The sequence below is a fragment of the Streptosporangium album genome (assembly GCF_014203795.1).
Classification (GTDB): domain Bacteria; phylum Actinomycetota; class Actinomycetes; order Streptosporangiales; family Streptosporangiaceae; genus Streptosporangium; species Streptosporangium album.
Genome location: NZ_JACHJU010000002.1, coordinates 279,104 through 392,451, shown reverse-complemented (window position 1 = coordinate 392,451; position 113,348 = coordinate 279,104). Strand labels below are relative to the sequence as shown.

General features: G+C 69.2%; 113 protein-coding genes and 3 pseudogenes (1 of these 116 cut by a window edge). 64 read left to right on the top strand and 52 right to left on the bottom strand.

Features of this window, described 5'->3' with window-relative positions:
- Positions 1-120 precede the first annotated feature (120 nt).
- On the top strand, positions 121-687 hold the full coding sequence (locus FHR32_RS25465; protein WP_184757031.1) for a septum formation family protein: 567 nt from the start codon (positions 121-123) through the stop codon (positions 685-687).
- 55 nt (positions 688-742) lie between these two features.
- Here FHR32_RS25465 and FHR32_RS25460 read toward each other — a convergent pair whose 3' ends face one another.
- Both FHR32_RS25460 and FHR32_RS25455 read right to left on the bottom strand, forming a co-directional pair.
- Positions 743-2,128 carry a glycine--tRNA ligase gene (locus tag FHR32_RS25460; RefSeq protein WP_184757030.1) on the bottom strand — a complete coding sequence of 462 codons (1,386 nt, stop codon included), beginning with the start codon at positions 2,126-2,128 and terminating at the stop codon, positions 743-745.
- 120 nt (positions 2,129-2,248) lie between these two features.
- Positions 2,249-2,527 (bottom strand): antibiotic biosynthesis monooxygenase family protein, encoded by a 279-nt coding sequence (locus FHR32_RS25455; protein WP_184757029.1) that lies wholly within the window; start codon positions 2,525-2,527, stop codon positions 2,249-2,251.
- 169 nt (positions 2,528-2,696) lie between these two features.
- Between FHR32_RS25455 and FHR32_RS25450 the strand changes: the two genes are divergently transcribed.
- From FHR32_RS25450 to FHR32_RS25420, 7 genes and pseudogenes are all read left to right on the top strand, one after another.
- Positions 2,697-3,089, top strand: a complete 393-nt coding sequence (locus FHR32_RS25450) for a DUF6703 family protein (protein WP_184757028.1) — start codon at positions 2,697-2,699, stop codon at positions 3,087-3,089.
- 131 nt (positions 3,090-3,220) lie between these two features.
- A pseudogene (locus tag FHR32_RS25445) lies at positions 3,221-3,468 on the top strand (formate dehydrogenase accessory sulfurtransferase FdhD); the annotation flags it as partial.
- 191 nt (positions 3,469-3,659) lie between these two features.
- A complete protein-coding gene (locus tag FHR32_RS25440; protein WP_246467419.1) occupies positions 3,660-4,586 on the top strand; it encodes a metal ABC transporter substrate-binding protein in 927 nt (308 codons plus the stop codon).
- 36 nt (positions 4,587-4,622) lie between these two features.
- Positions 4,623-5,375 carry a metal ABC transporter ATP-binding protein gene (locus FHR32_RS25435; protein ID WP_184757814.1) on the top strand — a complete coding sequence of 251 codons (753 nt, stop codon included), beginning with the start codon at positions 4,623-4,625 and terminating at the stop codon, positions 5,373-5,375.
- On the top strand, positions 5,372-6,205 hold the full coding sequence (locus FHR32_RS25430; RefSeq protein WP_184757027.1) for a metal ABC transporter permease: 834 nt from the start codon (positions 5,372-5,374) through the stop codon (positions 6,203-6,205). The genes FHR32_RS25435 and FHR32_RS25430 overlap by 4 nt, the downstream gene beginning before the upstream one ends.
- Positions 6,202-6,609: a Fur family transcriptional regulator gene (locus FHR32_RS25425; protein ID WP_184757026.1), complete on the top strand. Its 408-nt coding sequence runs from the start codon at positions 6,202-6,204 to the stop codon at positions 6,607-6,609. The genes FHR32_RS25430 and FHR32_RS25425 overlap by 4 nt, the downstream gene beginning before the upstream one ends.
- A 207-nt stretch (positions 6,610-6,816) precedes the next feature.
- A complete protein-coding gene (locus tag FHR32_RS25420) occupies positions 6,817-7,365 on the top strand; it encodes a CGNR zinc finger domain-containing protein (RefSeq protein WP_184757025.1) in 549 nt (182 codons plus the stop codon).
- A gap of 170 nt (positions 7,366-7,535) precedes the next feature.
- On the opposite strand, the gene FHR32_RS25415 is transcribed toward FHR32_RS25420, so the two are convergent.
- The 3 genes from FHR32_RS25415 to recO all read right to left on the bottom strand — a co-directional run bounded on the left by FHR32_RS25415 (position 7,536) and on the right by recO (position 10,455).
- Positions 7,536-8,300, bottom strand: coding sequence for a crotonase/enoyl-CoA hydratase family protein (locus FHR32_RS25415; RefSeq protein ID WP_184757024.1), 765 nt, complete (start codon positions 8,298-8,300; stop codon positions 7,536-7,538).
- Between the two features lie 647 nt (positions 8,301-8,947).
- Positions 8,948-9,721 carry an isoprenyl transferase gene (locus FHR32_RS25410; protein WP_184757023.1) on the bottom strand — a complete coding sequence of 258 codons (774 nt, stop codon included), beginning with the start codon at positions 9,719-9,721 and terminating at the stop codon, positions 8,948-8,950.
- The gene (recO, locus tag FHR32_RS25405) at positions 9,718-10,455 is read right to left on the bottom strand and encodes a DNA repair protein RecO (protein ID WP_184757022.1); all 738 of its coding nucleotides are present in this window, start codon (positions 10,453-10,455) and stop codon (positions 9,718-9,720) included. The genes FHR32_RS25410 and recO overlap by 4 nt, the downstream gene beginning before the upstream one ends.
- Before the next feature lie 162 nt (positions 10,456-10,617).
- On the opposite strand from recO, the gene FHR32_RS46125 reads away from it, so the two are divergent.
- The 5 genes from FHR32_RS46125 to rocD all read left to right on the top strand — a co-directional run bounded on the left by FHR32_RS46125 (position 10,618) and on the right by rocD (position 15,746).
- Entirely contained in the window at positions 10,618-12,195 is a 1,578-nt protein-coding gene (locus FHR32_RS46125; RefSeq protein ID WP_184757021.1) for a CDP-alcohol phosphatidyltransferase family protein, read from the top strand.
- Positions 12,192-12,899 (top strand): DUF5941 domain-containing protein, encoded by a 708-nt coding sequence (locus tag FHR32_RS46120; protein WP_184757020.1) that lies wholly within the window; start codon positions 12,192-12,194, stop codon positions 12,897-12,899. Before FHR32_RS46125 ends, FHR32_RS46120 begins: the two co-directional genes overlap by 4 nt.
- 213 nt (positions 12,900-13,112) lie before the next feature.
- The gene (locus FHR32_RS25390) at positions 13,113-13,586 is read left to right on the top strand and encodes an Lrp/AsnC family transcriptional regulator (RefSeq protein ID WP_184757019.1); all 474 of its coding nucleotides are present in this window, start codon (positions 13,113-13,115) and stop codon (positions 13,584-13,586) included.
- Positions 13,587-13,696: 110 nt separating this feature from the next.
- Positions 13,697-14,491, top strand: a complete 795-nt coding sequence (gene ddaH / locus FHR32_RS25385) for a dimethylargininase (RefSeq protein WP_184757018.1) — start codon at positions 13,697-13,699, stop codon at positions 14,489-14,491.
- Between the two features lie 43 nt (positions 14,492-14,534).
- The gene (rocD, locus tag FHR32_RS25380) at positions 14,535-15,746 is read left to right on the top strand and encodes an ornithine--oxo-acid transaminase (RefSeq protein WP_184757017.1); all 1,212 of its coding nucleotides are present in this window, start codon (positions 14,535-14,537) and stop codon (positions 15,744-15,746) included.
- Positions 15,747-15,800: 54 nt separating this feature from the next.
- Here the strand turns inward: rocD and FHR32_RS25375 are convergent, their stop codons facing one another.
- Entirely contained in the window at positions 15,801-17,363 is a 1,563-nt protein-coding gene (locus FHR32_RS25375) for an alkaline phosphatase D family protein (protein WP_184757016.1), read from the bottom strand.
- Between the two features lie 253 nt (positions 17,364-17,616).
- Here FHR32_RS25375 and FHR32_RS25370 point away from each other — a divergent pair, with 253 nt between their 5' ends.
- The gene (locus FHR32_RS25370; RefSeq protein ID WP_221466198.1) at positions 17,617-18,903 is read left to right on the top strand and encodes a Glu/Leu/Phe/Val family dehydrogenase; all 1,287 of its coding nucleotides are present in this window, start codon (positions 17,617-17,619) and stop codon (positions 18,901-18,903) included.
- A gap of 80 nt (positions 18,904-18,983) precedes the next feature.
- Here the strand turns inward: FHR32_RS25370 and FHR32_RS25365 are convergent, their stop codons facing one another.
- A complete protein-coding gene (locus FHR32_RS25365; RefSeq protein ID WP_312882694.1) occupies positions 18,984-19,460 on the bottom strand; it encodes a MarR family winged helix-turn-helix transcriptional regulator in 477 nt (158 codons plus the stop codon).
- A gap of 75 nt (positions 19,461-19,535) precedes the next feature.
- Here FHR32_RS25365 and FHR32_RS25360 point away from each other — a divergent pair, with 75 nt between their 5' ends.
- From FHR32_RS25360 to FHR32_RS25350, 3 genes are all read left to right on the top strand, one after another.
- A complete protein-coding gene (locus FHR32_RS25360; protein ID WP_184757014.1) occupies positions 19,536-20,624 on the top strand; it encodes a substrate-binding domain-containing protein in 1,089 nt (362 codons plus the stop codon).
- 102 nt (positions 20,625-20,726) lie between these two features.
- On the top strand, positions 20,727-22,127 hold the full coding sequence (locus FHR32_RS25355) for an APC family permease (RefSeq protein WP_184757013.1): 1,401 nt from the start codon (positions 20,727-20,729) through the stop codon (positions 22,125-22,127).
- Positions 22,128-22,260: 133 nt separating this feature from the next.
- Complete coding sequence (locus FHR32_RS25350; RefSeq protein WP_184757012.1) at positions 22,261-23,271, top strand: acetamidase/formamidase family protein; 1,011 nt, start codon at positions 22,261-22,263, stop codon at positions 23,269-23,271.
- A gap of 121 nt (positions 23,272-23,392) precedes the next feature.
- On the opposite strand, the gene FHR32_RS25345 is transcribed toward FHR32_RS25350, so the two are convergent.
- From FHR32_RS25345 to FHR32_RS46115, 3 genes are all read right to left on the bottom strand, one after another.
- Positions 23,393-24,292: a Gfo/Idh/MocA family protein gene (locus FHR32_RS25345; RefSeq protein WP_184757011.1), complete on the bottom strand. Its 900-nt coding sequence runs from the start codon at positions 24,290-24,292 to the stop codon at positions 23,393-23,395.
- A gap of 16 nt (positions 24,293-24,308) precedes the next feature.
- Positions 24,309-25,253, bottom strand: a complete 945-nt coding sequence (locus FHR32_RS25340; protein WP_184757010.1) for an NAD-dependent epimerase/dehydratase family protein — start codon at positions 25,251-25,253, stop codon at positions 24,309-24,311.
- Between the two features lie 83 nt (positions 25,254-25,336).
- Positions 25,337-25,471, bottom strand: coding sequence for a hypothetical protein (locus FHR32_RS46115; protein ID WP_281391048.1), 135 nt, complete (start codon positions 25,469-25,471; stop codon positions 25,337-25,339).
- 64 nt (positions 25,472-25,535) lie between these two features.
- On the opposite strand from FHR32_RS46115, the gene FHR32_RS25335 reads away from it, so the two are divergent.
- The 3 genes from FHR32_RS25335 to FHR32_RS25325 all read left to right on the top strand — a co-directional run bounded on the left by FHR32_RS25335 (position 25,536) and on the right by FHR32_RS25325 (position 29,931).
- Positions 25,536-26,234, top strand: coding sequence for a TetR/AcrR family transcriptional regulator (locus FHR32_RS25335; RefSeq protein WP_184757009.1), 699 nt, complete (start codon positions 25,536-25,538; stop codon positions 26,232-26,234).
- A 213-nt stretch (positions 26,235-26,447) separates the two neighbouring features.
- A complete protein-coding gene (locus tag FHR32_RS25330) occupies positions 26,448-28,655 on the top strand; it encodes a GmrSD restriction endonuclease domain-containing protein (protein ID WP_184757008.1) in 2,208 nt (735 codons plus the stop codon).
- A 115-nt stretch (positions 28,656-28,770) separates the two neighbouring features.
- Positions 28,771-29,931 carry a DUF262 domain-containing protein gene (locus tag FHR32_RS25325; RefSeq protein ID WP_184757007.1) on the top strand — a complete coding sequence of 387 codons (1,161 nt, stop codon included), beginning with the start codon at positions 28,771-28,773 and terminating at the stop codon, positions 29,929-29,931.
- A 55-nt stretch (positions 29,932-29,986) separates the two neighbouring features.
- On the opposite strand, the gene FHR32_RS25320 is transcribed toward FHR32_RS25325, so the two are convergent.
- From FHR32_RS25320 to FHR32_RS44695, 3 genes and pseudogenes are all read right to left on the bottom strand, one after another.
- Positions 29,987-30,604 carry a type IV toxin-antitoxin system AbiEi family antitoxin domain-containing protein gene (locus FHR32_RS25320; protein ID WP_184757006.1) on the bottom strand — a complete coding sequence of 206 codons (618 nt, stop codon included), beginning with the start codon at positions 30,602-30,604 and terminating at the stop codon, positions 29,987-29,989.
- A gap of 82 nt (positions 30,605-30,686) precedes the next feature.
- Positions 30,687-32,288, bottom strand: a pseudogene (hsdR, locus tag FHR32_RS47355) (EcoAI/FtnUII family type I restriction enzme subunit R); the annotation flags it as partial.
- Between the two features lie 98 nt (positions 32,289-32,386).
- On the bottom strand, positions 32,387-33,655 hold the full coding sequence (locus FHR32_RS44695; protein WP_312882693.1) for an RNA-guided endonuclease InsQ/TnpB family protein: 1,269 nt from the start codon (positions 33,653-33,655) through the stop codon (positions 32,387-32,389).
- Positions 33,656-33,689: 34 nt separating this feature from the next.
- Between FHR32_RS44695 and tnpA the strand changes: the two genes are divergently transcribed.
- On the top strand, positions 33,690-34,106 hold the full coding sequence (tnpA, locus tag FHR32_RS25310; protein ID WP_246467414.1) for an IS200/IS605 family transposase: 417 nt from the start codon (positions 33,690-33,692) through the stop codon (positions 34,104-34,106).
- A 69-nt stretch (positions 34,107-34,175) separates the two neighbouring features.
- On the opposite strand, the gene FHR32_RS25305 is transcribed toward tnpA, so the two are convergent.
- The 9 genes from FHR32_RS25305 to FHR32_RS25265 form a co-directional block, all read right to left on the bottom strand.
- On the bottom strand, positions 34,176-35,012 hold the full coding sequence (locus FHR32_RS25305; protein WP_246467412.1) for a DEAD/DEAH box helicase family protein: 837 nt from the start codon (positions 35,010-35,012) through the stop codon (positions 34,176-34,178).
- A 179-nt stretch (positions 35,013-35,191) separates the two neighbouring features.
- Entirely contained in the window at positions 35,192-36,037 is an 846-nt protein-coding gene (locus FHR32_RS25300) for an SAM-dependent methyltransferase (RefSeq protein WP_184757003.1), read from the bottom strand.
- Positions 36,038-36,298: 261 nt separating this feature from the next.
- Positions 36,299-37,582 (bottom strand): FAD-binding protein, encoded by a 1,284-nt coding sequence (locus FHR32_RS25295; RefSeq protein WP_312882692.1) that lies wholly within the window; start codon positions 37,580-37,582, stop codon positions 36,299-36,301.
- A gap of 182 nt (positions 37,583-37,764) precedes the next feature.
- A complete protein-coding gene (locus tag FHR32_RS25290; protein ID WP_312882691.1) occupies positions 37,765-38,268 on the bottom strand; it encodes a MarR family winged helix-turn-helix transcriptional regulator in 504 nt (167 codons plus the stop codon).
- Between the two features lie 13 nt (positions 38,269-38,281).
- Positions 38,282-38,668 carry a hypothetical protein gene (locus FHR32_RS43100; RefSeq protein ID WP_221466196.1) on the bottom strand — a complete coding sequence of 129 codons (387 nt, stop codon included), beginning with the start codon at positions 38,666-38,668 and terminating at the stop codon, positions 38,282-38,284.
- 225 nt (positions 38,669-38,893) lie between these two features.
- On the bottom strand, positions 38,894-40,603 hold the full coding sequence (gene leuA, locus FHR32_RS25280; RefSeq protein ID WP_184757001.1) for a 2-isopropylmalate synthase: 1,710 nt from the start codon (positions 40,601-40,603) through the stop codon (positions 38,894-38,896).
- A gap of 228 nt (positions 40,604-40,831) precedes the next feature.
- The gene (locus FHR32_RS25275) at positions 40,832-41,686 is read right to left on the bottom strand and encodes a class II fructose-bisphosphate aldolase (RefSeq protein WP_184757000.1); all 855 of its coding nucleotides are present in this window, start codon (positions 41,684-41,686) and stop codon (positions 40,832-40,834) included.
- Positions 41,677-42,690 (bottom strand): 1-phosphofructokinase family hexose kinase, encoded by a 1,014-nt coding sequence (locus tag FHR32_RS25270; RefSeq protein WP_184756999.1) that lies wholly within the window; start codon positions 42,688-42,690, stop codon positions 41,677-41,679. Before FHR32_RS25270 ends, FHR32_RS25275 begins: the two co-directional genes overlap by 10 nt.
- Before the next feature lie 134 nt (positions 42,691-42,824).
- Complete coding sequence (locus FHR32_RS25265) at positions 42,825-43,730, bottom strand: SIS domain-containing protein (RefSeq protein WP_184756998.1); 906 nt, start codon at positions 43,728-43,730, stop codon at positions 42,825-42,827.
- A 405-nt stretch (positions 43,731-44,135) separates the two neighbouring features.
- Here FHR32_RS25265 and FHR32_RS25260 point away from each other — a divergent pair, with 405 nt between their 5' ends.
- Both FHR32_RS25260 and FHR32_RS25255 read left to right on the top strand, forming a co-directional pair.
- On the top strand, positions 44,136-44,906 hold the full coding sequence (locus FHR32_RS25260; protein ID WP_184756997.1) for a DeoR/GlpR family DNA-binding transcription regulator: 771 nt from the start codon (positions 44,136-44,138) through the stop codon (positions 44,904-44,906).
- 193 nt (positions 44,907-45,099) lie between these two features.
- Complete coding sequence (locus tag FHR32_RS25255; protein ID WP_184756996.1) at positions 45,100-45,345, top strand: DUF2630 family protein; 246 nt, start codon at positions 45,100-45,102, stop codon at positions 45,343-45,345.
- 161 nt (positions 45,346-45,506) lie between these two features.
- Here FHR32_RS25255 and FHR32_RS25250 read toward each other — a convergent pair whose 3' ends face one another.
- On the bottom strand, positions 45,507-46,493 hold the full coding sequence (locus FHR32_RS25250) for a hypothetical protein (RefSeq protein WP_184756995.1): 987 nt from the start codon (positions 46,491-46,493) through the stop codon (positions 45,507-45,509).
- Entirely contained in the window at positions 46,490-47,488 is a 999-nt protein-coding gene (locus FHR32_RS25245) for a transporter substrate-binding domain-containing protein (RefSeq protein WP_184756994.1), read from the bottom strand. Before FHR32_RS25245 ends, FHR32_RS25250 begins: the two co-directional genes overlap by 4 nt.
- Before the next feature lie 310 nt (positions 47,489-47,798).
- Here FHR32_RS25245 and FHR32_RS25240 point away from each other — a divergent pair, with 310 nt between their 5' ends.
- The 8 genes from FHR32_RS25240 (at position 47,799) to FHR32_RS25205 (ending at position 56,255) form a co-directional block, all read left to right on the top strand.
- Positions 47,799-49,526: a serine/threonine-protein kinase gene (locus FHR32_RS25240; protein ID WP_184756993.1), complete on the top strand. Its 1,728-nt coding sequence runs from the start codon at positions 47,799-47,801 to the stop codon at positions 49,524-49,526.
- Between the two features lie 399 nt (positions 49,527-49,925).
- Positions 49,926-51,470, top strand: coding sequence for an endonuclease/exonuclease/phosphatase family protein (locus tag FHR32_RS25235; protein ID WP_184756992.1), 1,545 nt, complete (start codon positions 49,926-49,928; stop codon positions 51,468-51,470).
- A 185-nt stretch (positions 51,471-51,655) separates the two neighbouring features.
- Complete coding sequence (locus tag FHR32_RS25230; RefSeq protein WP_184756991.1) at positions 51,656-51,958, top strand: urease subunit gamma; 303 nt, start codon at positions 51,656-51,658, stop codon at positions 51,956-51,958.
- Between the two features lie 17 nt (positions 51,959-51,975).
- The gene (locus tag FHR32_RS25225; protein ID WP_184756990.1) at positions 51,976-52,302 is read left to right on the top strand and encodes an urease subunit beta; all 327 of its coding nucleotides are present in this window, start codon (positions 51,976-51,978) and stop codon (positions 52,300-52,302) included.
- Positions 52,292-54,007 (top strand): urease subunit alpha, encoded by a 1,716-nt coding sequence (locus FHR32_RS25220; RefSeq protein WP_184756989.1) that lies wholly within the window; start codon positions 52,292-52,294, stop codon positions 54,005-54,007. Before FHR32_RS25225 ends, FHR32_RS25220 begins: the two co-directional genes overlap by 11 nt.
- Positions 54,007-54,756, top strand: a complete 750-nt coding sequence (locus tag FHR32_RS25215) for an urease accessory protein UreF (RefSeq protein ID WP_184756988.1) — start codon at positions 54,007-54,009, stop codon at positions 54,754-54,756. Before FHR32_RS25220 ends, FHR32_RS25215 begins: the two co-directional genes overlap by 1 nt.
- Positions 54,757-54,798: 42 nt before the next feature.
- Positions 54,799-55,467, top strand: coding sequence for an urease accessory protein UreG (gene ureG, locus FHR32_RS25210; protein ID WP_184756987.1), 669 nt, complete (start codon positions 54,799-54,801; stop codon positions 55,465-55,467).
- 5 nt (positions 55,468-55,472) lie between these two features.
- Entirely contained in the window at positions 55,473-56,255 is a 783-nt protein-coding gene (locus FHR32_RS25205; RefSeq protein ID WP_184756986.1) for an urease accessory protein UreD, read from the top strand.
- 111 nt (positions 56,256-56,366) lie between these two features.
- Here FHR32_RS25205 and era read toward each other — a convergent pair whose 3' ends face one another.
- From era to FHR32_RS25185, 4 genes and pseudogenes are all read right to left on the bottom strand, one after another.
- Entirely contained in the window at positions 56,367-57,287 is a 921-nt protein-coding gene (gene era, locus FHR32_RS25200) for a GTPase Era (RefSeq protein ID WP_184756985.1), read from the bottom strand.
- 17 nt (positions 57,288-57,304) lie between these two features.
- Entirely contained in the window at positions 57,305-57,637 is a 333-nt protein-coding gene (locus tag FHR32_RS25195; RefSeq protein ID WP_184756984.1) for a cytidine deaminase-like protein, read from the bottom strand.
- 34 nt (positions 57,638-57,671) lie between these two features.
- Positions 57,672-57,848, bottom strand: a pseudogene (locus FHR32_RS25190) (zinc ribbon domain-containing protein); the annotation flags it as partial.
- A gap of 62 nt (positions 57,849-57,910) precedes the next feature.
- Positions 57,911-58,474: a type 1 glutamine amidotransferase domain-containing protein gene (locus FHR32_RS25185; protein WP_184756983.1), complete on the bottom strand. Its 564-nt coding sequence runs from the start codon at positions 58,472-58,474 to the stop codon at positions 57,911-57,913.
- Positions 58,475-58,803: 329 nt separating this feature from the next.
- Here FHR32_RS25185 and FHR32_RS25180 point away from each other — a divergent pair, with 329 nt between their 5' ends.
- The 3 genes from FHR32_RS25180 to FHR32_RS25170 are packed head-to-tail and all read left to right on the top strand — an operon-like array spanning position 58,804 to position 61,224.
- Complete coding sequence (locus tag FHR32_RS25180) at positions 58,804-60,042, top strand: sensor histidine kinase (protein WP_184756982.1); 1,239 nt, start codon at positions 58,804-58,806, stop codon at positions 60,040-60,042.
- Positions 60,033-60,674: a response regulator transcription factor gene (locus tag FHR32_RS25175; RefSeq protein WP_184756981.1), complete on the top strand. Its 642-nt coding sequence runs from the start codon at positions 60,033-60,035 to the stop codon at positions 60,672-60,674. Before FHR32_RS25180 ends, FHR32_RS25175 begins: the two co-directional genes overlap by 10 nt.
- A 10-nt stretch (positions 60,675-60,684) precedes the next feature.
- On the top strand, positions 60,685-61,224 hold the full coding sequence (locus FHR32_RS25170; protein WP_184756980.1) for a hypothetical protein: 540 nt from the start codon (positions 60,685-60,687) through the stop codon (positions 61,222-61,224).
- A 13-nt stretch (positions 61,225-61,237) separates the two neighbouring features.
- Here FHR32_RS25170 and FHR32_RS25165 read toward each other — a convergent pair whose 3' ends face one another.
- The 5 genes from FHR32_RS25165 to FHR32_RS25145 all read right to left on the bottom strand — a co-directional run bounded on the left by FHR32_RS25165 (position 61,238) and on the right by FHR32_RS25145 (position 65,639).
- Complete coding sequence (locus tag FHR32_RS25165) at positions 61,238-61,903, bottom strand: hypothetical protein (protein WP_184756979.1); 666 nt, start codon at positions 61,901-61,903, stop codon at positions 61,238-61,240.
- A 402-nt stretch (positions 61,904-62,305) separates the two neighbouring features.
- Positions 62,306-63,610 (bottom strand): hemolysin family protein, encoded by a 1,305-nt coding sequence (locus FHR32_RS25160; RefSeq protein WP_184756978.1) that lies wholly within the window; start codon positions 63,608-63,610, stop codon positions 62,306-62,308.
- Positions 63,607-64,089 (bottom strand): rRNA maturation RNase YbeY, encoded by a 483-nt coding sequence (gene ybeY, locus FHR32_RS25155; protein WP_184756977.1) that lies wholly within the window; start codon positions 64,087-64,089, stop codon positions 63,607-63,609. Before ybeY ends, FHR32_RS25160 begins: the two co-directional genes overlap by 4 nt.
- 40 nt (positions 64,090-64,129) lie before the next feature.
- Entirely contained in the window at positions 64,130-65,197 is a 1,068-nt protein-coding gene (locus FHR32_RS25150; protein WP_184756976.1) for a PhoH family protein, read from the bottom strand.
- Between the two features lie 91 nt (positions 65,198-65,288).
- Complete coding sequence (locus FHR32_RS25145; protein ID WP_184757811.1) at positions 65,289-65,639, bottom strand: histidine triad nucleotide-binding protein; 351 nt, start codon at positions 65,637-65,639, stop codon at positions 65,289-65,291.
- Positions 65,640-65,923: 284 nt separating this feature from the next.
- Between FHR32_RS25145 and FHR32_RS25140 the strand changes: the two genes are divergently transcribed.
- Complete coding sequence (locus tag FHR32_RS25140) at positions 65,924-66,403, top strand: SigE family RNA polymerase sigma factor (RefSeq protein WP_043655278.1); 480 nt, start codon at positions 65,924-65,926, stop codon at positions 66,401-66,403.
- Complete coding sequence (locus FHR32_RS25135; protein ID WP_184756975.1) at positions 66,400-67,062, top strand: hypothetical protein; 663 nt, start codon at positions 66,400-66,402, stop codon at positions 67,060-67,062. Before FHR32_RS25140 ends, FHR32_RS25135 begins: the two co-directional genes overlap by 4 nt.
- Positions 67,063-67,066: 4 nt before the next feature.
- On the opposite strand, the gene FHR32_RS25130 is transcribed toward FHR32_RS25135, so the two are convergent.
- Genes FHR32_RS25130 through hrcA form a run of 3 tightly spaced genes read right to left on the bottom strand, consistent with a single transcriptional unit; the run spans position 67,067 to position 69,994 of the window.
- Entirely contained in the window at positions 67,067-67,798 is a 732-nt protein-coding gene (locus FHR32_RS25130; protein WP_184756974.1) for a 16S rRNA (uracil(1498)-N(3))-methyltransferase, read from the bottom strand.
- 33 nt (positions 67,799-67,831) lie between these two features.
- Positions 67,832-68,968: a molecular chaperone DnaJ gene (gene dnaJ / locus FHR32_RS25125; RefSeq protein ID WP_184756973.1), complete on the bottom strand. Its 1,137-nt coding sequence runs from the start codon at positions 68,966-68,968 to the stop codon at positions 67,832-67,834.
- Between the two features lie 12 nt (positions 68,969-68,980).
- A complete protein-coding gene (gene hrcA / locus FHR32_RS25120) occupies positions 68,981-69,994 on the bottom strand; it encodes a heat-inducible transcriptional repressor HrcA (protein ID WP_184757810.1) in 1,014 nt (337 codons plus the stop codon).
- A gap of 183 nt (positions 69,995-70,177) precedes the next feature.
- Here hrcA and FHR32_RS25115 point away from each other — a divergent pair, with 183 nt between their 5' ends.
- Genes FHR32_RS25115 through FHR32_RS25105 form a run of 3 tightly spaced genes read left to right on the top strand, consistent with a single transcriptional unit; the run spans position 70,178 to position 72,404 of the window.
- A complete protein-coding gene (locus FHR32_RS25115) occupies positions 70,178-70,894 on the top strand; it encodes a hypothetical protein (RefSeq protein WP_184756972.1) in 717 nt (238 codons plus the stop codon).
- Between the two features lie 55 nt (positions 70,895-70,949).
- Positions 70,950-71,765, top strand: a complete 816-nt coding sequence (locus FHR32_RS25110; RefSeq protein ID WP_184756971.1) for a DUF3097 domain-containing protein — start codon at positions 70,950-70,952, stop codon at positions 71,763-71,765.
- Between the two features lie 27 nt (positions 71,766-71,792).
- Complete coding sequence (locus FHR32_RS25105) at positions 71,793-72,404, top strand: DUF4870 domain-containing protein (RefSeq protein WP_184756970.1); 612 nt, start codon at positions 71,793-71,795, stop codon at positions 72,402-72,404.
- A gap of 12 nt (positions 72,405-72,416) precedes the next feature.
- Here the strand turns inward: FHR32_RS25105 and hemW are convergent, their stop codons facing one another.
- Positions 72,417-73,628 (bottom strand): radical SAM family heme chaperone HemW, encoded by a 1,212-nt coding sequence (gene hemW / locus FHR32_RS25100; RefSeq protein WP_184756969.1) that lies wholly within the window; start codon positions 73,626-73,628, stop codon positions 72,417-72,419.
- Positions 73,629-74,075: 447 nt separating this feature from the next.
- Between hemW and FHR32_RS25095 the strand changes: the two genes are divergently transcribed.
- Positions 74,076-74,819, top strand: a complete 744-nt coding sequence (locus tag FHR32_RS25095; protein WP_312882690.1) for a glycoside hydrolase family 18 protein — start codon at positions 74,076-74,078, stop codon at positions 74,817-74,819.
- A 109-nt stretch (positions 74,820-74,928) separates the two neighbouring features.
- Here the strand turns inward: FHR32_RS25095 and lepA are convergent, their stop codons facing one another.
- Positions 74,929-76,767: a translation elongation factor 4 gene (gene lepA / locus FHR32_RS25090; RefSeq protein WP_184756968.1), complete on the bottom strand. Its 1,839-nt coding sequence runs from the start codon at positions 76,765-76,767 to the stop codon at positions 74,929-74,931.
- 74 nt (positions 76,768-76,841) lie between these two features.
- Between lepA and FHR32_RS25085 the strand changes: the two genes are divergently transcribed.
- Positions 76,842-77,843 carry a glycoside hydrolase family 18 protein gene (locus tag FHR32_RS25085; RefSeq protein WP_184756967.1) on the top strand — a complete coding sequence of 334 codons (1,002 nt, stop codon included), beginning with the start codon at positions 76,842-76,844 and terminating at the stop codon, positions 77,841-77,843.
- Between the two features lie 148 nt (positions 77,844-77,991).
- Positions 77,992-78,264 (top strand): 30S ribosomal protein S20, encoded by a 273-nt coding sequence (gene rpsT, locus FHR32_RS25080; RefSeq protein WP_184756966.1) that lies wholly within the window; start codon positions 77,992-77,994, stop codon positions 78,262-78,264.
- 234 nt (positions 78,265-78,498) lie between these two features.
- On the opposite strand, the gene holA is transcribed toward rpsT, so the two are convergent.
- A complete protein-coding gene (gene holA, locus FHR32_RS25075; protein ID WP_184756965.1) occupies positions 78,499-79,470 on the bottom strand; it encodes a DNA polymerase III subunit delta in 972 nt (323 codons plus the stop codon).
- 108 nt (positions 79,471-79,578) lie between these two features.
- On the opposite strand from holA, the gene FHR32_RS25070 reads away from it, so the two are divergent.
- Positions 79,579-79,734, top strand: coding sequence for a hypothetical protein (locus FHR32_RS25070; protein WP_184756964.1), 156 nt, complete (start codon positions 79,579-79,581; stop codon positions 79,732-79,734).
- Between the two features lie 173 nt (positions 79,735-79,907).
- Here the strand turns inward: FHR32_RS25070 and FHR32_RS25065 are convergent, their stop codons facing one another.
- From FHR32_RS25065 to hutI, 5 genes are all read right to left on the bottom strand, one after another.
- The gene (locus FHR32_RS25065; RefSeq protein ID WP_184756963.1) at positions 79,908-80,375 is read right to left on the bottom strand and encodes a nuclear transport factor 2 family protein; all 468 of its coding nucleotides are present in this window, start codon (positions 80,373-80,375) and stop codon (positions 79,908-79,910) included.
- Between the two features lie 275 nt (positions 80,376-80,650).
- On the bottom strand, positions 80,651-83,041 hold the full coding sequence (locus FHR32_RS25060; protein ID WP_184756962.1) for a ComEC/Rec2 family competence protein: 2,391 nt from the start codon (positions 83,039-83,041) through the stop codon (positions 80,651-80,653).
- Positions 83,042-83,216: 175 nt separating this feature from the next.
- A complete protein-coding gene (locus tag FHR32_RS25055) occupies positions 83,217-83,912 on the bottom strand; it encodes a ComEA family DNA-binding protein (protein ID WP_184756961.1) in 696 nt (231 codons plus the stop codon).
- A 204-nt stretch (positions 83,913-84,116) separates the two neighbouring features.
- Positions 84,117-84,419 carry a hypothetical protein gene (locus tag FHR32_RS47350; RefSeq protein ID WP_376773404.1) on the bottom strand — a complete coding sequence of 101 codons (303 nt, stop codon included), beginning with the start codon at positions 84,417-84,419 and terminating at the stop codon, positions 84,117-84,119.
- 256 nt (positions 84,420-84,675) lie between these two features.
- Positions 84,676-85,884 (bottom strand): imidazolonepropionase, encoded by a 1,209-nt coding sequence (hutI, locus tag FHR32_RS25045; protein WP_184756960.1) that lies wholly within the window; start codon positions 85,882-85,884, stop codon positions 84,676-84,678.
- 667 nt (positions 85,885-86,551) lie between these two features.
- Here hutI and FHR32_RS25040 point away from each other — a divergent pair.
- Positions 86,552-87,460 carry an ATP-binding response regulator gene (locus FHR32_RS25040; protein ID WP_312882688.1) on the top strand — a complete coding sequence of 303 codons (909 nt, stop codon included), beginning with the start codon at positions 86,552-86,554 and terminating at the stop codon, positions 87,458-87,460.
- Between the two features lie 22 nt (positions 87,461-87,482).
- Positions 87,483-89,027: a SpoIIE family protein phosphatase gene (locus FHR32_RS25035; protein WP_312882687.1), complete on the top strand. Its 1,545-nt coding sequence runs from the start codon at positions 87,483-87,485 to the stop codon at positions 89,025-89,027.
- Between the two features lie 67 nt (positions 89,028-89,094).
- Here FHR32_RS25035 and hflX read toward each other — a convergent pair whose 3' ends face one another.
- On the bottom strand, positions 89,095-90,552 hold the full coding sequence (gene hflX, locus FHR32_RS25030; RefSeq protein WP_184756959.1) for a GTPase HflX: 1,458 nt from the start codon (positions 90,550-90,552) through the stop codon (positions 89,095-89,097).
- A 159-nt stretch (positions 90,553-90,711) separates the two neighbouring features.
- A complete protein-coding gene (locus FHR32_RS25025; RefSeq protein ID WP_184756958.1) occupies positions 90,712-91,401 on the bottom strand; it encodes a DUF4097 family beta strand repeat-containing protein in 690 nt (229 codons plus the stop codon).
- A 232-nt stretch (positions 91,402-91,633) separates the two neighbouring features.
- Between FHR32_RS25025 and aceB the strand changes: the two genes are divergently transcribed.
- The 5 genes from aceB to FHR32_RS25000 all read left to right on the top strand — a co-directional run bounded on the left by aceB (position 91,634) and on the right by FHR32_RS25000 (position 98,250).
- Positions 91,634-93,220, top strand: coding sequence for a malate synthase A (gene aceB / locus FHR32_RS25020; protein WP_184756957.1), 1,587 nt, complete (start codon positions 91,634-91,636; stop codon positions 93,218-93,220).
- A 205-nt stretch (positions 93,221-93,425) separates the two neighbouring features.
- Positions 93,426-94,883, top strand: a complete 1,458-nt coding sequence (locus tag FHR32_RS25015) for an FAD-linked oxidase C-terminal domain-containing protein (RefSeq protein ID WP_184756956.1) — start codon at positions 93,426-93,428, stop codon at positions 94,881-94,883.
- A complete protein-coding gene (locus FHR32_RS25010) occupies positions 94,883-96,166 on the top strand; it encodes an FAD-binding oxidoreductase (RefSeq protein WP_184756955.1) in 1,284 nt (427 codons plus the stop codon). The genes FHR32_RS25015 and FHR32_RS25010 overlap by 1 nt, the downstream gene beginning before the upstream one ends.
- Positions 96,167-97,405, top strand: a complete 1,239-nt coding sequence (locus FHR32_RS25005) for a (Fe-S)-binding protein (protein WP_184756954.1) — start codon at positions 96,167-96,169, stop codon at positions 97,403-97,405.
- The gene (locus FHR32_RS25000) at positions 97,402-98,250 is read left to right on the top strand and encodes an IclR family transcriptional regulator (RefSeq protein ID WP_246467410.1); all 849 of its coding nucleotides are present in this window, start codon (positions 97,402-97,404) and stop codon (positions 98,248-98,250) included. Before FHR32_RS25005 ends, FHR32_RS25000 begins: the two co-directional genes overlap by 4 nt.
- Positions 98,251-98,264: 14 nt before the next feature.
- Here FHR32_RS25000 and FHR32_RS24995 read toward each other — a convergent pair whose 3' ends face one another.
- The 3 genes from FHR32_RS24995 to FHR32_RS24985 all read right to left on the bottom strand — a co-directional run bounded on the left by FHR32_RS24995 (position 98,265) and on the right by FHR32_RS24985 (position 100,477).
- Positions 98,265-98,885, bottom strand: coding sequence for a hypothetical protein (locus FHR32_RS24995; protein WP_184756953.1), 621 nt, complete (start codon positions 98,883-98,885; stop codon positions 98,265-98,267).
- A 266-nt stretch (positions 98,886-99,151) separates the two neighbouring features.
- Positions 99,152-99,559 (bottom strand): GntR family transcriptional regulator, encoded by a 408-nt coding sequence (locus FHR32_RS24990; RefSeq protein WP_221466192.1) that lies wholly within the window; start codon positions 99,557-99,559, stop codon positions 99,152-99,154.
- Between the two features lie 141 nt (positions 99,560-99,700).
- On the bottom strand, positions 99,701-100,477 hold the full coding sequence (locus FHR32_RS24985) for a GntR family transcriptional regulator (RefSeq protein ID WP_184756951.1): 777 nt from the start codon (positions 100,475-100,477) through the stop codon (positions 99,701-99,703).
- Between the two features lie 85 nt (positions 100,478-100,562).
- On the opposite strand from FHR32_RS24985, the gene FHR32_RS24980 reads away from it, so the two are divergent.
- The 14 genes from FHR32_RS24980 to FHR32_RS24920 all read left to right on the top strand — a co-directional run bounded on the left by FHR32_RS24980 (position 100,563) and on the right by FHR32_RS24920 (position 110,247).
- Positions 100,563-100,919 (top strand): ATP-binding protein, encoded by a 357-nt coding sequence (locus FHR32_RS24980; RefSeq protein WP_184756950.1) that lies wholly within the window; start codon positions 100,563-100,565, stop codon positions 100,917-100,919.
- Positions 100,920-101,359: 440 nt separating this feature from the next.
- Positions 101,360-101,578, top strand: a complete 219-nt coding sequence (locus FHR32_RS24975; RefSeq protein WP_184756949.1) for a hypothetical protein — start codon at positions 101,360-101,362, stop codon at positions 101,576-101,578.
- Between the two features lie 49 nt (positions 101,579-101,627).
- On the top strand, positions 101,628-101,849 hold the full coding sequence (locus tag FHR32_RS24970; RefSeq protein WP_184756948.1) for a helix-turn-helix transcriptional regulator: 222 nt from the start codon (positions 101,628-101,630) through the stop codon (positions 101,847-101,849).
- A 97-nt stretch (positions 101,850-101,946) separates the two neighbouring features.
- Positions 101,947-102,354: a hypothetical protein gene (locus tag FHR32_RS24965; RefSeq protein WP_184756947.1), complete on the top strand. Its 408-nt coding sequence runs from the start codon at positions 101,947-101,949 to the stop codon at positions 102,352-102,354.
- Positions 102,355-102,426: 72 nt separating this feature from the next.
- Positions 102,427-102,750 carry a hypothetical protein gene (locus tag FHR32_RS24960; RefSeq protein WP_184756946.1) on the top strand — a complete coding sequence of 108 codons (324 nt, stop codon included), beginning with the start codon at positions 102,427-102,429 and terminating at the stop codon, positions 102,748-102,750.
- An 87-nt stretch (positions 102,751-102,837) separates the two neighbouring features.
- On the top strand, positions 102,838-104,340 hold the full coding sequence (locus FHR32_RS24955) for a hypothetical protein (RefSeq protein WP_184756945.1): 1,503 nt from the start codon (positions 102,838-102,840) through the stop codon (positions 104,338-104,340).
- On the top strand, positions 104,337-104,576 hold the full coding sequence (locus FHR32_RS24950; RefSeq protein ID WP_184756944.1) for a hypothetical protein: 240 nt from the start codon (positions 104,337-104,339) through the stop codon (positions 104,574-104,576). The genes FHR32_RS24955 and FHR32_RS24950 overlap by 4 nt, the downstream gene beginning before the upstream one ends.
- A complete protein-coding gene (locus FHR32_RS24945) occupies positions 104,573-104,959 on the top strand; it encodes a TraA-like protein (protein WP_184756943.1) in 387 nt (128 codons plus the stop codon). Before FHR32_RS24950 ends, FHR32_RS24945 begins: the two co-directional genes overlap by 4 nt.
- Complete coding sequence (locus FHR32_RS24940; protein WP_184756942.1) at positions 104,959-107,196, top strand: DNA translocase FtsK; 2,238 nt, start codon at positions 104,959-104,961, stop codon at positions 107,194-107,196. Before FHR32_RS24945 ends, FHR32_RS24940 begins: the two co-directional genes overlap by 1 nt.
- Positions 107,197-107,470: 274 nt before the next feature.
- Positions 107,471-108,445, top strand: a complete 975-nt coding sequence (locus FHR32_RS24935; protein ID WP_184756941.1) for a tyrosine-type recombinase/integrase — start codon at positions 107,471-107,473, stop codon at positions 108,443-108,445.
- Positions 108,446-108,535: 90 nt separating this feature from the next.
- Positions 108,536-108,706, top strand: a complete 171-nt coding sequence (locus FHR32_RS24930; RefSeq protein WP_184756940.1) for a hypothetical protein — start codon at positions 108,536-108,538, stop codon at positions 108,704-108,706.
- 89 nt (positions 108,707-108,795) lie between these two features.
- Positions 108,796-108,927 (top strand): hypothetical protein, encoded by a 132-nt coding sequence (locus FHR32_RS46110; protein WP_281391047.1) that lies wholly within the window; start codon positions 108,796-108,798, stop codon positions 108,925-108,927.
- A gap of 301 nt (positions 108,928-109,228) precedes the next feature.
- Positions 109,229-109,879, top strand: a complete 651-nt coding sequence (locus FHR32_RS24925) for a Panacea domain-containing protein (protein ID WP_184756939.1) — start codon at positions 109,229-109,231, stop codon at positions 109,877-109,879.
- Entirely contained in the window at positions 109,876-110,247 is a 372-nt protein-coding gene (locus FHR32_RS24920; RefSeq protein ID WP_184756938.1) for a type II toxin-antitoxin system PemK/MazF family toxin, read from the top strand. Before FHR32_RS24925 ends, FHR32_RS24920 begins: the two co-directional genes overlap by 4 nt.
- 270 nt (positions 110,248-110,517) lie before the next feature.
- Here the strand turns inward: FHR32_RS24920 and FHR32_RS24915 are convergent, their stop codons facing one another.
- The 3 genes in view from FHR32_RS24915 to FHR32_RS24905 are tightly spaced (each overlapping or abutting the next) and all read right to left on the bottom strand, a layout consistent with a single transcriptional unit that may run on beyond the window.
- Complete coding sequence (locus FHR32_RS24915) at positions 110,518-111,609, bottom strand: UDP-N-acetylmuramate dehydrogenase (protein WP_184756937.1); 1,092 nt, start codon at positions 111,607-111,609, stop codon at positions 110,518-110,520.
- Positions 111,602-112,660 carry a serine hydrolase domain-containing protein gene (locus tag FHR32_RS24910; RefSeq protein WP_184756936.1) on the bottom strand — a complete coding sequence of 353 codons (1,059 nt, stop codon included), beginning with the start codon at positions 112,658-112,660 and terminating at the stop codon, positions 111,602-111,604. Before FHR32_RS24910 ends, FHR32_RS24915 begins: the two co-directional genes overlap by 8 nt.
- Positions 112,660-113,348 carry the 3' portion of a UDP-N-acetylglucosamine 1-carboxyvinyltransferase gene (locus FHR32_RS24905; protein WP_184756935.1) on the bottom strand. The gene runs 622 nt beyond the window's last position, so only the last 689 of its 1,311 coding nucleotides appear in the window; the start codon falls outside the window, past its right edge; the stop codon is at positions 112,660-112,662. The genes FHR32_RS24910 and FHR32_RS24905 overlap by 1 nt, the downstream gene beginning before the upstream one ends.

Here is a 113,348-nt window from a genome sequence, read left to right as displayed (position 1 = left end):
TTTGTGATGAATGTGGGGCCGGGAGAACAGCGGCCGTGGGTAAGTCCCGACCATCGGGAAGAGCCGTCGTGGACTCCGTATTCGCCGCCGGGACAGCGGCAACCGTGGCCGCCCTCCCCGGTGTTCCCACCCCTCGCGCCGCTGCCGCGCCGCCGGACGTTACCGGTCGTGCTGGCGGCCCTCGCCGGAGTGCTCGTCCTGGCCGTCCTGATCGGCGGCACCGTCGTCTTCGCCCGGCGCTTCGTCCCCGCGCCGCAGGAGGAGGGGACAGGGGGCGCGGACACGTCCTTCACCACCTCCGACCCCGCGCCGGGACAGACCGGGGAGCCGAGGGAGACCGCCTACATCAACGACGTCATGCCGGGCACGTGTGTGGACGACGTGTTCGATAAAACCGTGGGGGACGTGTTCCTGGCCGAGTGCACCGACGCGCACGAGGGCGAGGTGCTGGCCAGGTTCGACCTGCCCTCCGGCAGATGGCCGGGCCAGAAGAGAGTCGACAGCCTGGCCGAGGAGGGCTGCGACCGGCGCCTCGCCCCGCTGTTCGAGCGCAGCCCCATCAAGGACCGGCTGAGCTCGATGCCCGTCATTCCCGCCCGGGAGGACTGGCCGGGCGACCGCCTGGTGATCTGCGTCGCCGTCCACAAGGCCACGAGGTCACTCCTGTTCCGCGCGGTCAACCCCTGACAGACGGGTACGGCTCCCGCCTGTGTGGCGGGAGCCGTACCGGATCTGGTGACGATCAGTCGTTGAGATGCTGGCGGAAGTAGGACTCGACCTGGTCGAGGGCCACGCGCTCCTGGGCCATCGAGTCGCGCTCGCGGATGGTCACCGCGTGGTCGTCGAGGGTGTCGAAGTCGACGGTGACGCAGAACGGCGTGCCGATCTCGTCCTGGCGGCGGTAACGGCGGCCGATCGCGCCCGCGTCGTCGAACTCGACGTTCCACCGGCGACGGAGCTGGGCGGCCAGGTCCTTGGCCTTCGGCGACAGGTCGGCGTTGCGCGACAGCGGGAGCACCGCGACCTTGACGGGCGCGAGGCGGTGGTCGAGGCGCATGACCGTGCGCTTCTCCAGGACGCCCTTGGCGTTGGGCGCCTCATCCTCGGTGTAGGCGTCGAGCAGGAAGGTGAGCGTGGCGCGGTCGACACCGGCGGCCGGCTCGATCACGTAGGGGACGTAGCGCTCGCCGGTGTCCTGCTCGAAGAAGCTGAGGTCGGTGCCGGAGGCCTTGCCGTGCGCGGTCAGGTCGTAGTCGGTGCGGTTGGCGACACCCTCAAGCTCGCCCCACTCGCTGCCGGTGAAGTTGAAGCGGTATTCGATGTCGACGGTCCGCTTGGCGTAGTGGGACAGCTTCTCCTGCGGGTGCTCGTAGATGCGGAGGTTCTCCGGGTTGATACCCAGGTCGGTGTACCAGCCGAAGCGCTCGTCGATCCAGTACTGGTGCCACTCCTCGTCGGTGCCCGGCTTGACGAAGAACTCCATCTCCATCTGCTCGAACTCGCGGGTGCGGAAGATGAAGTTGCCCGGGGTGATCTCGTTGCGGAACGACTTGCCGATCTGGCCGATGCCGAACGGGATCTTCTTGCGTGCCGACTGCTGCACGTTGAGGTAGTTGATGAAGATGCCCTGGGCGGTCTCCGGCCGCAGGTAGGCCAGGCCGGACTCGTCCTCGACCGCGCCGAGGTAGGTCTTCAGCAGGCCGCTGAACTGCTTGGGCGCGGTGAAGGAGCCCTTGTTGCCGCAGTTGGGGCAGGTGATGTCGGCCAGGCCGTTCTCCGGCGCCTTGCCGTGCTTCTCCTCGTAGGCCTCTTCGAGGTGGTCGGCGCGGTAGCGCTTGTGACACGCCTGGCACTCGGTCAGCGGGTCGGTGAAGGTCTCGACGTGGCCACTGGCCTGCCACACCTCACGGGCCAGGATCACGGAGGAGTCAAGGCCGACCACATCGTCGCGGCCCTGCACCACGCTCTTCCACCACTGCCGCTTCACGTTGCTCTTGAGCTCCACACCCAGCGGACCGTAATCCCACGAGGCCCGCAGGCCGCCGTAGATCTCACTGGAGGGGTAGACAAGGCCACGTCGCTTGGCAAGGCTGACGATGGTGTCCATGATGTCCGTACGGCGTGCCATAAGGGAAAATCTCCATCCGGCTGGAGGTCGGCGAGGAATAGTGGAGTTCCCAGCTTAGGGGAGTCGGAAGGGAGCACAGGCGCGCATGGAGCATCACGCCCCCCTTGTCCCGAAAAGCCGTCAGGACCGGTCCACGTCCTCGAAGGCGCTCGGCTCGTTGATCATCAGCGTCATCAGCGGATACATCGCCATCCGCGCCGCCCCCAGCGCCCTCCGGTAGAAACCGGCCCCCTCCCACTCGCTGACCAGCGCCCACAGCGCCGGCTCGTCCACCGACCGGACCACCCGGCCGCGCACGTAACCGGGCTGCGCGGCGAGGGTGTCGACGATGTCGTGGGCCTGGGCCAGGAACTCCTCGGTCCTGCCGGAGGGCACCGAGTAGCGGATGAGAGCAAGCATCCGCCCAGCATGCCAGAGCCCTGCCGCCCCCTCACCCCTACGGAGCGGGAGATCCCGCCGCCCACACCCGCAACACACGCGAGCGCACCACCGCAAGCCGGAGAGGGCACTCGCTCCGCCGGGCGCCGAAGCGTGTCGCTCCGGACGTCCCGGTATTAGGCTCGGGCCTGTGGCCGACAAACGCAGCGAGCGTCCCGCACATCCTCTGGCTCGGCACCGGCCTCAGCAGCGGAGACAACGCCCACTCCCGCCCGGTGAGCAGTTCCTCACGCCGGGCGCGACCGGCCTGCGGCAGAAGGTCGAGCAGCGCAGCGCGGCCCCGCTGGTCTTCCTGTTCCAGCTCCCCCGGTGGATCGCCCCGGTCGCGCTCGTGATCCTGCTCCTGGTCGGCTTCGCGGTGCCGTCCTTCTGGGGCGGCCTCGCGGTGCTGCCGGTGCTGGGGTTCGTCGGCTGGCTCGCCTACATGTCGTGGCCGTCACTCGGCGTCCGGGGCCGCCTCCTGCGCATCGTCCTGCTCACCTTCCTGATCCTGCTCATCGCCGATCGTTTCGGGGCCTTCTAAGGTCGGGACCTTCTGGTCATGCCGTGGGAAGCAGCGTGTAGCCGGGGAAGTTGCCCGGCAGGCGTTCGGCGCCGGTCCCCTGGGTGACGGCCCGCACCAGCAGTTCGCCGCCGACGAACGCTCCCCGCCACGACCCGCTACTGGTGCCGCCAGAGGTGGTCGCCGCGCTGCCCGACCGGCTCCGCTCGGCGCAACGGGTGTTCGACCGGACCGGGGGCTTCACGCCGCCGGGATTCCCCTGCTCGCCGCCGTCTCGGCCCCCTCCTCGCTCGCGGTGGAGCTGGCCGCGGAGACGGGGCCGACGCTCATCGGGTTCGTCAGGGGCAACTCGATGAACGTCTACGCCGGGGAAGGAAGAATCGTCCCGAAGTCTCACTGAGCCCACCCCTCGGACGGCTCACCCCCGTGAACATCGATGCCGGGGAGCGGCGGCTCACCGGCGCGACGACGAGAGGTCGGTCGGCGGCTCGCCCCCTTCGCCGACCGACCTCGCCGCACTGATTTTGACAATCGTTTTCATTTGCGTTCATACTGGTCCCCATGATGTCCGACTTCTCCCGACGTATGCGTATGCGTGCTGTGGGTGCGCTTGCTCTCTCGACCGTTCTCGCCACCACCGCCGCCTGCGGTTCCGGCTCAGCCGACTCCGCCCGGCCGGGCGGCGCGCCCGGGGGGAAGATCGACGTCGCCGCCGCCATGTATCCCCTGCAGTGGCTGGCCGGACAGGTGGGCGGCCCCGACGTCGCCGTCACGGGCCTGACCAAGCCCGGCGTCGAGCCGCATGATCTGGAGCTCACGCCGATCCAGGTGGCCGGCCTGGAGGAGACCACCCTGATCGCCTACATCAAGGGCGTGCAGCCCGCCGTGGACGAGGCGGTGGAGCAGCACGCCGCCGACCGGAGCTTCGACGCGGCGACCGCGGTCACGACTCTCCCCGCGGTCGCCGGCGAGCCGGCCGAGGGCGAGGAGCACGGCCACGACGTCGGCTACGACCCGCACCTCTGGCTGGACCCCTCCCGTTTCGCGACGGTCGCGACCAAGCTCGGTGAGAGGCTCGCCACCGCCGACCCCACGCATGCCCAGGGTTACCGGCAGCGTGCCGCCGCGACCGCGGCCGCTCTCAGCTCCCTGGACGGCGAGATGGCGCGGGGCCTGAGCTCCTGTGGTTCGAAGGCGATCGTCACCAGCCACACCGCGTTCGGCTATCTCGCCGACCGCTACAAGCTCCGCCAGATCGGGGTCAGCGGCCTCGACCCGGACGCCGAGCCCTCCCCCGCCCGCCTCGCCGAGGTGGCGAAGGTGTCCAAGCAGGAGAAGGTGACTACCATTTTCACCGAGACCCTCGTCAGCCCCAAGGTCGCCGAGGTTCTCGCCCAGGAGGTCGGTGCCAAGACCGCGGTCCTCGACCCGGTCGAAAGCCAGCCGGCGACCGGTGACTACCTGTCCGCCATGCGCCAGAACCTCACCGCACTTCAAGCGGCCCTCAGCTGCTCGTAAAGGCGACTCGTGACATCCAATCAGGCAGTTTTCACCATGCGCGGCGGCCAGGTCAGCCTGGACCACCGTCCGGTGCTCCGCGGCGTCGACCTGACCATCGATCCCGGCGAGGTCGTAGCCGTGCTCGGTGCGAACGGGTCGGGCAAGTCGACCCTCATCCGCGCCCTGCTCGGCCTGACGCCGCTGACCCGCGGCTCAACCCTCCTGTACGGCACGCCACCCGCGCGGTTCCGCGAGTGGCGACGGATCGGATACGTCCCCCAGCGGCTCTCGGTGGGCGGCGGCGTGCCGACCACCATCCGCGAGGTCGTCGCCTCCGGCAGGATCGCCCGGCAGCGGCGGCTCCGTCCGACCGGCTCCGCCGACCGTGAGGCGACCGCCGCGGCGCTGGAGGCCGTCGGCATGGCCCATCGTGCCGGAGATCCCGTCCAGGCTCTGTCCGGCGGGCAGCAGCAGCGGGTGCTGATCGCCCGCGCCCTGGCCGGAGAGCCCGACACCTTCGTGATGGACGAGCCCACGGCGGGCGTGGACGCGGAGAGCCAGCAGCTCCTGGCCGACACCCTGGCGGCGCTCGTCGGGCAGGGCAAGACGGTCCTGCTGGTCGCCCACGAACTCGGCCCCCTGGAACCGCTGATCACCCGGGCGGTGGTGATCAGAGACGGATGCGTCTGCCACGACGGCCCGCCACCCCATGCCGTCGGCACGCATGCGCTGCCCGGCCATGACCATGTGCACCCGCACGCCGAGGAGAAGTCCTCAAGCCCGCTCGACTGGAGACCGGTATCGTGATCGACCTTCTGCGGTTCGACTTCATGCAGCGGGCGCTGATCGCCGCTCTCCTGGTCGGCCTGGCCGCTCCGGCCATCGGCACGTTCATCGTGCAGCGCCGGCTGGCCCTGCTGGGCGACGGCATCGGGCATGTCGCCCTGACCGGCGTGGCGCTCGGCTTCCTGACCGGCACCGCACCCGTGCTGACCGCCGTGGCGGTCTCGGTGCTCGGCGCCGTGGCGATCGAACTGGTCCGGGCACGCGGCAGGACCAGCGGTGACGTGGCGCTCGCGCTGCTCTTCTACGGCGGCATCGCCGGAGGCGTGCTGCTCATCTCGCTGGCCCCGGGCGGCAGTAACGCCACCCTGATGTCCTACCTGTTCGGCTCGATCAGCAGTGTCAGCGCCCAGGACGTGTGGGTGATCGGCCTGCTGGCGGCCGCCGTGCTGGGTGTGGTCGCCTTCTTCGGACGCGAACTGTACGTGCTCTGCCAGGACGAGGAGGTCGCCAGGGCCAGCGGCCTGCCGGTGCGCTTCCTCAGCCTGCTGATCGCCGTCACCGCCGCGCTGACCGTGGTCATCGCCATGCGCGTGGTAGGACTGCTACTGGTCAGCGCGTTGATGGTGGTCCCGGTGGCCGCCAGCCAGCAACTCACCCGGGGTTTCATGAGCACAATGGGACTTTCCATGGTTTTCGGGATGATCGCCACGGTCGGCGGGCTGACCTCCTCGTTCTACGTCGAGGTCCCGCCGGGCGCCATCATCGTGATCGTGGCTCTTGCGGGCTTCGTCCTGGCCCTCGGGCTCGGTAGATTCGTACGCCGGAGCCGAGCAGAGGAGCCCAGCCGATGAGCAACAGACGCGATGCCGTCCACGAGATTCTCCGCCAGAGCGAGGGCTTCCGCAGCGCGCAGGACGTCTACGCCGAGATGCGCGCCGAAGGGGCGAAGATCGGGCTGACCACGGTCTACCGGGCGCTTCAGGCGCTGGCCGACAGCGGCCATGTCGACATGCTCAGGACCGACGACGGCGAGTCGGTCTACCGCGCGTGCACCAGCAGCGATCACCACCACCACCTGGTCTGCCGCCGCTGTGGCCGCACCGTGGAGGTTGCCGGACCCGCGGTGGAGCGCTGGGCCGAGGCGGTCGGCTCCGAACACGGCTTCACCGAGATCACTCATACGATCGAGGTCTTCGGCACCTGTGGCTCCTGCTCGATGGCCGTCAGGCCCGCGAAGGCGCCGAGCCGGATCTGACGGCTGGCGGGCGGGGCAGTCCCCCACCCGGCGGGGATACCGGAACCGGGAACGGCCGCGGACCCCGCCCCGGCCGCGCACGCCGTACCTCGTGGCGTCGCGCGATCGTGAGAGGCCCACGGACACCCGCCGGAGAGATACTCTTCCGAGACGGCGAGCCGCCGTACGGGTTCCCTAACGCTGAAACCGCATTCAACGGGAGTCAACATGCCATTCGGACATGACATGGTGCACTCACTCGCCACGGTGGTCGATCTCGTCAACACCTCTCCCTCCACGGGAGGTGAGGACGGGCTGACCGACCTGGTACAGCTCTGCGAATTCGTGGAACGCCGGCAGGTGAGCGGCGTCGGTGAGCTCGGCGCCGCGGACCTGAGCCAGGTGCGCGCCCTGCGCGAGGCCTTTCACAAGGTTTTCACCGCTCCCGATCAGGCCACCGCGGTCATCCGGCTGAACACGCTGCTGAGCGGCAGCCGCATCACCCCACACCTGACCGAGCACGACGGCCACGCCCTGCACGTCCACTACTTCGCCCCCGACGCCTCGCTCGCCGAGCATCTCTCCGCGGACCTGGGCGTCGCGCTCTCCCATCTGCTCGTGGATGGCGAGTGGGAGCGCCTGCGCACCTGCTCGGCCCCCGACTGCGATCACGTCTTCGTGGACGAGTCGCGCAACCGCTCACGGGTCTACTGCGACAGCCGTACATGCGGAAACCGCATGCACGTCGCCGCCTACCGCGCCCGCCGCCGCGCCTGACGCCACACTCCGTAATTACCTATTGACTAAGTAGGCAATAGGGGTAGGTTGTCCTGTGGCGGCCCGCCCCCAAAGGACGACCCCTTCATCCCCCACACCGACTCCGTACGCGGTTTCGTCTACGAGGTCGAAACCGGCCGCCTGCGCGAGGTCAAGGCCTGACCGCCCCCTCAGATCGCACCGAAGTCGCCGTGGCGTCCGGCTCCCGAGGTGAAGCGAGCGGCACCGGCCACCGCGCCGGGCAGGACCTCCATGCCGTGGTGCAGCTCACCCGCCATGGCCTCCTCCTCGCTCAGCCCCTCCTGCTCCAGTACCGACATGCGGTCACCGCGCATGCAGGCCTGTGGGAAGCGCGCGATGCCGGCGGCGAGGCTCTCGGCGGCCTCACGCGCCTGGCCGACCGGGACCACCCGGTTGACCAGGCCCATGTCGCAGGCCTCCCGGGCGGGCACCGGACGCCCGGTGAGGATCATGTCCATCGCGCGGCCGGTCCCGATCAGCCGCGGCAGCCGGACGGTGCCGCCGTCGATCAGCGGAACGCCCCAGCGGCGGCAGAAGACGCCGAACACCGCGTCGCTCTCAGCCACCCGGAGATCGCACCAGAGCGCCAGTTCCAGGCCGCCCGCGACCGCGTACCCCGCGACCGCCGCGATCACCGGCTTGCCGAGCCGCATCCGGGTGGGGCCCATCGGCCCGTCACCGCCGGGAGCCACCCGATTGCCCCGCTCGGTGCCGATGGCCTTGAGATCGGCACCGGCGCAGAACGTGCCGCCCTCACCCCACAGCACGGCCACCGCCGCGTCCGGATCGGCGTCGAAGTCACGGAAGGCGTCGGCGAGGGCCGCGGCGGTGGGTCCGTCCACGGCGTTGCGCGCCTCGGGACGGGACAGGACGACGGTCGCGACGGGGCCGTCGCGTTCGATCCTGACAGTCAACGGGTGCACCTCTCGGGGGACGACCTCATCGGGGACTCTCGAACCAACCGCTCTCCCCTCGCGGGAACCTCCCATGCTTGTCCTCGACTCAGAATTTCATCCTGTTCAGGCTCCTCTGAGAAGTTTGACGGAGAGCGCTATGGCTGCGCTCGAAGGATACGAGACTCCACCCCTGAGTGTGACCTCGGTCATAGGTGAGGAGCGGTGCGCCTTCCATCGGCTGCGCCCATGCCAGGACGTCGTTCGAGCATTTCCCTCCCCGCCAAAGCGCCCTCGCCGTCATCTATGCCGACGCCGGCGGGCAGTCGCCCTACACGACGTCTGCAGCGAGCGCCTGCGTCGACAGGAGTGGCTGCCGACGATCAGCCGCAGGGGCGGATCCGGGAGGCCGACCAGCTCCATGACGACGGGGGCGGTCGTCACGGGCCTCACCTCCTTGTGATCGCTTCTAAGAGTGGTGCTCAACAGCGTCATGACCCGCAACAGAGCGATCGGCCGCGGCGCCAACCCGGCACGGGGCGGCACGCCCGGCGGGGGCAGCGGTCTCCTCCACCCTCCGCTGAGCCGGAACGTGCCCGGCGGTCTCACCGGCCGCCGGGCGGGGGTGAGGGCCCCGGGGCGGAATCCGACCCGCCCGGGCAGGAGGCTCAGACCTGGTTGGGCACGGCGCCGCCGTACCGTCTGTCGCGTTTGGCGTAGGTCTCGCAGGCCTCCCACAGGTCCCTGCGGTCGAAGTCGGGCCACAGACGGTTGAGGAAGACCATCTCGGCGTAGGCCATCTGCCAGATCAGGTAGTTGGAGGTGCGCTGCTCGCCCGAGGAGCGCACGAACAGGTCGACGTCGGGGATCTCGGGCTCGTCGAGGTAGCGGGCGAAGGTCTCCTCCCGCACCCGGCCCGGCTTCACCCGGCCGGCGGCGATGTCCTCGGCCAGCCGCAGCGCCGCGTCCACGATCTCGGCGCGCCCGCCGTAGTTGACGCAGAACTGCAGGGTCAGCGTGGAGTTGCGCTCGGTCATCCTCTCGGCGTCCTGCAGTTCGGAGATGACGCTCTTCCACAGCCGTCCGGGGCGACCGGCCCAGCGGACCCGCACGCCCATGGCGTGGAGGTCGTCCCTGCGGCGGCGGATGACGTCGCGGTTGAACCCCATCAGGAAACGCACCTCGTCCGGGGAGCGCTTCCAGTTCTCGGTGGAGAAGGCGTAGGCCGACAGATAGGGGATGCCGAGCTCGATCGCTCCCTCGATCACGTCGAAGAGCGACGCCTCGCCCGCCTTGTGGCCCTCGGTCCGCGGCAGGCCACGCTGCTTGGCCCAGCGGCCGTTGCCGTCCATCACGATCGCCACGTGCTGGGGCACGAGGTCGCGGGGGATGGGGGGCGGGACGGCACCGGAGGGGTGAGAGGCCGGGGGACGGACGTTCACGAGGCAGGCTCCCTTTCTACGTGTCGGAGAGAGCGTATGCCGTGTTCCAGGTGCCACTGGAGATATGCGGCGACCAGCCCACTGCATTCGGCGCGGTGCCGGCCCTCGGAGGCGTCGGCGGTGAGCCAGTCGCCCTTCAGTAGCGCGACCATCAGGGCGAGAGTCTCCCCGGCCGGCACGGCGGCGCCCGCGGGACGACAGCCCCCGCACACCACGCCCCCCGCCACGATGGCGAACGCCCGGATCGCGGGGGCCCTGCAGCGGGCGCACGACTCCAGCGCCGGGGCGTAACCGGCGACGGCCAGCGAGCGCAGGAAGTAGGCGTCGAGGACCAGCCGGGCCTCGTGCTCCCCCGAGCCGAGCGTGCGCAGGCCGCCGACGAGCAGCAGGAACTGGCGGAGCGCCGGCTCCTTCTCCCCCAGGGTCAGCCGGTCTGCGGTCTCCAGCATCGCGCTGCCCGCGGTGTAGCGCGGGTAGTCTGCCACGAGTGCCTCGCCGTACGGGCGGACCGTCTCGGCCTGGGTGATCACGTCGAGCGTGCGGCCGGTGTGGAGTTGGAGATCCACATGGGTGAACGGTTCCAGGCGGGCGCCGAACCGTGACATGGTCCGCCTGACCCCCTTGGCGACCCCCCTGATCTTGCCGGTGCGCCGCGTCAGGACCGTGACGATCCGGTCGGCCTCGCCCAGCTTGTGGGTGCGCAGCACGATGCCGTCGTCACGGTAAAGACTCACCGGGTCAGTCTAGTGGGATGCCCTACGTGTCAGCGTTTCAATCATGATCAAGTGGCACAGATGGATCACGGGTGCATGTTGTTCATCCAAAACTCACTAAACTTTGACCTCTGGCGACCTCCCCGCGCCACGTTTTACCCCGCCCCCGCACGAAAGGGTGCCATGCCCCGCGTGGTCCTGCTGGGCTCATCGCCCGGCCCCGATGCCGCTCCGGCTCAGTCGACGCCGCCCGCCGCGCTGACTCTGCCCGCGCTCCCCGGCTGCCCCACTGTGATCGGCAAGCTGCACGGCCAGCTCGCCTCGCTCGACTCCGCGCCGGTGACGATCGCCCGCACCGGCGACGCCCCGGCCTACCGGGGCTTCCCCGGCAGTCTCGTCGAGACCTCCGACCTCGCCGGCGACCTGCGTGCCGTGGCCGACGCGGTCGAGCACGCCACGGAGAACCTGCTCATCCTCCCGGCCAACTCCCTTATCCACGACGAGCTGATCTACCAGATCACCAAGTCGAAGCGCGGAGCGCTCGCGCTGATCGCCAAGGAGCCCCACGAAGAGGACGAGAACGGCGACACCATCGTCCCCGACGTCCCGATCGACGAGGCGGAGCCGGAGATCGGCGACCGGACCTGGGAAGACCTGCCGGTCCGGGCGCGCGCCAGCAAGTCCCGGGTGATCTCGGTGGGCTCGGCCTACCACGCGGTGACCCGGCCCAACGCCGTCCTGCTCGGCCCGCTGCACCTGCACCACAAGCACGCGCCCACACTGGCCGAGGCCGCCCGCGAGCTCGCCGACATGGCGCACCTGCTCGGCCCCGAGGACGACCTGGTCCAGCTCCTGGTCCTGGGGTTGGTACGGCGAGGCGTCTCGGTCGGCATCCGAGGCCGTCGCGACCTGTTCTTCCGCCGGCTGGTCAGCCAGGAGCAGGCCGACGAGTCGGCGGCCGAGATGTCCATGATCAACGAGGACAGGGCCCGGCTGAACAACGCGGTCAAGGGCGCCGACGGCTTCTTCACCACCTATTTCGTCAGCACCTACTCCCGATTCATCGCCCGCTGGGCGGCCCGCAGGGGACTGACGCCCAACCAGGTCACATTGATCTCCATCGCCCTGGGCGTGGCCGCGGCGGCGTGCTTCGCCACCGGCGCGCGGGCCGGGATGGTCGCCGGCGGCGTCCTGATCTACTTCGCGTTCGTGTTCGACTGCGTGGACGGGCAGGTCGCACGTTACGCCCGCAAGTTCGGCGTGCTCGGGGCCTGGCTGGACGCCACCTTCGACCGCTTCAAGGAGTATGTGGTCTTCGCCGGCCTGGCGGTCGGCGCGGCCGTCTCCGGCGTGGGTGACGTGTGGACGCTGGCGCTGATCGCGCTGAGCCTGCAGTCCGGCAAGCACCTGCTGGACTTCTCGTTCGGCGCTGCCAACCGGCGCAAGCCCCCGTCGCCGCTGCCCTCGGTGTCGCTGACGATCAGCGCCGACACCGAGCTGCGCGCGGCGCTGGAGCAGCGCAAGATCGCGCGCAGCGGCGGGATCAGGGGGCTGCTGAAGATGTGGAGCAAGGCGGGCAAGTACCGGGCCGTTTACTGGGCCCGCAAGATGATCGTCTTCCCGATCGGTGAGCGCTTCGCCGCCATCGCCATCGTCAGCGCCCTCTTCGACGCCCGGGTCACCTTCCTCACGCTGATCATCTGGGGCGGTATCGCCGCCACCTACACGCTCACCGGACGTCTGATGAGGTCACTCGCATGATCACCCAGCCGCAGACCAGCCCCGTCCCCGACCCCTACGAGGAACGGCTGCGCATCCAGACCGCGCGGCTGCTCGCCTACCGGGACGACGGCCCGCTGGTGATGGCGCTCCGCGACAAGGTGGGGCCGGGGCTGCCCCCGGTGCCGGCCGCGCTCGCCGCGCTGCTCGCGATCGTCGCGATGGCGGTGAGCGGGATGCTGGACGAGGGCCCGGTCCTGCTCGTCCCGGTCCTGGTCATGGTGGCCCTGGTGCTGCCGACCGTGGCCCGTGACCACCTGGGCAGGCTCGACTGGCTGATGCCGCCGCTGATCCGGACCATCGAGTTCCTCACGATCATCCTGATCGGCCTGGCCGCGGACGCGCCCAAGTGGCTGCTCTTCGTGCTGATCTACGTGATCGGCTACCACACCTACGACACGGTGTACCGGACCCGGCAGAGCATCTGGCCGCCCGACTGGGTGTTCAAGGCCGGACTGGGCTGGGAGCTCCGGCTGCTGCTGATCGGTGCCGGCGCCGCGTTCGGGGTGCTGACCTGGGTGCTGGCCGCGCTCACCCTCTACCTCGGCGTGCTGTTCGCCATCGAGAGCGTGACGAGCTGGGTCCGCCTGGACAAGCAGTCGGCGCTCGCCCAGGCAGGCGACGACCTGGAGGCGTCTCCGGAAGAGGCAATGGAGCAGGCCACGGGCGAGGCCGAGCCCGCCTGAGCGCATCCGAGCCCGCCTGAGCCCGCCTGAGGCGCGCGACATCCGGATGGCCGGGGACCGCAGAAGAGGGTCGTGACATTCCGTCGCGGCCCTCTTTCCGCGTCGCGGAGAGGCCACCCGTTTTCCGCGTCGTGGAGGGGCCGTCCGCCGTTTCACGACCGGCGCGGCCCACCGCGTTGCCGAACGGCGTGAAGTGGTGTGTTACAAAGCAGCGTGGAACTGGATCGGCTGGATCGTGACATCATCGGGGCGCTCGTCGAGGACGCCCGCAGCACCTATGCGGAGATCGGGCAGAGGGTGGGCCTGTCGGCGTCGGCGGTGAAACGGCGGGTGGATCGGCTACGCGAGACGGGGGCGATCACCGGGTTCACCGCGAGGGTGGAGCCCGCGGCGCTCGGCTGGACCACCGAGGCCTACGTGGAGCTTTTCTGCGCGGGCAAAACCTCTCCGGCGGAGATCGGGGTGGCCGTCGCCCGCCTTCCCGAGGTGGTCTCCGCGTGCACCATCACCGGTGAGGCCGACGCGTTGCTGCACGTCAGGGCAACCGACGTGCGCCATGTGGAGCAGGTGATCGAGCGCATCGCCTCGGAGCCGTTCGTGGTGCGGACCAAGAGCTCCATCGTGCTCTCCCGGCTGATCGACGCCCCGTTGATCACCACACACAACGGATCGCCGTCGATTACCTGAAACACGCAAGAGAGCTGCGCAAACGCGCACGATCGGACTCTTGGCCCGCGCGAACCTCCGTTCCTAGGCTGTTGCCATCCCCACCACGACATCCTTTGCGGAGCTCCCCCATGACCAAGCACTATCTCATGTGCCGGCCCGACTACTTTGCGGTTGAGTATGCGATCAACCCGTGGATGGACCCCGAAGCCGGTGCCGACCGCAAGGTGGCGGTCCGGCAGTGGGAGGGGCTCAAGAGCGCCTATGAGGAGCTCGGGCACCGGGTCAGCCTGATCGACCCGGTGGAGGGCCTGCCGGACATGGTCTTCGCCGCCAACGGCGCGCTCGTCGTCGACGGCCGGGTGTACGGCGCGCGGTTCGCTCACCAGGAGCGTGCCGCCGAGGGGCCGGCGTATCTGAAGTGGTTCGTCGCCAACGGCTACGACCGGGTGCACGAGGCGGCCTTCACCAACGAGGGCGAGGGAGACTTCCTCACTCTCGACCACCTGGTGCTGGCCGGGACGGGGTTCCGCACGAACATCACCGCGCACAAGGAGGCCCAGGAGTTCCTCGGCCGCCCGGTGGTAACGCTGCAGCTGGTGGACCCCCGCTTCTACCACCTGGACACCGCACTGTTCCCGCTAAACGGACATAACGTGGCATACTTCCCGGGGGCCTTCTCGGCGGGGAGCCAGGAAGTGCTAAAGAACCTGTTCCCCGACGCGGTCGTCGCGGATGAGAGCGACGCGACCGTGCTGGGCCTCAACGCGGTCAGCGACGGCACCCACGTGGTGATCAACCTCGAGGCGGCCAACCTCCAGCTGGAGCTCAAGCGCCACGGTTTCGAGGTCATCCCGGTCGACCTGTCGGAGCTGCGCAAAGCGGGCGGCGGGCCGAAGTGCTGCACGCTTGAGATTCGGGGATGAAAGTAGACATAGCAGCCAAAAGCAAAGAAACGGCGAATATCGGATGACCACCACAGACCAGTTCATCGAGCTCAGCGAACGCCGCAGCGCGCACAACTACCACCCGCTCCCCATCGTGATCCACGAGGCGCAGGGCGCCTGGGTGACCGACGTGGAGGGCAAGCGGTTCCTGGACTGCCTGTCCGGTTACTCCTCGCTGAACTTCGGCCACGGCAATCCGAAGATCGTTGAGGCGGCGCAGCAGCAGCTGGCCAAGCTCACCCTGACCAGCCGCGCCTTCTTCCACGACCAGTTCGCCGCCTTTGCCGCCGGGCTGGGCGACCTCACCGGCAAGGAAATGGTCCTGCCGATGAACACCGGCGCCGAGGCCGTGGAGACCGCGATCAAGGTGGCCCGCAAGTGGGGCTACGAGGTCAAGGGCGTCGCCCCGGAGCAGGCCAACATCATCGTGATGGAGGACAACTTCCACGGCCGCACCACCACGATCATCAGCTTCTCCACCGACCCCGACGCCCACGACGGTTTCGGCCCCTACACCCCGGGCTTCACGGTCGTGAAGTACGGCTCCGTCGAGGCGATCCGCGAGGCCGTCGACGCCAACACCGTCGCGGTGCTGCTGGAGCCCATCCAGGGCGAGGCCGGCGTGCTGGTCCCGCCGGACGGCTATCTCACCCAGGTCCGCGAGCTCTGCACCGCCGAGAACATCCTGATGATCGCCGACGAGATCCAGTCCGGTCTCGGCCGCACCGGCGACACCTTCGCCTGCGACCACGAGGGGGTCGTCCCCGACATCTACGTGCTGGGCAAGGCTCTGGGCGGCGGGGTCGTCCCGGTCTCGGCGATCACCGCCAACGAGGACATCCTCGGCGTGATCAGGCCGGGCCAGCACGGATCCACCTTCGGCGGCAACCCGCTCGCCTGCGCGGTGGCATGCGCGGTCATCGAGCTCCTCAACACCGGCGAGTATCAGGCACGGGCCAAGGAGCTCGGAGCGGTCCTGCACGAGAGGCTGCGCGGCCTCATCGGGCAGGGCGTGGTGACCGTGCGCGGCCGCGGCCTGTGGGCGGGTATCGACATCGACCCCTCCCTGGCGACCGGGCGCGAGATCTCCAAGGCGCTGATGCGCCGCGGTGTCCTCGCCAAGGACACCCACGGCTCCACCATCCGCCTGGCCCCGCCGATCGTCGTCTCCGAGGAGGACCTCCTCTGGGCCGTCGACCAGCTCGCCGACGCCCTCGCCGAGTTCGCGAAGTGATCCTCCGTACGGCCCGCGCCCCGGGGCGCGGGCCGTACCGGTTCCGGGGGTCCGTCAACCGTGGTCGGGGAGCTCCACGGTGGTGACCTCCGACAGGTTGGTCCCGGTGGCGGTGTCCCAGCGGACGGACAGGGGTGTGGTGTCCAGGGACAGGGTGGCCAGCGCGTTGGAGAACCAGGGACCGTTGGTGATCCGCCACTTGAACGGAGGTCTGGGGATCCTGGCCAGGCGGGAGAGCCAGCCGCCGATCAGTGTGGCGACGCCGAACTGGGCGACGATGTTGGCCAGGCGGAGCGTACGGCTCAGCGGGTTGCGGATCGGGGAGCAGACGAGCTGGTAGACGGGCAGCCCCTTGGCCTTGGCCACGTAGGAGTAGTGCACGTCGCCGGAGAGCACGATCACCGGCTTCCCCGTCCCGGCCAGCAGTTCGGACAGGTCCTCGAAGGAACGCCGGAAGGCCGCCCAGTGCTCCAGGTCGACGGCCTGGCGGAGCGCCTCGGACCAGCGGGCCGCCGTCCTGCCCCAGGCACCCTGGGCCAGCGCCTCGTTCCAGTTCTGGATGTGGTGGATGCCGGCCGGGAGCAGGAACGGCACCGACGTGCCGATCACGAAGCGCTCCACCCCGCCCCTGCGGAGCTCCTCGGTCAGCCACTCCCACTCCACCGGGTCGATCATGCGCCGGTCCCCCTGCGTGAGCTGCCGGGCGCAGCGGGAGTCGAGCATGATCAGGCGGGTGCCGCCGAGGTCGCGGGAGTAGCTCCACCGGTTGTCGGCGGGGACGTCGTAGGCGCGCCGGGCGAAGGTGTCGAGCGCCTCGCCCCCGTCGCCCTCGGCCGCGCACAGCTTGCTGAGCAGCTTGTCCGAGGAGCGCTCATCCGGTGACATGTTGCCCAGGTGCTGGTAGATCCAGTAGGCGCCGAGCCCGGAGGCCACCCGGCGCGGCCACCAGGAGACCGCAGCCATCTTCTCGCGCCAGGAGGCGGAGGTGTTGAAGTCGTCGCGCAGGTCGTGGTCATCGAAGATCATCGCGCTGGGCACCGTCGAGAGGATCCAGCGGATCTCCGGGTCGGTCCACGCCTGCCGGTACAGCTCGGCGTACTCCTCGAAGTCGGCGATCTCACCCACCGGCTCGCCGTCCCTGCGGTCCTTGATGAACTTCAGCATCTCCACCGACGGCTCGTCGGCGTAGACCTGGTCGCCGAGCAGGAGCAGCATGTCGGGCCACTCCTCCTCGGGGCTGTCCATCATGCTGCGGCCGTACGCACGCAGGACGTCGACCCCGTGCGAGACGATGTGCATCGTGTCATGCGGCACGCTGGTCCGGCAGGAGCCGAACACCACCCGGTTCGGTCCGCCGGGGCCGAGAAAGCGGATACGGCCGGGCCGCTGGTCCGGCAGGGGCCACACGGTCTCCCCGGCCAGCCGGACCTGGTAGGCGCCCTCGGCGGCGACGTCCACGATCGCGTAGTGGTGGCCGTGCACGGTGAACGTCAGCGCCTGTGACCGTGCCTCACCGACCTCGACCGTCACCTCGCACGGCTCGCTGGTCTCCACCCACACCGATGCGCTGGTCTCATTCACGTAACGCAGCAGTGGCCCGACCACAAGTTCCGGCACGTTGATCCCTTCAGCACTACAGAACGGCAGGCATGCCAACGGCAGCCTGCCATATTGGCGCGTTGCCCTCACCGTGCCCATCCGCTCTGATCGATAACGACAGAGCAATCCGGAAGTGAGGAAAGACACAAAACGCATCCACAAGTACGCAAAGTTTCACACGACCCGGCAAAGACTCCGGCAATCGTGTGATCATTACCAGCAGCCCTGAGCGGAGCAACGGCGCTCCGCTCCCGTACGGAGGCTCTCCTTCATGACTCTCACGGTGCCGTCAACGACGCCGGCAGCCACCCCCTTCATCAGCCCGGGCCGTCAGGCCCTCGACTCCGCGCTGTTCCAGCTCGACCAGGCGGCCGACCGGCTCCACCTGGACGACGGCATGCGCACGATGCTGGCCACCCCCCGACGCTCGCTCACCGTCGCGGTGCCCGTCCGCCGCGAGGACGGCCGGATGGACGTCGTGCGCGGCTTCCGGGTCCAGCACAACACCACCCGCGGCCCCGCCAAGGGCGGGATCCGCTTCCACCCCTCCACCGACATCCACGAGGTCACCGCGCTGGCCATGTGGATGACCTGGAAGTGCGCGCTGGTCGGCATCCCGTACGGCGGCGCCAAGGGCGGCGTCTCCGTGGACCCGGCCTCGCTGACCACGCGGGAGCTGGAGCGGGTCACCCGCCGTTACGTCAACGAGATCCTGCCCATCATCGGCCCGGACAAGGACATCCCGGCACCCGACGTCGGCACCGACGAGCAGACCATGGCCTGGATCATGGACACCTACTCGGTGAGTGCGGGCTACCCCGTGCCCGGCGTGGTGACCGGCAAGCCGACGGCCCTCGGCGGCTCCCTGGGCCGGGCCGGAGCCACCTCCCGCGGTGTGCTGATCGCCACGCTCAAGGCCCTCCCGGGCTCCCCCGAGGGCCGCACCGTCGCGGTCCAGGGCTTCGGGAAGGTCGGCGCGCCGGCCGCGCGCTACCTCGCCGACGCCGGCTGCCGCGTGGTGGCGGTCTCCGACGCCACCGGCGCGGTGGTCAACCACTCCGGCCTGGACGTCGACGACCTGCGGGCGTGGGTGCAGGAGACGGGCGGCGTGTACGGCTATCGCCACGCCGACGCCCTGTCCCACTCCGACCTGCTGGAGCTCGACGTGGACGTGCTCGTCCCCGCCGCGCTGGAGGGCGTGATCACGGCGGAGAACGCGCCCAAGGTCAGGGCCCGCCTGATCGTGGAGGGCGCCAACGGCCCGACCACCCCGGAGGCGGACCGGATCCTGGGCGACGCCGGGACCACGGTGGTCCCGGACATCCTGGCCAACGCGGGCGGTGTGATCGTCTCCTACCTCGAGTGGGTGCAGAACCTGCAGGCCTGCTCCTGGAGCGCGGCCAAGGTCGACACCAGGCTCCGCGAGCTCATGGAGGACTCCTTCGACGCGGTCACGGCGATGTCCGCCGAGCGCGGGATCAGCCTGCGCCAGGCGGCCCACCTCATCGGCGTGGGCAGGGTCGCCGAGGCCCACCGGTTGCGCGGTCTCCACCCCTGACGGACCGGCCCGGTCTCCCCGGCGGACCCGGGAGGCCGGGCCCTCCACCGGCGGAAGACGCTCCGGCCATGCCGGGCGCGTCACGAACGGGCGGGATCGGCCGGCTCCGGCCCCGCGACGGATCGGGAGGGCTCGTCCAGGGCCACGACCAGCCTGTGCAGGTCATGCATCAGCTGCTCGGTGCGCTCGGTGCCGTAGGCGGCCTCGATCAGCCGGTGGTGGCCGGCCACCCCGCCCTCCACCCGGGCGAGCAGCTCGGCCCCCCGGTCGGACAGGAAGACCGCGACCTTGCGCCGGTCGGCCGGATCGTGCCCCCGGTAGACGAGCGAGCGGTCGATGAACCGGTCGATCGCCTTGGTCAGCGTCGGATGCGGCATCAGCACGGCCTCGGCGAGATCGCCCATCGAGTGCCCCCGCCCGTCGGCCAGGGCACGCAGGATGCGCCACTGTTCGACCGTGACATCCTCGGCGGTCACCGCGGCGGCGAGACCGCGGTTGACGCTGCGCTCTGCCCTGCTGAGCAGGTAGGCGAGCGAGGATCCCAGTCCGGTCGTCACCACGTGAGGCTCCCGCCTTTATCCCAGTTGCATAAAAGGTCTGCCAAGGCTTCTTTTGGGAGGATACTCGTCTGTGTGGCAGAAGCCGTCACACCGGTCATCGATCCTCTGGAAGCCCAGCTCATCCAGAGCGACGCCCTGCGCGTTGGACTTGTGGTGCCGGTCTCCGGGGTCCTCGGCCTGGTGGGACCATGTGCGATCAACTGTGCGATCCTCGCCGCCGACGAGGTCAACCTCGCGGGCGGGATGCTCGGCAGGCCGATCGAGCTGGTTCTGATCGACGGTGGCCGCCCCGCGCGGCGGGTGTCCGCCGAGGTCGGGATGCTCGCGGACAGCGGAGCGATCGACGCGGTGGTCGGCACCCACGGCAGTGACGTGCGGATCGCGGTGGTCCGGGCGCTGGCCGGGCGGGCGCCGTTCGTCTACGCCCCGCCGTACGAGGGGGGCGGTCACACGCCCGGGGTCTACTTCCTGGGCGAGACGCCTGACCGCCAGCTCCGGCCGGGTATCGACTGGCTCATCGAGCGCCGGCGCGCCCGCAGGTGGTTCCTGCTCGGCAACGACTACATCTGGCCGCGTCTGGTCCACGAGGCGGCCCGCCGCCACCTCGCCGCCCGCAACGTCACGGTCGTCGGCGAGCGGTTCGTGCCGTACGGCATGCGCGATCTCCCCCGGATCCTGGAACGGCTCGCCACCAGCCGGGCCGACGCCGTACTGCTCAGCCTGATCGGCAGTGACCTCGTCACCTTCAACCGGGCCTTCACCGCGGCCGGACTGTCGTGCCCGAGACTCTGCGGAGCGCTGGAGGAGCACGGCCTGCTCGGCATCGGCGGGGATGCGACCGGCGAGCTCTACGGGGCGATGGGCTACTTCGCCAGCATGGTCACCGACGACAGCCTGAGCCTCGGCGAGCGCTACATCCGCCGCTTCGGCAGCAGCGCGCCCCTGCTCAACGGGCACGGGCAGGGCTGCTACGAAGCGGTGCTGATGCTCGCCGCGCTCGGCTCGCGCGCCGGGACGCTCGCCGTACCCGCGGTGGACGCCATCGCCGACGGCACCTCCATCGTCACCGCGCGGGGGCGGCTGACGCTTCAGGGCCGGGGAGTACGGCGGCACGCGCACATCGGGCGGGCGGACGGTCTGGACTTCGACATCGTCCACTGAAAGCTTTCGATTGGAAACTTTTCCTTTTCAATAAATGGTCCTATTGTGACGGTTGCCCCCCTTCTCTGCTGTTACGGCTGCACCCACATAGAGGAACCGTCCATGGCCACTGAGCCCTCCCTGGAGCAATTCGGCTACCAGCAGGAACTCCGCAGGTCCCTGACCTTCACCGACCTGCTCGTCTACGGCCTGATCTTCATGGTGCCGATCGCGCCCTTCGGCATCTTCGGCAGCGTCTACCAGGGCTCCGGCGGCATGGTGGCGCTCGCCTACGTCATCGGCATGGTGGCGATGGCCTTCACCGCGCTGTCCTACGCGCAGATGGCCCAGGCCTTCCCGATGGCCGGGTCGGTCTACACCTACGCGGGCCGTGGCATCGCCGCTCCGGTCGGTTTCCTGTCGGGCTGGGTGATCCTGCTCGACTACGTGCTGGTACCCGCCCTGCTCTACCTCATCGCGAGCGCGGCGATGGCCTCGTTCATCCCCGCCATCCCGATCTGGGGCTGGCTCATCGTGTTCGTGGTGCTCAACACGGTCGTGAACTACAGCGGCATCCAGATGACCGCCCGGATCACGAAGATCATGCTGGTCGGTGAGCTCATCGTGCTGGCGATCTTCATCGTCGTCGGCCTGGTCGCGCTGGCCCAGGGCAAGGCCCAGGTGAGCGCGCTCAGTCCGCTGTTCGACTCCTCGACGTTCTCCTGGCCGCTGGTCTTCGGCGCCGTCTCGATCGCGGTGCTGTCCTTCCTCGGCTTCGACGGCATCTCGATGCTGGCCGAGGAGAGCAAGGTGGACAGCCGCAGGCTGGGCAAGTCCATGGTCGCCGCACTCGGCCTGGCGGGCGCGCTGTTCATCGCACAGACCTGGGTGGCCGCGCTGCTCACCCCCAACCGGGCCGAACTGCTCGCCAACGGCGACCCCGCGGGCAGCGCGTTCTACGACATGGCCGAGTTCGCCGGAGGCCACTGGCTCAGCGTGCTGACCGCCGTCGCCACCGCCATCGCCTGGGGCTTCGCCAACTCCCTGGTCGCCCAGGCCGCCACCTCGCGCCTGCTGTACGCGATGGCCCGCGACCGGCAGCTCCCCTCCTTCCTGGCCAAGATCCACCCCAAGCACAAGGTGCCGGTCAACGCCACCCTGCTCGTGGCCGCCATCTCCCTCGTCGTCGGGCTCTACCTGGCCAGCCGCGACGACGGCATCACCCTGATCAGCGGGCTGGTCAACTTCGGCGCCATGACCGCCTTCCTCGCGCTGCACATCTCGGTGGTCGTCCACTACGTCGTCCGCAAGGGCAGCCGCGACTGGTGGCGGCACCTGATCGCCCCGGTGATCGGCTTCGCGATCCTGGTCTACGTCGTCATCAACGCGAGCATCGCGGCTCAGACGCTCGGGATCATCTGGCTCGCCATCGGCCTGGTGCTGCTCGGCGTCTCCTACGCCCGGGGGCGGCGCCCCACGCTGGCGGGTATTCAGGACACGCCGGAGACCGCCGCGAAACCGTAGCGGCCCTCCCTCGCCTCCACTGTTCCGATCACACAAGGACGGACCGCATGTTCGATATTTTCCTCGAGACCGAGGAGGGGTTCACCTCTTCACGGCCCACCCCGGCGACGGGCCCCGGCCGGGCGGAGGCACGATGAACGTCGTCTCCTACCGGCCCGCTCTCGAAGAGCTGAGCTACACCTTCGGCGGGCGCCCGGCCGTCGGCAGGATCCAGCCCGGCACGATCGTCGAGATGTACACCGAGGACTGCTTCGGCGGCCGGGTGCGCTCGGTCGACGACCTGCCGTCGAGCGTCTGCGACTTTCCCTACCTGAACCCGGTCACCGGGCCCTTCCACGTCGAGGGGGCCGAGCCCGGTGACACGCTCGCGCTGCACTTCGTCTCCATCGAGCCGGCCAGGGACTGGGCGGTGTCCGCGACGTTCCCGCACTTCGGCGCGTTGACCGGCACGCACACCACCGCCATGCTCACCCCGCCGCTGGACGAGGTCGTCTGGCGCTACGACATCGACGTGGAGAAGGGTGTGGCCCGCTACCACGCCCGCCGGGGTGACTTCACGATGGAACTCCCGCTGGACCCCATGCACGGCACCGTCGGTGTCGCGCCCGGTGCGTCCGAGGCCCGAATGACGATCACTCCGGACGCCCACGGCGGCAACATGGACACCCCCGAACTGCGCGCCGGGGTGACCGTCTACCTGGGTGTCAACGTCGAGGGCGGACTGTTCGCGGTGGGTGACGGGCACGCCCGCCAGGGACACGGCGAGGTGTGCGGCACCGCCGTCGAGGCGGCGATGAACACCGTGGTCGCGGTGGAGCTGATCAAGGGTGTGAGCACCCCGTGGCCCCGCCTGGAGGACGACGAGCACCTGATGTCGACCGGTTCCGCGCGCCCGCTGGAGGACGCCTTCCGGATCAGCCAGCACGACCTGGTCACCTGGGCCGCCGACCTCACCGGCCTGGACACCCTGGACGCCTACCAGCTGGTCAGCCAGATCGGCGAGGCCCCGGTCGGCAACGTCTGCGACACCAACTACACGATGCTCGCCAAGGTCCCCAAGGCCTATCTCGGCAGGCCCGACGTCTACGAGTCGGCCCACGGGCGGCTGCGCGACCTCGGACGGCGCTACCTGGCCGAGCGCTGACGGCTCGGGGACGGCCACGGTCCGGAGCCGGCGGCCCGGGACGGCTGCGGCGACCTCATCCGGGGGCCATCCGGACCGCACTGCGACGCGGCCCGGATGGCCTCCCGGATGAGGTCTCAGGTCATCCGGCCGACCGGCTCGCCTCCCGGACGATGTCCTCGCAGATCCGGTGGGTGGCCAGGGCGTCGTCGGCGCCGAGCAGGACACCGGAGCGGACCGCGTCCAGGAACTCCAGGCAGACCTGCTCGATGCCGCGCTGGCGGGAGACCGGCGCCCAGTCGCCGCGCCGGGTCAGTGTCTCCGTCCCGGTGTAGTCGATCACGTCGGCGATGTTGACCACCCGGCGCTTGACGTCGTCCCCCATGACCTCCACGGTCTCCTCGACCGCCCCGCTCACCCTGTTCATGATCCCGAACGCGGTGAAGCCGTCCCCGGACAGCTCCAGCGTCACGTGCTCCAGCAGCCCGTCCCTGACCCGGGTCCGGATCCCGGTGTGTTCGACCGTCCCGGGTGCCAGGAACCGGAGCGTGTCGACGACGTGGACGAAGTCGTCGAAGATCGCGGTCCGCGGGTCCTCGGCCAGGCCCCTGCGGTTCTTCTGCATCACCACCAGGTGGCGGGGCAGCTCCAGCAGCGCCGCGTAGGAGGGGGCCCGGCGGCGGTTGAAACCGACGAGCAGCGACCGCTCCATCTCCCGTGCCAGCCGTACCAGACGTTCGGACTCGTCGAGGGTGTAGGCGATGGGCTTGTCCAGGTAGACATGGACGCCCGCCCGGAGCAGCGGTTCGACGATCTTCACGTGGGCAGCCGTGGCCGCGTGCACGAACGCCACCTCGACCCCGGCCTCGATCAGCTCGTCCACCGAGGTGAAACGGCGCTCGACCCGGTAGGCGTCGCCCAGACGGTCGAGAGTGGCGGGGTTGCGGGTGCACAGGTGGAGATCGAGGCCGGGCATCGCGGAAAGGACGGGCAGATACGCCTTCTCCGCGATGTCCCCGAGGCCGATCACAGCGGTCTTCATGGTGGAAGCGTACGGCCTACGCCGCCGCGGCCAGGCGCTCCCGCCACCAGGCGATGGTCGTGGTCAGCGCCTCGTCCACCGGGGTCGGCGCCACGCCGAAGGTGGCCTGGAAGTCGGCGGAGTCGACGACGAAGGGCCTGACGAACTGGTAGCGGACGTGCTCCAGCTCGCCGAGCATCGGCGAGACGGTGCCCGCCGCGCGGACGAACCAGCGCGGCATGACCTTGACCCCCGGGTTCGGGACGCCGGCGAGCGCGCAGAGACGGTCTGCGACCTGCCGGGCCGTCATGGCGGGAGCGGTCGGGACGTGCCAGGCCCGGCCCCACGACCGGTCGTCGGTGGCGGCCGTCACCAGGGCACGGGCCACGTCGGGCACGTAGGTCCAGCTGTGCGGCTGGGCCGGGTCTCCGATGAAACGGACGGGCTTGCCGGCCAGGAGCCGGGGGACGAACCGTTCCCCCAGGTGCGACTGGTCGAGGCAGCCGGGGCCGAAGTAGTCCGATCCCCGCACCTCGGTCACCCGGACCCGCCCGGCCTCGTGCGAGGCCAGGGCGTCGCGCCACATCCGGACCCGCACTTCCGCCTTCTCGCTGGCCGGCCGGAGCGGGTCGTTCTCCCGCATCGGCCCGCTGGGAGGAGCGTAGACGTAGAGGTTGCCGAGCATGACGTATCCCGCGCCGGTGGCCTCGGCGGTCGCCAGCAGGGAGGCCGCGATCGGCGGCCAGTCCTGCATCCAGCGGTGGTAGAGCGGGTTGACGCAGTTGTAGAGCGCGTCGGCCCCCTCGGTCAGGGCGATCAGCCGTTCCCGGTCGGAGGCGTCCGCCGCCACCTTGCGGACTCCCGGCAGATCGGGGCCGGAGCCCGAGCGGCTGACGAGGACGACCTCGTGTCCCTGGCCCGCCAGCAGCCGGGCCACCTCGGAGCCGATCTGACCGGATCCGACGACGACGTGCTTGGTCATGGTCATTCTTCCTTTCACTGATCTCATCCGTTTCACCCCTGCTCGGTCTGCCGGTTGCGCGGAACTCACCGGCTCCATGGGGCTCACTGGTTCCAGACGAGCCGGAGGACGGCGTTGACGAGATAGACGGCGACGAGGAGATCGGTGTTCTTGGCCAGGCTCAGCATCAGGGGCTCCTCGGAGAGGGTCGTTCCGTTCTGAGAGCAATGCTCTCGCAAAAGAGCATTGCCCGTCAAGAGCAGTGCTCTCTTTTATTTTTAGTGCTCTGGTAAGGTGCCTGGCATGAGTTCAAGCCGCACAGCACGGGAACGGGTCCGCGCCGAACTGACTCGCGAGATCACCGACATCGCCCGCAGACACCTGGCCACCGAGGGCGCGGGCGGCCTCTCCCTGCGCGCGGTCGCCCGCGAGATGGGCATGGTCTCCTCAGCGATCTACCGCTACTTCCCCTCCCGGGACGACCTGCTCACCGCTCTGATCATCGATGGCTACAACGCCATCGGCGAGGCCGTGGAGAACGCCGACGCGGCCTGTCCGCCCGGGGACCACACCGGCCGGTGGCTGGCGGTGTGCCATGCCGTACGGGACTGGGCGCTGGCCCATCCGCACGAATACGCCCTGCTGTACGGCTCGCCCGTGCCCGGCTACCATGCGCCGGAGGACACCATCGCCGCGGCGGTCCGCGACACCGTCGTCTACGGCCGGATCATCTCCGACGCCCACCAGGCCGGAGCCCTGAACCCTCCGGACATCTGCCCGTCCGTCCCGGCCTCGTTCAGCGAGGACGCCGATCGTGTCCGAGAGCTCATCCCGGGCGTCTCCGACGACGTGATCGTCCGCGCCCTGATCGTCTGGACGGGTCTGTTCGGCTGGCTCAACTTCGAGCTGTTCGGCCAGTTCAACAACACGATCCTCGACCGCACCACGGCCTTCGACCACTCCATGCGCTGCCAGGCCGCCTTCCTCGGCCTGCCCGCCTGACCTTCCGGAAGCGACCTCCGGCACGGAGGAGGTCCTCCGAGCCCCACGACCGGGTCCTCCGAAAGGGAAAGGCCGACTCAAGATCACGCAAGGCCGAGGCCGGGGTCACGACTTCGGCAGGATCGGTAACGATGCCACTTTCGGCGTGATAAATGAGAGTTAGCGGGCTCTCGACGAGCCACACCCCCGCAGGCGAGAGGCGCTCCCGAGTTCATGGCGGACAGTCCCATTCACAGCGAAGGTGTAACGGTCCACAACCTCTTCAGGAAGAACTCCTTCGCACTGGACTACTACCAGCGGGAGTACACCTGGACCCGTGACGAGGTCCGCACTCTGATCGACGACCTCAGCCACCGGTTCCTGAGCCAGTGGAACCCCCTGCACGAACGCGACGAGGTCAACGGCTACGCCCCCTACTTCCTCGGTCCCTACGTCTACCACGAGAGCGACGGCCGTACCTTCCTCGTCGACGGCCAGCAGCGCGTCACCACGCTCCACCTCCTGCTGATCTACCTCCGGCAGCTGCTGATCGACCAGGAGAAGTGGATCTACGCCGATGAGCTGGAGGGGCTCACCTACACGGCCCGGCACGGCAGACGGAGCTTCAAGGTCGGCAGCTCCGAGGAGCTGGCCCGCGCGCAGCTTCTCAACGCCCTGGTCACCGACTGGAACGACCTCAAGGGATTCACGCTGTCCGACGACGCCCATGTCTCCGTGAGAAATCTCCACGACCGGAGCAGGGAGATCGACGGCGACTTCCCCGAGGTGTTGCGCGGCGAGGCCCTGGTGCCCTTCGTCCGGTGGCTGCTCGACCGCGTGTGCCTGGTCGGCATCCAGGCCCTCGACCAGGAGAACGGACGCGAGATCTTCGTGTCCATGAACGACCGGGGACTCCGGCTGAGCCACGTCGACCTGCTGAAAGGCCACCTGTTCCGGCGGGTCAACCCGCAGACGCGCGAGGAGCTGGGCAGGTCGTGGGCCGACATGCTGGCCCGTCTCACCTCCGCGGAGACGGACTCTCCCGAGGCCAGCACGCCCAGCGCCTACGTCCGCTCCTTCCTCCTGGCGCAGTACGCGCACTTCGACGAGACGTCCACCGACGCCGCCGAGATCGGGCGGGCCGTTCACGAGTGGATCCTGCGCAACGAGATCCAGCTGGGGATCGACCGGCCAGCCGGCGCGCGGGAGTTCATCGGGAAGCTCACGGACGCGTCCGAGCGCTACCGCGTCCTGCTCCGGGCCTGCCGGGAGTTCAGGCCCGAGCTCGCCGCCGTCTTCTTCAACGGCTACAACGGCATCGACAACCAGTTCACGCTCCTGCTCTCCGTCGTCTCCCCCGAGGACACCGACCAGGCGTTCACCGAGAAGTGCTCGATGGCCGCGGCGTTCCTCGACCTCGTCTACGTACGGCGGTGCGTCAACAACCTGCCCGTGCAGCGCCGCGACCTTGACGAGATCATCCACCGGCTGATCCCGGTCCTGCGGATCTGCCGGACGGCCGAGGCGGTCGCCACCGTCCTCGGCCGGGAGGCCTCCCTGCTGGAGCACGACTTCCGCGAGATCGCGTCCTTCGGCCTCCGGGCGAACAACCGCCGCCTGATCCGCTACCTGCTCTCGCGCATGACCGCCCACGTCCAGCGCGCGTGCGAGGGGGGAGAGCACGATTACGAGTTCCTCCGGGGACCCCGCGACTACGAGATCGAGCACATCTGGGCCAACCGTTTCGAGCGGCACACGGACGCCGTCAGGACCCCCGCGGAGTTCGACCTCTGGCGCAACCGCCTCGGCGCCCTGCTGCTCCTGCCCAAGTCTGTCAACGCGAGCTTCCGGGACGACCCCTACGGGCAGAAGCTTGAGCACTACTACGCCGAGAACCGGCTCGCGGCCTCCCTGCACCCCAAGAGCCGCCTGCGCAACACCCCGTTCACCCACTACCTCAGAGCCGCCGGCCTCGACCTGGCGTTCCGGCCCTGCCAGGAGTTCGGCGTCCAGGAGATCGAGCAGCGGCAGAACCTCTACCGGCTCCTCTGCGAGGAGGTCTGGAGCCCGGCCAGGCTCGGCTTCCGGCTGCCGAAGATCACTGTCGTCGTCCCCGAGCCGGCCGCGTCCCGGCGCCGTTCCACGCGCTACGGCGTCGAGCTTCTCGACCTGATCAGGAACGGCTTGATGAAACCGGACGCCAAGATCTTCCGGACGGTCAGAGGCGTGGTCCACTTCGCCACCGTCGAGGCGGACGGAGCGATCAGGCTGGAGACGGGCGAGGCCTTCCACTCCCTGTCCGCCGCCGGGGCCGCGGTCGCCGGGACGAAGGCGTGTGCGGGCTGGGATGTCTGGCGGATCGAACGCGACGGTGTCGCGGTCGCGCTGAAGCGTCTCCGCGACGAGGTCCTCAACCGTGGTCTGCCGAAGGCCGGCTCATGATGTTCAAATGACCGACGGGGGAGGCGCGATCCTGGCAGCGCGATCACCAACGCCTGGACACGCCCCTCCCTCTTTGTCACATTCATCCCCTCGACGTCGTCTTCCCGGAGAACCAGTGCAGCGTTCATCTCCTCGCAGGCAGCTTCCCCGCGATCCCGAGCCTTCGACACCAAGGCTTGTCACCGTCGCCGACGACATTCTCGCGGGCCGCATCGTGCTGCCCAAGTTCCAACGAGAGTTCGTCTGGTCGCGCCAGCAGATCCTGAACCTGCTCGACTCCGTGGCGAGGAACTATCCGATCGGCAGCATCCTGCTGTGGGAGAGCGACCAGGAACTGGCCAGTGAAAGAGCGATCGCGGACCTGGAAGTCGACTCGTTGCCGAGTGGCCGCCACGTCAACTACCTGCTCGACGGCCAGCAACGACTGTCCACAATCTGCGGCGCGCTCTACTGGGAGCCCGACGGCGACCCGAAGAGTCCGTGGAACATCGTCTACGACCTCACCGAGGGCACCTTCCACCACCGGGACGACTTCGAGGAACCCCCGCCGACGCAGTTCCCGCTGCGGTTCCTTCTCGACGGAGCGGAGTTCGTCGTACGGCTGGAGCGGGTCGCCGACGAAGAGCTGAAACAGCGAGCGAGGCTGCTCTACAACCGGTTCGCGAACTACCAGATCGCGACCGTGACGCTACGGGACATGTCGATCGAGGAGATCGGCCTCGTCTTCGAGCGCATCAACACCACGGGGACGGACCTGACCCTCGTGGAGTTCATGAGAGCCGCCACCTGGACGCCGGACTTCGACCTGCTGGACTCGATCGACGAGATCAAGGAGGTCCTGCGCCGGAAACGCTACGGGGACCTCGACCCCAAGGTGATGCTGCGCGCCATAGCCGCCACCGCCGGATTCGGTTACTCGCGCGGCGATACCGAGCAGATCCGAAAGCTGCCCAAGCCCAAGCTGAAAGAGGCGATCGAGAAGACGAAGGAGGCCGCCAGCCGTGCGGTCGACTTCCTGGTGACGGAGATCAGGACCCCCTCGTCCAGGACACTGCCTTACGACACCCAGCTCGCCATTTTGGTCGAGGTCTTCGATCGGATCGCCAGGTCGAGATCCTTGGTGGCCCTCGCGCGGTCCAGAAGCCGGAACTCCATGACCGCGCCGCCCTTGAGGACCCAGCGGCCGGGCCGGAACGTGGACAGGCGAGCCGCCACACGCTCGAAGAGAACCCTGCGGCGGAGCCTGCCGAGGTCGGTGCCGTTGGTGTCGGCCTGATCCTTGAGCCTGCTCTCCAGTGCCTGGCGTAGCGAGACCGCACTGCGGTATCGGGTCACGCCTTCTCCGCCCTCAGAGCGCGCTCGACGCCCAGCTCGGCGCGTTCTCCGAGATACTGAGCCGCGCGAAGAAGCCAGCCACGGGTGGTCTCGCCACGCTCCAGAAGCTCGGCGACAGCGGAATCGATCATGTCCTGGTCCACCGCGTCGGCGGCTGATTCGGCGATCGCCCGAAGTGGCGTGGTCACTCTGAAACCCTCGCGATCCTCGATCTCCTCTGGCCGCAGCTCGGCGTGGTGAAGCACGATCTGCTGGTTTTTCTGCCGGAATCCCGGTCCGACCGTCAGATGAATCTCCTCCGGGTTCGCGATCCCGAGATCATGGACGGCCAGCGCACTGACGTGTGAGACTACAGCCCGCCTCTTGCTCCAGAGCCACCATCGGACGAGATAGTCATGATCGTCACCGGGCAGCACGGAGAACTCGCGGAGCCGGTAGAGCCCCCGATCGATGTGCAGCCAGTTGCCTCGCTGAGCGTGGAAACGCTGAGCCTGATGGGAGTAGCCCGCCTCAACGGCCTGGGCGGCGGTGAAATAACCCCTCTGGCCTGCGGCGAGCTCCCAAAGCTTGTCACGGCGCCTGTTCTGCGGCCACAGCTCCCGCTCGATCAGCATGCCCTCACCCTAACCAACATTAGCTATAAGTCGCCTTTAGTTTCACGTGTTGATCATACGTGAAACTAAAAGTGAATTATAGTTAAGCTGCGTCGTAGACGTGTTCTCCCAGCCTGTCCAGGATCTCCCGGAGCTTCTCTCCTCCACCGAAACGGACCGCCAGCTCCGACGGGCTGCCCAGATCTCTGAGCGGCGGGAGAGTCAGCACCGTGGGCCTCAACTCGACCGGACCGTGCTCGATGTACTTGTCCAAGATGAGCTCCAGGATCTCCCGGGCGTCCTCCGCGAAGGATTCGAGGAACTCCCGGTGCTCTCGGCGCACCCGGCGTGCCCGCTCCCTACGCGTCATGGCGGGAAACTCCCACGCCGCAGCGAGCAGCAGATCGAGCGGGTCGGCGTCATGGTCGCTCATCTGCTCAGCCAGCACCTTGAAGTCGACGCCCTGTTCTTCAAGCGTCCGAAGGATCGTCGACCGCGAACCGGCGCGTGCCCACTGGCCTCGCAACTCCATCGGGCTGAGGTTCAGCTTGCGGACCCGGTCACCGGCGAACACACGGTATTCGATCATCTTGGGCCGGCCGCTGTCGTCGTCCATGACGTAGAGGGTGTCGTTCCAGATGAACACGTCTTGGCCGTCGACATAGTATTTGCGTGCCCGCGTGGTCAAGGTCGAGATCAGCTCGTCGTCGCTCATTTCCTCGGCAGGGTCGAGGATGCCGCCTTCCTGCTCCTCGTAGTCGACGTGAGGCTCGGCGACATGCGAGTGCTCGTCGGTGAGGTCGTCTTCGGCGTTCTCGACCGCGTGTCCATCGTCGTCGATCTTGACCTCATAGCGGCGAACAGGAGGGCCGTCGAACTCCGGATCGTTGAACTTCCTGGTGGCGTACACGAAGTCGATGATGTCGAAGCTGAACTTGTCCTTGTCGGGGAACAGCCTCGTGCCGCGTCCCACGATCTGTTTGAACTCGGTCGTGGAACCGATGGGCCGGAAGATCACAACGTTGCGGACCATCGGCATGTCCACCCCGGTCGAGAGCAGCCTCGACGTCACGGCGATCACCGGTGCGTCGGAGTCGACCTTCTTGAACTCGTCGAGATGCGCGAGGCCAGGGTCGCCGTCCCTGGAGGTGACCCGGACGACGTAGTCACCGCCGTACTGCCGGGACAGGTCCCGGTTGAGGTTGTGCAGCGCAATGCGCATCCGGCTGGCATGGTCGGAGTCGACGCAGAAGACGACGGTCTTGTTCATCCGGCCGGTCTCGTGCAGCAGGTCCGTCAGATACTGGGCCGCGACCTCGGTGCGCTCCTTGATCAGCATGGTCTTCTCAAAGTCAGGCTGGTTGTACTCCCGTTCTGGGATGAGGTTGCCGTAGTTGTCGAGCTGGCCCGGCTGTGGCTCCCAGCCCTCGACATCGATGTTGATGTTCACCCGGCGTACCCGGTAGGGGGCGAGGAACCCGTCGTCGATCCCGTTCCGCAGGGAGTACTCGTAGACCGGCCTGCCGAAGTACTCGTAAGTGTCGGCGTCCTTCTCGCTGATAGGCGTCGCCGTGAGGCCGATCTTGACTGCGGAGTCGAAGTGGTCCAGGATCTTCCGCCAGTTCGAGTTGTCCTTCGCACTGCCCCGGTGACACTCGTCAACGACGATGAGGTCGAAGAAGTCCTTGGAGAACTTCTCGAAGAGCGCGGTGGTGTCACCGGAGGTCTGCCTGCCCTGCCTGTCGAGTGACTGTTGAACTCCTCCCCGGCCTGGGGGCCGGAGACTCTCCCGTCGCGTCGCGGTTAAGCGGCGCGCGGGGGTTGACGCTTCACCGACCGGGTAACCCCGAGGTCTCCACGCCCTGACACCGGCGTTCCGACGGCGTTCTTGATATTGATCGCGGCATTGGTATCGGCATGGCCGACCCAACCGCACGCGGGGTCGGTACAAGCGAACACGGTTCTGTCGCGGCCGGCCGCATCACGGTGACCGCATCGGTGGCACGTCTGTGAGGTGCCCGGGGCGGGAACCTTGACGACCTGTCCGCCCCGGTCGGCACTCTTGTATTCGAGCAGGGTGACGGTCCGGCCCCACGCCTCGCCGCTGATCGACCGATTCAGCCCCGCCTTTTGGGCGACGTTCCTGCCCGGGGCTTCGATCGTGCCCTTGGCGGATTTGACCATGTTGAGAATGGAGAGTTTCTCCACCTTGATCACAGCGAACGTGTCGGCGAGTTCGGTGGTGGTCTGGTGCTGCCAGTCGACGGCTCGGCGCTTGGCTTTCGCGCGCAGCCGGGCGATCTGATCGTAGGTGCGCCGCTCCCGCCCCGAAGGGCGGGTCCTCTTCGGCCGGGCCGCACGCCGGCGAGCCGACGTCTTCTCCAGCCGGCGCAGGTGTTCTTTCTCCCCAGGCGTGAGCCAGGGGGCGTGCTCACGCATCGTGCCGTCCGACAGGGCCAGCGCGACGGTGACCCCCCGGTCGATCCCCACCGTGTGGCCCGGGTGCACGGTAGGGACCGGCGCGAGGAGAATTTGGGTGCGGAACACCACCTGCCAGCCGTGAGCATCCTTGACCAGCCGCGCTCCCGTGATCCGCCCGGCGGGGCCGCCCCTGGTGAGGCCGGGCAGGTCCTTGGTCCACCGAAACCGCACCCGCCCGACCTTGGGCAGGTTGACCGCACCCCACCGCCGGTTGATTCGCTTGATCTGCAGGTCGCGAGCCTGAGGCACATCGACGGCCGGTCGGGAACCGAACCGGGCCTTGAACGTCGGGCGTTTAGCGGGGTGATCAGGGTTGAAGAAGTTCGCCCACGCCTGCCGGTAGGTCTTCAGCACGGCCTGAGCCGCCTGGGCGGGCAGTTGGCCTATCCAGTCGATCTCATGACGAGCCGCCCGGATCGCGGTGTCGCAGTCCTTCAACGTCGCGAACCGGCCCTGCCGGAAGGTGAAGTACTCGTGTAGCAGGTTCCACAGCGTGCGGGCGGTGTGCGCCTGGCCGTCCAGCACCGCCACCTGGGCTGTGCTCAACTCCAGGCGGGCCACATGCGCCCGCGTCTGCTTCACCTTCTCCACACCCTGATCGTATCATTTGGTTTATGTCACCGAGATGGAAACCGAACCCCGATGTGTACACCGGACGGCACGTCGTCTACCACCTCCACGCCCATTTGGTGTTCGTCACCAAGTACCGGAGGGGGCCTTCACCGACCCGATGCTGGTCCGATGCGAACAGATCATGCGGGAGGTCTGTGCCGACTTCGAGGTCGAACTTCGCGAGTTCAGCGGCGAGGACGACCACGTCCACCCGCTGGTCCGCTACCCACCCAAGGTCGCCCTGTCCAAGCTGGTCAACTCGCTGAAGGGGGTCTCGGCGCGGATGCTGTGCAAGGAGTTCAGCGCCCACGTCCGCACGTACCTGTGGGGCGGGCATTTCTGGTCCGGCTCCTACTTCGCCGGGTCGGTTCGCGGGACACCCCTGACCGTGCTCAAGCAGTACATCGAGCAGCAGAAACGGCCGGTCTGATCGGGGTGGACGCCGATTCGCCTGGCGGCGAATCGGCTGTTCTTGCCCCGCTACGCGGGACAGTCCGCTTCACCCCCGGCCTGAAGGCCGGAGCACTACGGACGAAACCGGGTAGATATGCCTGCCAGACTGGGCGATCCCGCGTCCCAGCTTGTGAACGGCTTCGCCGAACCCCTTGACGAAGTATTCGTCTTTCGGCTGGTCTACAAGGATGTTCCGATCGGCCAGATAAAGCACCCGTGGCAGACGGCCCTCCGGCCAGCGCGCCTGCCAGAGTTTCTTGACGATCTGGTAGGCCACCAGGGTCTTTCCCGTGCCGGTTGCCAGGACGAGAAGGACCCGGTCCTGCCCTCTGCCGATGGCTTCGACCGCTTTGTTTACAGCGAGCCGCTGATAATAGCGGGGAATTTTTGGAGTATTGTCCCAATTTTTCACGGAATGGTCGAACGGGGTGGTCAGAAGATCGGTGATGGCCTCATCGTCGAGTCCCTTGGCATGACGAAAACGGGCCCAAAGCTCTTCGGGCGAGGGATAGTCATCGATCTCGATGAGCGTGCCCACGTTGAGGTCGATCTCGTAGATCTTCACGCCGTTCGTGGCATAGGCGACGGGCAGCTCCAGCTTTTTCGCATACCGCTTCGCCTGCTCGATGCCGTCGTCCGCCTTGATGGACGTCCGCTTGACCTCGACGACCGCGACAGGCACGCCCGGCCGGTATTCGAGCACGTAGTCAGCACGTAGGTTCATCCCTCGCCTCGGCCTGCCGCCAGCAGCGAGGATCCTGCCATCCGTGATGACGTACTCGTCGACCAACTGATCTCGGCTCCACCCCGCCCGATCGAGCTGGCGCTCCACGAGGGATCGTCGGGTTTCGTTCTCGTTTGGGCTAAGAGATTCATTGGCCATAGTCAATTTTTACCCAACAAGAGCGACACGAGGCCCAACTCAACCAGACCGTAACGTCGGTCTCACACGTTTTTGTGAACGATAGACGATTTGCAACAAAAAATACTTAATATACTTTTTGGCATCAATTGCCCCCAGACAATAGAGAAACGGCTGATCACTGTCCGATGAGGGAGAGGTCATCGCACCCGGCCGACGACCCCGAGGATGCCGGGCTTGACGAGGTCGACCTCCACGTCCTCCTCAGGGCGCCAGGCCTGCACCTGGACGATTCCCGGCTCCACGAGGTCCAGCCCGTCGAAGTAGCGGCGCAGGTGCTCGGGGCCGCGCGCGGCGATGGATCCCGCGTTGGTCCTGGCGTAGACGTCCGCGCCCCTCTTGATGGTCACGTCGTCGTGGTCACCGGCGTAGATGTGGGAGATGACCAGGTGGCTGCCGGGGGCCAGCGGGCGCAACAGGCTCGCGACGATCCCGGCGACCTGCTCGTCGTCGGGGATGAAGTGCAGGATCGCGACGAGCAGGACCGCGACCGGCCTGCCGAAGTCGACATGGGCCCGGACCTCGTCATCGCCGAGGATGGCCTCGGGCTCACGCGCGTCGCCCTCGACGACGATCGTGTCCGGGTTGTCGGCGAGCAGCGCGCGGGCATGGGACAGGACGATCGGGTCGTTGTCGACGTAGACCACCCGGGAGCCGGGCGCCTCGCGGCCGGCCACCTGGTGCACGTTGTCCTGCGTGGGCAGACCGGTGCCGATGTCGATGAACTGCCGGATCCCCGCCTCCGCGAGGTGCCGCACCGTCCGGCCGAGGAAGGCGCGGTTGGCCAGTGCGACCTCGCGTGTGCCGGGCACCAGCTGGATGATCCTCTCCGCCGCCTCGCGGTCGGAGGCGAAGTTGTCCTTCCCGCCGAGGTAGTAGTCGTACATCCGGGCGGTGCTGGGGGTGTTCGGATCGACTTCCGGCGGAAAGCCGGCGGAGGAGTCCGGCTCGGCGGGGTTTCCCGGAGCGGGCGCACCGTTGATCATGGGACTGCCTCCAGAGGTCGGAAGGGGCGGGGGCCGGCATCCGAGGGATACGGCCGGTCGACCAACGCCTGGAAACGGATGCCTGTCCCCCGGTTGAGGATGTGCAGACCTGGCCATCACATGATCGTTCAGAGGCGCGGACAAATCAAGATCACATGATGGCCGCTCCGTCCTCCGGCTCAGCCGGAGGCGAAGCCGATCGGCGCGGTTGTCTCGAAGGTACGGATCAGCTTCTTGTTGACGAGGCCGGGCGCGGGCTCGTCACCGAGGGTCCTCACCGAAGACGTAGTCGTCGACGAACGCGTTGCGGAACTTGCCCGCGGGGTCGTAGGCGCCGAGCAGCCGCTGGAAGTCCGGCAGCCGCTCGTACAGGGACCGCACGCGTTCCGGGCGCGCGACGAAGAGCTTGCCCCAGTGCGGCCGTGCCTCGAAGGGCTCCAGTGCCTCCTCGACCAGAGCGAGCACCCGGCTCACCGCCGGCCAGTCCTTCTTCCAGGTGAAGTGGAGGGCGACCGCCCCCTGTCCGTAGCAGGGGCTCATCCACAGATCGTCCGCCGCGACGGTCCGGATCTCCGACACCTGCAGGACGGGGGCCACGCTGTCCCTGATCCGGTCCAGCGCGCGGAGCACGCCGATCGTGTCCCGGCGCGGCACCAGGTATTCCGACTGCAGTTCCTCCCCGCTGCTGGGCGTGAAGTCCAGGCGGAAGTGCGGCAGCCGTTCGTGCCACGGGCCGGGCACGCCCCGCTGCCGGGTGCAGTTGACGGCCGGCATCCCCGGCAGGGGATGCAGCTCGGTCTCCGCCAGGGTGGCACCCAGCCACCGCGGTTCCGCCTCCCAGCCGTCGCCGAGGCCGTCGACGCGCCGTTTCAACCACACCTGGTCGATCTGCGGGCCCCGCCAGCCGGTGAACAGGCTCACGCTGTACGCCGCGGAGAAGATCTCCTCGAAGTGGTCTTCCAGGCCGGCCCAGGGAAGGTTCTCGTACAGGTCCTGCCGCACCTCGAACGCCGGGAGGACCTCGAGGGTGACCCGGGTGACGATCCCCAGCGCGCCGAGTCCGACCACCGCCCCACGGAAGCGGTCACCGTCCCGCTCCCGGGTGAGGACGGTGATCTCACCGTCGGCGGTGACCATCTCGATGCCCGCCACCGCGGTCGGCAGGTTCCCGTTGGAGTCTCCCGAACCGTGCGTGGCCGTGGCGCAGGCCCCGGCGACCGAGATGTGCGGCAACGAGCCGAGGTTGTGCAGGGCATAGCCCTTACCGTGCAGCCACCGGGCCAGCTCGCCGTACCGGACTCCGGCGGAGACCGTGACCGTGCGGCGTACGGTGTCCAGATCCATCGAGGCCGGAAGGTTCTCCAGCGAGACGAGGTCGCCGTCGGGGCAGTCGGCGATGTGGTTGAAGGAGTGACGTGTGCCGAGCGCTCGCAGCCGGCCGCTACCGGCGACCACGTCCTGCAGCCGCTCGACGCTGCCGGGGCGGTGGAGCCGTGCCGCGCCGTAGGTGACGTTGCCCGCCCAGTTCGTCTGCCGTCCGCTCACCGGTATGTCCTCTCTACACCTGGCACCGGCGTGCATGCGGCCCCGGTGACGGTGGGATGACCGTCACCGGGACCGCTCACGGTCGCGCCGGGCTCATCAGGCCGACTGTGGGGACCGGCATGGGATTTGATGGTATATGGGCGTATCGCGATGAAGGTTGGGGCTAGGCCGGATAACAGCGGTCAGGGCTGGCGGGTGCCCAGCCGTCCTTCCAGCAGGAGCAGCAGCTCGCCGAGGAGCCCGGCCAGCTCCCGCTGCCGCTCCGCGTCCAGGCCCGCCAGCAACGACGCGTCGTATCCGACCTGCTCGGGAAGCATCTGATCGATGATCGTACGGCCCTGCTCGGTGAGTGAGAGGTGGGAGACCCGCCGATCGCGGTCGTCGGGGCGGCGGATCACCAGTCCGCGCTCCTGGAGGAACCGCAGCCGCTTGGTGACGGCGGCCCCGGAGGCGAAGGTCTCTCTGGCGATCTGGCTGGGGGTGAGTTCCTGGTCAAGCCGTCTCAGCGTGCCGAGGATGTCGAACTCGGGCCGGGTCAGGCCGTGCCCGCGCAGCGGCGCGTCGGTGGCCTGCTGGATCAGCAGGAAACAGCGGTTGAGGCGTCCGATCACGGCCATCGGCGCGGTGTCCAGCTCCGGGTTGACGCGCTGCCACTGACGCATCACCTGCGCGACGATGTCCTCCACGCCCCCGCTTCCCTCAGCCGTCTGTTGATCCACAGCAGACTCTATCCCGGACGGGCCCGGCCAGTCGTGCGAGCGTCCGGTGGCCCCGCTGCTCGGCTCCGGCGATCCGCTCCTCCGGCAGTGCGCGCTGCCACCACTCGCCGGCGGCGACCTCGGCGGCCTCGCGGAGCTCCACCAGGGCGGCGGTGAGCAGGCCGCGGGCCCGGGAGATGTCACCGGGTCCGGGAGAGGTGTAGGCCGCCAGGTCCAGGCGGCCCAGCGCGAGGAGGGTCAGATCGGGGACCGCCAAGGCGATGACCGCGCTGAGCGCGGGCTTGTGCCAGATGTCACCGAACCGGCCGAGCCGGAACGTCCCCTTCAACGGCAGCCGGCGCACGGGCATGCCCGGTCGCCCGCTCATGATCCCCGTTCACATGTTTATCAAGTGTTTTACCCATAAAGTATATAAGGTTGCGGCCACCGCCGGACATGACTCGACCGCGCGTCCGCGGGTCACGCGGAAGGCGCGGTCGAATGGACGGCGTGCCGCCTTGTGGGCTGCTACCGGACGCGTCGCCCCGGCAGGTCGTGCCGGGGCCGCGTGAGCCGTACCGGGTGTGCTCTGCGGGAAGGCCCGCGGAACGCCCTAGCGGGTGGCGCGGTTGACGGCGGAGATGATGGCCTTAAGGGAGGCGGTGGTGGTGTTGGCGTCGATTCCGACGCCCCACATCGGCTCACCCGCGATCTCGCACTCGATGTAGGAGGCGGCCTTGGCGTCGGTGCCCGCACTCATCGCGTGCTCGGCGTAGTCCAGGACGCGGACCTGGACGCCGATCCCGGCCAGCGCGTCACAGAAGGCGGAGATGGGGCCGTTGCCGACACCCTCGACCTCGCGGTTCTCCCCGTGGATGCGCAGGTCGGCGCTGATGGCGTCCTTGTCGTCGCCCCTGGAGACGGTGCGGTGGGCCAGCAGGCCCAGACGACCCCACGGGCTGGCCGGGTTCGGGAGGTATTCGTCGGTGAAGACCTCGAACATCTGGGCCGGGCTCACCTCGCCGCCGAGGGCGTCGGTGCGGGCCTGGACGACGCGGGAGAACTCGATCTGCAGACGGCGCGGCAGGTCGAGCTGGTGGTCCGCCTTCATGATGTAGGCGACACCGCCCTTGCCGGACTGGCTGTTGACCCGGATGACCGCCTCGTAGTTGCGGCCGATGTCCTTGGGGTCGATCGGCAGGTACGGCACGGCCCAGGTGAACTCGTCCACCGGAACGCCCGCGGCGGCCGCGTCGCGTTCCAGGTGCTCGAAGCCCTTCTTGATCGCGTCCTGGTGGGAGCCGGAGAAGGCGGTGTAGACCAGCTCGCCGCCCCAGGGGTGACGCGGGTGGACGGGCAGCTGGTTGCAGTATTCGGTGATCCGGCGGACCTCGTCGATGTCGGACAGGTCGATCTCGGGGTCGACGCCCTGCGAGAACAGGTTCATGCCCAGCGTGACCAGGCACACGTTTCCGGTGCGCTCGCCGTTGCCGAACAGGCAGCCCTCGATCCGGTCGGCCCCCGCCATGTAGCCCAGCTCGGCGGCGGCCACCGCGGTGCCCCGGTCGTTGTGCGGGTGCAGGGAGAGAATGATCGAGTCGCGGTAGGCCAGGTTGCGGTGCATCCACTCGATCTGGTCGGCGTAGACGTTCGGCGTGGCCATCTCGACGGTGGCGGGCAGGTTGACGATGACCTTTCGGTCCGGGGTGGGCTGCCAGACGTCGTTGACGGCGTCGCAGACCTCCACGGCGTACTCCAGCTCGGTCCCGGTGAAGGACTCCGGCGAGTACTGGAAGTAGACGTCCACGTCGGAGGCGTCGGCCAGCTTCCTGCAGAGCTTGGCGCCCTCGACCGCGATGGCGGTGATGCCCTCGCGGTCCTGGCCGAAGACGACCCGGCGCTGCAGCGTGGAGGTGGAGTTGTACAGGTGGACGATGGCCGTCTTCGCGCCCTGGATCGACTCGAACGTCCGCTCGATCAGCTCGGGCCGGGCCTGGGTCAGGACCTGGATCACCACGTCGTCGGGGACGAGGCCCTCTTCGATGATCTGCCGGACGAAGTCGAAGTCGGTCTGCGAGGCGGCCGGGAAACCTACCTCGATCTCCTTGTAGCCCATCCGCACCAGCAGCTCGAACATCTTGAGCTTGCGGTGGGAGTCCATCGGGTCGATCAGCGCCTGGTTGCCGTCACGCAGGTCCACCGCGCACCAGCGGGGAGCGGTGTCGATGACCTTGCCGGGCCAGGTGCGGTCGTCGAGCCGGACCGGGGCGTAGGACTCGTAACGCTTGAACGGCATGGGGCTGGGCTGCTGCTGCGGATACATGCAAGGGCTCCTCGACTGGAAAGTCAATCGTGGCCGACGCGCATGGCTCGCTCCGCGACGAGGGAGCCGGCCTCTTACAGGCCCTCGTCGCGGCAGCTAAGAAGCAGGCCGCGCAGCATGACTAGCACGCTAGCAGACGGCTGCAAATATCTGGGACACGGGCCCACATTGTGAGATCTTCGCCTCGCCGCGGGCCGGCGTGGGAACCCTGGGCGGTCTGGTTCCCGCTCAGGCGCCGTCTCCCCGGTGTGCCGGGTTCAGAACGCGCAACAGGTGGGCGACCTGGGCGGCGACCGCGTCGCGGCCGGCCCCGAGATAGTCGCGCGGGTCGACCCTCTCCCGCCGTTCGGCGAGCCTGTCCCGGACGGCCGCGGTGAACGCCTTGTTGAGGTGGGTGGCGATGTTGACCTTCGTCATGCCGTGCCGTACGGCCCGCGCGAGACCGTCGTCGGGCACTCCCGAGGAGCCGTGCAGCACGAGCGGGACCGGCACGGCGTCGCGGAGCTCGGCGATGAGGCCGAGGTCGAGCACGGCGTCGCGGGTGAGCATCGCGTGTGAGGAGCCGACCGCCACCGCGAGCGCGTCCACACCCGTGGTCTCCACGTAGACGGCGGCCTGCCCCGGCTCGGTGCGCGCTCCGGGCGCGTGCACGCCGTCCTTGCCGCCGACCTCTCCGAGCTCGGCCTCCACGAAGACCCCGCGCCGCCGCGTCCGTGCGGCCACCTCCGCCGTCGCCGACACGTTCGCCCCGTAGGGCAGCGCGGAGGCGTCGAACATGACCGACCCGAAGCCCAGCTCGACCGCCTCGTCGACCAGGTCGGCGCGGGTCGCGTGGTCGAGATGGACCGCGACCGGTACGGCGGCCGCCCGCGCGATGGCCAGGCACGCGGCCCCGATCGGCGCCAGCGCGCCGTGGTAGGCGACGGTGTTCTCGCTGATCTGCAGGATCACCGGCATCCCCGCGTCCTGCGCGCCGGAGACGATGCCCTCGGCGTGCTCGATCTGGATGACGTTGAACGCCCCCACCCCTCGCCCGGCCCGCGCGGCCTCGGTGACCAGCTCGCCGGTCGGTGTCAACGGCACTGACTGTCCTCACTTTCGCTCCGGGCGCGTTCCAGGCGGACGCGGCCCACGTGGTCGAGATAGGCCGCCTGGTCGATCTGTCCCGCCAGGGGGTGACGGACGGCGGCGGCCGACAGGGCGGCGGCCTGGACGAGCGTGCGGGGCCAGTCCCAGCCCGCGGCGAGGCCGAGTGCCAGGGCGGCCACGGCCGCGTCGCCCGCCCCGGTGGGGTTGCCTCCCCGCACCTCCGGTGGCACGGCCCGCCACCGCCCGTCGGGGGTGTCGGCGTACAGGCCGCGTGGACCGTCCGACACCACCACCGCGCGCGCCCCTTCCCGCCGCATCCACGCCGCTCCTCCGGCCGGGTCCGGTGAGTTCGCGGACCCGGTGGGGCCGGACGTGCCGTTCCGAGCGGTCATGGCCCGGCCCAGCTCGGAGATGTTGGGCTTCACGACCTCGGGACCGGCGGAGAGGGCCGCGAGGAGCGCGCCGCCGTCCGCGTCGAGGACGGCGGGCACGCCGTGCCGCTCCGCCTGCCTGACAAGCGCGGCGTAGGCGTCCGGGGGCAGTCCGGGGGGCAGGCTGCCGCTCAGGACGACGACCGTGGCCTCGGGCAGCAGCCCCTCCAGCCGCCGGCACAGCGCCTTCCACTCCGCCGGGGTGACGACCGGCCCCGGTTCGTTGAGCATGGTCACCGTCGCGGCGCCGCTGTCGACGACGGCGACCGTGCGGCGGGTCTCCGCCGCACACGGCACGAACGCGTATGCGAGCCCGGCCTCGTCGAGATCGGCCAGGAGCGCCGTCCCGGCCGCTCCCCCGGCCAGTCCGACGGCCACGACCTCCACTCCCCCGGCCACCGGCCCCACGGACCCGCCGGAGAGTCCGTGCAACAGCCGGGCGACGTTGACGCCTTTTCCGCCGGCGCGGCAGGACACCTCGGCGACCCGGTTGGTGGCGTCGACGGTCAGGGCGTCGAGACGGTAGGTGACGTCGAGCGCGGGGTTGGGGGTGACGGTGACGATCACGTCGGCACCCGCGTGCCGGTGGCCGCGGCGCCCGGATCGGGCCACGGCACGGACACCGGGTCGAGCTCCTCGGTGACGGACGGGGGGAAGGGCATGGCGGCTCACTCGGTGATCGAGGGCGGAGGGGGCGAGAGCTACTCGACGACGACCGCGCGGGACAGGTGCTCGGGCGTGTCGCACTCCAGCCCGCGGGCGCGGGCATAGGCGATCGCGAGGCGATGCACCCGGACCAGCTCGACCTGCGGGTCGGCGGCGGCCACGCGCAGGGTCGCCCCGGTGGCCGCGATCGCGTCGACGACGTCGGCGGGCAGCGGGGCGAGCGACCAGACCAGGCTGCGCGGGCCCGCGCACGCGATGGGACCGTGGCGGTATTCCAGCGTGGCGTAGGACTCGGTCCACAGACGGGCGGCCTCCCGGCACTTGAGCGCGGCCTCGTCGGCCAGGCCCCGGCTCCAGCCGGTGCCGAGGAAGACCAGGTGGTCGTAGTCCGCCGGATCGGCGACCGGCGGCTCGCCGAGCGCCGCGGCGGCCTGGGCGGGCAGCGCGGCCACCTCGTCGCCCGCCGAGGCCCGCAGCAGGGTGAGGGCGGAGGTGGCGAAGCGGGTCTGCACCACGGAGCGCTCGTCGGCGAAGTCGAGCAGGACGTGCCGGTGGGTGACCTCGGTGATCGGGGAGCCGGGGGTGCCGGTCAGGGCGACCGTGGTCATGCGCTCCGACAGCTCCCGTGCCAGCCGTACGAGGTCGCTGGTCGTGCCGGAGCGGGACAGCAGGACGGCCACGTCGTAGGGGTCGGCGTCGTCGAGCTCGGTGGCGATCGACGCGCGGGTCCTGCCCTGGCCGAGGCGCTGCCGCAGGTGGGCGTAGGAGTCGAGGATGTAGTAGGAGGTGCCGCAGCCGACCCCGAGCACGTTGGCTCCGGGCTGGGGCAGGGCGGCGCTCAGGCTCTGGGCGGCGTCGACGACCCGGTGCCAGACCTCCGGCTGGCTGTCGACCTCGGCCTGTGTGTGGCGGGCGAGCGGGGATTCGGTCGTGGTGGTCACTGCGGGACCTCCTGTGGCTCGGTGACGGTGAGAGTCCGGGCAGGCGCCCGGCGGACTCCCGTAGATCACATCAATCAATATCTCTCAAAAACATCCAAATCTTTCACTTCGGGACGGTACGCAGCCCCTCCCAGACTGTCAACATGCGAGGGGCGGACGATTCCCGCCCCTTCCGTCGCGTTAAAATGGCGGCCGGAGCGGGAGAACGAGAGAAGTTGACGCCTTCTGCTTGAAATTGATAGGACCGGTGACACCGGCCGGAGCCGCGCGGAGGCGTCATGCGACTCAACCGTGGCAAGATGCGGCCCCGGCTATCACGATCAGGTCCGCGGGCCGTTCAACCCGCGCCGTCTGATCGCGGAGGAGCCTCTTCTTGAATCTGGTGGACAGAAAGGCCGGTCACCGATGCTGAGCGAGAAGCGGAGAAGCACGCTGCTGCGTCATGTCCGGAGCAACGGATCAGTCAGCGTGGAAGACCTCGCCGAGCTGTTGAACGTGAGTGTCTCGACGGTCCGTCGCGACCTCGACGACATGGACGAGCGCGGACTGCTGCGGCGGGTGCACGGTGGCGCGCTGGCCGTCGACGGCTCCCCGGCACCGGCTGAGACCTCGATGCCGGAGCGGGCCGTCCACAACCTCGAGGAGAAGCGGCGGATCGCCGCGAAGGCGGTCGAGCTCATCACCCCGGGCGGCACGATCCTGCTCACCGGCGGCTCCACCACCGCCCAGATGGTGCCGCATCTGAGTGCGGTGCCCGGCATCACCGTGGTCACCAACTCGATCGCGATCGCCTACGAGATCGGCACGGCCACCGGAGACGTGCAGGTGCTGGTGCTCGGTGGACTCATGCGCAACGCCGAGCTCTCCCTGCTCGGCCACCTGACCACCCAGGCGCTCACCGACATCCACATCGACCAGGCCTTCTTCAGCGCCTACGGGCTCGATCCCGGGTACGGCATGCTCGGCGCCCACCTCGCCGAGGCCGAGACGGACCGCAACATGATCGCGACCGCCCGGCGCCTGGTGGTACTGGCCGATCACAGCAAGTTCAGCCGGCGCAGCGCGATACGCATCGCACCGGTATCCAGCGTCGACACCGTGATCACCGACCATGGCGCGCCCGAGGAGGCGGTGACGGCGCTCCGCGCCCACGACATCACCGTCTTCCAGGTCTAGTGCCGCATGCCTCGGACCGGCGCACCGAGGCGGTGCGGCAGCCGGAGGAGGCGACCTGGTCCGTCACCGGGCTCCCCACCGGCTTCATCGACCCAGATCTCGCCCCGGCCTTCGGCCAAGCCGCCCAGCGCGTCATGGAGTGGCCTTCTGCTGATCGGATACAGTCCGAAAAAAGCCATGACGGGAGAACTCGATGAAGGACGACGACATCCTCACCCATATCCACGAGCTCATCGCCGAGGAGCATGGGCTCCGGCAGCGACTGGCCTCCGGCGGGATCTCCTCCCACGAGGAGAACAACCGGATCATGCAGTTGGAGGAGGCCCTCGACCAGGCCTGGGACCTGCTCAGGCAGCGCCGGGCGCGCCGTGAGTTCGGGGAGGACCCCGACTCGGCGGCGCCGCGCCCGATCGACGAGGTCGAGGAGTATCGCCAGTAAGGAGTCGCATGTCCCGTCCCCTGTTCATCCTCGCCATCGGCGCTACCCGGGCATGTCCGCCGGCAGCGCGCTGGGCGGGGCCGTCCCCGTGCCCACCGGCGTGTGGAGCCCGAGGCGACGGGTCGATCCAGCGCTCTCCGGCCGCTCGCGGAACCGATCTCCTAGTCCTTGGGGCGGCCCTGACAGCGCGGGTCGACCGGGGTCGGCGGCGGGGCCGGGGCGAGCCAGGAGACCACGCTCTGCTCGACATACCAGCCGTACAGGTTCGCCCAGGTCCTGGGCACCTCGCCGAAGTCCGGACAGAGCACCTTCGACTCCAGCCGGTCGTTCCTGACGAAGCTGACGACACCGTCGCGCCCCAGGACGGTGGACATCTGGTCGTCACTGGCGACCAGGTAGCCCACGAGCACCCGCGGCCTCTCGTCCTCGCTCAGCTGCAGCGCCATCAGCGGGAGGATCGGCGCCTTCATCACGACCGCACCCACCAGGAACGGCGTGAGCACCGCCATCGCGGCCGCGATGCCGTGGGTGAGTCCCCGGGCAGGCACCCGGGGGACGGGGCCGGTCAGCAACACCGCGAGCCCCTGCGGGAGCGTGAGAAGCAGCGAGGTGGCCACGTCGTGTGCCGCGAACGCCGTACCGATGGCCGGCCAGAGCACGATGTAGGAGAGCACCGCGACCGTCACGGGCAGCGCGTAGCAGACGACGGCCCACAGCCCCTCGTTGCGGGGGAACCGGTCGCGCACCGTCAGCCCCAGCACGGTCAGCGACAGCATCGCCAGGGTCGGCAGGAACCGCAACTGCCAGGTGAACAGACCCACCACGACGGCCAGGGCCACCACCCAGCCGGGCAGTCGCTCGGCGGCGCGCACCAGCCAGGAGGAGCGGCCCGTGCTGATCCAGTACAGGGTGCCGAGCACCCGGCCGCCGAGGATGAGGGCGGGCAGCACCCAGAGGGTGGTCAGCAGGACCGCGCTGAGCAGGCCCAGCGGGCTGATGTTCTGCAGGAGCAGGAGCAGCGTCTGGGTGTCCTGCCGGCTGGCGTACCACAGCCGCATCACCAGCAGGACGAGGGGGAAGATCGGGAGAAGTGTGAGCAACCACTCCTGGTTCCTCGGCGCGTCCTTGACCCGCGCGGTGCTTTTCAACGGGACGGGCACTCCTGGACGGGGAGCGTACGCTCCCACGGCCACCTGCGCACCGGCGGGGGCGGCGCGCAGGGCTGCTCCGCCAGGGCGACGTTCATGCCGGGGCTGGCCGCCAGCAGCGGGTCGATGTAGGTCTGGTAGGCCTGCTCCCACCTCTGGTCCTGGGGGTCGGCGTAGGAACGGTAGAGCGCGAGGTCGACCAGGGTCCGCAGCGCACGGTTGGAGCCGGCGTTGACGGCCCACATCTCGGTCTTCTCCAGTGCGATGTCGTGATGGCGCAGCTCTTTGGGGGACTCGGTGACGAACCCGGCCAGGATGGCCGCGTCGGTGGTCACCGCGTCGAACGTGTACTCTTTCCGACCGGTCACCGCGTCGAACGTGTACTCTTTCAGACCGGCCATGCAGTCGCTGATCAGGTTCTTGCCGGTGACGGTGGCCCCGGTCACGCTCTCCAGCTCCTTCTCGGAGGTGGAGGTGCCGAGCGTGCAGACCTTCTTGCCGGTCAGCTGCCCCAGCGAGGTGACGCTTCCGGGGTAGTCGGACCTGGTCACCACGGACTGCTCGGTGTAGAGATACGGCGTGGAGAAGCCGACGGCGGAATCGTCCTGCCGGGCGCGTGTCACGCTGAAGCTGGCGACCACGAGGTCCACCCTGACGGACCGGCCCCTGTCGTCCAGTGCCTGCATGCGTGCCCGGTCCTCGGTCTCGATGGCCAGGAAGTCGACCTTGTCCGGCGGGTAACCCAGCTCCGCGGCGATCATGTAGGCGATCTGGATGTCGAACCCGGTGAAGGCACGCCTGCCGGTCTTCTCCTGGAGGGCGATGCCCGGGGTGTCGGCCTTCACCCCGATCCGGAGCCTGTCCTTGGTGAACAGCCCGGCCTGCTCCCGCAGCTCGGCCTCGGTGGGCGGCCCGTTCACCCACACGACGGACGCCCCGACCACGAGTGCGGCCAGGATCAGGGCGACCCACGCCGCGAGCCGGAACCGTCTCATCCGTCGTGGCCGGACAGGTCCGGACGGCATGCCGAGAGCGGGCGGCATATCGTGAGCGGGCGGCGGACCGGGCTCCGGGCCGGGCCGGGCATCATGATCTTCGGAGGGTGCCGGTGGATCCTCCGCCGGCCTTGCCGCGTCCGCAGGCTCTTTGCCCATGACACCTCCGGGATCCCCGTCTGTCTGGCAGGCTATGCGGCCGCCACCGGAATCGGGCGCTTCTTCATCAAGACGAGATCAAACGTCTTACCGGTCCGATGACCGAAATACCCCTTAAGATCCACTATCAGATCTCTGGAAGCAGGGGACGATGGATCGTGTCATTGGGCCGTACCGCGTGGTGCGCGGGCTCGGGCAGGGAGGCACGGGCGAGGTGTTCCTCGCCCGTGACCCCGACGGCCGTCAGGTCGTCGTCAAGCTCATCCACCCTCACCTGGCCGCCGGACCGGCGTTCCGGCAGCGGTTCCAGCAGGAGGCGGAAGCCGCCTCCCGCACCGCCAGGTCCTGTATTGCCCCGGTTGTGGACACCAGGCTCGACGGTGACCAGGCCTACCTGGTCACCGAGTACGTCGACGGCCCGGACCTGCGCCGACGGGTCGAAGGCGAGGGCCCTCTCGCCGGATCGGCCCTGGACACGCTGGCCGTGTCCACCGCGGTCGCCCTGCAGGCCGTCCACGCCGCCGGGGTCGTGCACCGGAATCTGAAGCCGTCCACCGTCCTGCTGGGTCCGCTCGGCCCGAGGGTGATCGGCTTCGGCGTGGCCCATCTCACCGGCCAGGCGGGCGCCCCCGGGTACGTGTCGCCGGAGGAGGCGCGCGGAGAGGAGGTCGGCACCGCGTCGGACGTGTTCGCCTGGGGCGGGATCGTCCTCTACGCGGCGACCGGCCGCACCCCGTCCGGCGGCGGCACGGGGCTGTACGGTGACCGTGTCGGACCCGGCCTGACCGGACTGCACGGCGCCGAGCCCGGCCCGGCAGAGCCGCCAGGTGGCAGCGTCGAGCCGGATCTGACCGGGCTGCACGGTCCGCTCCGCGAGCTGGCCGGGCGCGCCCTCGCCTGGGACCCGGCCCACCGCCCGAGCGTGCAGGACATCCTCAGGATCCTCACCGGCGCGGCCGACCCCGCCACGTCTCTCGCCTCGAGACCCGCCCCGCCGAACCCGCAGGAGGTACGGCCCCCCGCCCTGCCCGCCGTGGTGGAACGCCCCGCGCCCCGGCCGCCGACCCCGGCGGCGGACACCCCCGCGACGCAGTGGAGGCGGTCGGTCGCCCTTCCCCTCGCCGGAGGGGTGGCGGTCGCGCTGGTCGTCGCCGGTATCTCCTTCTTCCTGCCGGACGACGGCGCCGCCGGCGACCGCAGGCCCCCGACGCCACCGGCCGTCGACGTGAGCGGCACGGCCCAGCCCACGGGCTCCCCCTCCGCCCCGACGACCCCGTCACCGTCACCGTCCTCCACCCCGGCGACGGCCAAGCCCACGTCGGCGCGGACCCTGCCGTTCCTGGACGACTTCACCGGCCCCAACAGCGGCTGGACCGTGGCGGCGCGGGGCAGGGGAAAGCACCGGCCGGTCCGCGGCGCCTACCGGCTCGTCGCCTCCTCGGACGACTACCTCCCGGTCATCGCCCCCGTGAGCACACCGGTGGGGAACACGACCATCACCGCGAAGCTCCAGATGCTGGGCGGCAAGGGCACCTTCGGCGTCTTCTGCCGTGGCATGGACAAGGGTTCCCGCCGCTACGAGTTCTCGATCACCAGCGACGGTGACGCCTCCATCGTCAAGAGCGGCGAGGCGCCCGCCACGGTGAAACGCGTCCGCGTGCCCGGTTACGACCCCGCCCGGCTCGTCAGCCTGCAGGCGACCTGCCGGGGCGGCACGGCGGGGACCAGCCTGAGCCTGCGCGTCAACGGCAGGCAGGTCGTCTCCCGGATCGACAGGAAGGGGCCACTCGCCTCCGGCTCCATCGGCATGTTCGCCCACGCCTCGCGCGACGGCTCCGGTGTGGACGTCAGCTTCAACTCCTTCGAGGCGCTTCCCTGATCCGGTGACCGCAGGCGCAGGGCCACGTCCACGTACTGCTCGACCAGCAGTACGGCGAGCCCCGAACCGTGCAGGCTCTCGATCGCCTTCTCGATCTCGATGCGGTGGACCCGCGTGACACGTCCCGCATGTGCCATCGGTGCGGGCACTGCGAGAAGAAGAACCGTCCCGACCGGGACGATTGTTAATTGCGATTTACTGGGATATCACCGCCGTGACAGGACGCCACAGCACAGCCAAGATGCGCACACTTGTACAGACAAATCTGCAGATTTCATGATGCTGAGCAGCGGATATGAGTTTTCGATGCGCGCAAGCTAGCCGACGATCTCCGTACATCTGGCATTTACCGGGACGCTTCACGCTAATTTCTCCCAGATGTATGCATAAGGAGTTCGAATGCGCCGGTTACTCATAGCGGTGACAGCCGTACTGGCACTCGGCCTGACAAGCACTCCGGCCACGGCCGAAGCCGACGGCACGCTGAGCGTCGCCTCGACGTCGGTGAAGGCCGGCGAGCCGATCAGCCTGACCTACTCCACTCCCCGCCCGGACCCGAAGAACTGGCTCGGCCTGTACGCCGACCCGGGTGACGGCCCCGTCAACGAGACCTACGTGGGCCCGTCACTGAAGTGGGCCTACATCCCTGCGGGCAGCGGCACCGCGACGCTGCCCACCGATGGCCTCGAACCCGGCGGCTACGTCGTCTACTCCCTGGCCAAGGACGGCTACGCCTGGCTCGCCCAGCCGGTCAAACTGCAGATCGTGAGCGACGGACCGCTGCACTTCGTCAGCGACACCATGCCCCTGCGCAACGCCCGGGCGCTGAAGCCGTACACCGCGACGGTCAAGGGTCTGCTGCGCGGCGACACCAAGGACCTGACCTTCCGGAAGACCGACGGACCGCGCTGGGCCACGGTCGGCGCGGACGGCACGATCTCCGGCAAGCCCCGTCTCCTCGACGCGCTCCGGCCGGCGGCCGTGAAGATCGAGGCGCGCAACGCCGCCGGCCAGACCGCGTCGACGACCGCCAAAATCGAGGTCAGGGTCCCGGGCCTCAAACTCGTGCCCGAACTCAAGGCGATGAGCTGGAACCTCTGGCACGGCGGCAGCCAGGTGAAGGGCTCCCGTGAGAAGCAGCTGAAGTTCCTGCTCGACCACGACGTGGACGTGGTGGGCATGCAGGAGACCTCCTCCGTCGCCGCCGAGGAACTCGCCGAAGCGCTGGGCTGGGACTACTTCCAGGCCGGCTCCGACCTGGGCATCATCAGCCGCTACCCGATCACCTCGCGCGGCCCGCTGCCGTCCGCGTCCGGCCTGGCCGGGATCAGCGCCCGGGTCCGGGTGGACGAGCAGCGGAAGCAGGACGTCGTCGTCTGGAACGTCCACCTCGGCTACACGCCTTACGGCCCCTACGACGCCTGCTTCGGCAAGATGACCCAGGAGCAGCTCCTGGCCAACGAGGTGAAGTCCGGCCGCACGCCGCAGATCACCGCGATCCTGGCGGCGATGGGGCCCGACCTGAAGGCCGTGAAACGGACCCCTGTCCTGCTGACCGGCGACTTCAACGCCCCCTCCCACCTGGACTGGACGTCCGCGACCAAGCGGTGCGGCTACGACTCGGTGCCCTGGCCCGCCTCGGTCCTGCCGGAGAAGGCCGGCCTGAAGGACTCCTTCCGGGTCGCCAACCCGAACCCGGTCACCGCCCCCGGCATCACCTGGTCGCCGATCTACCCGACCTTCACCGGCGGCTACGGCCACGACGGCCACACGGGCGAGCCCGAGCCGCAGGACCGGATCGACTTCGTGCACTACGCGGGCGGGCTCCGCGTCAAGGACTCCCGCACCCTGGTCGAGGGCACTCCCACCGCCATCCCCAACCACGCGGACAACGCCTGGACCTCCGATCACGCCGCGGTTCTCACCACCTTCCGGGTGGACTGACCCCCACCTTCCCGATACGCCTACCTGCCGGTGAGAGCATTCGCCGGCCTGCTCAAGAAAACCGCTCAAGGGAAAAGGGCGGCCCCGCGCCGCCCTTTTCCGTTTTATGTGTCTCGTGGCACCCGGAAACCGGCTCGACATCGCCGTGCAACACCATGGAAACCGCCGGTTCCTATGGTCTGGTGATGCGGCTCACACCACACGAGCAGGAACGCCTGCTCATCCACGTCGCCGCCGGTGTCGCCCGTGACCGCAGGTCCCGAGGGCTCCGGCTCAACCACCCCGAGGCCACCGCGATCATCGCGTCCTTCCTGATGGAGGGCGCCAGGGACGGTCGGACCGTCGCGGACCTGATGGAGGCGGGGCGGACCGTGCTGTCCCGGCGGGACGTCATGGACGGCGTGCCCGAGATGCTGGAATCGGTGCAGATCGAGGCCACCTTCCCCGACGGCACCAAGCTCGTCACCGTCCACCAGCCGATCCCGTGACCGAGGAAGGGCGAGCGATGAGACCCGGTGAGATCCAGTACGGCGAGGCGCCCATCCCGCTCAACCCGGGCCGCGAGCGCGTCACCGTCCGCGTCGTCAACACCGCCGACCGGCCGATCCAGGTCGGATCGCACTACCACTTCGCCGCCGCCAACCCCGGCCTGGAGTTCGACCGCCAGGCGGCCTGGGGCACCCGCCTCGACGTGCCGGCGGGGACCGCGGTGCGGTTCGAGCCCGGCGTCGAGCGCGACGTGACCCTCGTGCCGATCGCCGGACACCGGATCGTCCCCGGACTGCGCCCCGAGTGGGCCGGCCCTCTCGACGGGAGCCCCCATGTCCGTTGAACGGTCCCGTTACGCCGCGCTGTACGGCCCCACCACCGGCGACCGGATCAGGCTCGCCGACACCGACCTGTTCATCGAGGTCACCGAAGACCTGGCGATGGGCCCCGCGGGGGCGGGCGACGAGGCCGTGTTCGGCGGCGGCAAGGTCATCCGCGAGTCGATGGGCCAGGCCAGGACCACCCGGGCCGACGGCGCGCCCGACCTGGTGATCACCGGCGCGGTGGTCCTCGACCACTGGGGCGTGGTCAAGGCCGACATCGGTGTCCGGGACGGCCGGATCGTCGCGATCGGCAAGGCCGGCAACCCCGACACCATGGACGGCGTCCATCCCGACCTGGTGATCGGCCCGTCCACCGAGATCCTCGCGGGCAACGGGAAGATCCTGACCGCGGGGGCGATCGACTCCCACGTCCACCTGATCTGCCCGCAGATCCTGGACGAGGCCCTGGCCGCGGGGGTGACGACGATCGTCGGCGGTGGCACCGGCCCCGCCGAGGGCACCAAGGCCACCACGGTGACCGGCACCTGGTATCTCGCGCGGATGCTGGAGTCGCTCGACTCCTACCCGGTCAACGTCGCGCTGCTCGGCAAGGGAAACACGGTCAGCGCCGAGGGCCTGCTGGAACAGCTCCGCGCCGGGGCCTCCGGTTTCAAGCTGCACGAGGACTGGGGCACCACCCCGGCCGCCATCGACGCCTGCCTGTCGGTGGCCGACGCCACCGGCACCCAGGTCACGATCCACACCGACACCCTCAACGAGGCCGGGTTCGTGGAGTCGACGCTGGCGGCGATCGGCGACCGGATGATCCACGCCTACCACACCGAGGGGGCGGGCGGCGGTCACGCGCCGGACATCATCCGGGTCGCCTCCTACGGCAACATCCTGCCCTCCTCGACCAACCCGACCCGCCCGCACACCGTCAACACGCTGCACGAGCATCTCGACATGCTGATGGTCTGCCACCACCTCAACCCCACGATCCCCGAGGACCTGGCGTTCGCCGAGTCCCGGATCCGGCCGTCCACGATGGCGGCCGAGGACATCCTGCACGACATGGGCGCGATCTCCATGATCGGTTCGGACTCGCAGGCGATGGGCCGGGTGGGCGAGACGATCATCCGGACCTGGCAGACCGCGCACGTGATGAAACGCCGCCGGGGGGCGCTGCCGGGCGACGGCCCCGCCGACAACCTCCGGGCCCGGCGCTACGTCGCCAAGTACACGATCTGCCCGGCCGTGGCCCACGGCCTGGACGGAGAGGTCGGCTCGGTCGAGACGGGCAAGCTGGCCGACCTGGTCCTGTGGAACCCGGCCTTCTTCGGGATCAAACCCGACCTGGTGGTCAAGGGCGGTGTCATCGCCTACGCCCAGATGGGCGACGCCAACGCCTCCATCCCCACCCCCCAGCCAGTCATGCCCCGCCCCATGTTCGGCGCCGCCCCGGTCACCGCGGCCGCCACCTCGGTCCACTTCGTCGCCCCTCTGGCGATCGAGGACGGCCTCGCCGACCGGCTGGCCGTACGGCGGCGACTGCTGCCGGTGGCCGACGTACGGCGCCGGGGCAAGGAGAGCATGCCGCTCAACGACGCCATGCCCCGGATCGAGGTGGACCCCGACACCTTCGCCGTCCGCGTGGACGGCGAGCTGATCGAGCCCGCCCCCGTCGCGTCCCTGCCCATGACCCAGCGCTACTTCCTGTTCTGATGCGGGCCGCACTGCTGCTGCTGGCCGACTCCCGGCTGCCCGCCGGAGGTCACGGACACTCAGGAGGCGCCGAGGAGGCGGTCAGGACCGGGGCGGTCCACGACCTGCCCAGCCTCGACTCCTTCCTGCGGGGGCGGCTGGCCACCGCGGGCCTGGTGGCGGCGGCCCTCGCGGCGGCCGCCTGCGAGTTCGGCACCGTCTGCGCCGGCGACCGCCTCTCCCCATCTCCGGCGCGTCATCCCGGGGCAGGGGGCACCGAGGAGGGAGACGGCTGGACACCCGCCGGCCGTACCGGATCCTGGGCCCGGCTGGACGCGGAGGCCGACGCCAGGACCGCCTCCCCCGCCCAGCGCGAGGCCGGGCGCACCCAGGGCAGGCTGCTGTTGCGCACCGCCCGGCGGATCTGGCCGTCACCGGTGCTCGACGACCTGGCCGGAGCCGTGCCGCAGGGCACCCATCACCCGATCGCGCTCGGCGCGGCAGCCGCGGCGGCCGGATGCGCCCCCGGGGAGGCCGCCCTCGCGGCGGCCTACACCGCCGTCACCGGACCGGCCACGGCGGCGGTCCGGCTGCTGGGCCTCGATCCGGTCCCGGTCCACCGGCTCCTCGCCGACCTCACCCAGCAGATGGAGCGGATCGCCGCGGGCGCTCCGGCCGGGTGGGAGTCGCTGCCGGCGCACGCCGCCCCCGCACTCGACCTGCTCGCCGAAGGACATGTCCGCGCCGAGCTGAGGTTGTTCGTCTCCTGAACACCCGACGTCACCCCAGCACCTGAAAGGACGGTAACGCCCATGGGCGCCACCCACGACGACCACCACCAGGCGGCCGACCCGCACGGCCGGGCACTGCGCCTGGGCATCGGCGGGCCGGTCGGCAGCGGCAAGACCGCGCTGACCGCGGCCCTGTGCCGCACCCTCGGCCAGACGCTGCGCCTGGGCGTGGTGACCAACGACATCTACACCACCGAGGACGCCGAGTTCCTGCGCGCGGCGGGCGTGCTCGATCCGGACCGGATCGCCGCCGTGCAGACCGGATGCTGCCCGCACACCGCCATCCGCGACGACATCGCCGCCAACCTCGACGCGGTGGAGACCCTGGAGGAGCGGTTCGGCCCGCTCGACCTGGTGATCGTGGAGAGCGGAGGCGACAACCTCACCGCCACCTTCAGCAGGGGCCTGGCCGACAGCCAGATCTTCGTGCTGGACGTGTCAGGCGGTGACAAGGTGCCCCGCAAGGGTGGTCCCGGTGTGACGGCGGCCGACCTGCTCGTGATCAACAAGACCGACCTGGCACCCATGGTCGGCGCCGATCTCACGGTCATGTCCCGCGACGCGGCGACCGTACGGGACGGCAGGCCCGTGCTGTTCACCTCCGTCAGAGAGGAACCGGCAGCGCACGCCGTCGCCGAATGGGTCCTCGGGCTCGTCCAGTCCTGGACCCACGACCACACGCACGCCTGACGCCCATGACGGTGGCCGACCGGCTGGAGCGACCGGCATCCCGGCGCTCGATGACCGCCCGGGCCGCGATCGTCACCGAGCGCGCCCCCGGCGGGCGGACCGTGCTCACCACGATACGGTCGGACCCGCCGCTCACGCTACGCGCGACCGCGCCGGGCCAGGTGCACCTGGTGTCCACCGCCGCCGGACCGCTCGGCGGTGACGATCTCGCCCTCGACATCGAGGTGGGGGCGGGCAGCACGCTGGATGTGCGGTCGGTCGCGAGCACACTGGTGCTCCCCGGCTCCGGACCGGCCGAGTCGCTGATGACTGTCACGGCCAGGGTGGGCGCGGGGGCGTCGCTCCGGTTCGCCCCCGAGCCGACGGTGCTGGCGGCGGGCTGCCTGCACCGCATGATGGTACGGCTGTCGCTCGCCGAGGACGCCCGGGTGTTCTGGCGCGAGGAGATCGTCTTCGGCAGGTACGGCGAGCGTCCCGGCCGCTGCCACTCCCGTTTCGACGCCACGGCCGGAGACGGCCCGCTGCTCCGGCAGGAGTTCGTCGTGGGTGACCCGGCGATCGACGACGGCCCCGCCGTGTACGGCGGCGCCCGGTGCGTCGGCACCGTCCTGACCACCGGACGGGCGCCCGCCTCGATGGTCGGGGACGGCTGGGCGCTGCTCCCCCTGGCCGGGCCCGGCACCCTGGTGTCGGCCCTCGGCGGGGACGCCGTCGAACTGCGGCAGCGCCTGACAGAGGGCGCGTCCCACCTGGACGCCGGCATCACGCCGGTCTGGGCCGGGTCGTAGGGGCACCGGACGGCGGGGTCCGGGCCGGCGGCACGTGGACGGGCTCAGCCGATCGGGCGCGGCCGGGTCGGCAGGCTCGAATGCGGCCGATCGGGCGTGGCCGGCCCGGGCTCAGTCGTAGAAGCCCAGGCGGCGGAGCTGCTTGGGATCGCGCTGCCAGTCCTTGGCGACGCTGATCCGCAGGTCGAGATAGACCCGGGTGCCGAGCAACGCCTCGATCTGCTGGCGTGCGCGGCTGCCGACGTCCTTGAGGCGGCTGCCCTTGTGCCCGATCACGATGGCCTTCTGCGACGGCCGCTCGACGAACATGTGCGCGTAGATGTCGAGCAGGTCGTCTCGGCCCTCCCGGGGCAGCATCTCGTCGACGACGACCGCGATCGAGTGCGGCAGCTCGTCCCGGACGCCCTCCAGCGCCGCCTCGCGGATCAACTCGCCCACCAGCACCTGCTCCGGCTCGTCGGTGAGCCGGCCGCCCTCGTACAGCGGAGGGCTCTCGGGGAGCCGGTCGATCAGCACGCCGGCCAGCACGTCGAGCTGGTCACCCGACTGCGCCGAGACGGGGACGATCTCATCGAAGTCGGCGAGCTGGGAGAGCGCCAGGAGCTGGGCGGCGATCTGCTCACGGGTGGCCAGGTCACACTTTGTCACCACGGCGACGACGGGGGTCTTCTTGACCGCGGCGAGCTTCTCGGCGATGAACCGGTCGCCCTTGCCGATGGGCTCGTTGGCGGGCACGCAGAACCCGATCACGTCGACCTCGGTGAGCGTGGACAGCACCAGGCTGTCCAGCCGCTCGCCCAGCAGGGTGCGGGGCCGGTGCAGGCCGGGGGTGTCGACGATGATGAGCTGGGCGTCCGGGCGGTGCACGATGCCGCGGATGACCCGGCGGGTGGTCTGGGGCTTGGAGGAGGTGATCGCCACCTTCGTGCCGACCAACGCGTTCATCAGCGTGGATTTACCGACATTGGGCCGGCCGACGAAGCAGGCGAAACCGGCATGGAAATCAGCAGCTGAGGAACTCACGTCAACCATTGTCGCCGATGCCGGCCTCAGCTCGGACGCACGGTCCCGCCGGGATCGGCCACGAGCAGTGTCGTGCCGCCCATTTCGCGGACCGCCCGCGCGTCCGCGTCGGCCGGTCCGTCCCCCGCGGTGACCAGCGCCGCCGCCTCCAGGGACTCCGCACCGCTGGAGACGGCCATCGCCACGGCGACCTGCAGCGCCGAGAGCGTCAGCGACGGCAGTGCCACGTTCGTCGCCGCGTAGGTCCGGCCGGTCTCGTCGCGCACGGCGGCGCCCTCGGCGGCGCCGTTGCGGGCGCGGGCGGAACGCGCCAGAACGATGATCTTGTTGTCCTCGGGGTCGAGGGTCGCGTCACTCACAGCGCAAGGGTAGCCAGCGCGCGGCGTCCGGTCCCCATCGACCTGCCCGCCGTCTCACACACGGAGCGATCACGCCGCACGCCGAGCACAGCTTGGAGGAGGGAAACCACCGGTCCACGACCACCGACTTCCGCCCATACCAATCCGTCTTGTACTCCAGCATGGAGCGCAACTCCCGCCAGGAGGCGTCGGAGACGGCGCGGGCCAGGGCGCGCTGCGCGCGGCCCAGCCGGTTACGGTCGGCCCCCGCGGCGCTGTCACCCGCCGCGCAGGTCAGCCGGGAACCTGCTGCCCGGCCTTGGCGAACTGCTCGACGATCGCGGCGCAGAAGGCCGGCAGGTCAGCCGGCGAGCGACTGGAGATGATCTGCCGGTCGATGACGACCTCCTCGTCGACCACGGTCGCCCCGGCGTTACGCAGGTCCGTGCGGATACTCGGCCAGGAGGTGATCCGGCGCCCTCGCACGGCGTCGGCCTCCACCAGCGTCCACGGGCCGTGGCAGATCGTGCCGATGGGCTTGCCCGTCGCCACGAACGCCTTGACGAAGCCGACAGCGTCCCGGTTCATCCGGAGCTGGTCCGGGTTCATGGTGCCCCCGGGCAGGAGCAGCGCGTCGTAATCGCCGGTAGAGGCATCGGAGACCAGCCGGTCGACGGCGAAGGTCCCGGCCGGGTTCATGTCCCACTGACGGGCCTGGATCTCGCCGGGGTGAATCGACAGGATCTCGGTTCTCGCTCCGGCCCCGTGCAGCGCTCCGCGCGGCTGTTCGAGTTCTACCCGCTCGACACCGTCGGTCGCCAAGATCGCAATCTTCTTACCCTTGAGTTCCTGTGCCATGTGTTCCCTCCCGCACTGGTTGGCGTACATGCCGTGGCGCCCGGACGGGCGCCGCATCGGCGGAGAAGGAGCGGCAGACCCCGCTCCCGCTTCCGGACATCGCAGGGAATCACCTTTCATGCTAGTCCCGCCGTTTCGACCGGTCCGATGGGACCTGCCGGTCAGAGGCCGTGCGCCGACGGTCCAGCCGATGAGCGTCCCAGCGGGTGCGGCAGGCGGCTCGGTTGCCCCGAACGACCCGGGCCCCCTCGCGGGGTGGAGTTTTCCTCACCCTTTTCCGGGATATCTCGCCCATGTCGCCAGGCGGTCCCGGTCTCTACGGTGGTCGTATGACCACCACCGGACTGATCACTCCCTGGGACAGGATCCGCGCCCACTGGTCGGCGCGGACCTGGCTCCGCACCGCGCACGTGGTGACGGGTGTCCCGATGGCCCTGCTGGCCCTGGCGGTGGTCGCCGGGCTGACCGTGCTGTCGGTGCTATTGGCGTGGACCGTGGTGGTCCCGTTGATCGCGCTGCTGCTGCTCTTCTGGTCCGTGCCGTTGTTCACCCGGTTGCAGCGGGCCCGGTTCCTCGCCTTCCTGGACGTGGACATCCCCGAGGCACCCCGACGCCCCAGGGAGCGCAACCCGCTGAAGCTGCTGTACCGGGAGGCGCGGGCGAGGAGCACCTGGCGGCAGCTCGCCTACCATCTGCTGGCACCGCTGATCAACGTGATCGGGGGCGTCATGGTCATCGGGGCATGGGCGGGTGGCCTGGTCGCGGCCGAGTTCGCCGTCCGGGGGTGGGTCCTGGCGGAGGGCTGGATGATAACGGTGTTCACCCTGCTCGCGTCGGCCCTGCTCATCGCCGGACCGTGGGTGGCGCGCGGGGTCACCGCACTGGACGTGATCGCCGCTGAGGCCCTGCTCGGTCCCAGTCTCAGTGACCAGCTCGTCCAGCGGGTCGAGACCCTGCAGGAGAGCCGCGCCGAGGTGGTGGACGCCGCCGACGCCGAGCGCCGCCGCATCGAACGGGATCTGCACGACGGCACCCAGCAGCGGCTGGTCTCGCTCGCGATGAGCCTGGGGATGGCCCGGACCATGCTCACCGACGTGCCCGAGCCCGCGCGGCAGGCCATCGCCCAGGCCCACGAGGAGTCCAAACAGGCCCTGAAGGAGCTGCGCGACTTCGTACGCGGCCTCCACCCGGCCGTGCTCAACGATCAGGGCCTGGACGCGGCGCTGTCCGGCATCGCCGCGCGGGCCCCGTTCCCCGTACGGCTCCGCGTCGACGTGCCGGAGCGGGCGTCGCCGACGATCGAAGCGGTCGCCTTCTTCGTGGTCTCGGAGGCGCTGACCAACGTCTCCAAGCACGCCGGGGCCTCCACCGCCGAGGTCACGGTCCGGCGCGCCGGCGACAGGCTCCGCCTGGCCGTCGTGGACGACGGCCGGGGAGGCGCCCGCCTCGGCGGAGGAACCGGGCTGCGCGGCCTGGCCCAGCGGGTCGGCTCGGTGGACGGGACACTGGACGTCGACAGCCCACCGGGTGGTCCGACGGCGATCAGGGTGGAGCTGCCATGCGTGTAGTGCTCGCCGAGGACTCCGTCCTCCTGCGGGAGGGGCTCGTCTGGCTGCTCGGCTCGGCGGGCATGGAGGTCGTGGCGGCGGTGGCCGACGCCGAGGGCCTGCTGCGCGCCGTGGACGAACACGAGCCCGACCTCGTCGTCACCGACGTGCGGATGCCGCCCTCGCACACCGACGAGGGCCTGCGCGCGGCGCTGGTGCTCCGCCGCCAGCGACCGGGCCTGGCGATCCTCGTGCTCTCGCAGTACGTCGAGGAACGCTACGCCACCCAGCTTCTGTCCACCGAGACCAGCGGCATCGGATACCTGCTCAAGGACCGGGTGGCCGACGTCACCGAGTTCCTGGACGCCCTGCGCCGGGTCGCCTCCGGCGGCACGGCCCTGGACCCGGAAGTGGTGGCCCAGCTCCTGATCCGCAGGCACAGCGACCCGCTGGACCTGCTGACCCGCAGGGAGCACGAGGTGCTGGCGCTGATCGCGGAGGGCCGGTCCAACGCGGGGATCGCCGAAGCCCTGGTGGTCAGCGAGGGCGCCGTCGGCAAGCACATCAACAACATCTTCACCAAACTCGGCCTCTCGGGCGCCGACAAGGATCACCGCCGGGTGCTCGCCGTACTGCGATTCCTCAAGGTCTGAAGAGAGAGACATGTCGATGCGTAGCAACGTCCGGACCGCCTGGATCGCCGTGGGCGGGACGCTCACCGCGCTGACCGTGTCCGGTATAGCCCTGGCCGTGTGGCCCGAGGTGAGCCGGACGCAGGCGGACGACCCCTCCTACGACAGCTCCCTGCTCGCCCCCGCCCGGCTGTCCGAGACCTCCGTGCGGGACTACACGTTCCTGCCGCCGGACCTCGTCGTGCTCGCGAGCGGGCAGGCCGACGTCACCGTCGTCCCCGGCCGGACGGGGCAGCTCTCCCTGAAGCGGGAGCTCGTCTGGACCGAGGGCGGGCCCGGCCCCTCCTCGGGCAGGCCTGACCTGTCCGAGTCGTGGAACGGCAGAACCCTGCGGATCCACGTGGACTGCCATGGCAGGGATGAGCCGGGCGACCCCGCCTGCCAGGGTCGCTACACCCTGAGTGTGCCCGTGACCACCGACGTCACGGCGACGACCGACTCCGGAACCGTGTCCGGCCGCACCGCCCAGGGCGAACTGCGGATCCTCCCGTACCGCCGGCGGCAGGGATGAGCGCCGGCCGCGGTCAGGGGGCCGCCCGTTCGACGAGGAACTGGGCGAGCTGCTGGGTGCGTCTGACATCGACGTCCGCCAGACCGGTGTGCACCAGCGAGACCAGGGTGCCTCCGACACGGGCGAAGACCACGTGCATCTCGTAGGGATATCCGTCCAGCCTGCCCCGCAGCCGCTTGGCCTGCACGTCGTCGCCGAGGGTGTCCAGCTTCAGGCTGGACACCCTCAGGGAGGTGCCCATGCCCGGCCGGGTACTCCGGGCGACAGGGCAACCGTCCAGGGCCTCGGTCAGCTCCTCGAAGCGCTGCTCGGCGTCGTCGCCGGTATAGGACGCCAGGCCGACCCCGGCCAGCTCACCCAGCTCGTCGCCCGCGTAGGTCGCGTCCACCCTGACCCCGGGCGCCCGCTGCGGCGTGCGGCCACCCGCCATGGCGAAGACGAGCCGGCAGTCGCGGCCGGCCGGGCGGAAAGGAGACTTCCACGCCTCACCGGGACGGGTGGAGAATCCGTCCGGTAACTCCTGTGCCTTCGGTAACAACCCCCGCAGCCGCGCCAGCTCCGTGCCTGCGTCTTTTCCGGTCTTTCCGGTGTAGCCCGTCCCTGTGCCGCACGCCGCCAACGCGCCGGCCAGAATCCCACAGGCGCCCACCGCAATGGCGGTTCGGATCCCTCGCGTCATGACTATTCCCCCGATGTCACGTGCGAGGAATACTGTCCCCGCCGCTCCACTTTCTTCCCCATCGGCAAAAGCAGCAATCATCGAGAAACGCTTAAGGGTGTTCTCGGCCGCATAATGCGGCCGAGAACACCCTTAAGTGAGCGACGCGGGGACCAGGTGACGGCCACCTTGGCGCTCTTCCCCCCGCGGAGTCGCCCCTGATGCCACAGACCCCTCCCGGCATCGAGGACAATCTCCACCGGCTCCCGCGCGACCGGGTGCCGTGAGTTGAGAATGACAGGCGCCGCTTGCAGAACGGTTGCGGAATGTTTGGAACGCATCAGCGCCGACCCGGCTTTTCACCGGTCCCGCCACAACCCTACGACCGGTTTATCAATCGGCGCCGTTCACCACCGCCCGAGGTTAATCGTGTTCCGACGAGGCCCCGACCGAGTCGGGCTCGGCGGGGGCGGTCCGCCTGACGAGAACCGTGCCGATCCGGTTACGGCGTCCGGCGAGGCTCTCCGCTGTCAGGCTGAGTCCCTCCACCACGGCCTGGGAACCCGCGATCGGCACCCGGCCCAGCGCGTGCGCCAGCAGACCGCCGACGGTCTCGACGTCGTCCACCTCAAGCTCGATGCCGAACAGGTCCGCCAGATCCCCCACGGGAAGCCTGGCCGTCACCCGGACCGATCCGTCGTCCAGCGGCTCCACCCGGGGAGCCTCCTGGTCGTACTCGTCGGTGATCTCACCGACGATCTCCTCGAGGACGTCCTCGATGGTGACCAGACCGGCGGTCCCGCCGTACTCGTCGATGACGATGGCCTGGTGGATCTGGCGGGCCTGCATCTCACGGAGGAGCTGGTCGATGGGCTTGCTCTCCGGCACGTAGGTGGCCGGACGCATGATCGTCTCGACCTGCTCGGCACGGCCGTCGTCACCCGTCTCCTGCACCCGGCGCACGATGTCCTTGAGGTAGGCGATGCCGATGACGTCGTCCTCGTTCTCACCGACCACGGGGATCCGGGAGAAGCCGCTGCGCAGGGCGAGCGACAGGGACTGGTTCAACGTCTTGCCGCGTTCGATGAACACCATGTCGGTACGGGGCACCATGACCTCGCGGACCAGGGTGTCCCCGAGCTCGAAGACCGAGTGGATCATCTCCCGCTCGTCCGGCTCGATGACCCTGCGCTCCTCGGCCAGGTCGACCAGGTCGCGCAGCTCGGCCTCGGAGGTGAACGGCCCCTCCCTGAAACCCTTGCCGGGCGTCACCGCGTTGCCGAGCAGGATGAGCAGCTTGGGGAGCGGGCCGAAGATACGGGTCAGGCCGTACACGAGAGGGGCGCTGGCGAGCGCGATCGGCTCGGCGTGCTGGCGGCCCAGTGTGCGCGGGGAGACGCCGACGATCACATAACTGACCACGATCATGACCGCCGCCGCGGCGGCATAGGCCCAACCCTGGTCGTCGAGCCAGTCGATGAAGAGCAGCGTGGCGATCACCGTGGCGATCAGCTCACAGCTCAGCCTGAGCAGAAGCAGCAGGTTGAGGTAGCGCGGTGGATCGGCGACGATCGCCTGCAGGCGCCCCGCGCCCCGGCGTCCGTCACGGACGAACTCCTCAGCGCGCACGCGTGAGATGCGGGCCAGAGCCGTCTCCGCGCTGGCTATCAGACCGCCGATCACGACGAGGACGATGGCTGAGAACAACCACCCGTTGGCGAAGTTCACCGTTGGGTGCGCACCTCCCGCCACGATTCCAGGAGCTCGCCCTGCAGGCCGAACATCTCCTTGTGCTCATCGGGCTCGGCGTGGTCGTAACCGAGCAGGTGGAGGATGCCGTGCGTGCACAGCAGCTCCAACTCCGCCTCGGCGCTGTGCCCGGCCTCGGAGGCCTGCTTGGCGGCCACCTGCGGACAGAGCACCACATCACCCAGGAGCGCGGGGTCGGTGGGGGCGTCGCCTTCCTGCCGGGCTCCGGAGCCCGGCCCGGGACGCAGCTCGTCCATCGGGAAGGAGAGCACGTCCGTCGGACCGGGCTCCCCCATCCACTGCTCGTGCAGCACCGACATGGCCTCTTCGTCCACGATCAGGATCGACAGCTCGGCGAGCGGGTTGATGCCCATCCGCCCCAGCACGTATCCGGCCAGGGAGACGATGAGCCCTTCGTCGACCTCGACGCCGGATTCGTTGTTGACCTCGATGCTCACTGGTCGCTCACCGCTTCTCGCTCACTACGCGGCCCGCCGCTCATGTTCTCTCCCGAGGGCGCTTTACCACACCCTTGATCACCTGCGACGCGTTGGTCTGCCGCTGCGTCTCGTCATAGCGCCCATAGGCGTCCACGATGTCGCCCACCAGCTTGTGCCGCACCACGTCCGCACTGGTCAGACGGCTGAAGTGAATGTCAGGGATGCCCTCAAGGATCTCCTGCACCACCCTCAGGCCGCTCAGCGTGCCACCCGGCAGGTCGACCTGGGTGACGTCACCGGTGACAACGATCTTCGAGTTGAAGCCCAGGCGCGTCAGGAACATCTTCATCTGCTCGGCCGAGGTGTTCTGTGCCTCGTCCAGGATGATGTAGGCGTCGTTGAGCGTGCGGCCTCGCATGTAGGCGAGGGGGGCGACCTCGATCGTGCCCGCGGCCATCAGCCGGGGGATCGACTCGGGATCGAGCATGTCGTGCAACGCGTCGTAGAGAGGACGCAGGTAGGGGTCGATCTTCTCGTAGAGCGTGCCGGGCAGGAAGCCCAGCCGCTCGCCCGCCTCGACCGCGGGACGCGTGAGAATGATCCGGTTGACCTTCTTCTCCTGAAGGGCCCTTACCGCCTTTGCCATCGCGAGATAGGTCTTGCCGGTGCCGGCGGGACCGATGCCGAAGACGACGGTGTGCTTGTCGATCGCGTCGACGTAGCGCTTCTGGTTCACCGTCTTCGGACGGATGGTCCGGCCCCGCGAGGAGATGATGTCGAGGGAGAGCACCTCGGCCGGACGGTCGGAGGTCATCCGCAGCATCGCGATGCTCCGCTCCACGGCGTCGACCGTGAGCTCCGCCCCTCCCCGGACGAGCTCCGACATCTCTTCGAAGAGGCGCACCACGGTGCTGCTCTCCTCCGGGCTACCGGTGATCGTGATCTCGTTGCCCCGGACGTGGATGTCGGCGCGGAAGGCACCCTCGATGACCCGCAACAGCTCATCGCGCGAGCCCAGCAGGCTGACCATCGAATGATCGTCCGGAATCACCACCTTTGCTTGGGTCCGGCTGGGGCCCTTCGATCGCGGTGGGGACGTTCTGCTGGAATCGTTTGTCTCGGACATAGGCGGGCCTTTCGGCCTGTTCGCCTCCAGATATCGGCGTGGAACTTCTCCGCCATCGTATCCGTGATCGACGCCGTCGCGCTTACCGGTTTTATCCGGGCGGCCAGGTCAGACCACGCCCGCCCAGCACATGTCCGTGCACGTGGAAGACGGTCTGGCCCGCCTCGGCCCCGGTGTTGAAGACCAGGCGGTATCCCGAGCCGGCGACACCCTCCTGCTCGGCGACCGCGTGCGCGGCCTTGAGCACGTCGTCGGCGAGTCCGTGGTCGGCGGCGGCCAGCGCGGCCGCGTCCGGGTAGTGGTCCTTGGGGACCACGAGCACGTGCGTGGGCGCCTGCGGGTTGACGTCGCGGAAGGCCAGCGTGCGATCGGTCTCATGAACGATCTTCGCGGGGATCTCCCCGGCCACGATCTTGCAGAACAGGCAGTCGGCTTCGCTCACCATGCAGGCACCCTATCCTCCCCTGGCGTTGCCAATCGGTGATGGCGCATCGCCAGCAAAGAAAGATCCACCCGGATATGGTGGGTGTGCAAACTTCAACAACTACAGACCATTGCGATTCGCACGATATGGCCGCCTGGCGAGGACACGACTGGGTCATGCCCCCTAATGAACCGGAAGAGCGTAAACCCTCTGGGAAGGCCGAGCGTCCCACTGATGTGACCACCGAGACCCTCGTGGCCGACAGGTCGCTGGGGGCGGTGCCCGTCGGATGGGATGCCGACATGGCCGTTACCGCGCTGTACAGCGCGCACTATCGGTCGCTTGTGCGTCTCGCCGTGTTACTCGTCCGCGATATGGCTACCGCGGAGGAGGTCGTGCAGGACGCGTTCGTCGCCATCCATGGCGCCTGGCGTCGCCTGCGTGACACCGACAAGGCACTCGCCTACCTGCGCCAATCGGTCGTCAATCGATCCCGTTCGGTGCTTCGGCACCGGGCGGTCGTGGAGAAGTACGCTCCCAAGGGCATGCCGGACGCGCCGAGCGCCGAGAACGGCGCGATCGGGGAGTTCGAGCGGTCTGCCGTCATCGAGGCGCTTCGTGGCCTGCCCGCACGTCAGCGCGAGGCACTGGTCCTGCGCTATTACGGTGACCTGTCAGAAGCGCAGATCGCCCACGCCATGGGCATCAGCAAGGGCGCGGTCAAGAGCCACACGGCTCGCGGTATGGCCGCCCTACGAACCTCACTGGAGCAACTGTCATGACCGACTCCCCGGACGAGTACGGCGAGCTGCTCCGCCGTGTCCTCAGTGCGGAGGCGAACTCGGTCGTTCCCTCCCCTGACGGTCTGGAGATCATCCGCGCCCGCGTGGAAAGACGTGGGCTCCGCGGCCTGGTGTGGTGGCGCGCCGGAGCCTCTGTCGCCGGAGCCGTCCTGGTCGCGGCCACCGTCGTCATGGTGGTGCCGGAATTCCGCGAACAGGTGAGCCAGACGGTGAACAGCGGGGAGGTCACCTACACTCAGTCGACCTCGCCCGATCTGTCCGCCACCTCGCGGGCTCCCTCGAACGATGACGACCAGCTCCCGGCCGTCACCCGGCCGGGGTCGGAAACCACGGCGCCCGCGCCGCTCCCCACCCACTCCAGGAGCACCGGACCGACTCCCAGGCCCACGCCGAAGCCGACCTCGAAGCCGACTCCGAAGCCCACGCCGTCCGCCACCTGTCCCACGACACTCCCCGACGGCACGGTGGTCGAGCCGGAGGGGCTTCCGGAGGAGTGCAGGGAGACCCCGACGTCGAAGCCCTCCCATTCCACCGCCCCCTCGGAGAGCCCCTGCCTGGTCGAGGAGTGCCCGCCGCCCGACGAAACGGCACCTCCGATGCCGACGGAGGCGCCGACCACCATCTCCTCCGGCCGCTAGGAGATCACCAGCGGCCGGTGCGCGCCTGCAACACGGCCGCCGCGGCGACCCCCGCCGTCGAAGTGCGCAGCACCGTCGGCCCGAGCAGCGCCGGCACGGCTCCCGCCTCCCGGAACGCGGCGATCTCCTCATCGGCGACCCCGCCCTCAGGTCCGACCACCACGACGATGTCTCCGGTGCCGGGGAGCTCCATGGTGGAGAGCGGGGAGGCCGCCTCCTCGTGCAGCACGATCCCCAGGGCGGCCTCCGACAGGAGCGCGGCGACCCCGGCGGTGGTGGCGGGCCCGGTCACCTCGGGCAGGTGGAAGCGGCGAGACTGCTTGCCCGCCTCCCTCGCCGTGGAACGCCAGCGACTGAGCGACTTGACCGCCCGCTCGCCCTTCCACTGGGTCACGGACCGGGCTGCGGCCCAGGGGACGATCACGTCGACCCCCGCCTCGGTCATCATCTCCACGGCCAGCTCGCCCCGGTCTCCCTTGGGCAGCCCCTGCACCACGACCAGACGGGGGTGCGGAGCCGGCACATCGTAACGGCGCAGTACCTCGACGCGGAGGGAGTCCTTGCCCGCCTCGCGGACCACGCACTCGGCCACGGCGCCCGCACCATCGGTCAGGTCGAGCCGTTCCCCGGCCCGCAACCGCCGTACAGCCGCGGCGTGACGGCCTTCCGGACCGCCGAACGTGAACTCCGCACGGGCCAGATCGGCCGCCTCGGCCAGGAAGACCGGGACCGTCATCGGCCGTTGGAGGCGTGCCGACGGGCGCCTCTGTCAGCGGCCATTGAAAGCGTCCCGTAGCCGGGAGAAGAATCCCTGCTGGCCGGGGGCGAACTTGCCGGGCGGGCGCTCCTCGCCACGGAGCTTGGCGAGCTCGCGCATGAGCTCCTCCTGGGCCGGGTCGAGGCGGGCGGGCGTCTCCACATTGACGTGGATCAGCAGATCGCCGCGGCCGGTCTCGTTGAGGTGCTGGACGCCCCGGCCGTAGAGCGGGATGGTCTGCCCGGACTGGGTGCCCGGCCGGATGTCGAGCTCCTCCGCGCCGTCGAGCGTCTCCATGGTCAGGATGGTGCCCAGCGAGGCGGCGGTCATGGGGATCTGCACGGTGCAGTGCAGATCGTCGCCCCGGCGTTCGAAGATCTCGTGCGGACGCTCGACGATCTCCAGGAACAGGTCGCCGGGCGGGCCGCCACCGGGACCGATCTCGCCTTCGCCGGCGAGCTGGATGTGGGTGCCGTCCTCCACTCCTGCCGGGATGCGGACCTTGATGGTCCGCCGCGTGCGGACCCGGCCGTCGCCGGAGCACTCCTGGCAGGGGTTGCGGATGATCGAACCGAATCCACCGCACTGGGGGCAGGGACGGGAGGTCATGACCTGCCCCAGGAAGGACCGTGTGACCTGGGAGACCTCGCCGCGGCCATGGCACATGTCACAGGTGTCGGGGTGGGTGCCGGCTGCGGCGCCGGAGCCCGTGCAGACCTCGCAGAGCACGGCGGTGTCGACCACCAGTTCACGGGTGGTGCCGAAGGCCGACTCGCTCAGGTCGAGCTCCACCCGGATGGTGGCGTTGCGGCCCCGGCGGGCACGTGACCGGGGACCGCGACCACCGCCGCCGCCGGCCGCTCCGAAGAAGGCGTCCATGATGTCGCTGAACGGGAAGCCCGCCCCGAAACCTTGCGCGCCGGCACCCGAGGCGAACGGATCGGCTCCCATGTCGTACATCTGGCGCTTGTTGGGATCGGACAGCACCTCGTAGGCCTGCGTGATGTCCTTGAACCGCTCCTGGGTCTCAGGATCGGGGTTCACGTCGGGATGCAGCTCTCGCGCCAGGCGGCGGTACGCCTTCTTGATCTCTTCCGCACTGGCGTCGCGGCGCACCCCGAGGGTGCCGTAGTAGTCGCTCTTAGCCACTTAGTTGACCTCTTAGGATGCAGCCAGGATCTGGCTGACGTAGCGTGCCACCGCGCGCACCGCGCCCATCGTGACCGGGTAGTCCATTCGCGTCGGACCCAGCACACCGAGCCGGGCCAGTTGCTTGTCCCCCGAACCGTATCCGGCGGCGACGATCGATGTGCCCTGGAGACCCGTGTAGGGGTTCTCCGAGCCGATCCGCACCGTCAGCGCCGACACGTCGGAGGTCTCACCGAGCAGGCGCATGAGCACGACCTGCTCTTCCAGAGCCTCCAGCACATCGCGGAGTCCGACGGTGAAGTCGGCTCCCGCGAGGTTGGCGGCCCCGGCGAAGACAATCTTTTCATCATGCCGGTCCACCAGGGACTCCAGCAGCACCGACAGAACCGTGGCCGCGAGCGGCCGGTCCTCCGCCGGAAGCCGGGCGGGCAGATCGGCGACCATGTCCGGGACACAGGCCAGCCCGCACCCGTCCAGGCAGGCGTTGAGAGTCGCGCGCAGATGGGCGACCCGGTTCTCGTCGACCACGTCGGGCAGCTCGACCACGCGCTGCTCGACCCGTCCCGTGTTGGTGATGAGCACGAACATCAGCCGGCGCTCGCTCAGCGGGACCAGCTCGACGTGGCGGACCGTGGAGTTGGTCAGCGTGGGGTATTGCACGACGGCGACCTGACGGGTGAGCTGTGCCAGCAGCCGCACCGTGCGCATGACGACGTCGTCGATGTCCACGGCGCCGGCGAGGAAGGTCTCGATGGCCTTCTTCTCCGCGCTCGACAGCGGCTTCACCCGCGAAAGCCGGTCGACGAACAGCCTGTAGCCCTTGTCGGTGGGGACCCGGCCGGCGCTGGTGTGGGGCTGGGCGATGTAGCCCTGCTCCTCCAGCACCGCCATGTCGTTACGGATGGTCGCGGGCGAGACACCCAGGTTGTGCCGTTCGACGAGGGCCTTGGAGCCCACCGGCTCGTTGGTGGACACGTAGTCCTCGACGATGGCGCGGAGCACCGCCAACTTACGGTCGTCGACCAACGCGCTCACCTCCCTGCCCACACCCGAACGTGAAACGCCAGGTCTGGCACTCTGTGTTCCCGAGTGCCAAGTGTACGGCCCCTGCTCGCGGGGTGCGATGACACGACGTCAGGATGGCAGAGCCAAGTAGTCGTCAAGCCGACTGCTATCGCTATACAAGCGGCAAGACCCACAATTTATGACATGTCCCATGATTTTGTACCCCCATCGGGCGCACCAGGTTACGGCGCGCCTCAGCAGCCCTATGGCCCGCAGCAGCAGGGCGCCCCCTCCTACGGCTACGCGCCCCCCGGCTACGGCGCGCCTCAGGGACCCGGACCGAAGGCGAAGATCAAGCCCAGTGTCGGATGGATCGTCGGCGCCTGGCTCGTCTTCGTGCTCAGCGTGATCGTCGGGGTCGCCGGCTTCGCCGGCGGCCTCGTCGGCGCCATCACCGACGCCGCGCCCACCGGCTCGTTCGACGCGGGCAAGACCGTGACGGTCCCGCTCGATCCGGCGGACAGGCCCGCCATCTACGTCTCGGCCGTGGCGGGCACCACGTACGAGTGCCAGATCCAGGGCGATCCGGGAACGGTCAGGCTCCAGCGGCCGAGCGTCCAGCAGACCGTGACCGCGGACGGCGTCATCTGGGAGATGGCTCTGCGGGTGGGGGTGGACAAGAAGGGCGACTACCAGCTCACGTGCACCACCCCCGAGGCGTCGAGCGCCAGGTTCGGCGTGGGCAGGGAACTCGTCACCGGCTCTCTGATGGGCGGAACGGTCGCGCTGGTCGCGGTGCCGAGCGCAGGCTTCCTGCTGGCGGTCGTCGTCACGATCGTCGTACTGGTGAGGCGGAGCGGCGCCCGCAAGCGCCAGGCGGCGGTCTCGCAGTGGGGACCTCCCGGACCGTACAGCGGGTGATCGTGGCTTTTGCTACCGTCCCCTTGATCCATGGCGAGAGAGTGGGCGGTGGCTGATGTACGAGCGTGACGTGCTTGCGGAGAACTGGCGGCGCCCTCTCAAGGGAAAGATCCCCCAGGTCCCCGCCGAGCTCGACCTGGTCGTGGAGGACGTCGACGGCGGCTTCTGCGGCGCCGTGGTGGCCTGCGACAAGGAAGCCGTCACGCTGGAGGACCGGTTCGGGCGACGGCGGCTGTTCCCGCTGGAGCCCGCCGCCTTCCTCCTGGAGGGCAAGGTGGTGACGCTGGTACGGCCCGCCACCGCGCCGCAGGCTCCCCGGCGGAGCGCCTCGGGCTCCATCGCGGTGGAGGGCCTGCGGGCCAGGGTGGCCAAGGAGAGCCGGATCTACGTGGAGGGCGTGCACGACGCGGCGCTCGTGGAGAAGGTCTGGGGCCACGACCTCCGGGTCGAGGGCGTGGTCGTGGAGTATCTGGAGGGGATCGACCACCTGCCCTCGATCGTGGCGGAGTTCGGTCCCGGTCCGGACCGCCGTCTGGGCGTGCTCGTCGACCACCTGATCCCCGGATCGAAGGAGAGCCGGATCGCCTCCCAGGTCTCCTCACCGCACGTGCTGATCGTCGGGCACCCGTTCGTGGACGTCTGGCAGGCGGTCAGGCCCTCGGTGCTGAAGATCGCCTCCTGGCCGGCGGTCCCGCGTGGTCTCCCCTGGAAAGAGGGGGTCATCGCCGCCCTGGGCTGGGATCTGGAGCCCAGAGACGCCTGGCGCCGTATTCTCGGATCGGTCACCACCTACGCCGATCTGGAGCCGGAGCTCCTCGGCCCGGTCGAGGAGCTGATCGACTTCGTGACCGCTCCGAGCGAAGACGACTAACCCCGCCACACCCCATCAGGAGGGGTCATGAGTGACAGTCCCGACGGCCCGCGACAGGAATCCGCGGACGACGAGCACACCGGACACATCGATCAGCCGCCTCGATCCGGTCACACCCAGCCCGGTCAAGGCAACCCGCCGCCTCCCGCCTCGCCGTACGGACAGAGCGGCCAGGGCTACCCGCCTCCCGCCGCCCCGCCGTACGGAACAGGGGGTTACGGCTACCAGGACGCCTACCAGCCGCCCGGGCCGTACGGCGGGTACGGGCCACCGCCCGGGTACGGGCACCCGGCACCGCCGGGGACGTACGGCCCCCGACCCGGCGGCGACGACACCACTATGGCGATGCTCGCCCATCTGCTGGGCCTGCTGACGTGGTTCGCCGGCCCTCTGGTGATGTATCTCGTGAAGAAGGACGAGTCCCCCTACGTGCGCGACCAGGCGGCCGAGGCACTCAACTTCCAGCTCACCCTGGTGATCGCCTACATGGTCTCCTGGGTCCTGGCCTTCGTGCTGATCGGATTCCTCCTGATGCCGGTGGTCTGGATCGGGTCGCTCATCTTCATGATCATCGCTGCTGTCTCGGCCAACCGGGGCGAGAACTACCGCTACCCGCTGAGCATCCGATTCGTCAGCTGAACGCGGACGATCTCATGTCAGATCGCGGACCAGGGCATCGGCCAGGAGACGGCCGCGCAGTGTCAGCACCGCGCGGCCCGTCTTGAACGGCTCCGCCTCCAGCAGGCCGTCGGCCAGCGCCCGGGCGACCACCGGCGGCCGTTCGATCTCCTTGAGCGGGAAGCCCTGGGCGAGCCTGAGCTCCAGCATCAGCCGCTCCACCGCCCTGTCCTGCGGAGTGAGCACCTCGCGCGCGTGCGCGGGCGAGACGCCGGAGGACAGGCGCTGGGCGTAGGCCGCCGGATGCTTGACGTTCCACCACCGGGTGCCCCCGACGTGGCTGTGCGCGCCGGGGCCGACCCCCCACCAGTCGCCGCCGGTCCAGTAGAGCAGGTTGTGACGGCAGCGTCCGGCCTCCGAGGTCGCCCAGTTGGACACCTCATACCATTCGAACCCGGCCTCGGCGAGCATGGCGTCGGCGATGAGGTAACGGTCGGCGGCCACGTCGTCGTCGGGCATCGGCAGCTCACCGCGCCGGATTCTGGCGGCCAGCCTGGTGCCGTCCTCGACGATCAGCGAGTAGGCCGACACGTGGTCGGGCCCGGCCTCGATCGCCGCCGCCAGCGAGGCGCGCCAGTCGTCGTCGCTCTCCCCCGGCGTGCTGTAGATCAGGTCGAGGTTGACGTGGTCGAACCCGGCCTCCCTGGCCTCCTGTACGGCGCGCGCCGGGCGGCCGGGCGTGTGCCGGCGGTCCAGCACCGCGAGCACGTGCTCGCGGGCGCTCTGCATGCCGAAGCTCATCCGGGTGAACCCACCGGCCCGGAGCTCGGCCAGGTAGGACGGGTCCACGGACTCGGGGTTGGCCTCGGTGGTCACCTCGGCGCCGGGAGCGAGCCCGAACTCCTCCTCGATCGCGCCCAGGATCCGGACCAGGTCCGCCGCGGGCAGCAGGGTGGGGGTGCCCCCGCCGAAGAACACGGTCTCGACCGGCAGGTCCACGTCGCCGAGGTTGGCACGTGCCCGCCGTACCTCGTCCACGGCGGTGTCGGCGTAGTCCTTGTGCGAGGCGCCCGGGCCCAGCTCGGACGCCGTGTAGGTGTTGAAGTCGCAGTAGCCGCAGCGGGTCACACAGAAGGGCACGTGGACGTAGAAGCCGAAGGGCCGCCCGCCGAGCCCGTGGAGCGCGCTGTCGGGGAGCCGGCCCGAGGCCGGTACGGGGTCACCGTCGGGAAGTGTGGATGGCACGACACCAAGTCTGCCGCTCCGGCCGCGATGCCCGGGACACGGGTCCGGAAACCGCCCGGCGCCGTCCGGGACGGCGAATCTCCGGCAGACCGTTGACGCGTAGATCACCCAGGTCTACGATCCGTGAAAACTTAAAGGAAAGTTTCCTATAAGTTACTACTCCAAGCAAGTGGAGAAGCCCGTGCGGAGACTCCTCCGGCACATGCTCGCGGTGGCCCTTGCCGCCGGCCTCACGGCGACAGCCCTGCCGGCCCCGGCTCAGGCGCAGACCGCCCCGGACCACGGCGACCGCTTCAAACGGGTCGCGTACTTCATCCAGTGGGGGATCTACGCCCGCAACTACCACGTCAAGGACCTGGATGCCAGCGGTGCCGCCGCCAAGCTGACGCACATCAACTACGCCTTCGGTTCCGTCGGCGCCCAGGGAGACTGTGTCTCCGCCGACGCGTGGGCGGACTGGCAGCGCCCGGCACCGGGGCCGGCGTCTTCGACGGCATCGACCTGGACTGGGAGTGGCCGGGCTCCTCCGGCAACGACGGCAACGTCATCCGGCCCGAGGACCGGCGGAACTTCACCCTCTTCGTCACCGAACTCCGCCGCCAGATGGACGAGCTGGACCGGCGGAGCGAGCTGACCGCCTTCCTGCCCGCCGCGGTAGCGAAGATCGACGCGGGCTTCGAGGTCCGCGACGTCTTCAAGCAGCTCACCTTCGCCACCGTCCAGGGCTATGACCTGCACGGCTCGTGGGAGAACCGCACAGGTCACAACGCCAACCTGCTCACCGACCGGCGCGACCCCAACCCGGTGAAGTACAGCGTGGACCAGACCGTCCGCGACTACCTGTCCCGCGGCGCCCCGGCCAGGAAGCTCGTGGTCGGCGTCCCGGCGTACGGGCAGGGCTGGACCGGCGTCACCGGCGGCAGGAACGGCCTGTACGGCACCTGGGCGGCCGGTAGCGACGACTACAAGAACCTGGTGAACAAGCCGGGCAGGCGCTACCGCGACCTGCTGACCGGCAGCGTCTGGATCTACGACGGAAACGAGTTCTGGTCCTACGACGATCCCGCCACGCTGCTCCAGAAGGCGGCCTACATCCGCCTCAGAGGGCTCGGCGGCTCCATGATGTGGTCCATCGACCAGGACGACGCCAAGGCGTCACTGACCTCGGCGCTCTACGGCGTCCTGCGCTGAGGCGTTTTCCCCCGAGAGCAGGGCGGGGCCGTACAGGTTCCGGGTCACCGGCGGCCCCGCCCACACGTCCGTCGTTCCGGCTCGGGCCGCCCCCGAGCCGGGACGACGGCTACTTCTTGGACTTGTCGGTGGAGGATTCGGTGGACAGCGCGGCGACGAAGGCCTCCTGGGGCACCTCGACGCGGCCGACCATCTTCATCCGCTTCTTGCCTTCCTTCTGCTTCTCCAGCAGCTTGCGCTTACGGGAGATGTCACCGCCGTAGCACTTGGCGAGGACGTCCTTGCGGATGGCGCGGATGTTCTCGCGGGCGATGACGCGGGCGCCGATGGCGGCCTGGATCGGGACCTCGAACTGCTGCCTCGGGATGAGCTCGCGGAGCTTCTTGGCCATCTCGACGCCGTAGCCGTAGGACTTCTCCCGGTGAACGATGGCGCTGAAGGCGTCCACGGCCTCCCCCTGGAGCAGGATGTCGACCTTCACCAGGTCGGACTCCTGCTCGCCCGAGGGCTCGTAGTCCAGTGAGGCGTAACCGCGGGTGCGGGACTTGAGCTGGTCGAAGAAGTCGAAGATGATCTCGCCGAGCGGCATGGTGTAGCGGATCTCGACGCGGTCCTCGGACAGGTAGTCCATGCCCTGCAGGTTTCCCCGGCGGTTCTGACAGAGCTCCATGATGGTGCCGATGAACTCCGAGGGGACCAGCACCGTGGACTTCACCATGGGCTCGAAGACCTTGTCGACCTTGCCCGTCGGGAACTCCGACGGGTTGGTGACGGTGACCTCCTTGCCGTCCTCCATGATCACTCGGTAGATGACGTTGGGCGCGGTGGAGATGAGCGAGAGGTTGAACTCGCGTTCCAGCCGCTCGCGGACGATCTCCATGTGGAGCAGGCCGAGGAAGCCGCAGCGGAAGCCGAAGCCCAGGGCCGCGGAGGTCTCCGGCTCGTAGACCAGGGCGGCGTCGTTGAGCTGGAGCTTGTCCAGGGCCTCGCGGAGTTCGGGGTAGTCGTCGCCGTCGATCGGGTAGAGGCCCGAGAAGACCATCGGCTTGGGGTGCTCGTAGCCGCTGAGCGCCTCGGCGGCCGGGCGCGCGACGGCGGTGACGGTGTCGCCGACCCGCGACTGGCGGACGTCCTTCACGCCGGTGATGAGGTAGCCCACCTCACCGACGCCGAGCCCCTTGTCGGCGATCTTCGGCTCCGGCGAGATGACGCCGATCTCCAGGGTCTCGTGGGCCGCGGCGGTGGACATCATCAGGATGCGCTCGCGCTTGCCCAGGTGACCGTCCATGACCCGGACGTAGGTGATGACGCCGCGGTAGGTGTCGTAGACGGAGTCGAAGATCAGCGCACGGGCGGGCGCGTCGGCGTCGCCGACCGGGGCCGGGATGTTCCGCACCACGTGGTCGAGCAGCTCCCGGACGCCCACGCCGGTCTTGCCGGAGACCTTGAGCACGTCCTCCGGCTCGCAGCCGATGAGGTGGGCGATCTCCGCGGCGTACTTCTCCGGCTGCGCGGCCGGCAGGTCGATCTTGTTGAGCACCGGGATGATCGTCATGTCGTTGTTCATGGCCAGGTAGAGGTTCGCCAGGGTCTGCGCCTCGATGCCCTGCGCGGCGTCGACCAGCAGGATCGCGCCCTCACAGGCCTGGAGCGAGCGGGACACCTCGTAGGTGAAGTCGACGTGCCCAGGAGTGTCGATCATGTTGAGGACGTAGTCGGTGCCGTCCATCTGCCACGGCAGCCGGACCGCCTGCGACTTGATGGTGATCCCGCGCTCGCGCTCGATGTCCATGCGGTCGAGGTACTGGGCGCGCATGGAGCGATCGTCGACCACACCGGTGATCTGCAGCATGCGGTCGGCAAGCGTCGACTTGCCATGGTCGATGTGCGCGATGATGCAGAAGTTGCGGATCACCGCGGGATCGGTCTGGCCAGGCTGAATACGCACCGGTGTCCGTTTCGACGGGATTGATGACGATCGACGACTGGCATACCAGCCGTCTTCCATGGTGACATGTCCGGGTGATTGCCCGGACCAGAGCACGGCGCAGCCTGCGGTTTCTCGCGATGGTGGCCGCCGTGCTCCTTGTGCTGCCAGGAGTGGCCGCGGCCACTCTCACTCTCCAGTTTACCGGGACACCCGCCCCATGGGCGAAAACCACCGGCCACGACGCCCTCTGGCTCGGCCACGCGTGGGTCGACGGCCGCAAGGACGCCGCCGATGTGAAGGGCCTCGCCGTACGGCTGCGCACGACGGGGATCAAGGACGTGTACGTCCACTCGGGGCCCTTCGACTCCGATGGGACGCTGCCCGCGGCGAAATACACCAAGGCCGGAGATTTCCTGAAGTGGTGGCACGCGGCGCTGCCCGGCATCCGGGTGTCGGCCTGGCTCGGCCAGAAGGTCGACGGCGTCCTGAACCTCGACGACCCGGCCTCCAGGCAGCGCGTGCTGGACAGTGTGAGCCACATCATGGCGCTGGGCTTCGACGGCGTGCACTACAACTTCGAGCCGATCGGCAGCGGTGACACCGACTTCCTGGACCTGCTGACCCGGACGCGCGCGATCGTGGGTGACGGCCTGATCTCCAGTTCGACCCCGCAGATCGAACCGTTCCCGCTGATGCGCCCGGCCGTCCGCGCCGTCATCGGCCACGACAAGTACTGGTCGCCCGACTACTTCAAGGAGGTCGTGGCCCGCACCGACCAGGTGGCGATCATGACCTATGACTCCTTCCTCCCCTCCGAACTCCTCTACGGAGGCCACGTCGTACGGCAGGGCACCATCGCACTGGATCTCGTGCCGCCGGGCAAGTCCCTGCTGATCGGCGCCCCGGCCTATCATGATCACGGTGTGACATGGTCCGACGCGGCGGAGAGCGTCGCGACCGCCGCAGAGGGCGCACGGCTGGCACTGACCGCCCATGGCCGGCCCCGCGAGCGGTTCGGGCTGGCGCTGTACGTCGACTTCGCGGCGACGGCGGAAGACTGGTCCGAATACGAGCGTTTCTGGTCGCACCCATGAGAGCGGCACGGTAAACTAATCCCGCATCCCTCTGTCCAGGCAGTCGATTTGAGCGACCGTCCGGGCAGACGGTAGCCTGTTCAACTGCGTGTGGCGCGCCCTCTCTGCCCGCGCGCCCCACTCCGACGACATTCACCGAGGCTTCTTCGTGGCGAACATCAAGTCCCAGATCAAGCGCAACCGGCAGAACGAAAAGGCCCGGCTGCGTAACAAGGCTGTCAAGTCTTCCCTGAAGACGGCCGTCCGTAAGTTCCGCGAGGCCGCCGACCAGGGCAACGTCGACGAGGCCGTCGCGCTGCAGCGCGTCGCCTCCCGTCAGCTGGACAAGGCCGCCAGCAAGGGCGTGATTCACAAGAACCAGGCCGCCAACCGCAAGTCGGCCATCGCCCAGCGCGTCGGCGAGCTGTCGGCCGCCAAGTAATCCAGGCTCTTCCGGACGCCGCACCCTCCCAGCGGGGGTGCGGCGTTCTGGCGTTCCCGTCAGGCGGGTCCCCGGATCGCCGTCCTTGCTCACCGCCGGGCAGGCCCCTCGGGGACATGCCCTTCCCCGCCGGACCGCTCCGCCCCCGGACTCCAGAGCACCCGGCGGCGGCGCCTTGAGCAGGCCGGGGTGCTCAAGGCCCCTGCGGCTGCGCTCGGCGAGTCCGTAACCCGCCTAACGGCCCGTACGGCTGGCGACAACGGTCTGAATCATGTGCTCCAGGGCATAGGCGGGATCCGCGCCGCCCCCTTTTACCTGCTCGTCCGCGGTGGCGGCGGCCTGGATCGCACGGGCGATGCCATCGGGGCCCCAGCCGTTGAGCTGCCGCTGGACCCGGTCGATCTTCCAGGGCGGCATGCCGAGATGGCTGGCGAGCTGTCCCCCGCGCAGGTTACGCGGGGCGCCGCCCACCTTGGCCAGCGACCGCAGGCCCCCGGCGAGCGCGCTCACCAGCAGGACGGGCGCCGTCCCGGTGGCAAGCGCCCAGCGGAGCTGCTCAAGAGCGTCGCCCAGGCGGCCTTCGACGGCCGAGTCGGCCACGGTGAACCCGCTGACCTCGGCCCGGCCACGGTGGTAGCGGGCGACGGCCGCCTCGTCGATGGTCTTGCCCGGGGTGTCGAAGGCGAGCTGGCTGCAGGCGGCGGCCAGCTCCCGCAGATCGTTGCCCACCGCGTCGAGCAGGGCGACGGCCGCGTCCGCCCCGATGCTCCGCCCCGCCCGCTTCAGTTCGGCCTTGACGAACGCGAGCCGCTCGGCCGGTTTGGTCAGCTTGGTGACGGCGACCACCCGGGCACCGGCCTTCTTGACCCCGTCGACCAGGGCCTTCCCCTTGACCCCGCCGGGGTGGACGAGAACCATCACGGTCTCCTCGGCCGGATGCGCGGCATAGGAGACGATCTCGGCGATGACCTCCTTGGCCAGATCCTGGGCCGAGCGGATCGCCACCACCGACCTGTCCCCGAACAGCGAGGGCGAGGTCAGCCGGGTCAGCTCCCCCGGCTCGACCTTCCCACCGATCAGGTCGTGCACCTCGGTGCCCGGGTCCGCCGCACGCGCCGCCGCGATCACCTCACCCACGGCACGGTCGGCCAGCAACTCCTCGTCGCCGATTACCAAGGTCACGGATGCCGGATCGGTTGCCACCATGCCAGCAGCATGCCACGTGCCGGCGACCGGATCGCCATCAGCAAGCCGTTCGCAATCCGACTGCAGGCATCACGAGGCACCCTTGGAGCAATCAGGGGAGACGAGACCATGACGAACTTCACTAGCTGCCGCCATGCCTGCCCGCGCTGCGGAACGGTTCTCGACGAGGGTCCCGTCATGTATCGCTGCGCACGCTGCAGCCGGTCGGTCTATGCCGCCGACCTGGACACCGAGTTCCGTAGCCCGGCCACGACCACGGCCTGACCTTCGCCCGGGAGACCACGGAACGAGGGGGATGAGACACCGGGAACCTCTCAGCGGCCCAACAGGCCGCGTCGGGAGACTCCCGGCAGGAAGACGTCATCGTGGTGGCCGGCGTGAGGACTCACGCCATGAGACCCGTCTGCGGAGAGACCGTGACGAGAGCGCTCAGGGCGTCAGGCGTCCTGCGGGGCCTCCTTCCACGCCTCGGCCCATCCTCCCTGCACCATGGTCTGGAAGACCCATCGGCCACCGGCCCTCACCAGCAGATCCGCGTAGCGCATGCTGTACGGCTCGCCGTTCATCGTCACCGTCGCGTCGGTGACCACGACGACCAGATGCTCGGTCAGGAAATGCGGTGTACGGGTGGACTCCATCTGGATGTCGCCCTGCTCGCCGCCGCCCATCACTCCGGCCATCGTGCGCATGAACCGCTCACGCGTCCACTGGGCCACCAGGCCCTCGCCGTCGGCGCTGTCGGTCACCACGTTGAGAGGGAACATCGCCATGTCGGCCATGCGCTCGACGTCGACCTTCGCGCTGTGGGCGTCGTATTCGGCGAACCATGCCTCGACGCTCCGCCGATCCTCGGCAGTCGGAATGAAGGCGCCGTTGCCGAATGGGCTTTTCTGGGTTTCCGTCACTGTCCGCTCCTCCGTTGTTGGCACGCGCCGGCCGACCCGCCGGTCCGGTGTCCTCGCGCGGAGAAGCACGAGAGCCCGGCCCCGGCAGGCCGACATGAACCGTATGGCGTACGGTACAGCGTACGGTATAACTGTCCAAACAACCGCCTGGGCGGATATGGGAATCGGACGGCCGTGCGCCCCTGCCGTCGCTCGGCTCGCGCCGGCCGCTCCTCCTCACCTCGTCGCTCTCGGCCTGACCGACATCGCCTGTCGCCATGGCCCCTGAGGCCTGTTCACCGGCCGGCAGGACCGCGGGCGATGATGGCCAGGCCTCCTTCGCGGGCCACCACGGCGAGGTCTCCTGACAGGTCGGTCCTGTAGACCCGGACGCCGAGCATGTTCAGCCGGGCGAGGGTGGACGGAGCGGGATGACCGTAGTCGTTGCCGGCTCCGACGCTGATCAGCGCGGCGCGGGCGCCGGCCGCCGCGAAGAAGCCGGGATCGTGCCCACCTGATCCGTGATGGGGGATCTTCAAAATATCGACCGGCGGGAGACCCCGCCGCAACAGCTCCGCTTGGGCCTCGGTCTCGATGTCTCCGCTGAGCAGGGCCGTGCCGGCCGCCCAGCGCACGTAGAGCACGACACTGGCGTTGTTGACGACCGCCCCCTCCCCTCCTCCCGCCGGGGGCGCCTCGGCCGACGGGGCGACGACCGTGAGCTCGGAGGGGCCGAAGCGCCAACTCGCACCCGGCAGCGCCCCCCACTCGACGACCCCGCGGCGGGCGAGATCGTTGCTCAGCCTGGCACTCTCCCGTTCCGCGACCCGGTGCGGAGTGACCACCACCGCTCCCACCCTGCGATCCCGGAAGACTCCGTCCAGTCCACCGACGTGGTCGAAGTGCGGATGGGTGAGAACGACCAACGGCACCTCACTGACGCCCATGGACCGCAGGCACCGGTCCATCAGCACCGGATCGGGCCCCGTGTCGACCACCACCGCACGGCCTGGTCCCGCGGCGACCAGCAGCGCGTCTCCCTGACCGACGTCGCACGCGACCAGCAGCCAGCCCCTGGGCGGCCAGCGAGCCACGATCGGCACGGCCACGGTGGCGGCGACGACCACCCCTGCCGCCGCGGCCAGGACGGCCCGGCGCAACCACCGGTGGCGCAGCGCCAGGAGAATGATCGGGGCCGTGACGGCCAGGATGACCAGGCCGATGACGCCCCCGGGCCATGGGATCACCGCGAGCGGGAGCCCGGCGGCGCGTTCCGCCACCGCGATGATCCATCCGGTGGCGAGTCCCGCGGGGCGGACCAGCACCTGGGCGAACCCCATGTGCAGGGGGGCGACCAGTGCCGCGACGGAGCCGAGCAGGGTGGCGGGCGCGACGGCCGGGCCCGCGAGCAGATTGGCGGGGATCGCCACCGGGGCGAGCTGCCCGGACATCAGGACCAGCACCGGGGTGACGGCTGCCTGGGCCGCTGCGGGCACGGCGATCGCCTCGGCGGCCCAGCGGGGCATCCGCCTCTCCAGCCGGTCCCGCCAGCGGGGTGCGATGACCAGGATGCCGCCGGTGGCGCAGACCGACAGGGCGAAGCCATAGGACCGGGCGAGGGCGGGGTCGAAGAGGATCAGGCCCAGAACGGTCGCCGACAGGGCCGCGACACCGTCACGCGAACGGCCTGTGCCGAGCGCCACCGCGGCGACGGTGCCCATCAGAAGGGCGCGGAGCACACTGGGTGACGGACGGGCGACGATCGCGAAGGCGAGCATGGCGAACGCCGCCAGCACCGCCCGGGCCGCGAGAGGCAGTCCTGCGGTCCGGGCCAGCGCGACCGCCGCTCCCGCCACGATCGCCAGGTTGGCACCGGAGACCGCGGTGAGATGGCTGAGCCCGGCCGCCTTGAAATCTGCTTTTACCTGTCTGTCCAGGTGGGAGACGTCGCCGACCACGAGTCCCGGCAGCAGGCCACGCTGGAGCGGTGGCAGCACCCCGGCGGCCTCCCGCAGCCCCGAACGGAGCGTTGCCGCTGTGCGCTGCACCCACGAGGGCTCGCCCAGCACTCGCGGTGGTCCCCGTACCAGCATCACCGCCGCGACCAGCTCGCCGGCGTCGGCCGGCCCGAAGCGCCCCTGGACGGCGATCCGCTGGCTGGGCAGCAGGGAACGCCACTCATCTCCGGAAGTGAGCATCACCACGGGAACCCGCGTGGTCGTCCGGCCTGACCCGGCCCCTATCGCCTCGATCCGCGCGGGCACCACGAAACTCTCCTGCCGGTACGGTCCTCCGTGCTGCGGAAGCTCCCGGGGATCGTCCGTCACCACCACCTCCGCCGTCGCCGAAGCTCCCCTTGCCGCCATCTCGGCCACCGGCCCCGTGCTGATCGCGTGCACCTGCAAGGCCACCGTCCCGGCGACGGCCGCCACACACCCCAGCATCCCGATCACCGCATTACGCCAACCGGCGATCCCGTCGGAGGGGACCACCGCCATCGCGGAGAGCGCGCCCACCGCTGCGATCGCGGCCACGGTGGCGCCCACCGGAGAGGGAAGGCCCAGAAGGATGAGAGCGGTCGCCCAGGAGGCAAGGGCGGGCAGAACCAGGTGGAGTGCGTGCGGGCGCAGACCTTTCTCCGTGCTGCCGCCATCACGGATGGCCGCGGAGACACTGAAGCCGGTCATCTCCGTGATCCGCAGGAAGGCGTGGTCATACGCGGCCCCGTGACTCTCGTCGTCCTGGTCCCCCGAGGCGTCGGCCCGTGGGCCGGGTGTGTTCTTTCCGTGGCCGTGATCGGCAGAAGAGCGAGAGCATGCGCCCCCTGTCGTTCTCCGGGCCTCGACATTCGGAAGCGCCGCATCAGATGCGGACCCTGTCTTTCATCTCGGCGTACTTCCGATCACCGATACCGCTGACCTCGCGTAGCTGCTCGACGGCACGGAAGCCGCCGTGACTGTCGCGGTATTCGACGATGCGGCGAGCGAGCACCTCACCTACGCCGGGCAGTTGTTCGAGTTGCTGCGGGGTGGCGGCGTTGAGGTCGAGGACGACCGTCGCGGGGTCGGCCACGACGGGTGCCGCGGCAGGACCGGAGGCGCCCACGATGATCTGCTCGCCGTCGACGAGCTTGCGGGCGAGGTTGAGAGGACCGGCGGCGGACCCCTTGCGGACGCCACCGGCGGCCTGGACGGCGTCGGTGACCCGGGAGCCGGCGGGCAGGGTGATCACCCCGGGCCGGCGGACCTTTCCGGTGACGTGGACGGTGACCTCGGTGACGCCGCCGGACTGCGGGGAACCGGGCCGTGAAAGGTCGGACCGTGGGGAAAGAGTGGAGGCCGGCGCCGGGAGCGGGGAACCGGAGACAGGCGGGGGTGGGGCGAGAGGCTCGGGCTCCGGCTGAGCTCGCCAGGCGTAGACGCCACCGGCGACGACCGCGGTCAGGGCGATGAGGAGGAGCAGACGCAACCCCGGCCGGCTGGGGGCGAGCATGGGGCCCTGCGCGGCGACGACTCTGCGGAGGGCCCCGAAGGAGGGCGGGACCGGTGCGGAGTGCACTCGCGGGGGACCCTCGAAGTGCGATGGCCCGTCCGGGCCTGCCGGGCCACCAGGTCGGATCCGGTGGGCCGGGTGTGGCGGGAGTGACGGTGGAGGTGCGAGGTCGGGGGCATCGGAGGCCGTCAGCACCCGCAGCCGTGACTCGGCTCGGAATCGCTCGGTGGCCTGATCTGTGGTCCGCACGTTCAGGACGCTACGGCGACCTCACCAGGCGGTCCTTGCCGAATCCGGTTCTGTGGAGAACGTCGAGGTATCCACAGGGAGACCGGGCCTTAGAAGGGGGAGACTGTCAGGCCGAGCATGCCGGGGCCGGTGTGTGCGCCGATGACCGCGCCGACTTCGACCACGGTGACCCTGCCGAGTCCGGGCAGACGCTGAGGCAGCGGGCCGGGAGGTCGTCACCGGGGCCCATTCCCTGAGCGCGTCGTTCATCCCTTCAGCGTCGATCTGCACCACATCGTCGAGTGCCCGGCCGCCCACCACCACCTGAAGCGGGACCTCGGTGATCCCCAGGCGGACGATCTCCTGTCGGGGAAGGTACGCGGTGGAGTCCGTGACGATGGCGACCGATGGCGACGTATGAAGAGGTTACCCAGAAGAGATCGTCCGATCGGGATAAAAGTGATGCCTCACCACTTTCCGTACAACATTGAGCAAATGATGACGAAGTCGCTCTCCGCGACGGGTTGGCCGAGGTCGCCTCGCTGGACGGCGGAGCCTGTTCCGCGATGATCCCGCACGGTGGTCCGGCGGCGACTCCGCCCTACTGGACGGGGGTGCCGCCGCGCCAGACCCGGCGGGGCTTGAGACCGAAGGCCCAGGCGAAGGCGCCTTCGTGGTCGGCGTCCCACTGGACGATGTCGGCCAGGCGGCCGGGGGCAAGGACGCCACGGTCGGGAACGCCGAGGACGGTGGCTCCGCCGAGAGTCGCGGCACGGAGCGCGTCACCGACGCTCATGCCGAAAGCGGCCACGGCGAGGCTGATGACCAGGGACATCGAGGTGATCCCGCAGTGACCGGGGTTGTGGTCGCTACCGAGGGCGACCGTGACACCCTGGGCCATCATGCGGCGGACCGGCGGCAGGCTGCCACGCTGGAGGGCGGTCCCGGGGCAGACCACCGCGGGGACGCCGTAGCGGGCCAGGACCGCGATGTCCTCGTCGGAGGTGTGGTGGAGCAGGTCGGCGGAGGCGCAGCCGAGCTCGGCCGCGAGCTGGACGGCACCGCGGCGGCTGTAGGCGCCGGCGTGCACGCGGGGCAGCAGGCCGACGTTGCGGCCGGAGGCGAGCACCCAGCGGGCCTCGTCGGTGGTGAAGTGGCCCTCGTCGCAGTAGACGTCGACGCTGTCGGCTCCGGCGGCGGCCGCGTCGGCGCACCAGGCGCCCACGGCTTCGACGTAGTCGCGCTGGCGGCCGAAGTATTCCGGCGGGACGACGTGCGCGGCCATGAAGGTGACATGCACGCGTGGCATCATCGGCTCTTTTTCGAGCTCACGCAGGAGCCGCACGTCAGCCAGTTCGCCGTCTCGCGTGAGGTGGTAGCCGGTCTTGGCCTCCACGGTGGTGGTGCCGTTGAGCAGCCATTCACGCAGGCGCTCGCGCACGCCGTTGCACAGGGTCCACGGGTCGGTGCCCCGCGTCACCGTGACGGTGGAGCCGATGCCGCCACCGGCGGCGGTGATCGCGGACGGCGTGGAGCCTCCGGAGCGCATCGCCATCTCGGCGTAGCGGTTGCCCGCATAGACCGGATGGGTGTGGGCGTCGATCAGACCAGGTGTGACCAGCGCACCGCCCAGGTTCTCGACGTGGTCGACATCGACGATGTCGTCCACCACACCGGGGACGCTCTGAGGCAGGTCCGCGGCACGGCCGACCCAGGCGATCCGGTCGTTGTGGACCAGGATCGCGGCGTTGCTGCACACGTCATTGCCGGTCCAGAGCCGGCCGATGTTGGTCAGAAGGCGGACTGTCATCGCATCACCGCCTTGTGCGCAGGGGAGGACATCGGAAGGGAGACCGCTTCCGGACACGAGGGGTGAGCCCAGCCGTTGCCGGGCTCCATGCCCACCGGGTCCGCTGTGAGTCCGGACGACATTGGGGGGTCTCCTGCTCTCATCCGCATGTTCGTGGTGCGGCGACAGTATCGCCGGGATCATGATCAGGCGATTTCAGTTCAGTTACGTTATTTCACAAGTGAGCTCGCTGTACAGGCTAATTGGGAAGAACGCCGCTCCGCCTTAACCACCTCTGGTGCACCGACTGGATGGTCACACTCGCCCTTGAGCGTATTTGAGCAGCTCAAAGCATTTCTTTCCCACCTGCAACAGCGGTCTCCGAGACAATTTGCACCCTAACATCTCGGTAGATTTGCCTTATGGTAGCAACCCAAACCTTGGCCGACCACTGTCACTTTTAAGGCTTTTGTACGGGTTTCGCGCACTGCCAGTGCAGCCCATAAAACCCTTCAACGGCAAGCCTTTCCGTTGAAACGAGACGCGCAACCCGTCTAGCCTGAAACCAGGGCGACCCGTCGGCCCGGAGCCGAGAGGGCCCGCCGAGCCCCTGTACCGCCTCGGCGGCGCCGGACACGGCCGACAGCGTCCCGGCCGATGCGGGGGCGGAGACCGGGCGGCGAGAGCGGTGAGCTTCGCCGGCCTCGGCAACATCAGCGAAGCCAAGGACAGGTTCTGGGCCACGGTCAGCCATGAGCTGCGCACCCCACTCAACTCGATCATCGGTCTGATCCGTCTCCTCGTGGGTCCCGGCGGCGACCCGCTGGCGGAGGAGCAACACCACCAGATCCAGCTCATCGGCTCCTCGGCGGAGACCCTCCTGTCGCTGGTGAGCGAGTTGCTCGACATGGCCAAGGCCGAGGCGGGACGGCTCGACCCGCAGCCGTCCGTGGTGGATCTGGTCGCGCTGGCGGAACGGCTGCGCATGACGCTGCGCCTCACGGTGGCCGACACCGGGATCGGCGTCCCCGAGGAGCATCTGGAGCGCGTCTTCGAGGAGTTCTTCCAGGTTCCGGGCCCCATCCAGGCCCGGGCGAAGGGCACCGGGCTCGGCCTGCCGTACGCTCTCCGCCTCGCACAGGCGCCGGGAGGCACGCTCCAGCTGACCAGCGCGGACAGGGCGGGCACCACGGTCACCCTGCGGCTGCCGCACCGCGACGACGAGGCTCCGGTGGTCGGCAGGGTGCTCGTCGCGGACGACGACGAGGACTTCCGCGCCACCGTCCGGCGGATGTTCACCGGATTCGCCGTCCACGTCGACGAGGCGCCCGACGGGCTGGTCGCGTTGCAGATGATGGCGGAGAACCCGCCGGACCTCGCGCTGGTGGATCTGCTGATGCCCCGGCTCGACGGGGCCGCCCTGATCCAGCGGATGGCCGAGGACGAGAGGCTGCGCGAGATACCGGTGGTCGTGGTGACCGTGGCGACCTCCAGCCACTACCCGCAGGGAGCCGGTACCGTGGTCTCCAAACACGGGCTACGCAGGGAGAGCCTGCTGGAGGCCGTACGGAACGTGCTGGGTCACAATGATGAATGAGGCGTCGGCGACGGTGCTGGTCGTGGACGACACACCGACCAAGCTCTACATCCTGTCCAGCTGGTTGCGGAGGTCAGGGCACCAGGTGGTGCAGGCCACCGGAGGCCTGGAGGCGCTCGTCAAGGTCAGGGAGCTACGGCCGGACCTGGTCGTCCTCGACGTACGGTTGCCCGACATCAGCGGCTACGAGCTCTGCGAGCAGATCAAGGCGGATCCGTCGACCTCCTCGATACCGGTCATCCAGATCTCCGGAGCGGCGATCACCCCCGCCGACCGGGCCCAGGGCCTCGAGCGTGGAGCCGACGCCTACCTGGCCGAACCGGTCGAGCCCGACGAGTTCGCCGCGACGGTCGAGGCCACGCTGCGCTACTACCGCGCACGGCAGCGAGCGGAGCGGATGGCCGAACGGCTGGCGGCCCTCACCGAGATCACCCTCGCGATGAACTCCGCCGACACCTTCGACGCGCTCCTCATCACGGCCGTCGAGGGCGCGGCCCGGACCCTCGGCAGGCGGGCGGGTGCGCTCGCGCTCCCGCCGGACGGCCGGATCCGCAGGTTCACCGCCGTCCCTCCGGAGAACATCGCCGTCCCCAGCCCGGCGGCACCGGACGCTCTGCTCACCCTGAGCAGGATGTCCCTGGGGAAGGCCGCGGGGACGGAGGTCTTCACCCTCCCCGCCGTTGACTGGGTGAAGCTGCTGCCCGAAGCGGATCTCCGGGGTGACGTCTCGGGTGTCATCTGCCGCACCAAGGCCGGCCGGCCGGCCGTCTACCTCGGAACGGAGGCGCTCCCGCCTCTCGACGGAGACGAACTCAACATCCTGCGCCAGCTCGGCCAGGCCCTGGCCCTGTCGGTGGACGCCCTGCGCGCCTACGCCGAGGAGCACGCGATCGCTCTCACCCTGCAGCGCAGCCTTCTGCCGTCGCGGATTCCGGAGACGCCGGGGCTCGTGATCAGCTGGCGGTACCAGCCGGCCGTCGACAACATCGAGGTCGGCGGCGACTTCTACGAGGTCCTGCGGCTGGGAGACCGGGTGCTCCTCGCCATCGGCGACGTCCAGGGGCACTCCCTGCTCGCCGCGACGGTCATGGCCGAGCTCCGCCACGCACTGCGTGCCTCCCTGATCGGCGCGGTGGATCTGGGGGCGTCCATGGCCCTGCTCAACGACGTGCTGCGGCGCTACCACCCCGGCATGACCGCCACCGTGTGCCTGGTCCTTCTCCACCCGGAGACCGGGGAGATGCAGGTCGCCAACGCGGGCCACATCCCGCTCCTGCTCATCGGCGACAGTGAGACCCGCTACCACCGCCTGGGCGATCTACTGCTGGGTGTGGCCGAGGAGACCTACCGGGTCGACCAGCTGACCCTGCCGGTAGAGGGCGTGGTGCTGATGTTCACCGACGGGCTCATCGAGGACCGCGACAAGCTGCTCGACGAGAGCCTCGAGGTCGTACGGCAACTGGCCGAGATCGTGGAAGCCGATCTGGAGCTCTTCTGCGACCGGCTCATCGAGCATTTCGGCGCCCGGGAGGACGACGTGGCGCTCGTGGCCTTCCGCCGCGTATAGCAACGCCCCGCCGTACGTCCCCCGCGAGAGGGACACCGTACGGCGGGGCGTGGCCGCGCTTACCGGGTCAGACGGTCTCGACCGGCTTGGCGGTCTTCTCCAGTTCGGCGAAGAGGCTGGGCAGGACCCTGGCGTGCAGGATCGTGCCGTCCTCGGTGTGCTCGACGTCCAGGACCTCGCCCTCCTTGTGCGCCCGGGAGATCAGGTCGCCGCGCTGGTACGGCACGAGCAGCCGGACCTCCTGGTCGAAGCGGGGCAGTTCGCGCTCGATGACGGCCATCAGCTCGTCGATCCCGGCGCCGGTGCGGGCCGAGACCACGACGGTGTGCTTCTCGCGCGCGGTCAGCTGGGCCAGCACCACCGGGTCGGCGGCGTCGGACTTGTTGATGACCACGATCTCCGGAATGTTCCGGGCGCCGTCGATGTCGGAGACGACCTCTCGCACGGCGGCGAGCTGCGACTCCGGGTCGGGATGCGAGCCGTCGACCACGTGCAGGATCAGGTCGGCGTCGCCGACCTCCTCCAGCGTGGAGCGGAAGGCCTCGACGAGCTGGTGCGGCAGGTGCCGGACGAATCCGACGGTGTCGGCCAGCGTGAACAGCCGGCCATCGGGCGTGTGGGCCCTGCGGACGGTCGGGTCCAGCGTGGCGAACAGGGCGTCCTCCACCAGGACGCCGGCTCCGGTCAGCCGGTTCAGCAGCGAGGACTTGCCCGCGTTGGTGTAACCGGCGATGGCCACGGCCGGAACCTCGCGCTCCAGCCGCCGCGATCGCTTGGTCTCGCGCGAGGTGGTCATCTCGGCGATCTGGCGGCGCAGCTTGGCCATCCGCTCGCGGATCCGGCGGCGGTCCAACTCGATCTTGGTCTCACCGGGGCCACGGCCGCCCATGCCGACGCCGCCCGCGGCGCGTCCGCCGACCTGCCGGGACAGGTTGCCACCCCAGCCGCGCAGGCGCGGGAGCAGGTAGTTGAGCTGGGCGAGCTCCACCTGTGCCTTGCCCTCACGGCTCTTCGCGTGCTGGGCGAAGATGTCGAGGATCAGCATGGTCCGGTCGATGACCTTGACCTTGACGACCTCTTCGAGCTGGCGCAGCTGGCCGGGGCTCAGCTCGCCGTCGCACACGACGGTGTCGGCGCCGGTGGCGGAGACGATGTCGGCGAGCTCGGCGGCCTTCCCCGAACCGATGTAGGTGGCCGTGTCGGGTTTCTGCCGGCGCTGGATCACGCCTTCCAGCACCTCTGAGCCGGCGGTCTCGGCGAGAAGCTTCAGTTCGAGCAGGGAGTTTTCGGCGTCGACAGCCGTACCCGAGGTCCAGACGCCGACCAGAACGACCCGCTCAAGTCGCAGCTGGCGGTATTCGACCTCGGTGACGTCCTCAAGCTCGGTGGAGAGCCCCGCGACCCGGCGTAGCGCCTGGCGTTCGGCCAGGTCCATCTCACCGATCTCGGGCAGGTCGTCGAACGGTTCGATGTCCAGCGGCTCACGAGTGTCTATGTCGTTGCTCCATTCAGATGCGTGGTTCATATGCGTCCTCTCTGAAGAGTTGAACGCCTGAACCCCTCGGGTCTCTTCCCTCAGATGGTGCCACGGGAACGTCTGCGTCTCATCTGGTTATTGACCGTTTCGCGCCGGGAGAGGACCTCGATCCGCCGGTGGAGTGGCGCGGGTCTGCTTTCCCGCGGCTCAGGAGGGCAGGACTTCGACGTCGCCGGAGCCGGCCTGTACCAAGACGGTCCTGGAGGAGGCCGGGTCATTGGTGACCTTGATGTTCTTGTCACCCGAGCCGGTCTCGGCCGTCACGTTGTAGCCGCCCTTCGGCAGCAGCAGCGTGGCGTTGCCCGAGCCGGTCTCGATCTCGACATGGTCCGGCGCGGCGGCGAACCTCACCTTGACGTCGCCGGAGCCGGCGCCGATGACGGACCGCTTGGTTCCCAGGGTGTTGGCGTCGATGTCGCCTGAGTCGGCGGTGGCGTCCACCTCGCCGGTCAGGCCGCGCAGCGTGATGTCCCCCGAGTCGGCGTTCAGCGTGGCCTTGAGCCCCTTGGGGATCTCGACCTTGTAGTCGACCGCGCAGTCGGAGCAGTCATAACTCAGTGTGAGCGTGCCGCCGCCCACGGGATGCTCGGTCTTGGGCCTGTCCTTCTTGTCGCCGCTCCAGTGGATGGTCTCGGTCACCCGGACTCCGGACCGGTCCGACTCGTTGACGACGATGTCCCCGGAGTCGGTGCGGACGTCCAGGGCCGTCAGCCTGCCGGAGACGTCGTAGGAGACGACGCTCTGCTGCCGGTTGCCGACGTCGAGGTCGACCCGGCAACCGGAGAGCACGAGAACCGAGCCCAAGAGCGCCCCCGCGACGATCACGTTCTTTTTCATGAGCCCAGCCCTCGGCTTCCAGGAGGCTTCCCGCCTCCCTCTCGCGACCCGTTTCCGGCTCCCTCTGCGGAGGGAGCCGACTCAACTGTGACCGAACAGAGCCCCCGATTCATCGGGGAACTCCCCCGACTCCGCCCTGAGGGGTACCCCGGTCTTTGACCGGGCAGTGACCATCCAGTAGCGTCGATTCCACAATTCAGAAGTTATTTTCCATGATGTGGAAAGGAAGCTCATGGACGGCGTTGAGATCACCGGCCCCTCGCAGGACCGATTCGACGAGATCCTCACGCCGGAGGCGCTGGCCTTCGTCGCCACCCTTCAGCGCGAGTTCGGTGACCGGCGTCTCGAGCTGCTGGCGGCCCGCCAGGCGCGCCAGGCGGAGCTGTCGGCCGGCGGCACCCTCGACTTCCTGCCCGAGACCAGGCACGTGCGTGAGTCCGAGTGGCAGGTGGTCCCGCCCGCGCCCGCCCTGGCAGACCGCCGGGTGGAGATCACCGGCCCGGTCGACCGGAAGATGACGATCAACGCCCTGAACTCCGGCGCCAAGGTCTGGTTGGCCGACTTCGAGGACGCCAACGCCCCCACGTGGGAAAACACCATCAGCGGCCAGCTCAACCTACGGAACGCGCTGGACCGGACCATCGATTTCTCCACCGGCGAGAAGAGCTACGCGCTCAAGCACGACGAGGAACTCGCCACCATCGTGGTCCGCCCGCGCGGCTGGCACCTGGAGGAGAAGCACCTCACCCTCGACGGCGCCCCGTTCTCCGCCTCGCTCGTCGACTTCGGCCTCTACTTCTTCCACTGCGCGGCTCGCCAGATCGCCAAGGGCAAGGGCCCCTACTTCTACCTGCCGAAGATGGAGTCGCACCTGGAGGCCCGCCTCTGGAACGACGTCTTCGTCAAGGCCCAGGACCTGCTCGGCATCCCGCAGGGCACGATCCGCGCGACCGTCCTGATCGAGACCTACCCGGCCGCGTTCGAGATGGAGGAGATCCTCTACGAGCTCCGCGACCACTCCGCCGGTCTCAACGCCGGCCGCTGGGACTACCTGTTCAGCGTGATCAAGAAGTTCCGTACCCGGGGCCGGGAGTTCCTGCTGCCCGAGCGTAACGCGGTGACCATGACCGCCCCGTTCATGCGCGCGTACACCGAACTCCTGGTCCGCACCTGTCACAAGCGCGGCGCCCACGCCATCGGCGGCATGGCCGCCTTCATCCCCTCCCGCCGCGACCCGGAGATCAACAAGATCGCCCTGGAGAAGGTCACCGCCGACAAGACCCGCGAGTCCGGCGACGGTTTCGACGGTTCCTGGGTCGCCCACCCCGACCTGGTCCCGATCTGCCGTGAGGTCTTCGACGGTGTTCTCGGGTCGCGCCCGAACCAGCTCGACCGCCTGCGCGAGGACGTCTCGGTCTCCGCCGCCGACCTGCTGTCGGTCTCCAAGACTCCGGGCGACATCACCGAGGCGGGCCTGCGCAACAACGTGGACGTGGCACTACGCTATCTGGCCGCCTGGATGGGCGGCCTGGGTGCGGTGGCGATCCACAACCTGATGGAGGACGCCGCCACCGCCGAGATCTCCCGCTCCCAGATCTGGCAGTGGATCCACAACGACATCGAGCTCGCCGACACCGGGGCCGTCGTCACAAAAGAGCTGGTCGAGCGGATCATCGACGAGGAGCTCGCCAAGATCAAGGACGAGCCGGGCTACGACGAGACCCTCTACGCCCAGGCGACCGCCCTGTTCAAGGAGGTCGCACTGGACGACGACTTCGCGGACTTCCTGACCCTTCCCGCCTACGCGCGCATGCCCTGAGCCCGGGGGGGCGAGAGCTCTCCTCCGGGAGGAGGGCTCTCCCGCACCCGGGCTTCCGGCCACACCGGGCCGGGAGCGCGGACCTCGGGGTGTCGTCGCCCCGGCGGTGAGCGAGAATGCGACATGGGGGCGACGTCCTCGATCAGCCGGCTGATCATGGAGGTGGGAGCGCCGCCGAGCTCCCGCGCAGGTGGGAGGAGGAGCGATGGAGACGAGGACACTCGACGGGCTGGCCCGGCACTTCCAGGAGCTGCTCGGCGACGGGGCGGTGATCACCGATCCGGTACGGCTGCGCACCTACGAGTGCGACGGGCTGACCTATCACCGGGCCACCCCCGGCGTCGTCGTGCTGCCGGAGACCGCCGAGCAGATCGCGGCCGTGGTGAGAGCCTGCAACGCCCACGGCGTGCCGTTCGTGGCCAGAGGCGCGGGGACGGGGCTGTCCGGCGGGGCGCTGCCGCGGACCGACGGGGTGCTGATCGTCACCTCCAGGATGCGGCGGATCCTCTCCGTCGACGTGGCGGACCGGTGTGCCGTGGTGGAGCCGGGGGTCACCAACCTGGCGATCACCGAGGCGGTGCGCCACCTGGGTTACTACTACGCGCCCGACCCGTCCAGCCAGCAGGTCTGCACGATCGGCGGCAACATCGCGGAGAACTCCGGCGGCGCGCACTGCCTGAAGTACGGCTTCACGGTCAACCACGTGCTCGCACTGGAGATCGTCACCCCCGACGGCGACATCGTCGAACTGTCGGACACCGATCCCGGATATGACCTGCTGGGCGTGTTCGTCGGATCGGAGGGCACCCTCGGCATCACCACCAAGGTCACCGTACGGTTGACCCGGGCGCCGGAGACCGTGACGACCCTGCTCGCGGCGTTCGACGGCATCGAGCAGGGCGGTCAGGCGGTGTCGGCGATCATCGGCGGCGGCATCGTGCCCGCCGCGATCGAGATGATGGACGCGCTGGCCATCGAGGCGGCCGAGGCCGCCGTGGCCTGCGCCTATCCCGAGGGGGCCGGGGCGGTGCTCATCGTGGAGCTGGACGGCCCTGCCGCGGAGGTCACCCACCAGTTCGACGCGGTGACGCGGATCTGCCGGGAGACCGGGGCGTTCGAGCTACGGGTCGCCGCCGACCCGGCCGAGCGCGCGGCGATCTGGAAGGGCCGCAAGTCGGCCTTCGCCGCGGTGGGCCGGATCAGCCCCGCCTACATCGTGCAGGACGGGGTCGTCCCCAGGACCGCGCTGCCCGAGGTGCTGGGGAGGATCGACCTGCTGTCGAGGGAGTACGGCATCCGGGTGGCCAACGTCTTCCACGCCGGAGACGGCAACCTGCATCCGCTGGTGCTGTTCGACGACGCGGAGACCGGGGCGGGCGAGCGGGCGGAGCTGGTCTCGGGGAAGATTCTCGACCTCTGCATCGAGCATGGCGGGTCCATCACCGGGGAACACGGTGTGGGTGTCGACAAGTCCCGATACATGTCGAAAATGTTCTCCGACGACGATCTCGACACCATGCAACTGGTGCGCTGTGCCTTCGATCCCCGTGGCCTGTCGAACCCCGGCAAGATCTTTCCCACACCACGCCTGTGCGGTGAGGTCCCAGGGGTGCACAAGGGCGTTCACCCGCTGGTCGAGTCAGGGCAGGCGGAACAGTTCTGATGGACGCGCTACACGAGATGGACGGAGTGTTTCCCGCGGACGCGCTGCGTGAGACGGGCGTGACGGTCCGGGAGGCGGGCCCCGGCGACGAGGTGGCCGGAGTCGCGCCCCGCTGGGTGGCGCTGCCGGAGACGACCGAGGAGGTCGCCGCGCTGATGCGGGTCTCGGCCGAACACGATCTCGCCGTGACCCCGGTCGGCGGCGGCACTAAGCTGCACTGGGGCAACCCACCCGAACGCTGTGACCTGCTGATCGACACCTGCTGTCTGAACCAGGTGCTGGAACACGCCTCCGGGGACCTGGTGGCCATCGTCCAGGCGGGCGTCACCATGGACACGCTCGCCGAGACCCTCGCCGCCGAGGGACAGGAACTCTCCCTCGACGTCCCCCTCGACGGCGCCACCGTCGGCGGCACACTCGCCACCGCGATCGCCGGCCCCCGCAGGTTCCGGTACGGCACGGCCCGCGACCTGCTGATCGGCATCACGGTCGTGCTGGCGGACGGCACGACCGCCAGGTCCGGTGGCAAGGTCGTCAAGAACGTCGCAGGCTATGACCTCGGCAAGCTGTTCACCGGTTCCTACGGCACGCTCGGCGTCATCACCGAGGCCACCTTCCGTCTCCACCCCGTCCCGGACGACCGCCGCTGGATCACCGTCGAGCTGCCCGTACCCGGGGCCGGAGCCGCCGGGCGGCCGGACGACGCACCGGGCCTGGGCGCGCTCGTCGCCGGGCTCGCGGCGTCCCAGGCCGAGCCGAGCGCGATCGAAGTGGACTGGCCCGACGTCCGGGTCGGGCCCGTTGTGTCCGTCCTGGTCGAGGGGACGGCGGCCGACGCCCGGGCTCGGGCCGTACACGCTCTGCTGGAGGAGCGCGGGACGCCGTGGACCACCACCGGGCCTCCCGGCTGGTGGGGCACTCCTCCCAGCCAGGACGTGCTACTGGAGCTGCGCGTCTCGCCGTCCCGCGTGGACGGCGCACTGCGTGCGATCGCGGCGGGGGGACCGCCCGCGCACGTGCGTGGATCAGCGGCGGTCGCGGTCCTGCAGATCGCCCTGCCTCCGGACGTGGGCGGAGCGGTCCTCGCCGATTATGTGTCCCGTCTCCGTGACGACCTCGGTCACCTGGGCGCCAGGCTGACCGTTCTCGCCGCGCCTCGGGATCTCACCGGCCGACTCGACCGCTGGGGGCCGGTCGGCGCGCTGTCACTGATGCGGCAGGTCAAGGAACGGTTCGACCCCGGCCGGAGGATGTCTCCCGGCCGGTCTGCGGGAGGGATCTGAATGGACCCCAAGCTGATCAACGACTGTGTGCACTGCGGCTTCTGCCTGCCCACGTGCCCGACGTACGTCCTGTGGGGCGAGGAGATGGATTCCCCGCGCGGCCGGATCCACCTGATGAAGCAGCATGTCGAGGGCACACCGCTGACTCCGGAGATGGCCGGGCACTTCGACGCGTGCCTGGGATGCATGGCGTGCGTGACCGCCTGCCCTTCCGGGGTCCGCTACGACCGGCTGATCGAGCAGACCCGCGCCGAGGTTGAGCGGACGCACGTGAGGGAGCCGGATGACCGGGCCCTGCGTGCCATGGTCTTCCAGCTCTTCCCCTATCCCCGGCGCCTGCGGGCGATGCGGCTGCCGTTGCGGCTCAGCGCCGGATTGCGCCGGAGGATCGTGCCGCGACTGGAGCGGATCAACCCGTCGATGGCGGCGATGGCCGACCTCGCTCCCCCGGTCACGGCAAGGGTGCGGCTGCCCCGCAGGGTCGAGGCGCGAGGCAGGCGCAGGGCCACCGTCGGGATGCTCACCGGATGCGTGCAGGGCGAGTTCTTTCCGCAGGTCAACGCCGCCACCGCCCGGGTGCTCGCGATGGAGGGGTGCAAGGTGGTGATCCCGCCTTCGCAGGGCTGCTGCGGCGCACTGTCGCTGCACTCCGGGCAGCAGGGACAGGCCGAGCGGTTCGCCCGGCGGACGATCGCCACCTTCGAGCGAGCGGGTGTGGACACGATAGTGGTCAACGCGGCGGGGTGCGGATCGACCATGAAGGAGTACGCGGAGATCCTTGAGGGTGAGTGGGCGGACAGGGCACGGGCGATCCGGACCGTCGACCTGGCGGAGTATCTCGCCGAACTCGGCCCGGCGGCCGAACGGCATCCGCTGCCGCTCACGGTGGCCTATCACGACGCCTGCCACCTGGCCCATGCTCAGGGGATACGATCCCAGCCCCGTCAACTGCTCGCCGCCATCCCGGATCTGGAGGTGAGGGAGATCTCCGAATCGGCCATCTGCTGCGGTTCCGCGGGAACCTACAACCTGTTCCAGCCCGAGGCCGCCCGCGAGCTCGGGGACCGCAAGGCGGAACGGGTGCTGGCCACCGGCGCCGACCTGCTGGTCTCGGCCAACCCCGGCTGCACCATGCAGATCACCTCGGCCATCCGCCGACGGGGCGCCGAGGCGCTCCCCGTCGCGCACATCGCCCAGGTCCTGGACGCCTCCCTGCGAGGCCTGCGGAGCGTCGTATGAGTGGGGTGCAGTCGATCGACCGGGCGCTGGACGTGCTGGAGGCGCTGGCCGAACGGGGCGGGGAGGCGGGGCTCTCGGAGATCGCGGCCAGGACCGGCCTGCCGTACGGGACGATCCACCGGCTGCTGCGCGCGCTGCTCGACCGGGGTTACGTACGCCAGGAGTCCGACCGCCGTTACGCGCTGGGCGGCGCGCTGGTACGGCTCGGCGGGGTGGCCGAGCGCATGGTCGGCGCCTGGGCGCAGCCGTACCTGACGCGGATGGTGGAACTGTCCGGTGAGACGGCCAACCTGGCCGTGCTGGAGGGCGATTTCGTCGTCTACGTCGCCCAGGTGCCCTCGCCCCGTCGGCTGCGGATGTTCGCCGAGGTGGGCAGGCGGGTGCTGCCGCACAGCACCGCGGTGGGGAAGGTGCTGATGGCCGGTCGGGCGGACGCGGAGGTGGCTTCGCTGGTGATGCGGACCGGCATGCCACGGCGGACCGCCAACACGATCACCGACCTGCCCGCCATGCTCACCGAGCTGAAGCGGGTGCGGGGCCGGGGATATGCGATGGATCTGGGCGAGGAGGAGTTCGGCGTGCACTGCCTGGCCGTGGGGGTGCACGACGGGGCCCGGATGGTCGCCGCCATGTCGGTGTCCGGACCGGCCGAGCGGATCGACGCGCTCGACCGGGAGGAGCTCGCCGACGGCATGCGGACGATCGCCCGCGATTTCGGTGCCGAGCTGGGCCCCAGCCCCGCCGCTCCGGTGGACGGGAGCGCACGGGACGGCCGGCGTCCGCCCACCCCCCGGTCGGGGGACGGGGCGGACGGGGATCCCGTCGGCCTCTCGTCGGACGGGTGACGCCGGCCGTACGGCTAGCGGGCCGGCGGGGTGATGTTGAGGTTGCTGCCCTGGGGCACCGGGACGACCGAGACCTGGCCCTTCTGGATGGCCTGCCAGAGCACGGCGCCCTGCGGGCCGAGGACCTTGACGAGATCCTTTATGGACTCGATCTCGGTGCGGACCTTGGCATTGCGCTGGGCCTGGGCGACGTTCTCGGCCTTGGCCGCCTGCTCGGAGGCGAGAGCGCTCACCAGTGCCTCCGGAGGCTCGGGCTTCTGGATGGTCAGGGAGATGTCACCGCACTCGCCGTTGCCGACGTAGTTCTGGTTGCAGAAGTAGTCGGCCCCGGCCGTCTCCTCGATGAACTGCCGGGCGAGCACCCCGACCCGGGCCTCCCATTCCTGCTTCACCTTCGGGTCGTTGAACAGTCCCCGCCACTCGAACTCCTGTGACGCGGCGTCCATGGCCCGGTCCAGCGGCAGCCGCATGTAGGTGTTGAGCATCCGTCGCCATCCGGCGGACTCGCCGTCCTCGTAGTAGGCGCGGAACTTCAGCCCGATCTTCTCGTGGAAGTGCTGCAGCGTCTTGCAGTCGGTGTTCAGCGTGAACGTCGCCACCCCGGACACGGTCGTCTCGACGTTGTCTTTAGACATTGATCGTTAGGCGCGGTCTTCTAGACATCCGATCACCTGGATGATTGACACGCCACGCGCAGGAGGATGACAAGGAAGTGTCGAGCAGATACGATCCGGTGCCTAGTCCGCCCGTGGTATGGCGAGGGATTCAAAACGGCAGCATCGCCGGTTGCCCATCCCCACGGCGTACGACTGGCGATGTTGCCCCCCTGAAGGGGGAAAGCGGCCACCCCGGCAGGCTTATTGCCGGGGTGGCCTGTCTTTGTAGCGCTTACGCGCCGCTCCTACTCAACGATCAGCGTGGTCCTGTCGCCCGCCAACACCTCAGGCTCCTGGCCCGGACGCTCGACCACGAACAACGCCACCCCTTCATCGAGCCCCAGCGCCTGCCGCTCCTCCGCGGTCGGCATACGAGTCGCAATGACCGCCCCGCTGGTGACTCGCACCATGGTGACCTCCTGCCGGCCCCGCACGTAAGACCCAGAGCCTGTCACTGTGCGGACAACCCCTTCAGCCTTGAGTATGCGTAGAGCATCTCGTACCGCGTTGCGGCCAAGACCGTAGATCTGCTCAAGCCTCTCTTCGCTGGGGAGCCGCTGGCCAGGCCGGTAGTCGCCGGCGTCGATCCGCTCGCGAAGCAGCCGGGCGAGCTGCCTGTATCGCGGCTCGTGGCTCGTCGGATCGATCGTCATGATCATGAACTGTAGGGCGGGCATAGACCGCCTCGAACTGTTGGCCTATCCCCACAGATTTACAGGTCGATGTGTCCTGGTAAAAGGCAAATAGGCCGCCTCATCCCGCATCGGGTAAGGCGGCCTTCCGCATGTTCAGGGTCAGGCCTCACCGACCGGGCCGGAGTAGACGAGCAAGTACAGGTCGGCCGGCAGCACGATGTCAGCCACCTCGACGACCTGCTCCCCTGCTGGGTACCGGCGGTCGATCGTCATCATCATCACGCTACCGGGCGGCTGCTCCAACTGGGTGCATTCCTCCACCGTGCCGAGGCGGGCGCCCACAGTCTCGATGAACCCGTCCACGTGGACGCCGATGGCCAGCATGCGCTCGACTACACCGCGGCCACCATGGGCGCCTTCTTCGGGCATGAAGATTGGCGTACCCCGGACGAGCGACAGGGGTTCCCAACTGGTGGAGAGCATGACGGGGCGCCCATCTGCGCGAAACACGTAAGCGGTTCGCATGACATCGGGGCGGTCGCCGTCTGGGTCGGGCATGCCGAGGCGCTCGCGGATCTCGGGCGGCGCAACAACGGTCTGCGAGTCGTAGTCCCAACTCCCCGAATGGCCCTGTCGTTCCATGTCTGCAGCGAATGGAGACCCAGCGCGCAGGTTTCGATACCAGGTGCGGACCAGCCGTTTTAGCTGCGGCCGGACCCGAACGTAAGTGCCACTACCCGGCTTGGAGACAGCAATGCCTTCAGAGGTCAGTGCGCGCAGCACATCCCGGGCGGTGCCGTCCGCTACGCCGTACCTCTTCATGATCTCTGGGATGGATGGCAGGCGATCCCCCTCGGCCAGTTCGCCTGAGGTGATGAGCGCACGGAGTTCGTCCGCTATGCGCAGGTATCGGGGTCGCTCTTCGTAATCCGCCACAGGGACTAGCTTGACTGCCTTGGTGCCTAGCTTGCAAGCTAGGTATCAGACAGCGAATCTAGCTACCAAGCTTGGCGGTCCCCCGATGTATGAGCAATCCCTGCCCGGCGCCCCCGCCTCGATCCGGGGCGCGCAAGAGTGGATCCGATCCGTCGCCTCAGCCCACCACCCCAGCCTCACCAAGGACGCCGGAGAGGTGATCGGCGAGCTGATGGCCATCGCGATCCGCCGCACCCCCAAGGACGGCACGATCCACCTCAAGGCCACCACCTCAGACGAAGGGCTCAAGGTCGAGATCCAGGACCCCGGCCAGGCGTTCGAGCCCACCGGTACCGAGTGGGCGCAGGTGTCCACCCTCGTCTGGTCCGCGCGATCCAGCGGCAACGCCGGCGGCCACCTGACAGAGGTTGAGATCCGCGCCCAGCAAGCAACACCTGCATGACCTCCGAATCCGACCGCGACCAGGGCCAGCCGCCGAGATGCAGCGCATGCAAGGCGGAGCTCTACATGGCGTGGTCGATGTATCTGGGCGAGTTCTGGGCGTCCGCCTACCCGCAAGGCAGGCTGCCAGCGGGTCAGTGCCCACAAACCCCGGGGATGTTGGGGGTCAGGTTCGGCTCGCACGCCCCGTAGAGACCACCTGGTTGCCGTGACTGCTGCGGGCGCGGCAACCAGGTGCACCACCCCCGGCCAGGTGCAGCCCCCGGCGTCACCGGGGTCTGGCCGGGACCGTGGTCTCGCCCCGGCTGGAGGTGCGGGGCGAGACCACCCCAGATCTGGCGGCCTCGGATCACCCGTGGCGCGGCACCGAGGCCGCCGCTCAAACCCGGCCCCGCCCGCATCCCCCGGGCGGGGCCGCACCATCTCACCGAGGAGACCCGCATGACCGAGCTCCAGCCTGGAGACCTCGCCACCGACAGTCGCGGCGTCCTGTGGTTCGTCCACGGCTACCGGGAGTTCGGGCTGCATCTGACGAGCCGGTCCGGCACGTTCGCCCCCCTGGACGATGTGGCCCGCCTCTACGGCCCGTTGACGCTGCTCCACCGGCCCTCCGAGGTCGCCGACGCTGACCGCTCGGGTCAGCCGTACCCCGCCCCGTAGTCCACTCACCTTGTAAACCTCAGCGCTAGGGAGCAATCTGTGAGGCGTGATGTCAGAGAAGGAAGACCGGAAGCTCGTGACCAAGGAAGTCGCCGAGCTGGCCGGCATGAAGCCGCCATCATGGCGCGCTCGGGTGGCGCGCGGTGATGCGCCCAAGCCTGACGGGCACCACGATCAGCGCACGCCGTGGTGGTTGGAGTCGACGGTGCTGGAGTTCATCGCGGGCCGCAAGCCTCCGGGCAGGCCGCGTAAGGGCAGCTCAGGGAGCTAACGCAAAGATCTTGGCGGCAATCTCCCTGAACGCCTTGAAAACCTCAGCGCTAGAGTTGATGATAAGCGCATTAGCCCCAAGGAATCAGGAGCGCAGCATGAACGCCACCGAGATCGCCGCCCAGATCGCCCGCCTCTCCGCCCTTCTGCCCGCCGCCCTCACCGACGAGAACTGGGACGGCGACATCGCCGCCGTCATCGGCCACCTCGCCGACGCCCAGCGCGACCAGGCCACCGGCCTCGACCACCTCGCCGAGGCCACCGAGGACATGGACGGCCCCGGCTGGGACACCGTCACCTACGAGACCGGGCGGGCCTCCAGCATCCTCGCCACGACCTCCTGCAACCTGCGCACCGCCCAGGACGCCGCGCAGGCCGAGCAGGCCGCCACCGCCGCCGCGATCGAGGCCGCCCGCGCCCACCTGCCGAAGATCGTCGCCGAGACGCGCGGCAGCGGCTTCTTCACCGCCCTCGCCGCCCTGCCCGGCTCGTACGCCACCGCCTGACGCTGCGCCCTGGCTGCCCTCCCTGGAGGGCGGTCTCGCGGAACGCCAGACCCCAGCCGTTAGGAGAACCCCGTGCTCAGCGCTCTTCGCATCGAGGCCGCCTGGTCCACCCGCCAGGCCGCGGCCGTCACCTGCCGCCACGGCAAGCCCACCGGCCAGTGCGGCCTCTGCACGGTCGCCTCCACCCCGCCCGCCCAGCTCAACCCGTCCACCCTCACCCCGTTCCAGCGCGCCGGATGGGCGTGCGCCCGCTGCGGGTGCACCCAGACCACGGAGATCCGCATGGTGCCGGTCGGGATGCTCGACGGCATCCAGCTGTTCGCCTGCTCCCCCACCTGCTCCGCCCCCGAGGAGGAGCAGGTGGACGACGACGCCCTCATCCGCCACGGCCACTAACCCCCACACGCAGGAGAGCCCCACCAGCGGCCGGCCGGTGGAGCTCCCCTACCTAGCCCCACCCCTGCTCTGAACAGGAACGGAACGATGCAGACCATAACTCACTGGCTAGCGTCTGTCCCGCCGATCTGGTGGCAGATCCTCAGCGGCGCCTTCGCGCTCGGCCTCGGCACGGTGCTCGCCATCCACACCGTGAGCGGCCTGCGCTCCCTCGGACGCCTGGCCACCCGTAAGAAGCCGGCGTCCGGCGCCGACCTGCTCACCTGGCTGGCCGCGTCCATCGCCACCATCGTGTCCGCCCAAGGCATGTGGCAGTTCCTCGACCGCATCATCGGCGACGTCCACTGGTCGCTGCGCGCCCTGATGTTCGCCTTCATCGAGGTCGCCGTCGTCACCTCCGCCGTGCGGGCCCGGAAGAACATGCGGGAGAACTACTCCGCGGGCATCGATGGCCTCGCCGTGTGGGCGCTCACGTCCCTGTCCGCGGTGCTGTCCGCGATGGAAGCCGCGTCCCTGCCCGAGGCGCTGTTCCGGCTCGCGGCCCCGCTGGTGGCCGCGTGGCTGTGGGAGCGCGGCATGGCGATCGAGCGGCGGCGCGCGACCGGCCGTAAGCGGATCAACTGGCGCATCACCCCTGAGCGGGTCCTCGTCCGGGTCGGCCTCGCCGAGGCCCAGGACCGTACCGCGGACGAGGTTGACACCCGGCGCCGCTTCGACCGCGTCGCCCTGGCCGCCAAGCGGGTGCGGGCGCTCCGCGAGGCCGGCGCCAAGCCGCGCACGGTTGCCCGCGCCACGGCCCGCCTGGAGCGCTTCTACGCCGCGGCGCACGCTCACACCGGCATCGGCCGCGACGCCGAGCTGCAGCGCGCCCTCGCCTCCGAGATTGCGTCCCTGTACTCCGCGGGCGCCCTGGTGGACCTGGAGCCCGCCTCCGCGTGGACGCCACCCGCGGAGCCGAGCGCCTTCGCCGAGCTGGCCGAGGAAACCCGGCGGCTGAACGACACCGTCACCACCCGCGGCCAGGCCCGCGCAGAGGTGGAGCGGCTGCAGGCGATGGAGGCGAATCTGTCCATGCTCGTCGCTGACCTGACCGGTCAGAGCGTGGCCGAGGTGACTCGCCGCGGGATCATCAACCCCGTCAACAACGGGGTCATCGAGCCCATCATGATCGTGCCCCCGGAGTGGACCGGGCAAGCCCCCGCGGTGACTCCGGAGATGACCTCCGAGATGACTCGCCCGGATGTCATCGACCCGATCAACTTCGATGTCAACGACCCGGCCGTGTTCAACCTGCCGTGGCCGCCGCCCGCCCTCGCCGATATGACGTCACCGTTGACGCCCGAGATGACCCCAGGCGACGTCAACGACGATGTCAGCGACCAGAGCAAGGCTGATGTCATGCGCGCCTTCTGGGAGAAGGAGCGCGTAGAAGGCCGCTACCCCCGCGTTGTTGACCTCGCCAATGAGGCGAACGCTGACATAGCGCAGGCGTCACGGCTACGGGCCGAGCTCGTCGAGGCGCTCCCCTGGCGGGAGCGGCGCAAGGCCACCTCGAAGAAGGTCAAGGCCGTAAACGGGAGCTCACAGTGAGGACCGTCTACGTCATCACCGAAGCCCGGCACCCGCTGCGACAGCGGGCACGCAACGCCCTCGCCACCCTCATCATGTGGGTGCTGGTCGCCCTCGCCGTCGTCGGCCACACCATCGCCCTCCTGGCCGGCGCGGTCGACGCACTCATCACCGCCGCCATCGGCACCCGCCGCATCGGCTACATCTCCGGCCAGCTGCGCGACGCGGTCCGGGAGACCTGGAAGGAAGACCTGTGAGCGCCGAAAAGGCTGGCCGTAGCCGCATCCCCGAGCTGAGCAACATCCCCTGGGGCGGGCCGACCGCGATCACCGAATACGCCAAGGCCGGCCGGGCGCTGTGCCGGGACCTCGGGGAGGAGTTCGTCCTCGGATCGGATGAGCTGTACGCGGTGCTCATCCGATCCTTCAAAGGCCATCCGATCCTCGCGGTGTTCGGCGCCCCGGATGTGCGACTGCGCGCCCGCCGTGTTGTCCGCCGGTTGAAGCGGGCCGCGGATCTGCAGCGTGGCGCCGGGGTGGAGCTGGTGAAGTTCCACGCCCAGTTCCGCAAGGAGTTCATCGACATCTTGCCGCAGGCCAAACCGGCTGCGCGTAAGCCCGAGTTCAACTGGAACGGCTGATGGCAACCAGGCAGTTGGCGCCCGTCGCGCCGGACACGTCGGCTGGTTCGTGGGAGCAGGTCGCTACCCGCGAGGTCTCGAAGGCGCTGCTGTACTTCCCGCCGTGGATGGTCGGCGCGTTCCTGTTCGGCCTCGGCTGGGTGTTCCACGTGTCGCTGCGTTCCGACGACCCGCAGGTGGTGGCCTGGACAACCGTGCTCATCACCGCGTGCGTCATAGGTCTGACCGGCCTCACCTGGCACCAGTCGCACGCCCGTAGCCTCACCGGCCGCGCGCACTCGACGCTGACGACCCTGGCCGGCGGCTTGTGGGTGTGCGCGGCCACAATCAACGGCCCCACCTCCATGGTGACGGGGCGGCTGATCCTGATCGGCGGGGTCACCATGGCCCTGTCGTTCAACATCCGCACCGTCATCCGGACGAAGCAGATCGACGTGCAGGGCGCGATCGGCGACCCGCTCAGCTTCCTGTTCGGCCAGGGCGCCGAACGGGCTGGCATGCCCGCAATCGAGGCCAAGACGACGAAGGCGACCGCCCACAAGGTCGAGGGTGACGTACAGCTGGAGCAGGGCAAGCAGACCGCCGACGACCTGCAGAAGAAGGTCGCCTACGTCGAATCCGGTGTCGGCCTGCCACCCGGGTCGATCACCACGGCCATCGACCCCGACGACGCCAGCAAGGCAAAGGTCACCATCTCCGACCCGCGGGTGATGAAGAAGCCGATCGCCTGGCCGGGTCCATCCCGGCCGGGAGGCTCGATCGCGGATGCGCTCCGCGTCGGCCTGTGGCAGGACCTCGACGAGGCCATGCACATCATCGTCGGCCACCACGTGCAGTTCATGGGGATGACCGGCGCCGGTAAGTCCATCGGTGGGGCGTGGAACTACCTCGGCGAGATCGTCACCCGGGCCGACGTCGCGGTGTTCGCCGTCGACATCACCAAGGGCAAGCAGACCCTCGGCCCGCTGGAGGAGGCGCTGCACCGTCTGGAGACCACCAAGGCCGGCGCCAAGGCGCTGCTCGGCGAGATCCAGTCCAAGGTCAAGGAGCGCACCGACCAGCTGTCTGCGAAGGGCCTGCAGAAGTGGAAGAAGGGATGTGGGCTCACCTACTGGGTGCTGTGGATCGAGGAGTTCCCCGACGTCTACGACGCACTCACCGACGCCGAGCAGGAGCAGTTCCTCAGCCTCCTGAAGGCGATCCGCTCGGCGGGCGGCACGGTGGTCATGAGCCTCCAGCGCAGCGACTACACGCAGATGCCGACGCTCGCCCGCGGCCAGCTCGCGAAGATGTGCTTCGGCGTCGACTCCTCCAGCGACGCCAGCTTCGGCCTGTCGGAGCGGCAGCAGGACGCCAACGCCCGCCCCGAGCTGTGGACGAACGCCCAGCCCGGCATGGCCTACCTGGACGCGCCCAGCATCCCCGAGGAGCGCGTCGCCATGCCGCTGCGCACCTACGCGTGGGGCATCAGCGGCGAGAAGTTCGACGACGAGCGGGCGAACGCCGAGATGCGGGCTCACGCCGCCGCCTATCCCGCCGCGGCCAAGGAGGTCGACCCGGGCACCGCGGCCATCTCCCGGCTGGCCACCACCGCACCGGCCAAGCCTGCCCAAGCTGAGCCCGTCGCCCCGGTCGAGGTCGAACTCCTCGCCCAGGCCGCCGAGCTGGTGGTCCACACACAGTTCGCGTCGGCGTCGATGCTGCAGCGCAAGCTGCGCATTCCGTTCGCCCAGGCGACTGCTCTGATTGCCGAGCTCCAGCGGCTCGACGCGGTCGGGCCGCCCCGGGAGAACCAGGCGCCTGCGGTGCTCACTCCGGTCGATGAGCTGGAGGAGCTCATCGAGAAGATCCGCGACGGTGCTCAGGCCGACGACGACTCCGAGGAGGACGTGGTGTCCGAGTACCTCACCGACCCCGACCCCGACCCCGACGTTCAGGGCGGCATCGACGACGAGATCCCCGACCTCGACCCGGGCGACCCGCCGTGGGCGTTCACCCCTGCGGAACCGATGACACCGGAGGCGCGCATGGCAGCTCTGGTGCAGCTGCTCCAGGACTGGTGGGACGGCGGCCGGCGCGACTTCAGCACCGGCGATCTGAACCCGCTGTGGTCGTCAACGGACATGACCCGGCAGTGGGCTCAGAAGCGGCTGCGGAAGCTGCGAGACGCGGGCGTGCTGGGTTACGACGACGACGCCCAGCGCTACCTGATGCCCGAGCGGCCCGCCCTGAACTGATCGCCGTTGCACCCCCGGCGGGGCTCGCGGGAGGGGCTGGGGGTGCAACGGGCGAGGGTGTTACAGGTCAGAGGGGGTGTGGCACCCCCGTTGCACCTCCTCGTTGCACCCCGGGTTGCAGGGGTGTGGCACCTCCCGTTGCACCCTCCCGGCGGAGGCGAGTTGCACCCCCGTGGCACCCCACCAATCAAGATCAATAAGTTTCGCGCGTGCATCCCACGCGCAGCCGTACGCGCGAGGCGTCCCGCCCGGGCGCCCCTCTGGAAGGAGACCCATGGGAGGGCAGGTCCTCGTCGGCGAGATCGTCGGCTCCGCGCTGGAGATGCCGGACCCGGAGCTCGACCCCATCTCGCGGCTGACGGTCGGCTGGCTGTGGTCGTTCAGTTCCCCGCACACCCGGCGGGCCTACGAGCGGAACCTGCGCGAGTGGCTGGCGTTCTGCTCCGACCGTGACCTGGACCCGCTGACTGCCACCCGGGCACACGGGGACCTCTACGCGCGCTGGCTGGAGCACAGGGATCCGCGGCCCGCGCCGAAGACGGTCGGGCTGAAGCTCGCGTCGGTGTCGAGTTGGTACACCTACCTCGTTCTGGAGGACGTGCTGCCGGTGAACAAGTTCGCCGGGGCATCGAGGCCGAAGATCGACCGCACCCATTCGGAGACGGTGGGATTGGAGCGGTCGGAGGCGCGGGCGATGGTCGCCACGGCGGAGGCGGGCAGCGGCCGGGCACAGCTCCGGACGGCGGCGCTGATCCGGTTCATGCTGTCGATCGGGCCCCGTGCCGCGGAGGTGTCGAGTCTCACGATCGGGTCGCTGGGATTCGAGCGCGGGTTCCGCACGGTGCGGATCGTCGGCAAGGGGCAGAAGGTCCGGCTGCGGAACATGCCGCCGACGACAGCCGCGGCGGTGGACCGGTATCTGGCGGAGCGGCTGGAACGGGAGGGCGGGGTGGCGTTCGAGGAGTCGGCTCCGTTGTTCGCGACCTCGGGCGGCCGGCCGGTGTCCGCACGCTACCTGTTCGATCTTGTGCGGCGGATCGCCCGGGAGGCGGGGGTGGAATATCCGGATCGTGTCACCCCGCACGCGTTGCGGCACACGTTCGCCACGTTGGGCGACGAGGAGGGTGCGTCCCTCGCTGAGCTCCAAGACGCCCTTGGTCACGTTTCGCCCGAGACGACCAAGATTTACATCCATGCGAAGAAGCGGCTGGAAACAGACCCTTCGCAGCGGGTTGCGATGGTCCTCTGACGAGCTGGCCGATAGCTCGGATTATCCGCCACTCCCGGCGATCTTCATTCCGCGCGCCGTACCCTGACCCCACGACCCCGAGGAGAGCCCATGAGTAGCAACCTTGTCTGTGTCGGCTGCGGCCGGGCCGAGGGACACGCGGAGATGTGTAATCTCGGCGGGTATGTCACCCGTGAGCAACTGGCGGCGGAGGCCGACGCGTTGCGGACTCACGAACGCGATCACTTGCTCAAGCGCGTGCCAGGCTGCGAGTTCTGCTAACTGGATACGCCGCGCGCCCCCGCCCTTCGGGTGGGGGCGTCGTCATGTCTGCCTGCGGACGATCACCGGGTGGGGTGAGCATGGGCGGCATGACCACAGACCTCCCCGACGAACCGCCGGAGTGGCTCCACGCCCGCATCATGACCGCCCTCGCGCCGCACCTGGAACAGCTCCGCCAGGAGGCCGCCGATAAGGATTACGAGGAGAGCGAGGAACAGTAAGGCTGGAGCTGACAGTCGAGCCGGGCCTGCCGTACGGGATCCGACGCCAAGCTGTCGTTGAAGTCTGGACTTCATGACAACCGGGACAAGCCCTGGGACGTCCAGCATCGGGGATGCAATGCTCGCGCAGGCCATTCCCAAGACTTGGACTGGGCCCACGTGAAATAGTTCACCAGCCCGCCATGTCCTACCCGAACAGGTAAAACAGCGGGAACGAAGAAGGATCTATCGGGGGCGACAGTGGCCACATCCAGCCCTAGAAGGTAGCTTGATGTCGAGAGAGAGAATGCGAGGAGGGGTCGTGGATCTTCCTTCCCAACCCTCCAGCCCCCTAGTTTCAGCCGCCCTGGCGGTGCTCAAGGCCGCACGTGAGCAGGGCTTTGAGATCACCAAGACGAAGCTCGCCAAGCTCCTCTACATGGCCGACCTCCGAGCCGTCGAGATCGGCAGTGTTCAGTTCACCGGTGCGACTTGGCGGTGGGACAACTACGGCCCCTACGACGCCGCGCTCGCTCACACTGAGTACGAACTCGCCGACAGCGAGCTGATCGATCGAAACGACAGCCGCCTGTCCGACGACAGCTTCGGCGCCTGTGTGCTCACTCTGGTTGTCGACATCGAGGACCCTCTCCCTGGCGAAAGCATGCAGATCGTCCGAGATACTGTCCGCCGCCACGGCAGCAAGAGTTCAACTGCGCTAAGGGATCTTTCGTATAAGACGCCTCCGATGGTAGAGGCGCAGGCCGGCGCTGAGCGTGGCGTTCTTCTGGACTTGAGCCGTGTTCGCCGTCGCAATCAGGTCAAGGCCCTACTCGCTCGGGCAAAGGCACGGCGTCCACATCGTCCGCTCCAGGAGAACGACCCAGGTGTGGGTGCTGAGCTGTTGGTTGAGCTCATGACTAGCACTGATTCCATTCGCCGAGCGAACGGGAAGGTGCTAGGCGACCAGTGAAGGCACCCATCCGCAAGGGTGGCGTGTACTGGGTCGACGACTCTGATCTCACTCTGCCCCCCAATGACGAGCGCAACGTCAAGCCCCGTCGTCCAGTAATCGTGGTCAGCGGCGATGAAACCAATGAGAATCCCGATTGGCCGATTGCCTTAGTCGTGCCGATCTCCACGGCGCCATCCCATAAGACGGCATACTGCCTACAGATTGGCGCCGCAGTGGCCAACCTCCCTAAAAAAGGATGGGCCCGCATAGTGGCTGTTCAGCCACTCGCTAAGGATGAGATCCAAGATCTCATCGGCCATCTCCCTGCGGACATGCAGGGGATTCTCCATGAGAACCTTTTCGCCTACATGGGACTCGTGGACTGATCTAGCGCGACAGAAGCTCCGCTTTCCCTGGAAGGCGGAGCTTCTTCATATCCGAGTCCGTTTGCGGCGCGGTTGTCAACCCTTGTGGCCCATGGGGCGTCTTGTGTCTAGGGAGGCCTGATGGACGTCCTCGATGACCTCGTTGGTGAGGAGCTGCGGTTGGCGTTGCTCCTCATCGAGGCCCTGCACGAAGAGGCGGAACGGCTGGCCGCCCCAGCCGACCGTTGAGCCGGCCCCGGTCCCGGCGAGGGGGACCGGGGCCCACAGCGCCTACTGCTCGACCCGCTCAACCCCGATGGCCAGAACTCCGGGGTCCTCTTTCTCAGCGGCCATCCACGCTGCGACAGGTCGTACGGGCTCTGGGTGCAGCCGGATGCCAATCACTTCGTAGACGTCACGGGCCAGCTTCTGCAGGACCATGTTGAAGGAAGCCGCGGTGGCGCCGTCGTGGGCGGTGAGGGTAAGAGCTCGGCGGGTCGAGCAGAACACCCCTGGTGCGAGCTGGTTGCCGGGGTGGTGTCCGGCCAGCTGGAGCAGCCATCCGGCGCTGGCTCGCAGGACGCTGTGGTCATCGCGGTAGGCCACGCCACCAGCGGCGCGGACCGCGTCGGCTTGAGCCGTGGTGATGGGCGGGTTGAGGAAGACCGATCCCGCCTGGCGAGCGTCCGGGCCGTTCTCCGGTAGGGCCAAGCCGCGCTGACAGCGGTCGGCCAGGACGCCTTGGGCCGCTTCGGCGAGCGGGGGCCGGGTGCCGAGGGGGATGTCGAGTGCGTGGGCGAGGTACTGGTAGGTGACCGGGGCGGCGTACGTGCTGGGGGTGAGGCGCAGGGCGACCTCAAGGATCGTCCACCGGCCCAGGTGGGTCTTGAAGATGCTGGTGCGGTAGCCGAAGCCGCATTCCTCGGGGCGGAGTCGGGCGGATTGTCGGCGGTTCCAGTCGTAGACAGTGAGGTGGGTGAGGGCGTCGGATATCTGCTGACCGTAGGCGCCGGTGTTCTGCACGGGGGCGGCGCCGGTGGTGCCGGGGATGCCGGCGAGGTATTCGATGCCGGACAGGCCCTCGCTGACGGCGAAGCCGACGAGGGCGGATAGCGGTTCGCCCGCTTGAACGGTGACTTCCGTGGTGCCATCGCCGAGTGGGCGGACGGTGATACCCCGGGTTGTCATGTGGATAACCGGCCCGGGGTATCCGGCGTCGGCGGCGAGGGTGTTGCTGCCGCCGCCGAGAACGAACGGTGCTACGGGTTGGCCGATGACGGTTTGGGTGAGATCAGTCCAGGCGGCGGGGTCGGTGTGGGTGAGCAGCCGATCGGCGGGTCCGCCGAGGCGCAGTGTGGTGTGATCGGCCAGCAGGTCACTCATCAAGCGCCTCCGGATGCCAGGTGGCAGAGATCGTCTTGAGCGCGAGGGTCCGCAGCGGCGCGATCCGGGTGCGGGCATTGCCGTAGTAGACGGCGTTGGTGCAGATCACCAGGTAACGGCCAGCGTCTGGGGCCAGGTAGAGGCTGGTGCCGGTGAAACCGTGGTGGTACGCGACGCGTCCACCGGCGGCGAGAATCCACGACAGACCGCGGTCCAAACCCGGTTCGATCACGGCCTGCGGGACGAGGCTCGCCCGCAGCCACTCACCCAGGACAGCGTCGCCGTAGGCGTATGCGTCGAGCAGCCAGGTGGCGTAGGTGGCGAGGTCACGGGGTGTGGAGAAGACGCCCGCGTGCCCGGCGATGCCGCCCAGAAGGGCGGCGTTGTCGTCGTGCACGGCGCCCCAGGTCCTCGGGGCGCCGGGAATGCGCTGTTCGGTCGGCGCGACGTGGTGACCGCGGGCAATGGGCCCGTAGACGGTGGAGGTCATCCCGATGCGCTGCCAGAGCTGGTCGGCGAGGTGATCCAAGGGGACGCCGTTGACGTGTGCGAGGGCCAGGCCGAGGAGGATGTAGCCGCGGTTGATGTAGCGGTGCCGGCCAGGAGTGTCCTCCAGCGGTTCGCGGCATAGGAGCTCGTGCAGCGGCGCGTCAGCCCCACGGTAGTGGTCCAGGCGCGTTGAGGCGCGCAGCCCGGAGGCGTGGGCGAGGAGCTGGCGGAGCGTCGCCTCACCGCTGGGTGCCTCACCGGTCATGGCGGGCAGGACATCGCGCGTGGGTGCGTCGAGATCGACCAGCCCAGTGGCAAGGGCCTGGCCGATGAGAGGCCAAGTGGCGACGACCTTGGTCAGCGAGGCGATGTCGTAGATGGTGTGCTCGGTGGGGGTGAGCTCGCCGAGTTCGGGCGCGACGGTGCCGGCGGCCAGGACGTGCTTTTGCCCGTCGATGGTGCCGCAGACGACGACCCCGCCGGGGGCGGCGCCGTCGGCGACCACCTCATCAAGAGTCTCCTGGAGCCGGGCGACGTCATTGGCGGTGAACGGTGCGGGCATCAGGAGGCCTCCGAGGTGGTGGTGATGTCGGCTCCCAGCGCGGCAAGGTTGGCAAGCAGGTGGCCATAGCCGCGCCGGAGGTGGTACACCCCCCGGATCGTAGAGGTGCCTTCGGCGGCCAGAGCGGCGATTAGCAAAGCGGTCACCGCGCGGATGTCTTCGGCCGCCGCCGTGGCGGGGCGTAGCCGGATGGGCCCGCGCAGGCCAATGACCGGGCCGGTGGAGGAAATGTCGGCGCCGAAGGCTCGCAGGCCCGCGATATGGGTGTTACGGCTGGGATACACGCGCTCGGTAATGAGTGAGGATCCATGGGCCTGGGTGAGCATCGCGGCCAGCTGCGGTGCGGTGTCGGTGGGCAGAGCCGGGTGCGGACCGGTGGCCGCGTCAATGGCCTGCAGGGGGCCGTTCAGCTGCGCGCGCACGCCACCGCTGGCGTCGTCGGTGAGACTGATGCCTGCCGCGGACAGGGCCTCGGTGAGGCCGTTGGGGAAGGCAGAGGCGGTGATTCCATCGAGGTGGATGCTGCCGCCGGTGGAGGCGGCGGCCATGATCATGGTGGCTGCCTCGATCCGATCCCCGGCTACCGTGAAGTCACCGCCGGTGATCCAGTCGCTTCCGCTGACGTGCAGCCCTTGCCCTGTGAAGTGGATCAGGGCGCCGCGCTCGGTCAGGAATCGGGCGGTCTCGG

Coding starts and splice junctions, on each gene's coding strand:
- FHR32_RS25460 (WP_184757030.1), bottom strand. CDS start 2,128: ATGGCACGCCGTACGGACATCATGGACACCATCGTCAGCCTTGCCAAG.
- FHR32_RS25455 (WP_184757029.1), bottom strand. CDS start 2,527: ATGCTTGCTCTCATCCGCTACTCGGTGCCCTCCGGCAGGACCGAGGAG.
- FHR32_RS25440 (WP_246467419.1), top strand. CDS start 3,660: ATGCGTGCTGTGGGTGCGCTTGCTCTCTCGACCGTTCTCGCCACCACC.
- FHR32_RS25435 (WP_184757814.1), top strand. CDS start 4,623: ATGCGCGGCGGCCAGGTCAGCCTGGACCACCGTCCGGTGCTCCGCGGC.
- FHR32_RS25425 (WP_184757026.1), top strand. CDS start 6,202: ATGAGCAACAGACGCGATGCCGTCCACGAGATTCTCCGCCAGAGCGAG.
- FHR32_RS25420 (WP_184757025.1), top strand. CDS start 6,817: ATGCCATTCGGACATGACATGGTGCACTCACTCGCCACGGTGGTCGAT.
- FHR32_RS46125 (WP_184757021.1), top strand. CDS start 10,618: ATGCCCCGCGTGGTCCTGCTGGGCTCATCGCCCGGCCCCGATGCCGCT.
- FHR32_RS46120 (WP_184757020.1), top strand. CDS start 12,192: ATGATCACCCAGCCGCAGACCAGCCCCGTCCCCGACCCCTACGAGGAA.
- ddaH (WP_184757018.1), top strand. CDS start 13,697: ATGACCAAGCACTATCTCATGTGCCGGCCCGACTACTTTGCGGTTGAG.
- rocD (WP_184757017.1), top strand. CDS start 14,535: ATGACCACCACAGACCAGTTCATCGAGCTCAGCGAACGCCGCAGCGCG.
- FHR32_RS25370 (WP_221466198.1), top strand. CDS start 17,617: ATGACTCTCACGGTGCCGTCAACGACGCCGGCAGCCACCCCCTTCATC.
- FHR32_RS25355 (WP_184757013.1), top strand. CDS start 20,727: ATGGCCACTGAGCCCTCCCTGGAGCAATTCGGCTACCAGCAGGAACTC.
- FHR32_RS25350 (WP_184757012.1), top strand. CDS start 22,261: ATGAACGTCGTCTCCTACCGGCCCGCTCTCGAAGAGCTGAGCTACACC.
- FHR32_RS25345 (WP_184757011.1), bottom strand. CDS start 24,292: ATGAAGACCGCTGTGATCGGCCTCGGGGACATCGCGGAGAAGGCGTAT.
- FHR32_RS25340 (WP_184757010.1), bottom strand. CDS start 25,253: ATGACCAAGCACGTCGTCGTCGGATCCGGTCAGATCGGCTCCGAGGTG.
- FHR32_RS25335 (WP_184757009.1), top strand. CDS start 25,536: ATGAGTTCAAGCCGCACAGCACGGGAACGGGTCCGCGCCGAACTGACT.
- FHR32_RS25330 (WP_184757008.1), top strand. CDS start 26,448: ATGGCGGACAGTCCCATTCACAGCGAAGGTGTAACGGTCCACAACCTC.
- FHR32_RS25320 (WP_184757006.1), bottom strand. CDS start 30,604: ATGCTGATCGAGCGGGAGCTGTGGCCGCAGAACAGGCGCCGTGACAAG.
- tnpA (WP_246467414.1), top strand. CDS start 33,690: ATGGAAACCGAACCCCGATGTGTACACCGGACGGCACGTCGTCTACCA.
- FHR32_RS25305 (WP_246467412.1), bottom strand. CDS start 35,012: ATGGCCAATGAATCTCTTAGCCCAAACGAGAACGAAACCCGACGATCC.
- FHR32_RS25300 (WP_184757003.1), bottom strand. CDS start 36,037: ATGATCAACGGTGCGCCCGCTCCGGGAAACCCCGCCGAGCCGGACTCC.
- FHR32_RS43100 (WP_221466196.1), bottom strand. CDS start 38,668: ATGAGCGGGCGACCGGGCATGCCCGTGCGCCGGCTGCCGTTGAAGGGG.
- leuA (WP_184757001.1), bottom strand. CDS start 40,603: ATGTATCCGCAGCAGCAGCCCAGCCCCATGCCGTTCAAGCGTTACGAG.
- FHR32_RS25260 (WP_184756997.1), top strand. CDS start 44,136: ATGCTGAGCGAGAAGCGGAGAAGCACGCTGCTGCGTCATGTCCGGAGC.
- FHR32_RS25255 (WP_184756996.1), top strand. CDS start 45,100: ATGAAGGACGACGACATCCTCACCCATATCCACGAGCTCATCGCCGAG.
- FHR32_RS25245 (WP_184756994.1), bottom strand. CDS start 47,488: ATGAGACGGTTCCGGCTCGCGGCGTGGGTCGCCCTGATCCTGGCCGCA.
- FHR32_RS25240 (WP_184756993.1), top strand. CDS start 47,799: ATGGATCGTGTCATTGGGCCGTACCGCGTGGTGCGCGGGCTCGGGCAG.
- FHR32_RS25235 (WP_184756992.1), top strand. CDS start 49,926: ATGCGCCGGTTACTCATAGCGGTGACAGCCGTACTGGCACTCGGCCTG.
- FHR32_RS25230 (WP_184756991.1), top strand. CDS start 51,656: ATGCGGCTCACACCACACGAGCAGGAACGCCTGCTCATCCACGTCGCC.
- FHR32_RS25225 (WP_184756990.1), top strand. CDS start 51,976: ATGAGACCCGGTGAGATCCAGTACGGCGAGGCGCCCATCCCGCTCAAC.
- FHR32_RS25220 (WP_184756989.1), top strand. CDS start 52,292: ATGTCCGTTGAACGGTCCCGTTACGCCGCGCTGTACGGCCCCACCACC.
- FHR32_RS25215 (WP_184756988.1), top strand. CDS start 54,007: ATGCGGGCCGCACTGCTGCTGCTGGCCGACTCCCGGCTGCCCGCCGGA.
- ureG (WP_184756987.1), top strand. CDS start 54,799: ATGGGCGCCACCCACGACGACCACCACCAGGCGGCCGACCCGCACGGC.
- FHR32_RS25205 (WP_184756986.1), top strand. CDS start 55,473: ATGACGGTGGCCGACCGGCTGGAGCGACCGGCATCCCGGCGCTCGATG.
- era (WP_184756985.1), bottom strand. CDS start 57,287: ATGGTTGACGTGAGTTCCTCAGCTGCTGATTTCCATGCCGGTTTCGCC.
- FHR32_RS25185 (WP_184756983.1), bottom strand. CDS start 58,474: ATGGCACAGGAACTCAAGGGTAAGAAGATTGCGATCTTGGCGACCGAC.
- FHR32_RS25180 (WP_184756982.1), top strand. CDS start 58,804: ATGACCACCACCGGACTGATCACTCCCTGGGACAGGATCCGCGCCCAC.
- FHR32_RS25175 (WP_184756981.1), top strand. CDS start 60,033: ATGCGTGTAGTGCTCGCCGAGGACTCCGTCCTCCTGCGGGAGGGGCTC.
- FHR32_RS25170 (WP_184756980.1), top strand. CDS start 60,685: ATGTCGATGCGTAGCAACGTCCGGACCGCCTGGATCGCCGTGGGCGGG.
- FHR32_RS25165 (WP_184756979.1), bottom strand. CDS start 61,903: ATGACGCGAGGGATCCGAACCGCCATTGCGGTGGGCGCCTGTGGGATT.
- FHR32_RS25150 (WP_184756976.1), bottom strand. CDS start 65,197: ATGTCCGAGACAAACGATTCCAGCAGAACGTCCCCACCGCGATCGAAG.
- FHR32_RS25140 (WP_043655278.1), top strand. CDS start 65,924: ATGGCCGTTACCGCGCTGTACAGCGCGCACTATCGGTCGCTTGTGCGT.
- FHR32_RS25135 (WP_184756975.1), top strand. CDS start 66,400: ATGACCGACTCCCCGGACGAGTACGGCGAGCTGCTCCGCCGTGTCCTC.
- FHR32_RS25130 (WP_184756974.1), bottom strand. CDS start 67,798: ATGACGGTCCCGGTCTTCCTGGCCGAGGCGGCCGATCTGGCCCGTGCG.
- FHR32_RS25115 (WP_184756972.1), top strand. CDS start 70,178: ATGTCCCATGATTTTGTACCCCCATCGGGCGCACCAGGTTACGGCGCG.
- FHR32_RS25110 (WP_184756971.1), top strand. CDS start 70,950: ATGTACGAGCGTGACGTGCTTGCGGAGAACTGGCGGCGCCCTCTCAAG.
- FHR32_RS25105 (WP_184756970.1), top strand. CDS start 71,793: ATGAGTGACAGTCCCGACGGCCCGCGACAGGAATCCGCGGACGACGAG.
- holA (WP_184756965.1), bottom strand. CDS start 79,470: ATGGTGGCAACCGATCCGGCATCCGTGACCTTGGTAATCGGCGACGAG.
- FHR32_RS25070 (WP_184756964.1), top strand. CDS start 79,579: ATGACGAACTTCACTAGCTGCCGCCATGCCTGCCCGCGCTGCGGAACG.
- FHR32_RS25060 (WP_184756962.1), bottom strand. CDS start 83,041: ATGACCGGCTTCAGTGTCTCCGCGGCCATCCGTGATGGCGGCAGCACG.
- hutI (WP_184756960.1), bottom strand. CDS start 85,884: ATGACAGTCCGCCTTCTGACCAACATCGGCCGGCTCTGGACCGGCAAT.
- hflX (WP_184756959.1), bottom strand. CDS start 90,552: ATGAACCACGCATCTGAATGGAGCAACGACATAGACACTCGTGAGCCG.
- FHR32_RS25025 (WP_184756958.1), bottom strand. CDS start 91,401: ATGAAAAAGAACGTGATCGTCGCGGGGGCGCTCTTGGGCTCGGTTCTC.
- aceB (WP_184756957.1), top strand. CDS start 91,634: ATGGACGGCGTTGAGATCACCGGCCCCTCGCAGGACCGATTCGACGAG.
- FHR32_RS25015 (WP_184756956.1), top strand. CDS start 93,426: ATGGAGACGAGGACACTCGACGGGCTGGCCCGGCACTTCCAGGAGCTG.
- FHR32_RS25010 (WP_184756955.1), top strand. CDS start 94,883: ATGGACGCGCTACACGAGATGGACGGAGTGTTTCCCGCGGACGCGCTG.
- FHR32_RS25005 (WP_184756954.1), top strand. CDS start 96,167: ATGGACCCCAAGCTGATCAACGACTGTGTGCACTGCGGCTTCTGCCTG.
- FHR32_RS25000 (WP_246467410.1), top strand. CDS start 97,402: ATGAGTGGGGTGCAGTCGATCGACCGGGCGCTGGACGTGCTGGAGGCG.
- FHR32_RS24995 (WP_184756953.1), bottom strand. CDS start 98,885: ATGTCTAAAGACAACGTCGAGACGACCGTGTCCGGGGTGGCGACGTTC.
- FHR32_RS24990 (WP_221466192.1), bottom strand. CDS start 99,559: ATGACGATCGATCCGACGAGCCACGAGCCGCGATACAGGCAGCTCGCC.
- FHR32_RS24980 (WP_184756950.1), top strand. CDS start 100,563: ATGTATGAGCAATCCCTGCCCGGCGCCCCCGCCTCGATCCGGGGCGCG.
- FHR32_RS24975 (WP_184756949.1), top strand. CDS start 101,360: ATGACCGAGCTCCAGCCTGGAGACCTCGCCACCGACAGTCGCGGCGTC.
- FHR32_RS24970 (WP_184756948.1), top strand. CDS start 101,628: ATGTCAGAGAAGGAAGACCGGAAGCTCGTGACCAAGGAAGTCGCCGAG.
- FHR32_RS24965 (WP_184756947.1), top strand. CDS start 101,947: ATGAACGCCACCGAGATCGCCGCCCAGATCGCCCGCCTCTCCGCCCTT.
- FHR32_RS24955 (WP_184756945.1), top strand. CDS start 102,838: ATGCAGACCATAACTCACTGGCTAGCGTCTGTCCCGCCGATCTGGTGG.
- FHR32_RS24940 (WP_184756942.1), top strand. CDS start 104,959: ATGGCAACCAGGCAGTTGGCGCCCGTCGCGCCGGACACGTCGGCTGGT.
- FHR32_RS24935 (WP_184756941.1), top strand. CDS start 107,471: ATGGGAGGGCAGGTCCTCGTCGGCGAGATCGTCGGCTCCGCGCTGGAG.
- FHR32_RS24930 (WP_184756940.1), top strand. CDS start 108,536: ATGAGTAGCAACCTTGTCTGTGTCGGCTGCGGCCGGGCCGAGGGACAC.
- FHR32_RS46110 (WP_281391047.1), top strand. CDS start 108,796: ATGACCACAGACCTCCCCGACGAACCGCCGGAGTGGCTCCACGCCCGC.
- FHR32_RS24915 (WP_184756937.1), bottom strand. CDS start 111,609: ATGAGTGACCTGCTGGCCGATCACACCACACTGCGCCTCGGCGGACCC.
- FHR32_RS24910 (WP_184756936.1), bottom strand. CDS start 112,660: ATGCCCGCACCGTTCACCGCCAATGACGTCGCCCGGCTCCAGGAGACT.